The 110,446-nt window shown below is 66.6% G+C and carries 115 protein-coding genes and 3 tRNA genes (2 of these 118 only partly in view); 41 read left to right on the top strand and 77 right to left on the bottom strand.

Annotated elements, in window-relative coordinates; all coding sequences use genetic code 11:
• The 27 genes from nuoN to OF829_RS11250 form a co-directional block, all read right to left on the bottom strand.
• A protein-coding gene (nuoN, locus tag OF829_RS11380) for an NADH-quinone oxidoreductase subunit NuoN (protein ID WP_264940140.1) crosses the window boundary here: on the bottom strand, window positions 1–617 show its beginning. It extends 829 nt beyond the left edge of the window; 617 of the gene's 1,446 nt are visible here — the first part of the coding sequence; its start codon is at window positions 615–617; the stop codon falls past the left edge of the window.
• Window positions 617–2,155 (bottom strand): NADH-quinone oxidoreductase subunit M, encoded by a 1,539-nt coding sequence (locus OF829_RS11375; RefSeq protein WP_264940139.1) that lies wholly within the window; start codon window positions 2,153–2,155, stop codon window positions 617–619. The genes nuoN and OF829_RS11375 overlap by 1 nt, the downstream gene beginning before the upstream one ends.
• Before the next feature lie 4 nt (window positions 2,156–2,159).
• Window positions 2,160–4,199, bottom strand: a complete 2,040-nt coding sequence (nuoL, locus tag OF829_RS11370; RefSeq protein ID WP_264940137.1) for an NADH-quinone oxidoreductase subunit L — start codon at window positions 4,197–4,199, stop codon at window positions 2,160–2,162.
• Window positions 4,199–4,504, bottom strand: coding sequence for an NADH-quinone oxidoreductase subunit NuoK (gene nuoK, locus OF829_RS11365; protein ID WP_264940136.1), 306 nt, complete (start codon window positions 4,502–4,504; stop codon window positions 4,199–4,201). The genes nuoL and nuoK overlap by 1 nt, the downstream gene beginning before the upstream one ends.
• Window positions 4,501–5,112 carry an NADH-quinone oxidoreductase subunit J gene (locus tag OF829_RS11360; protein WP_264940134.1) on the bottom strand — a complete coding sequence of 204 codons (612 nt, stop codon included), beginning with the start codon at window positions 5,110–5,112 and terminating at the stop codon, window positions 4,501–4,503. The genes nuoK and OF829_RS11360 overlap by 4 nt, the downstream gene beginning before the upstream one ends.
• A 135-nt stretch (window positions 5,113–5,247) precedes the next feature.
• Window positions 5,248–5,733, bottom strand: a complete 486-nt coding sequence (nuoI, locus tag OF829_RS11355; RefSeq protein ID WP_264940133.1) for an NADH-quinone oxidoreductase subunit NuoI — start codon at window positions 5,731–5,733, stop codon at window positions 5,248–5,250.
• Entirely contained in the window at window positions 5,730–6,251 is a 522-nt protein-coding gene (locus OF829_RS11350) for a hypothetical protein (RefSeq protein ID WP_264940131.1), read from the bottom strand. Before OF829_RS11350 ends, nuoI begins: the two co-directional genes overlap by 4 nt.
• Window positions 6,248–6,667: a hypothetical protein gene (locus OF829_RS11345; RefSeq protein WP_264940130.1), complete on the bottom strand. Its 420-nt coding sequence runs from the start codon at window positions 6,665–6,667 to the stop codon at window positions 6,248–6,250. The genes OF829_RS11350 and OF829_RS11345 overlap by 4 nt, the downstream gene beginning before the upstream one ends.
• Complete coding sequence (locus tag OF829_RS11340) at window positions 6,664–7,404, bottom strand: hypothetical protein (protein WP_264940129.1); 741 nt, start codon at window positions 7,402–7,404, stop codon at window positions 6,664–6,666. The genes OF829_RS11345 and OF829_RS11340 overlap by 4 nt, the downstream gene beginning before the upstream one ends.
• Window positions 7,401–8,453: an NADH-quinone oxidoreductase subunit NuoH gene (gene nuoH, locus OF829_RS11335; protein ID WP_264940128.1), complete on the bottom strand. Its 1,053-nt coding sequence runs from the start codon at window positions 8,451–8,453 to the stop codon at window positions 7,401–7,403. Before nuoH ends, OF829_RS11340 begins: the two co-directional genes overlap by 4 nt.
• Window positions 8,450–8,722, bottom strand: coding sequence for a hypothetical protein (locus OF829_RS11330; RefSeq protein ID WP_264940127.1), 273 nt, complete (start codon window positions 8,720–8,722; stop codon window positions 8,450–8,452). The genes nuoH and OF829_RS11330 overlap by 4 nt, the downstream gene beginning before the upstream one ends.
• Window positions 8,719–10,725, bottom strand: a complete 2,007-nt coding sequence (gene nuoG, locus OF829_RS11325) for an NADH-quinone oxidoreductase subunit NuoG (protein ID WP_264940126.1) — start codon at window positions 10,723–10,725, stop codon at window positions 8,719–8,721. Before nuoG ends, OF829_RS11330 begins: the two co-directional genes overlap by 4 nt.
• Window positions 10,725–11,213 carry a hypothetical protein gene (locus OF829_RS11320; protein ID WP_264940125.1) on the bottom strand — a complete coding sequence of 163 codons (489 nt, stop codon included), beginning with the start codon at window positions 11,211–11,213 and terminating at the stop codon, window positions 10,725–10,727. The genes nuoG and OF829_RS11320 overlap by 1 nt, the downstream gene beginning before the upstream one ends.
• Window positions 11,214–11,416: 203 nt before the next feature.
• Complete coding sequence (locus OF829_RS11315; RefSeq protein WP_264940124.1) at window positions 11,417–12,001, bottom strand: hypothetical protein; 585 nt, start codon at window positions 11,999–12,001, stop codon at window positions 11,417–11,419.
• Entirely contained in the window at window positions 11,998–12,633 is a 636-nt protein-coding gene (locus OF829_RS11310; protein ID WP_264940123.1) for a hypothetical protein, read from the bottom strand. The genes OF829_RS11315 and OF829_RS11310 overlap by 4 nt, the downstream gene beginning before the upstream one ends.
• Window positions 12,630–13,934, bottom strand: a complete 1,305-nt coding sequence (gene nuoF, locus OF829_RS11305; RefSeq protein WP_264940122.1) for an NADH-quinone oxidoreductase subunit NuoF — start codon at window positions 13,932–13,934, stop codon at window positions 12,630–12,632. Before nuoF ends, OF829_RS11310 begins: the two co-directional genes overlap by 4 nt.
• Window positions 13,931–14,101 (bottom strand): hypothetical protein, encoded by a 171-nt coding sequence (locus tag OF829_RS11300; protein WP_264940121.1) that lies wholly within the window; start codon window positions 14,099–14,101, stop codon window positions 13,931–13,933. Before OF829_RS11300 ends, nuoF begins: the two co-directional genes overlap by 4 nt.
• The gene (locus OF829_RS11295) at window positions 14,102–14,266 is read right to left on the bottom strand and encodes a hypothetical protein (protein WP_264940120.1); all 165 of its coding nucleotides are present in this window, start codon (window positions 14,264–14,266) and stop codon (window positions 14,102–14,104) included.
• The gene (locus OF829_RS11290; protein ID WP_264940119.1) at window positions 14,263–14,934 is read right to left on the bottom strand and encodes a complex I 24 kDa subunit family protein; all 672 of its coding nucleotides are present in this window, start codon (window positions 14,932–14,934) and stop codon (window positions 14,263–14,265) included. The genes OF829_RS11295 and OF829_RS11290 overlap by 4 nt, the downstream gene beginning before the upstream one ends.
• Window positions 14,934–15,368 (bottom strand): hypothetical protein, encoded by a 435-nt coding sequence (locus OF829_RS11285; RefSeq protein ID WP_264940118.1) that lies wholly within the window; start codon window positions 15,366–15,368, stop codon window positions 14,934–14,936. Before OF829_RS11285 ends, OF829_RS11290 begins: the two co-directional genes overlap by 1 nt.
• Window positions 15,365–15,715 carry a nuclear transport factor 2 family protein gene (locus OF829_RS11280; RefSeq protein WP_264940117.1) on the bottom strand — a complete coding sequence of 117 codons (351 nt, stop codon included), beginning with the start codon at window positions 15,713–15,715 and terminating at the stop codon, window positions 15,365–15,367. Before OF829_RS11280 ends, OF829_RS11285 begins: the two co-directional genes overlap by 4 nt.
• Window positions 15,716–16,139: 424 nt before the next feature.
• Window positions 16,140–17,351: an NADH-quinone oxidoreductase subunit D gene (locus tag OF829_RS11275; RefSeq protein WP_264940115.1), complete on the bottom strand. Its 1,212-nt coding sequence runs from the start codon at window positions 17,349–17,351 to the stop codon at window positions 16,140–16,142.
• Window positions 17,348–18,052: an NADH-quinone oxidoreductase subunit C gene (locus tag OF829_RS11270; protein WP_406701422.1), complete on the bottom strand. Its 705-nt coding sequence runs from the start codon at window positions 18,050–18,052 to the stop codon at window positions 17,348–17,350. The genes OF829_RS11275 and OF829_RS11270 overlap by 4 nt, the downstream gene beginning before the upstream one ends.
• On the bottom strand, window positions 18,049–18,582 hold the full coding sequence (locus OF829_RS11265) for a hypothetical protein (RefSeq protein WP_264940114.1): 534 nt from the start codon (window positions 18,580–18,582) through the stop codon (window positions 18,049–18,051). Before OF829_RS11265 ends, OF829_RS11270 begins: the two co-directional genes overlap by 4 nt.
• Window positions 18,583–18,602: 20 nt before the next feature.
• A complete protein-coding gene (locus tag OF829_RS11260) occupies window positions 18,603–19,139 on the bottom strand; it encodes a NuoB/complex I 20 kDa subunit family protein (RefSeq protein WP_319951546.1) in 537 nt (178 codons plus the stop codon).
• Window positions 19,130–19,525, bottom strand: a complete 396-nt coding sequence (ndhC, locus tag OF829_RS11255) for an NADH-quinone oxidoreductase subunit A (RefSeq protein WP_264940112.1) — start codon at window positions 19,523–19,525, stop codon at window positions 19,130–19,132. Before ndhC ends, OF829_RS11260 begins: the two co-directional genes overlap by 10 nt.
• A 110-nt stretch (window positions 19,526–19,635) precedes the next feature.
• Complete coding sequence (locus OF829_RS11250) at window positions 19,636–20,109, bottom strand: hypothetical protein (protein WP_264940111.1); 474 nt, start codon at window positions 20,107–20,109, stop codon at window positions 19,636–19,638.
• 126 nt (window positions 20,110–20,235) lie between these two features.
• On the opposite strand from OF829_RS11250, the gene OF829_RS11245 reads away from it, so the two are divergent.
• The gene (locus OF829_RS11245) at window positions 20,236–20,709 is read left to right on the top strand and encodes a YbjN domain-containing protein (protein ID WP_264940110.1); all 474 of its coding nucleotides are present in this window, start codon (window positions 20,236–20,238) and stop codon (window positions 20,707–20,709) included.
• 21 nt (window positions 20,710–20,730) lie between these two features.
• Here OF829_RS11245 and OF829_RS11240 read toward each other — a convergent pair whose 3' ends face one another.
• Complete coding sequence (locus OF829_RS11240; RefSeq protein WP_264940109.1) at window positions 20,731–21,987, bottom strand: SMP-30/gluconolactonase/LRE family protein; 1,257 nt, start codon at window positions 21,985–21,987, stop codon at window positions 20,731–20,733.
• Window positions 21,988–22,115: 128 nt separating this feature from the next.
• Here OF829_RS11240 and OF829_RS11235 point away from each other — a divergent pair, with 128 nt between their 5' ends.
• A complete protein-coding gene (locus tag OF829_RS11235) occupies window positions 22,116–22,601 on the top strand; it encodes a YbjN domain-containing protein (protein ID WP_264940108.1) in 486 nt (161 codons plus the stop codon).
• Between the two features lie 88 nt (window positions 22,602–22,689).
• A complete protein-coding gene (locus tag OF829_RS11230) occupies window positions 22,690–24,267 on the top strand; it encodes a glycosyltransferase family 39 protein (protein ID WP_264940106.1) in 1,578 nt (525 codons plus the stop codon).
• Here the strand turns inward: OF829_RS11230 and OF829_RS11225 are convergent.
• The 6 genes from OF829_RS11225 to thiE all read right to left on the bottom strand — a co-directional run bounded on the left by OF829_RS11225 (window position 24,264) and on the right by thiE (window position 28,758).
• Window positions 24,264–24,719, bottom strand: coding sequence for a hypothetical protein (locus OF829_RS11225; RefSeq protein ID WP_264940105.1), 456 nt, complete (start codon window positions 24,717–24,719; stop codon window positions 24,264–24,266). The genes OF829_RS11230 and OF829_RS11225 overlap by 4 nt on opposite strands.
• Before the next feature lie 53 nt (window positions 24,720–24,772).
• Window positions 24,773–25,588, bottom strand: coding sequence for an inositol monophosphatase family protein (locus OF829_RS11220; protein ID WP_264940104.1), 816 nt, complete (start codon window positions 25,586–25,588; stop codon window positions 24,773–24,775).
• 7 nt (window positions 25,589–25,595) lie between these two features.
• Window positions 25,596–26,159, bottom strand: a complete 564-nt coding sequence (gene efp / locus OF829_RS11215) for an elongation factor P (RefSeq protein WP_264940103.1) — start codon at window positions 26,157–26,159, stop codon at window positions 25,596–25,598.
• Window positions 26,160–26,337: 178 nt separating this feature from the next.
• Complete coding sequence (locus OF829_RS11210; protein ID WP_264940102.1) at window positions 26,338–26,964, bottom strand: M23 family metallopeptidase; 627 nt, start codon at window positions 26,962–26,964, stop codon at window positions 26,338–26,340.
• 4 nt (window positions 26,965–26,968) lie between these two features.
• A complete protein-coding gene (locus OF829_RS11205; RefSeq protein WP_264940101.1) occupies window positions 26,969–27,877 on the bottom strand; it encodes a L,D-transpeptidase family protein in 909 nt (302 codons plus the stop codon).
• Window positions 27,878–28,074: 197 nt separating this feature from the next.
• Window positions 28,075–28,758, bottom strand: coding sequence for a thiamine phosphate synthase (gene thiE / locus OF829_RS11200; protein ID WP_264940100.1), 684 nt, complete (start codon window positions 28,756–28,758; stop codon window positions 28,075–28,077).
• A gap of 121 nt (window positions 28,759–28,879) precedes the next feature.
• On the opposite strand from thiE, the gene OF829_RS11195 reads away from it, so the two are divergent.
• From OF829_RS11195 to OF829_RS11185, 3 genes are read left to right on the top strand one after another with little or no spacing between them, the layout of a single operon-like run.
• Complete coding sequence (locus OF829_RS11195) at window positions 28,880–29,350, top strand: SRPBCC domain-containing protein (protein ID WP_264940098.1); 471 nt, start codon at window positions 28,880–28,882, stop codon at window positions 29,348–29,350.
• Entirely contained in the window at window positions 29,350–29,682 is a 333-nt protein-coding gene (locus tag OF829_RS11190; protein ID WP_264940096.1) for an ArsR/SmtB family transcription factor, read from the top strand. Before OF829_RS11195 ends, OF829_RS11190 begins: the two co-directional genes overlap by 1 nt.
• Before the next feature lie 44 nt (window positions 29,683–29,726).
• Entirely contained in the window at window positions 29,727–30,110 is a 384-nt protein-coding gene (locus OF829_RS11185) for a hypothetical protein (protein WP_264940095.1), read from the top strand.
• Here OF829_RS11185 and OF829_RS11180 read toward each other — a convergent pair.
• The 11 genes from OF829_RS11180 to tkt all read right to left on the bottom strand — a co-directional run bounded on the left by OF829_RS11180 (window position 30,107) and on the right by tkt (window position 39,144).
• The gene (locus tag OF829_RS11180; protein WP_264940094.1) at window positions 30,107–30,769 is read right to left on the bottom strand and encodes an O-methyltransferase; all 663 of its coding nucleotides are present in this window, start codon (window positions 30,767–30,769) and stop codon (window positions 30,107–30,109) included. The two genes, OF829_RS11185 and OF829_RS11180, sit on opposite strands and share 4 nt — an antisense overlap.
• Window positions 30,766–31,158, bottom strand: a complete 393-nt coding sequence (locus OF829_RS11175; protein ID WP_264940093.1) for a putative quinol monooxygenase — start codon at window positions 31,156–31,158, stop codon at window positions 30,766–30,768. The genes OF829_RS11180 and OF829_RS11175 overlap by 4 nt, the downstream gene beginning before the upstream one ends.
• On the bottom strand, window positions 31,155–31,589 hold the full coding sequence (locus tag OF829_RS11170; protein ID WP_264940092.1) for a hypothetical protein: 435 nt from the start codon (window positions 31,587–31,589) through the stop codon (window positions 31,155–31,157). Before OF829_RS11170 ends, OF829_RS11175 begins: the two co-directional genes overlap by 4 nt.
• Window positions 31,586–32,500, bottom strand: coding sequence for a class I fructose-bisphosphate aldolase (locus OF829_RS11165; RefSeq protein WP_264940091.1), 915 nt, complete (start codon window positions 32,498–32,500; stop codon window positions 31,586–31,588). Before OF829_RS11165 ends, OF829_RS11170 begins: the two co-directional genes overlap by 4 nt.
• Window positions 32,501–32,621: 121 nt before the next feature.
• Entirely contained in the window at window positions 32,622–33,758 is a 1,137-nt protein-coding gene (locus OF829_RS11160) for a slipin family protein (protein WP_264940090.1), read from the bottom strand.
• Window positions 33,759–34,273: 515 nt separating this feature from the next.
• Window positions 34,274–34,347 (bottom strand) — tRNA-Thr (locus tag OF829_RS11155).
• A gap of 1 nt (window position 34,348) precedes the next feature.
• Window positions 34,349–34,421 (bottom strand) — tRNA-OTHER (locus OF829_RS11150).
• 127 nt (window positions 34,422–34,548) lie between these two features.
• A complete protein-coding gene (locus tag OF829_RS11145; RefSeq protein ID WP_264940089.1) occupies window positions 34,549–35,739 on the bottom strand; it encodes a phosphoglycerate kinase in 1,191 nt (396 codons plus the stop codon).
• Complete coding sequence (locus OF829_RS11140; protein ID WP_264940088.1) at window positions 35,736–36,176, bottom strand: MOSC domain-containing protein; 441 nt, start codon at window positions 36,174–36,176, stop codon at window positions 35,736–35,738. Before OF829_RS11140 ends, OF829_RS11145 begins: the two co-directional genes overlap by 4 nt.
• Complete coding sequence (gap, locus tag OF829_RS11135) at window positions 36,176–37,183, bottom strand: type I glyceraldehyde-3-phosphate dehydrogenase (RefSeq protein ID WP_264940087.1); 1,008 nt, start codon at window positions 37,181–37,183, stop codon at window positions 36,176–36,178. The genes OF829_RS11140 and gap overlap by 1 nt, the downstream gene beginning before the upstream one ends.
• A gap of 5 nt (window positions 37,184–37,188) precedes the next feature.
• Window positions 37,189–39,144, bottom strand: a complete 1,956-nt coding sequence (gene tkt / locus OF829_RS11130) for a transketolase (RefSeq protein WP_264940086.1) — start codon at window positions 39,142–39,144, stop codon at window positions 37,189–37,191.
• Window positions 39,145–39,269: 125 nt separating this feature from the next.
• Here tkt and OF829_RS11125 point away from each other — a divergent pair, with 125 nt between their 5' ends.
• The 4 genes from OF829_RS11125 (at window position 39,270) to OF829_RS11110 (ending at window position 40,795) form a co-directional block, all read left to right on the top strand.
• Window positions 39,270–39,449, top strand: coding sequence for a hypothetical protein (locus OF829_RS11125; protein ID WP_264940084.1), 180 nt, complete (start codon window positions 39,270–39,272; stop codon window positions 39,447–39,449).
• Entirely contained in the window at window positions 39,449–39,751 is a 303-nt protein-coding gene (locus OF829_RS11120; protein WP_264940083.1) for a cell division protein ZapA, read from the top strand. Before OF829_RS11125 ends, OF829_RS11120 begins: the two co-directional genes overlap by 1 nt.
• A 286-nt stretch (window positions 39,752–40,037) precedes the next feature.
• Entirely contained in the window at window positions 40,038–40,589 is a 552-nt protein-coding gene (locus OF829_RS11115; protein ID WP_264940082.1) for a 5-formyltetrahydrofolate cyclo-ligase, read from the top strand.
• On the top strand, window positions 40,586–40,795 hold the full coding sequence (locus OF829_RS11110; RefSeq protein WP_264940081.1) for a DUF2842 domain-containing protein: 210 nt from the start codon (window positions 40,586–40,588) through the stop codon (window positions 40,793–40,795). The genes OF829_RS11115 and OF829_RS11110 overlap by 4 nt, the downstream gene beginning before the upstream one ends.
• Window positions 40,796–40,808: 13 nt before the next feature.
• Here OF829_RS11110 and OF829_RS11105 read toward each other — a convergent pair whose 3' ends face one another.
• The 3 genes from OF829_RS11105 to OF829_RS11095 all read right to left on the bottom strand — a co-directional run bounded on the left by OF829_RS11105 (window position 40,809) and on the right by OF829_RS11095 (window position 42,540).
• On the bottom strand, window positions 40,809–41,171 hold the full coding sequence (locus OF829_RS11105) for a PRC-barrel domain-containing protein (protein ID WP_264940080.1): 363 nt from the start codon (window positions 41,169–41,171) through the stop codon (window positions 40,809–40,811).
• A gap of 110 nt (window positions 41,172–41,281) precedes the next feature.
• A tRNA-Asp gene (locus OF829_RS11100) sits at window positions 41,282–41,358 on the bottom strand.
• A gap of 45 nt (window positions 41,359–41,403) precedes the next feature.
• The gene (locus OF829_RS11095) at window positions 41,404–42,540 is read right to left on the bottom strand and encodes an AI-2E family transporter (RefSeq protein ID WP_264940192.1); all 1,137 of its coding nucleotides are present in this window, start codon (window positions 42,538–42,540) and stop codon (window positions 41,404–41,406) included.
• Between the two features lie 305 nt (window positions 42,541–42,845).
• Between OF829_RS11095 and OF829_RS11090 the strand changes: the two genes are divergently transcribed.
• The 4 genes from OF829_RS11090 to OF829_RS11075 all read left to right on the top strand — a co-directional run bounded on the left by OF829_RS11090 (window position 42,846) and on the right by OF829_RS11075 (window position 47,562).
• The gene (locus tag OF829_RS11090; protein ID WP_264940079.1) at window positions 42,846–44,282 is read left to right on the top strand and encodes a PI-PLC domain-containing protein; all 1,437 of its coding nucleotides are present in this window, start codon (window positions 42,846–42,848) and stop codon (window positions 44,280–44,282) included.
• 32 nt (window positions 44,283–44,314) lie between these two features.
• Window positions 44,315–45,790, top strand: a complete 1,476-nt coding sequence (locus OF829_RS11085) for a glycerol kinase (protein ID WP_264940078.1) — start codon at window positions 44,315–44,317, stop codon at window positions 45,788–45,790.
• Complete coding sequence (locus OF829_RS11080; protein WP_264940076.1) at window positions 45,787–46,770, top strand: glycoside hydrolase family 26 protein; 984 nt, start codon at window positions 45,787–45,789, stop codon at window positions 46,768–46,770. The genes OF829_RS11085 and OF829_RS11080 overlap by 4 nt, the downstream gene beginning before the upstream one ends.
• A 69-nt stretch (window positions 46,771–46,839) precedes the next feature.
• Window positions 46,840–47,562 carry an SIMPL domain-containing protein gene (locus tag OF829_RS11075; RefSeq protein WP_264940075.1) on the top strand — a complete coding sequence of 241 codons (723 nt, stop codon included), beginning with the start codon at window positions 46,840–46,842 and terminating at the stop codon, window positions 47,560–47,562.
• A 4-nt stretch (window positions 47,563–47,566) separates the two neighbouring features.
• Here the strand turns inward: OF829_RS11075 and OF829_RS11070 are convergent, their stop codons facing one another.
• Genes OF829_RS11070 through OF829_RS11060 form a run of 3 tightly spaced genes read right to left on the bottom strand, consistent with a single transcriptional unit; the run spans window position 47,567 to window position 49,906 of the window.
• Entirely contained in the window at window positions 47,567–47,884 is a 318-nt protein-coding gene (locus tag OF829_RS11070; protein WP_264940074.1) for a type II toxin-antitoxin system RelE/ParE family toxin, read from the bottom strand.
• Window positions 47,881–48,120 (bottom strand): type II toxin-antitoxin system ParD family antitoxin, encoded by a 240-nt coding sequence (locus OF829_RS11065; protein WP_264940073.1) that lies wholly within the window; start codon window positions 48,118–48,120, stop codon window positions 47,881–47,883. The genes OF829_RS11070 and OF829_RS11065 overlap by 4 nt, the downstream gene beginning before the upstream one ends.
• 40 nt (window positions 48,121–48,160) lie before the next feature.
• Window positions 48,161–49,906 (bottom strand): class I adenylate-forming enzyme family protein, encoded by a 1,746-nt coding sequence (locus OF829_RS11060; RefSeq protein ID WP_264940072.1) that lies wholly within the window; start codon window positions 49,904–49,906, stop codon window positions 48,161–48,163.
• A 140-nt stretch (window positions 49,907–50,046) separates the two neighbouring features.
• Here OF829_RS11060 and OF829_RS11055 point away from each other — a divergent pair, with 140 nt between their 5' ends.
• The 6 genes from OF829_RS11055 (at window position 50,047) to OF829_RS11030 (ending at window position 57,453) form a co-directional block, all read left to right on the top strand.
• Window positions 50,047–51,270: a serine hydrolase domain-containing protein gene (locus OF829_RS11055; RefSeq protein WP_264940070.1), complete on the top strand. Its 1,224-nt coding sequence runs from the start codon at window positions 50,047–50,049 to the stop codon at window positions 51,268–51,270.
• Between the two features lie 17 nt (window positions 51,271–51,287).
• On the top strand, window positions 51,288–53,315 hold the full coding sequence (locus OF829_RS11050; RefSeq protein ID WP_264940069.1) for a 3-hydroxyacyl-CoA dehydrogenase NAD-binding domain-containing protein: 2,028 nt from the start codon (window positions 51,288–51,290) through the stop codon (window positions 53,313–53,315).
• Window positions 53,316–53,412: 97 nt separating this feature from the next.
• Entirely contained in the window at window positions 53,413–54,570 is a 1,158-nt protein-coding gene (locus tag OF829_RS11045) for an acyl-CoA dehydrogenase family protein (protein WP_264940068.1), read from the top strand.
• Window positions 54,571–54,573: 3 nt separating this feature from the next.
• Window positions 54,574–55,680: an acyl-CoA dehydrogenase family protein gene (locus OF829_RS11040; RefSeq protein ID WP_264940067.1), complete on the top strand. Its 1,107-nt coding sequence runs from the start codon at window positions 54,574–54,576 to the stop codon at window positions 55,678–55,680.
• A gap of 94 nt (window positions 55,681–55,774) precedes the next feature.
• Window positions 55,775–56,668 (top strand): acyl-CoA thioesterase, encoded by an 894-nt coding sequence (locus tag OF829_RS11035; protein ID WP_264940066.1) that lies wholly within the window; start codon window positions 55,775–55,777, stop codon window positions 56,666–56,668.
• Window positions 56,665–57,453: a dienelactone hydrolase family protein gene (locus OF829_RS11030; protein ID WP_264940065.1), complete on the top strand. Its 789-nt coding sequence runs from the start codon at window positions 56,665–56,667 to the stop codon at window positions 57,451–57,453. Before OF829_RS11035 ends, OF829_RS11030 begins: the two co-directional genes overlap by 4 nt.
• Before the next feature lie 147 nt (window positions 57,454–57,600).
• Here OF829_RS11030 and OF829_RS11025 read toward each other — a convergent pair whose 3' ends face one another.
• The 6 genes from OF829_RS11025 to OF829_RS11000 all read right to left on the bottom strand — a co-directional run bounded on the left by OF829_RS11025 (window position 57,601) and on the right by OF829_RS11000 (window position 63,716).
• On the bottom strand, window positions 57,601–58,317 hold the full coding sequence (locus OF829_RS11025; RefSeq protein WP_264940064.1) for a TonB-dependent receptor: 717 nt from the start codon (window positions 58,315–58,317) through the stop codon (window positions 57,601–57,603).
• A gap of 218 nt (window positions 58,318–58,535) precedes the next feature.
• Window positions 58,536–59,333, bottom strand: a complete 798-nt coding sequence (locus OF829_RS11020; RefSeq protein WP_264940063.1) for an SDR family NAD(P)-dependent oxidoreductase — start codon at window positions 59,331–59,333, stop codon at window positions 58,536–58,538.
• The gene (locus OF829_RS11015; RefSeq protein WP_264940062.1) at window positions 59,333–60,097 is read right to left on the bottom strand and encodes an SDR family oxidoreductase; all 765 of its coding nucleotides are present in this window, start codon (window positions 60,095–60,097) and stop codon (window positions 59,333–59,335) included. The genes OF829_RS11020 and OF829_RS11015 overlap by 1 nt, the downstream gene beginning before the upstream one ends.
• Window positions 60,098–60,194: 97 nt before the next feature.
• Window positions 60,195–61,208, bottom strand: coding sequence for a phosphotransferase family protein (locus OF829_RS11010; protein ID WP_264940061.1), 1,014 nt, complete (start codon window positions 61,206–61,208; stop codon window positions 60,195–60,197).
• A complete protein-coding gene (locus OF829_RS11005; protein ID WP_264940060.1) occupies window positions 61,205–62,290 on the bottom strand; it encodes a Zn-dependent alcohol dehydrogenase in 1,086 nt (361 codons plus the stop codon). The genes OF829_RS11010 and OF829_RS11005 overlap by 4 nt, the downstream gene beginning before the upstream one ends.
• A 142-nt stretch (window positions 62,291–62,432) precedes the next feature.
• Complete coding sequence (locus tag OF829_RS11000; RefSeq protein ID WP_264940059.1) at window positions 62,433–63,716, bottom strand: acyl-CoA dehydrogenase family protein; 1,284 nt, start codon at window positions 63,714–63,716, stop codon at window positions 62,433–62,435.
• Between the two features lie 151 nt (window positions 63,717–63,867).
• Here OF829_RS11000 and OF829_RS10995 point away from each other — a divergent pair, with 151 nt between their 5' ends.
• A complete protein-coding gene (locus OF829_RS10995) occupies window positions 63,868–65,118 on the top strand; it encodes a TetR/AcrR family transcriptional regulator (protein WP_264940058.1) in 1,251 nt (416 codons plus the stop codon).
• Between the two features lie 9 nt (window positions 65,119–65,127).
• On the opposite strand, the gene OF829_RS10990 is transcribed toward OF829_RS10995, so the two are convergent.
• The 3 genes from OF829_RS10990 to OF829_RS10980 all read right to left on the bottom strand — a co-directional run bounded on the left by OF829_RS10990 (window position 65,128) and on the right by OF829_RS10980 (window position 66,513).
• Window positions 65,128–65,601, bottom strand: coding sequence for a hypothetical protein (locus OF829_RS10990; protein ID WP_264940057.1), 474 nt, complete (start codon window positions 65,599–65,601; stop codon window positions 65,128–65,130).
• 13 nt (window positions 65,602–65,614) lie between these two features.
• On the bottom strand, window positions 65,615–66,001 hold the full coding sequence (locus OF829_RS10985; RefSeq protein ID WP_264940056.1) for a hypothetical protein: 387 nt from the start codon (window positions 65,999–66,001) through the stop codon (window positions 65,615–65,617).
• An 89-nt stretch (window positions 66,002–66,090) separates the two neighbouring features.
• Window positions 66,091–66,513, bottom strand: coding sequence for a hypothetical protein (locus tag OF829_RS10980; RefSeq protein ID WP_264940055.1), 423 nt, complete (start codon window positions 66,511–66,513; stop codon window positions 66,091–66,093).
• A 120-nt stretch (window positions 66,514–66,633) separates the two neighbouring features.
• On the opposite strand from OF829_RS10980, the gene OF829_RS10975 reads away from it, so the two are divergent.
• Window positions 66,634–68,484, top strand: coding sequence for an alpha/beta fold hydrolase (locus OF829_RS10975; protein ID WP_264940054.1), 1,851 nt, complete (start codon window positions 66,634–66,636; stop codon window positions 68,482–68,484).
• 84 nt (window positions 68,485–68,568) lie between these two features.
• On the opposite strand, the gene OF829_RS10970 is transcribed toward OF829_RS10975, so the two are convergent.
• From OF829_RS10970 to OF829_RS10960, 3 genes are all read right to left on the bottom strand, one after another.
• Complete coding sequence (locus tag OF829_RS10970; protein WP_264940191.1) at window positions 68,569–71,310, bottom strand: TonB-dependent receptor; 2,742 nt, start codon at window positions 71,308–71,310, stop codon at window positions 68,569–68,571.
• 260 nt (window positions 71,311–71,570) lie between these two features.
• Complete coding sequence (locus OF829_RS10965) at window positions 71,571–72,638, bottom strand: acyl-CoA dehydrogenase family protein (RefSeq protein ID WP_264940053.1); 1,068 nt, start codon at window positions 72,636–72,638, stop codon at window positions 71,571–71,573.
• Between the two features lie 98 nt (window positions 72,639–72,736).
• Window positions 72,737–73,957, bottom strand: coding sequence for an acyl-CoA dehydrogenase family protein (locus OF829_RS10960; protein WP_264940052.1), 1,221 nt, complete (start codon window positions 73,955–73,957; stop codon window positions 72,737–72,739).
• 305 nt (window positions 73,958–74,262) lie between these two features.
• On the opposite strand from OF829_RS10960, the gene OF829_RS10955 reads away from it, so the two are divergent.
• Window positions 74,263–75,474 carry an MFS transporter gene (locus OF829_RS10955; protein ID WP_264940051.1) on the top strand — a complete coding sequence of 404 codons (1,212 nt, stop codon included), beginning with the start codon at window positions 74,263–74,265 and terminating at the stop codon, window positions 75,472–75,474.
• On the opposite strand, the gene OF829_RS10950 is transcribed toward OF829_RS10955, so the two are convergent.
• On the bottom strand, window positions 75,471–76,262 hold the full coding sequence (locus OF829_RS10950; RefSeq protein WP_264940050.1) for an SDR family NAD(P)-dependent oxidoreductase: 792 nt from the start codon (window positions 76,260–76,262) through the stop codon (window positions 75,471–75,473). The genes OF829_RS10955 and OF829_RS10950 overlap by 4 nt on opposite strands.
• A gap of 86 nt (window positions 76,263–76,348) precedes the next feature.
• Between OF829_RS10950 and OF829_RS10945 the strand changes: the two genes are divergently transcribed.
• From OF829_RS10945 to OF829_RS10925, 5 genes are all read left to right on the top strand, one after another.
• Window positions 76,349–77,848 carry a class I adenylate-forming enzyme family protein gene (locus OF829_RS10945; protein ID WP_264940049.1) on the top strand — a complete coding sequence of 500 codons (1,500 nt, stop codon included), beginning with the start codon at window positions 76,349–76,351 and terminating at the stop codon, window positions 77,846–77,848.
• Complete coding sequence (locus OF829_RS10940) at window positions 77,845–78,618, top strand: thioesterase family protein (RefSeq protein WP_264940048.1); 774 nt, start codon at window positions 77,845–77,847, stop codon at window positions 78,616–78,618. Before OF829_RS10945 ends, OF829_RS10940 begins: the two co-directional genes overlap by 4 nt.
• Before the next feature lie 115 nt (window positions 78,619–78,733).
• Entirely contained in the window at window positions 78,734–79,303 is a 570-nt protein-coding gene (locus OF829_RS10935) for an EF-hand domain-containing protein (protein ID WP_264940047.1), read from the top strand.
• A 97-nt stretch (window positions 79,304–79,400) separates the two neighbouring features.
• Window positions 79,401–80,120, top strand: a complete 720-nt coding sequence (locus tag OF829_RS10930) for a response regulator (protein ID WP_264940046.1) — start codon at window positions 79,401–79,403, stop codon at window positions 80,118–80,120.
• Entirely contained in the window at window positions 80,117–81,505 is a 1,389-nt protein-coding gene (locus OF829_RS10925) for a sensor histidine kinase (RefSeq protein WP_264940044.1), read from the top strand. The genes OF829_RS10930 and OF829_RS10925 overlap by 4 nt, the downstream gene beginning before the upstream one ends.
• Before the next feature lie 140 nt (window positions 81,506–81,645).
• On the opposite strand, the gene ndk is transcribed toward OF829_RS10925, so the two are convergent.
• Both ndk and OF829_RS10915 read right to left on the bottom strand, forming a co-directional pair.
• A complete protein-coding gene (gene ndk / locus OF829_RS10920) occupies window positions 81,646–82,068 on the bottom strand; it encodes a nucleoside-diphosphate kinase (RefSeq protein WP_264940043.1) in 423 nt (140 codons plus the stop codon).
• A gap of 220 nt (window positions 82,069–82,288) precedes the next feature.
• On the bottom strand, window positions 82,289–82,729 hold the full coding sequence (locus OF829_RS10915; RefSeq protein WP_264940042.1) for a DNA polymerase III subunit chi: 441 nt from the start codon (window positions 82,727–82,729) through the stop codon (window positions 82,289–82,291).
• 163 nt (window positions 82,730–82,892) lie between these two features.
• On the opposite strand from OF829_RS10915, the gene OF829_RS10910 reads away from it, so the two are divergent.
• The 5 genes from OF829_RS10910 to OF829_RS10890 all read left to right on the top strand — a co-directional run bounded on the left by OF829_RS10910 (window position 82,893) and on the right by OF829_RS10890 (window position 89,251).
• On the top strand, window positions 82,893–85,193 hold the full coding sequence (locus OF829_RS10910; protein ID WP_264940190.1) for an LPS-assembly protein LptD: 2,301 nt from the start codon (window positions 82,893–82,895) through the stop codon (window positions 85,191–85,193).
• A 141-nt stretch (window positions 85,194–85,334) separates the two neighbouring features.
• Window positions 85,335–86,645 carry a peptidylprolyl isomerase gene (locus OF829_RS10905; RefSeq protein WP_264940041.1) on the top strand — a complete coding sequence of 437 codons (1,311 nt, stop codon included), beginning with the start codon at window positions 85,335–85,337 and terminating at the stop codon, window positions 86,643–86,645.
• 20 nt (window positions 86,646–86,665) lie between these two features.
• Window positions 86,666–87,676 (top strand): 4-hydroxythreonine-4-phosphate dehydrogenase PdxA, encoded by a 1,011-nt coding sequence (gene pdxA, locus OF829_RS10900; protein WP_264940040.1) that lies wholly within the window; start codon window positions 86,666–86,668, stop codon window positions 87,674–87,676.
• A gap of 10 nt (window positions 87,677–87,686) precedes the next feature.
• Window positions 87,687–88,505 (top strand): 16S rRNA (adenine(1518)-N(6)/adenine(1519)-N(6))-dimethyltransferase RsmA, encoded by an 819-nt coding sequence (gene rsmA / locus OF829_RS10895; protein WP_264940039.1) that lies wholly within the window; start codon window positions 87,687–87,689, stop codon window positions 88,503–88,505.
• 323 nt (window positions 88,506–88,828) lie between these two features.
• The gene (locus tag OF829_RS10890; RefSeq protein WP_264940038.1) at window positions 88,829–89,251 is read left to right on the top strand and encodes a DUF6628 family protein; all 423 of its coding nucleotides are present in this window, start codon (window positions 88,829–88,831) and stop codon (window positions 89,249–89,251) included.
• Window positions 89,252–89,383: 132 nt separating this feature from the next.
• On the opposite strand, the gene OF829_RS10885 is transcribed toward OF829_RS10890, so the two are convergent.
• The 3 genes from OF829_RS10885 to OF829_RS10875 are packed head-to-tail and all read right to left on the bottom strand — an operon-like array spanning window position 89,384 to window position 91,920.
• On the bottom strand, window positions 89,384–89,839 hold the full coding sequence (locus OF829_RS10885) for a DUF2939 domain-containing protein (RefSeq protein WP_264940037.1): 456 nt from the start codon (window positions 89,837–89,839) through the stop codon (window positions 89,384–89,386).
• Window positions 89,836–90,591 (bottom strand): tetratricopeptide repeat protein, encoded by a 756-nt coding sequence (locus OF829_RS10880; protein WP_264940036.1) that lies wholly within the window; start codon window positions 90,589–90,591, stop codon window positions 89,836–89,838. Before OF829_RS10880 ends, OF829_RS10885 begins: the two co-directional genes overlap by 4 nt.
• 3 nt (window positions 90,592–90,594) lie before the next feature.
• Window positions 90,595–91,920 carry an MFS transporter gene (locus OF829_RS10875; RefSeq protein ID WP_264940189.1) on the bottom strand — a complete coding sequence of 442 codons (1,326 nt, stop codon included), beginning with the start codon at window positions 91,918–91,920 and terminating at the stop codon, window positions 90,595–90,597.
• Between the two features lie 141 nt (window positions 91,921–92,061).
• Here OF829_RS10875 and OF829_RS10870 point away from each other — a divergent pair, with 141 nt between their 5' ends.
• Together OF829_RS10870 and OF829_RS10865 are read left to right on the top strand one after the other, a co-directional pair.
• Entirely contained in the window at window positions 92,062–93,192 is a 1,131-nt protein-coding gene (locus OF829_RS10870) for an aromatic ring-hydroxylating oxygenase subunit alpha (protein ID WP_264940035.1), read from the top strand.
• On the top strand, window positions 93,189–93,632 hold the full coding sequence (locus OF829_RS10865) for a hypothetical protein (protein ID WP_264940034.1): 444 nt from the start codon (window positions 93,189–93,191) through the stop codon (window positions 93,630–93,632). The genes OF829_RS10870 and OF829_RS10865 overlap by 4 nt, the downstream gene beginning before the upstream one ends.
• 7 nt (window positions 93,633–93,639) lie before the next feature.
• Here OF829_RS10865 and OF829_RS10860 read toward each other — a convergent pair whose 3' ends face one another.
• Window positions 93,640–94,350: a DUF1223 domain-containing protein gene (locus tag OF829_RS10860; RefSeq protein WP_264940033.1), complete on the bottom strand. Its 711-nt coding sequence runs from the start codon at window positions 94,348–94,350 to the stop codon at window positions 93,640–93,642.
• Window positions 94,351–94,390: 40 nt separating this feature from the next.
• Entirely contained in the window at window positions 94,391–94,828 is a 438-nt protein-coding gene (locus tag OF829_RS10855) for a response regulator (RefSeq protein ID WP_264940188.1), read from the bottom strand.
• A 142-nt stretch (window positions 94,829–94,970) separates the two neighbouring features.
• Here OF829_RS10855 and OF829_RS10850 point away from each other — a divergent pair, with 142 nt between their 5' ends.
• On the top strand, window positions 94,971–96,119 hold the full coding sequence (locus OF829_RS10850; RefSeq protein WP_264940031.1) for a pseudouridine synthase: 1,149 nt from the start codon (window positions 94,971–94,973) through the stop codon (window positions 96,117–96,119).
• A 172-nt stretch (window positions 96,120–96,291) separates the two neighbouring features.
• Window positions 96,292–96,837, top strand: a complete 546-nt coding sequence (rsmD, locus tag OF829_RS10845) for a 16S rRNA (guanine(966)-N(2))-methyltransferase RsmD (RefSeq protein WP_264940030.1) — start codon at window positions 96,292–96,294, stop codon at window positions 96,835–96,837.
• Here rsmD and OF829_RS10840 read toward each other — a convergent pair.
• Together OF829_RS10840 and OF829_RS10835 are read right to left on the bottom strand one after the other, a co-directional pair.
• Window positions 96,806–98,083 (bottom strand): MFS transporter, encoded by a 1,278-nt coding sequence (locus tag OF829_RS10840; RefSeq protein ID WP_264940029.1) that lies wholly within the window; start codon window positions 98,081–98,083, stop codon window positions 96,806–96,808. The genes rsmD and OF829_RS10840 overlap by 32 nt on opposite strands.
• 366 nt (window positions 98,084–98,449) lie before the next feature.
• A complete protein-coding gene (locus OF829_RS10835) occupies window positions 98,450–100,084 on the bottom strand; it encodes an inorganic phosphate transporter (RefSeq protein WP_264940028.1) in 1,635 nt (544 codons plus the stop codon).
• A 135-nt stretch (window positions 100,085–100,219) separates the two neighbouring features.
• On the opposite strand from OF829_RS10835, the gene OF829_RS10830 reads away from it, so the two are divergent.
• The 3 genes from OF829_RS10830 to OF829_RS10820 all read left to right on the top strand — a co-directional run bounded on the left by OF829_RS10830 (window position 100,220) and on the right by OF829_RS10820 (window position 104,992).
• The gene (locus tag OF829_RS10830) at window positions 100,220–102,526 is read left to right on the top strand and encodes an ATP-dependent helicase (protein ID WP_264940027.1); all 2,307 of its coding nucleotides are present in this window, start codon (window positions 100,220–100,222) and stop codon (window positions 102,524–102,526) included.
• Window positions 102,527–102,604: 78 nt separating this feature from the next.
• Window positions 102,605–104,254 carry a TIR domain-containing protein gene (locus tag OF829_RS10825; RefSeq protein WP_264940026.1) on the top strand — a complete coding sequence of 550 codons (1,650 nt, stop codon included), beginning with the start codon at window positions 102,605–102,607 and terminating at the stop codon, window positions 104,252–104,254.
• 255 nt (window positions 104,255–104,509) lie between these two features.
• On the top strand, window positions 104,510–104,992 hold the full coding sequence (locus OF829_RS10820; RefSeq protein WP_264940025.1) for a hypothetical protein: 483 nt from the start codon (window positions 104,510–104,512) through the stop codon (window positions 104,990–104,992).
• A gap of 31 nt (window positions 104,993–105,023) precedes the next feature.
• Here OF829_RS10820 and OF829_RS10815 read toward each other — a convergent pair whose 3' ends face one another.
• The 4 genes from OF829_RS10815 to OF829_RS10800 form a co-directional block, all read right to left on the bottom strand.
• Complete coding sequence (locus OF829_RS10815; protein WP_264940024.1) at window positions 105,024–106,166, bottom strand: PQQ-dependent sugar dehydrogenase; 1,143 nt, start codon at window positions 106,164–106,166, stop codon at window positions 105,024–105,026.
• A 74-nt stretch (window positions 106,167–106,240) separates the two neighbouring features.
• Window positions 106,241–106,612, bottom strand: a complete 372-nt coding sequence (locus tag OF829_RS10810) for a GFA family protein (protein ID WP_264940023.1) — start codon at window positions 106,610–106,612, stop codon at window positions 106,241–106,243.
• Between the two features lie 63 nt (window positions 106,613–106,675).
• The gene (locus OF829_RS10805) at window positions 106,676–108,907 is read right to left on the bottom strand and encodes a putative bifunctional diguanylate cyclase/phosphodiesterase (protein ID WP_264940022.1); all 2,232 of its coding nucleotides are present in this window, start codon (window positions 108,905–108,907) and stop codon (window positions 106,676–106,678) included.
• 45 nt (window positions 108,908–108,952) lie between these two features.
• On the bottom strand, window positions 108,953–109,900 hold the full coding sequence (locus OF829_RS10800; protein ID WP_264940021.1) for a pepsin/retropepsin-like aspartic protease family protein: 948 nt from the start codon (window positions 109,898–109,900) through the stop codon (window positions 108,953–108,955).
• A 207-nt stretch (window positions 109,901–110,107) separates the two neighbouring features.
• Here OF829_RS10800 and OF829_RS10795 point away from each other — a divergent pair, with 207 nt between their 5' ends.
• Window positions 110,108–110,446, top strand: partial view of a glycine zipper 2TM domain-containing protein gene (locus OF829_RS10795; RefSeq protein ID WP_264940020.1) — the 5' portion only. It continues 210 nt past the right edge of the window; only the first 339 of its 549 coding nucleotides appear in the window; it begins with the start codon at window positions 110,108–110,110; the stop codon falls past the right edge of the window.

The raw sequence follows: 110,446 nt of genomic DNA, 5'->3' as shown, positions 1-110,446 counted from the left end.
AACAGCAGCCCGGTCGACTTCGGGCCCGCATAGGCCTGGGCGATATCGGTGAAGAGCGTGGTGCCGCTGAAGCCGTATACGAGCGAAATGCCGTAGAGCAGGATGCCCGAGGCGAGCGCGCCGAGGACGAAATATTTGAGGCCCGCCTCGGCCGAGCGCGCGTCGCGGCGCATGAAGCTGGCGAGGACATAGGCCGAGAGGCTCTGGAGCTCGAGCCCGACATAGAGCGACATGAGGTCCCCCGCCGAGACCATCATTCCCATGCCGGCGGCGCTGAGCAGGATCAGCACCGGATATTCGGGGCGGAGATCGTCGCCGCTGGTGGTCGCGAAGAATTTGGGGGCGATCAGGATCGAAACCGCGGCGGCGGCGAAGATCACCGCCTTGGCGAAGGCCGCGAACATGTCCGCGCGGTAGAGCCCGCCGAACGCGCTGCCGCCCGCGGAAGCCGGGCCCATCAGCGAGATGCCCGCGCCGATCAGCACTGCGACCGCGGCGAGGCTGACCGCGCGGGTCGAGCCCTGCCCGCCCCAGGCTGCGACGAGCATCAGCAGGATCGCGCCGAGGCCGAGCACGACCTCGGGCAGCGTCATCAGCAATTGTGCCGAATAGCCCATCAGTGTGCCTCCCCATGCGCTTCATGGGCGGGCTTGGCCGCGGGGTGGCCGGCAGTGGGGAGCGAATCCCCCTTGGGGCTCGCGCGCTCGATCCGGGCGACGAGGCGTTCGGTGTCGGCGCGCATCGGCTTGAGGAAGCTTTCGGGATAGACACCCATCCACAGCACCACCGCCGCGATCGGCGCGAGGGTGAGGATTTCGCGCAAGCTCAGGTCCGGCATCGCCTTGACGTCGTCCTTGGTGAGATCACCGAACACGACGCGGCGATAGAGGTAGAGCATGTATGCGGCGCCGAGGATGATGCCGGTGGTGCACAGCAAGGTCATCGTGGTCGAGACCTTGTACATCCCCGCAAGGCCCAGGAACTCGCCGACGAAGTTGCTCGTGCCGGGCAGCCCGACCGAGGCCATGGTGAAGAGCATGAACAGGGCGGCGTAGCGCGGCATGTTGATCGCGAGGCCACCGTATCGGTCGATCTCGCGGGTGTGGAGCCGGTCATAGATCACGCCGACGCACAGGAAGAGCGCGCCCGAGACGAGGCCGTGGCCGAGCATGACCATCATGCCGCCCTCGATCCCCTGCTGGTTGAACGCGAACAGCCCGCCCGTCACGATCGCCATATGGGCGACCGAGGAATAGGCGATCAGCTTCTTCATGTCCGACTGCACCAGCGCGACCAGCGAGGTGTAAATCACCGCGACGGCGCTGAGCCCGAAGATGAGCCAGACGAGCTGCGCCGAGGCCTCCGGGAACATCGGCAGCGAGAAGCGCAGGAAGCCGTAGCCGCCGAGCTTCAGCAGCACGCCCGCCAGGATCACCGAACCCGCGGTGGGCGCCTGCACGTGCGCGTCGGGAAGCCAGGTGTGGACCGGCCACATCGGCATCTTGACCGCGAAGCTCGCGAAGAAGGCGAGCCAAAGCCAGGTCTGCACATGCGGATCGAAGTCGTACGCCATCAGCTTCGGGATGTCCGAGGTGCCCGCGACCCCGATCATGTAGAGCATCGCGATCAGCATCACGACCGAGCCGAGCAGCGTGTAGAGGAAGAATTTGTACGACGCGTAGATGCGGTTCGCGCCGCCCCAGATGCCGATGATCAGGTACATCGGGATCAAGCCGGCCTCGAAGAAGACGTAGAAGAGCAGCAGGTCCTGCGCCGCGAAGGTGCCGATCATCAGCACCTCGGTGACGAGGAAGGCGGCCATATACTCGGGCACGCGCTTCTCGATCGCTTCCCAGCTGGCGAGGATGCAGATCGGCATCAGGAAGACGCTGAGCATGATCAGCATCAGCGCGAAACCGTCGATCCCGAGGGCGTATGCAAAGCGCCCGAACACCGGCTGGAACTCGACAAACTGCCACTGCGCGGCGTGCGGGCCGAGATCGAAGCTCGCCCACAGCCAGCAGCCGAGCGCGAAATCGACCAAAGTCGCGATCAGCGCGATCCAGCGCGCGGTCGCGGCGTTCGTGTAGAGGCACAGGATCGCCGCAACGGCCGGAACCGCGAGCATGATCGACAGGATGGGAAAATGCTCCATTGCCTCAGCCCACCATGAACCAGGTGATCGCGGCGGTGAGGCCGATCAGCATGACGAAGGCATAGGCGTAGAGATATCCCGATTGCAGGCGGACCGCCCCGGCGCTGCCGAGCGCGACCAGCCTGGCGAAGCCGTTGGGCCCGAAACGGTCGATCGTCCCCTCGTCGCCCGCCTTCCACAGCAGGCGGCCGATCGCGAAGGCGGGCTTCACGAACAGGAAATGGTAGATCTCGTCGAAATACCATTTGTTGAGCAGGAAGAGGTAGAGCGGGCGGAAGGCGCTGGCGAACGCAGCAGGGAAGGCCGGGAAGCGGATATAGGCCAGCCATCCGATCGCGAGCCCGCCGAGCATCGCGAAGGTCGCGCTCAGCTTCACCCACAGCGGCACCTCATGCATTGCGTGCATCAGATGCTCGTTGAACGCGACCGAGCCGCGCCAGAAATGCTCGCCTGCCTCGGGCTCGATGAAGAAGCCGTGGAAGACGAAGCCCGAAGCGACCGCGCCGACGGTCAGCAGCACCAGCGGCACCAGCATCGTCCAGGGGCTCTCGTGCGGATGATAGCCGCCGGTGCCGGTCGCGGGCGCGTGATGGTCATGGCCGTGATGATCGTCAGCCCCATGCGCATGGTCGTGGAGCGCGTGCTGGATATGCTCGGAGGCGGCCCAGCGCGGCTTGCCGTAGAAGGTCAGGAAGATCAGCCGCCAGCTGTAGAAGCTGGTGATCAGCGCGACGATCACCCCGATCCAGAACGCGCTCGGGAAGCCCGCCGCCCAGGCCGATTCGATGATCGCGTCCTTCGAATGGAAGCCGGCGAAGCCGATCGCGAGCGGGTTGCCGAGCACCGCGGGGATGCCGACGCCGGTTATCGCGAGCGTACCCGCCATCATCGTCCAGAAGGTGACCGGGATCTCCTTACGGAGCCCGCCATAATAGCGCATGTCCTGCTCGTGATGCATCGCGTGGATCACGCTGCCGGCGCCGAGGAACAGCAGCGCCTTGAAGAAGGCGTGGGTGAAGAGGTGGAACATCGCCGCGCCGTACGCGCCGACGCCCGCGGCGAAGAACATGTAGCCGAGCTGCGAGCAAGTCGAATAGGCGATCACGCGCTTGATGTCGGTCTGGGTGGTGCCCACGGTCGCGGCGAACAGGCAGGTCGCGGCGCCGACGAAGGTCACCACACCCATCGCGACATGGCTGGTCTCGAACATCGGCGACAGGCGGCACACCATGAACACGCCCGCGGTCACCATCGTCGCGGCGTGGATCAGCGCCGAGACGGGCGTCGGGCCCTCCATCGCGTCGGGCAACCAGGTGTGGAGCCCCAGCTGGGCCGACTTGCCCATCGCGCCGAGGAACAGCAGCAGGCACAGGATCGTCATCGTATCCCAGCGCTGGCCCAGGAAGCCGATGGTCGAGCCGCCCATGCTGGGCGCTTCGTGGAGGATCGTCGGGATATCGACGGTGCCGAAGACGAGGAAGGTGCCGAAGATGCCGAGCATGAAGCCGAGATCGCCGACGCGGTTGACCACGAAGGCCTTGATCGCGGCGGCGTTGGCCGAGGGTTTCTTGAACCAGAAGCCGATCAGCAGGTACGAGGCGAGGCCGACGCCTTCCCAGCCGAAGAACATCTGGACCAGGTTGTTCGCGGTCACCAGCATCAGCATCGCGAAGGTGAACAGGCTCAGATAGGCGAAGAAGCGCGGCTGGTCCGGATCCTCCTCCATATAGCCCCAGCTATAGAGGTGGACGAGCGACGAGACGCTGGTGATCACCACCAGCATGACCGCGGTCAGCGCGTCGACGCGCAGTGCCCATTCGACCTGCAGGTTGCCGGAAGCGATCCAGGTGAAGACCGGCGCGATGCTCGGCTCGGTGCCCTCACCCAGATAGTGGAGGAAGATCATCCACGAGAGCGCTGCCGATGCGAACAGCGCGCCCGTGGTCACCAGCTTGGGCAGGGTGCTGCCTGCGCCTTTGTTCGCAAGCCCCGCGACGGCAGCCGCCAGCAGCGGCAGGAAGACGAGATAATGGATCGCCGACATCAGCCCTTCATCCGATTGACGTCGTCGACCGAGATCGTGCCGCGGCCGCGGAAATAGATGACGAGGATGGCGAGCCCGATCGCGGCCTCGCCCGCCGCGACGGTGAGCACGAACATCGCGAAGATCTGCCCCACCAGGTCATGCAGCGCCGCCGAGAAGGCGACGAGATTGAGGTTCACCGCGAGCAGGATCAGCTCGATCGCCATCAGGATGACGATCAGGTTCTTGCGGTTGATGAAGATGCCCGCGACGCCCAGCACGAAGAGGATCGCCGAGACGACGAGATAGTGGGTGACGGAGATCATAACTCGACCCCCTGCCCGACCTTCGGCTGCATGTTGCGCGTCGCGTCCTTCTGGCGGCGGTTGATCTGGCGGTTGATGTTCTGCTTGTGGACGTCGCTGCGGTTGCGGTGGGTCAGCACGATCGCGCCGATCATCGCCACCAGCAGCACCAGCCCCGCGCCTTCGAACACGAACAGATATTTGGTGTAGAGCAGGTTGCCGATCGCCTCGATGTTCGGGACCTTGTCGTCGACCGGCGCGATGCGGCGGCCAAGCTCGATCCCGCCCGCCTGCCACGCGCCGACCGCGAACACGATCTCCGCGGCGAGCGCCAGCGCCAGCGCTATCCCGACCGCGGCATAGCGGACAACGCCCGCGCGCAGCTCGGTGAAATCGATGTCGAGCATCATCACCACGAACAGGAACAGCACCGCGACCGCGCCGACATAGACGATGACCAGCAGCATCGCGATGAACTCGGCCCCGGCGAGCACCATCAGTCCCGCGGCGTTGAAGAATGCGAGGATCAGCCAGAGCACCGAGTGCACCGGATTGCGCGACAGGATCGTCATCGTGGCGGAGGCGATCACCACCGCTGCGAAGAGATAGAAGGCGATAAGCTGGATCAACGCACGCCCTCCGTCATCCCGGCGAAAGCCGGGACCCAGAGCCTCAAACGCTGTCCTTCGTGACCCTGGGCCCCGGCTTTCGCCGGGGTGACGGTCGAGGCGTGAATCATCGCGTGTCCCACTGTTGCGGCGCGCTTAACGGTACGGTGCATCGGCGGCAAGGTTCGCGGCGATCGCGCGTTCCCAGCGATCGCCGTTGGCGAGCAGTTTCGACTTGTCGTAGATCAATTCCTCGCGCGTTTCGGTGGCGAATTCGAAATTCGGGCCCTCGACGATCGCATCCACCGGGCACGCCTCCTGGCAGAGGCCGCAATAGATGCACTTGGTCATGTCGATGTCGTAGCGCGTGGTCCGGCGGCTGCCGTCCTCGCGCGGCTCGGCCTCGATCGTGATCGCCAGCGCCGGGCACACCGCCTCGCACAGCTTGCACGCGATGCAACGCTCCTCGCCATTGGGATAGCGGCGCAGCGCATGCTCGCCGCGGAAACGGGGCGAGATCGGGTTCTTCTCGTACGGATAGTTGATCGTCGCCTTGGGCTTGAAGAAATAGCTCAGCGTCAGCGCGTGCGCCTTGACGAACTCCCACAGGGTGAAGGAGCGGATGGTTTGGGCGATACTCATTGATTGATACCCTTGAATGCGGCCCATGCCGACCTTCCGGTGCGCAGCGTGCACGCGCCGTCGTAGCGCTTGGCGACGGGGCCATCGGCGGACCAGCCGATCTGCTTCGCCCGACGACCCAGCGAGACCGACGCGGTGTGGTTCCGCCAATCGATCTTCGTGTCGAAGAACCCGCCCCCGTCGAGCGGTTCCCAGGTTTCGCCGTGCGGCCCCGGCCCCGTGCTTGGCGGAAAATCGATGCGGATGCTCGGCGGATAGCCGCCATTCCTCGCCACGCCCACGGCGAAAAGCAAAACCGGTGACATGCGCGGAAAATCGAGGACCCGATCCGGATCGACCACGTCGAGCCGCCGATCGCCCTTTCCGGCGCCGGACGCGGCGCCACGGGGATAGAAGAGCGCGACACGATGGCTCCGCGCCTCGCCGCCCTCGGGCAGGCGCTGCTCGACCTGGCAATCGAACAGGATGTCGGGCGGCGGAATCGCCGCACCAAGCGCGAGGGCGAGCGCGAGGATCATGCCGCCGCGCCCTCCACCACGTCGCAGCTGATCGGCCCGCTGGCGCCATAGGCGATGGTTTCGCTCATCATGCCCTGGTTGACATAGTAACGGCCTTCATACTGGCCGGCTTCGTTGCGGCTCAGCCGGACCTGCGCGCCATGGCCGGTCTTCGTCACTTTCGAGCGCAATAGGATGGTGCTGACGCTGCCCTGTTTCCCGCGCTTGACCGACCAGCCGCGCCGATTGGGGCTGATCCTGCCATGATCGTCGCCCAGTAGATTCTCCGCATCCTCGAAGCTGACGCCGCGGCCGCCATCGAGCATGATCACCACGCGCGCAGTACGCGTGGTGCCGTCCTCAAAGCCGAGCGTGCAAGCGAGCTTCATCGGCTCCTCCGGCACTGCAAGGGCGAGGATGAGGGCGGCGGCGATCATGATGCTGGCGCGGGCATATCGGGCAAACGAGAGCAGGAAAGCTCCTCCTTGCCGTCGTTCAGCACCAGCTCTGCGCTGTCATATCCGAAATCCACGCGCCGCATCGTGAATTCAATCCCGCCATTCGAACCGGATACCAGCTTGAGAACGATGACCTTCCCTTGTCGAAAAGCAGAGATTTCCTCGATTTCCGCCCTGATATCACCGACTTCAAGAAGGTTAATATCGTCCGTCTTTTCGATCGTCACGATGCGGAATCCGCCACCTGCAGAATCAGGAGCAAAGCAGCCATACGTACCGCGATCGATACTTACTTTTTCGAGTGAAACCAGTTCGAGCGGAACATCCCTCGGCTCGAAAGTCGCCGAGCAGGTTCCGCTGAGCGCCTGACTGAACGCATTCGGATTGTCTGCAGTTGCCGTCTCGATGGCATAATCCGCGCTCGCTGCCGCTCCATCATAGTTACGGATTACCAGCCGCAACCGCGCATTCGTGCCGGGATTCTTCCAAGTATAGACGATGCCCGATGACAACGTCCCTTCGAGCTTTTCATAGGCATAACGACGCGGCTGAACCAGCGCTGGCAGATTCGCCCTCAGGTTGGCATCGTCAATCCGGTAAGCCAACGTGAAACCGTTTCCGGGCACATAGACTCGAAATGAAGTCGCGGCCCGGCAATCGAACGTCACGTCCGGGGGCATAGTTGAGCTGGCGAACAAAAGAAGCGCGGCGATCATCCCGTCAGCCCCACCCGCTCGACCATCAGCCAGCCCGAAATCAGGAACACGAAGATCAGCGAGAGCGGCAGGAAGATCTTCCAGCCCAGCCGCATCAGCTGGTCGTAGCGGTAGCGCGGGACGGTCGCCTTCACCCAGCTGAACAGGAAGAAGAAGAAGCCGATCTTGGCGAACAGCCAGAGGATGCCGGGGACCCAGTAGAGCGGCGCCCAGTCGACCGGCGGGAGATAGCCGCCCCAGAAGAGCGTCGCGTTGAGCGTGCACATCAGCAGGACGTTGGCATATTCGCCGAGCCAGAAGAGCGCGAAGCTCATCGACGAATATTCGGTCTGATAGCCCGCGACGAGCTCGGACTCGGCCTCGGTCAGGTCGAAGGGCGGGCGCGCGGTCTCGGCGAGCGAGGAGATGAAGAACACCACCGCCATCGGGAAGAGCAAGGGATTGAGGCCATAGGCGTTCACGACGTGGAAGATATGCCCCTTCTGCCCCTCGACGATGTCCGTGAGGTTGAAGCTGCCCGCGTAGAGCACCACCGAGATCAGCACGAAGCCGATCGCGACCTCATAAGACACCATCTGAGCAGCGGCGCGCAGCGCGCTGTAAAAGGGATATTTCGAGTTGGACGACCAGCCCGCGATGATCACCCCATAGACGCCGAGCGACGAGGCCGCGAGGACGTAGAGCACGCCGACATTGATGTTCGCGAGCACCACCCCCGCCTGGAACGGCACCACCGCCCACACGATCAGCGCGACCGTGAAGGTGATGATAGGCGCCATCAGGAACAGGCCCTTGTTGGCGCTCGACGGGATGATCGTTTCCTGGAGGAAGACCTTGAGCCCGTCGGCGAAGCTCTGGAGCAGGCCCCAGGGCCCGACCACGTTGGGCCCGCGCCGGAGCGCCATCGCCGCCCAGATTTTGCGGTCGGCATAGATGACCATCGCGACCGCGAGCATCAGCGGGAGTGCGATGAGGAGGATGCCGATGATGGTCGAGAGGAACCATGACCATTCGAAGGGCAAGCCGAAGGATTGGAAGAATGCGGTCACTTGGCCGCTCCCTGATTGGCAATCCACCGATCGATCCGCCACAGCAAGGCGGCGCCGAACAGCAGTATCGTTGCGCTGACAAGCGGCTGCACGAAGATGATCATGAACGCCCGCAGCCGGAACTCGGGGGGCACGGCATCGCCGAAATTGCGGTTCAGCTCGTCACCCATGGTCAGCGAGACCGTCACCGTCGCCACATAATACACCACGGCGAGCACCGTCATGATTTGCGGCATCCGGCGCATCACGATATCGAAGCCCCCGCTCACTCCGCCGCCTCCGCGAAAGTCTCGCCGTGGATCAGTTCGGCCGAGCAGCGCTGCATCGTCGGGCTGGCGCGGCAGATCGCGTTGGTGAGGTAGAAATCCTTGAGCGGATAGGCGATCTCGCCGCCTGCCTTGGCGCTGAGCTTGGGCGGCGCCCAGTCGTAGCGGACCAGCCCCTCCTGCCCCAGCGCGGGCACGTCAGCCGCCATCGCCGCACGCAGCTCGTCGAGATGGTCGAACGGCAGCGTGTGGCCGAGCTTGTCCGACAGCGCGCGCAGGATCGTCCAGTCCTCGCGCGCATCGCCGGGGGCGAACACCGCGCGTTCGCTGCGCTGGACGCGGCCCTCGAGGTTCACATAGGTGCCGGGCTTCTCGGCATAGCTCGCGCCCGGCAGCACCACGTCGGCATGGTGCGCGCCGGCATCGCCATGATGGCCGATATAGACCTTGAAGCTGCCCTCGAAGCGCGGGAAATCGACCTCGTCGGCGCCAAGGAAGAAGGTGAGCTTGGGCTGCGCGGCGAGGATGTCAGCCATGCCGCCGCGCTGGGCGAAGCCGAGCATCAGCGCGCCCATCCGCGCCGCCGCCAGGTGGATCACGCCGAAGCCGTTCCAGCCTTCACGGACGAGGTTCATCGGCTTGGCGAGCGCGAGCGCGGCGCCATGGCCCTTGGTGAGCGCGCCCGGCCCCAGGATCACCAGCGGCTGCTTCGCCCCGTCGAACGCCTGCACGACCTGTTCGGGCAGCTTGGCGAGCAGGCCGAGATCGTTGCCGAGCCATTCGACCTTGTAGGTGAGATCGACTTCGGGCCCGATCGCGAAGACCTTGGCGCCCTTCTTGATCGCCTTGCGCACGCGCGTGTTGATCAGCGACGCTTCCCAGCGCAGGTTCGAGCCGATCAGCAGGATCGCATCGGCATCCTCGACGCCGGCGATGGTGGGATTGAACGCCACCGCACCCAGATTGGTCACGTCATAGGCAAGGCCCGTCTGGCGGCTCTCGATCAGCCCCGATCCGAGCGAACGGACCAGCGCCTTGGCCGCGAACATCGTCTCGCAATCGACCAGATCGCCCGCGATCGCCGCGACGCTCGATCCGGCGTCCTTCGCGGCCTTGGCGATGGCGGCGAAGGCATCGTCCCAGCTCGCCTCGTAGAGCCGCCCGTCCTTGCGCACGAACGGCCGGTCGAGGCGCCGGCGGACCAGTCCGTCGACATGGTGGCGCGTCTTGTCGTGCGCCCATTCCTCGTTGACGTCCTCATTGATCCGCGGAAGCGCGCGCAGCACCTGGCGGCCGCGGCTGTCGAGCCGGATATTGGTGCCGACCGCGTCGGAGACGTCGATCGCCAGCGTCTTCTTGAGCTCCCAGGGCCGCGCCTCAAAGGCATAGGGCTTCGAGGTTAGCGCGCCGACCGGGCAGAGATCGACGACATTGCCGGAGAGTTCGCTGGTCACCGCCTTTTCGAGGTACGAGGTGATCTGCATGTCCTCGCCGCGATAGATGGCGCCGATCTCCTCGACCCCGGCGACCTCCTCGGCGAAGCGCACGCAGCGGGTGCACTGGATGCAACGGGTCATCACGGTCTTGACGACCGGGCCCATATATTTCTCGGTCACCGCGCGCTTGTTCTCGGTGTAGCGGCTGTGGCCGCGACCGTACGCGATCGACTGGTCCTGCAGGTCGCATTCGCCGCCCTGATCGCAGATCGGACAATCGAGCGGGTGGTTGATGAGCAGGAACTCCATCACGCCCTCGCGCGCGGCCTTCACCATCGCGCTGTCGGTGCGGATCTCCTGATTGTCGGCGGCGGGCAGCGCGCAGCTTGCCTGCGGCTTGGGCGGCCCGGGCTTCACCTCGACCAGGCACATGCGGCAATTGCCGGCGATCGACAGCCGCTCGTGATAGCAGAAACGCGGAATCTCCTTGCCCGCGGCCTCGCACGCCTGGAGCACGGTGGCGCCGGCGGGGACCTCGATTTCGATTCCGTCAACGGTAAGCTTGGGCATCAGTTATTCCCTGCGGGCGGCGTCGCGCTGCCCTCCGTGGCGTCTCGGTACAGGATTTCGGCGAACAGGCCCGACAGGACGGTCTTGCTGAACTTCACTTCCTGCCCCTCATATACGCACGGCCCCAGAAGCGGGCCCAGCACCGTATAGAGCCGGGCCTCCTCGGCGCTACCGATCCTGACGGTGACGATGGCGTGCGCGGTCGCCGGATCGGCCCGCACGACGCATTCGCCGAATTCGCGCAATGCGATCGCCTTGGCCGCGTCGGCATCGAGCGGCTGAGGCGCGCCCGCGCTGAAATTGGCCGGCCCCTGCGGCAATGCCGGCATCTGCCGCCCGAACCGCTCGCGATAGAGCGCGGTATAGAGTCCGCCGCGGAACAGGAGCGTGTTGAACCGCAGCTCGCCAGCAGCAAGGCAATCGTCGTTCGCCAGTTTGCCCAGCGCGCCAGCGTTTGCCTCGCTGGGAAACAGCGACAGCGCCGCCATCACACGCTTGCGATCGACATTGATGACACAGCTCGCAAATTCGACGATCGTAACGCGTGCTCGGTCTGCCGGAGATAGGCCGGCGTCGGGAATCACGGCCGGAGGTCCTGCGGGCGCGATCCGCGTACCCGTTTCCTGTGCCGCGGCGGGAAGCGCCAGCGTCAACCCGATGACTCCCAAGAGGAAAGGCCAAAGCCGGCGCATTACTGAGCGCCTCCGGCACGAACCGCCAGCAGCCCCTCGGCGACGAGCCCGCGCATCCGCTCGCGGTCGAAACCGACCTGGAAGCCGGCGGGGGTGCAGGCGCCGATCACCGGGATGAAGCGTTTGATCGCTTCCTTTTCCTGCGGAGAGCGCAATTCGGAACGGATCAGCATGTCGGCGCTCACCGGATCGCGCGTCGCGGCACAGCGGGTAATGTCCCAATTGGCGAGCGCGGTGTTGCCGCTGCCCTTGAAGGGCGCGGCCGGACCGGCGGCCGGGGCGGCGGGTGCCGCAGTGTAGGTGGCGAGATAGACGCGCTCGGCGATCGCGCCGCGCAGCGCCTTGTCGTTGGGCACGGTGCCGCACCCCGCGGTGCCGGCCAGCCTGGCAGCGATCGCCGCTTCGCCCGCGCTGTCGGGTGCCGTCGCCAGCAGCGCGCGCGCATCGGCACCGTTGGCGGTCAGCGCGCAGCCCGCAAAATCGAGCGTCGCGCGATAGGAGGAGGTCGAAACGCTCTGCGCCGCGGCGGGCTGGGCCAGCGCGAGCAACGGCAGGGCGGCGAGGATCGCGGTCGGCATCTTCATGGCTTCACCCTCGCTTGCGTCAACCGGTAGAGCGGCTCGGCGAGCGTCGCGCGCGCCTTGGAACGGGTCAGGGTCAGCTCGGCGCCCTGCGGCACGCAGTTCTGGAAAGCCGGGGCCAGCGCCTGGAGCGCCGCAGTCTCCCCGGCGGTCTCGACCCGGCTCAGCATGAAGGCGCGGGCGCCCGCGGGGTCCTGCCGCGCGACGCAGTCGCCAAAGGCGACGCTGACGAGATAGGGCCGCGCGTTTTCCTCGTTCAGCCCTTCGGCAACGGGATAGACCAAGGGCTGGAGCCCCGCGAGATCGGCGGGCTGCGGCGCATCACCGAAATCGGCGCGATAGAGCGCGTCGAAGATGAAGCTGCGGAACTGAAGCCGCGGCGCCTTGAGCACCTGGTCCCAGCCCGGCTGATTGCTGCACGCGCCGTCGAGCAGGCGGCTCATCATCGCATGGGTGGCGGTGTCGCCATAGGGCCGCAGCAACTGGCGGCGCCACGCCCCGCCCGCCTGCCCCACCGAACATTCGGCAAACGCCGCGGCCGATTTGCGCACCTGGCTGTCCGGCACCGTCTGCGCCTGTGCCGGGATGGCGGCCAGGCCGAGCGCGGCCGCGCCGCAAAGCAGAGCTCCCCTCATTCCGCTGCCTCCTGCATCGGGGCATCGCCATTGCCCCGCTCGTTGATCCGGCGCTCGAGCTCGGGGCGGAAATGGCGGATCAGGCCCTGGATCGGCCATGCCGCCGCGTCGCCGAGCGCGCAGATGGTGTGCCCTTCCACCTGCTTGGTGACGTTGTAGAGCGTATCGATCTCGCTGATATCCGCGTCGCCGGTGCGCAGCCGCTCCATCACGCGCCACATCCAGCCGGTGCCCTCGCGGCACGGGGTGCACTGGCCGCAGCTCTCATGCTTGTAGAAATAGGAGATGCGGCTGATCGCGGCGACCACGTCGGTCGACTTGTCCATGACGATCACCGCGGCGGTGCCGAGCCCCGATCCGACCGCCTTGAGCCCGTCGAAATCCATCGCGCAGTCCATGATCTGCGCCGCGGGGACGAGCGGCACCGAGGAGCCGCCCGGGATCACCGCGAGCAGATTGTCCCAGCCGCCGCGGATGCCGCCGCAATGCTTCTCGATCAGCTCGCGGAACGGGATGCTCATCGCTTCCTCGACCACGCACGGCTTTTCGACATGGCCGCTGATCTGGAAGAGCTTGGTGCCGCGATTGCCCTCGTTGCCGAAGCTCGCGAACCATTCGGGCGAACGGCGCAGGATCGTGGGGACGACCGCGATCGATTCGACATTGTTGACCGTGGTCGGGCAGCCATAAAGGCCCGCTCCCGCCGGGAAGGGCGGCTTGAGGCGCGGCTGGCCCTTCTTGCCCTCGAGGCTTTCGAGCATCGCGGTCTCTTCGCCGCAGATATAGGCGCCCGCGCCGCGATGGACGAACACGTCGAAATCATAGCCCGACTTGCAGGCATTCTTGCCGATCAGGCCGGCGGCGTACGCCTCCGCGACCGCCGCGAACAGCGTCTCCGCCTCGCGGATATATTCGCCGCGAATGTAAATGTACGCCGCCCGCGCGCGCATCGCGAAGCCGGCGATCAGCGCGCCCTCGATCAGCTTGTGCGGATCGTGGCGGATGATCTCGCGGTCCTTGCAGCTGCCCGGCTCGGATTCGTCGGCGTTGATGACGAGGAAGTTGGGCCGCTCGGGCTTGGGCTCCTTGGGCATGAAGCTCCACTTCATGCCGGTCGGGAACCCCGCCCCACCGCGCCCGCGCAGCCCCGATGCCTTGATCAGATCGATGATCGGATCCTGGCCGAGTTGCATCAGCGCCTTGGTCTTGTCCCAATCGCCACGGCCCATCGCGGCCTTCAGCCCCCAGGGCTGATAGCCGTAAACGTTGGTGAAGATCCGGTCCTTGTCGGCAAGGCTCACGTCTGGTTCCCCCCTCGCCGGTTCAGATTGAAGATGCCGAAGCCGCCGAACACGAATCCCAGCACGAACCAGACCACCCAGGAATCACCCTGGACGAACTTGAAGAGCGCCAGCGCCAGGAAGATGACACCGAGGATCGGGACCCCGGTCTTTGCTGCCTTGGGCATCTATCGGTTCCGCTTGAAGAACATGAGGTAGATCAGCACCGCCGCACCAATGAAGAAGAGCGGCCCGAGCAGCGCGAAAGTGAGCCGCAGGAACCAGCCCAGCACGACGAGCCCGCCGATGATGGCGAGGATCGTGATGATCAGGTTCTTGTTGTCGCCGTTCATGCCCATTCTCCCCGATAATCGTGGTTCTCGGACACCATTGCCGTGAGGCTGGTCGGGCCGCCGAGCGGCTCGACGGTGTGGCGGCCGGGCTCCTGGGTGCCCGTCTTGGGAGTCTCGCCCTTCGCCAGCGCGTCGAGGATCGCCGCGGTGCGGTCGTAATCGAGATCCTCGTAATTATCGTCGTTGATCTGCACCATCGGCGCCGACGAGCAATTGCCCATGCACTCGACCTCGGTGAGAGTGAACAGCCCGTCCTCGGTGGTGTGGCCCTTCTTCATGCCACGCGCCTTGCACGCCTTGAAGACATCGTCCGACCCGCGCAGCCAGCACGGCGTCGTGCCGCAGACCTGCACATGGTAGCGGCCCACCGGATGCAGGTTGAACATGGTGTAGAAGCTCGCGACCTCGAGCAGGCGGATATAGGGCAGCTCGAGCTGGCGCGCGACGAACTCGATCACCGGGATCGGCAGCCAGCCCTGCGTATTGGTCTCCGCCCCCACCTGGCGCTGGGCGAGGTCGAGGAAGGGGATGGTGCACGACTGCTGGCGCCCCGCGGGATAGCGCGCGAGGATCTCGTTGGCCTTGGCGGCATTCTCAGGCGTCCAGGCGAAGCCGCCCCAGCGAGCGCGAAGCTCCGGCGTGTCTTCGAGAGGGGGTTTTTCAGCCATCAATTCTGTCCATTGGGCGTTGGCATGGGCGCGATCTGGATCACCAAGGGCTCTCCCCAGCTGATCTTGCTGATCCGGTCGCCTTCAAACCAGAAGGATGCGCTACGCTCCTGCGTCGCGTGCGGGCCGCAGCCCCAAGTGACGCCTATCGGCATGCGGGAGCGGCTAGACACGGGAATCGCTCTGATTTCCTTGATCTGGCACGCATTTGCATAGGTAACGAACTGGGCGAGCGGCCGGGGCTGCTGCGTCTTGGAATCGATCAGCATCGGCGCATCGCTGAGCAACGCGTTTGCGTCCTTGCCGCTCCGCAGCATGTCGAGATAGCGGGCAACCAGCGCAACATCGGCGGTCTGATCCCCTGCAACCGCATATCCAGGCAGCGCAAGCGCGCAGGCAGCGAGGCCAAGCAGGATCGACGTGCGGCGCATCACCGGATGAACTCCACGCGCTCGACCAGATCCCCATCGAACGAATAGACAGTCATCACCTCGAAGGGCTCGGCGGTGCTGGAGCGATAGACGCGTTCGTGCAGGACGACCCGGTCGCCCAGCTGGAATTTCTGGAGCACATCGGCGCGGTTCTCGGGGAATTCGGCGAACACCGCCTTCATGCCGCTGCGCACGCCTTCGCGGCCCGCGCGAACCACGTCGCCGCGATACATCGCCTCGCTGCCGCCCTCAGCGAACATGTCGGCATAAGCGTCCGCGTCGAGGGCGTTATAGTGACCCATCAGCCGGTCGACGAGGTCGAGGCGGGAGGAGAGAAGCGTACCAGTCATCAGTCCGACTTCCCTGCAGAGCGCGACGGGGCCGGCGGAAATATCATTTGCCCATTGCCGATACGCACTTCGACCCGCTCAACACTGGTGCGAGTGCCCCTTAAGATGACCAAAATGGTCTCCCCGGGGTCGCTTTTTGAGCAATGGCCACTCCACTGAAGCTCGTACGGCTCCCATCCGGTGGCAGTACGGCCCGTCCAGTCACAACCGAAAATCAGAGGGCGCAATTCTTCGATTGGGCGGGCTTTGCTCTGACCAGTAGTATCAACGAACAAAAAAGTCCGAGGAACCGATACGTCCAGCGCGTCGGTTCTACCCACCAAATAATCGATGTAAGTATTCAACGCCGGGGATGGCCCGCTCTGCGCGTTCGCCGTTCCGGCGAAGCTGAGCGACGCCGCAACAAGAAGGGCCGAAGCCGCCCTCACCGGTCGCACTCCCCGAACACGATATCGAGCGCGCCGAGGATCGCCGTCGTGTCTGCGAGCATATGGCCCTTGGACATGTATCCCATCGCCTGGAGGTGGCTGAACGCGGTCGGGCGGATCTTGCAGCGGTACGGCTTGTTGGTGCCGTCGGCGACCAGATAGACGCCGAACTCGCCCTTGGGGCTCTCGGTCGCGACATAGACCTCGCCCGCGGGGACGTGGAAGCCCTCGGTAAAGAGCTTGAAGTGGTGGATCAGCGCTTCCATCGACTGCTTCATCTCGCCGCGCTTGGGCGGGCCGATCTTGCGGTCGAGCGTCATGATCGGGCCCTCGGGCATCTGCGCAAGGCACTGCTTCATGATGCGCGCCGACTGATAGACTTCCTCGACGCGGACCATGAACCGGTCATAGCAATCGCCGCGCGTGCCGACGGGCACGTCGAACTCCATCCGGTCATAGACCTCATAGGGCTGCGACTTGCGCAGGTCCCAGGGGATGCCCGCGCCGCGGATCATCGGGCCCGAAAAGCCCCAGCGGATCGCGTCGTCGCGGCTGACGATGGCGATATCGACGTTGCGCTGCTTGAAGATGCGGTTCTCGGCGACGAGGCTGATCGCGTCGCCGAACAATTTGGGCAGCCGCGTGTCGAGCCAGTCGGCGATATCGGTCAGCAGCTTGAGCGGCGCATCCTGGTGCACCCCGCCGACGCGGAAATAGTTGGAGTGCATCCGCGCACCCGAAACGCGCTCGAAGAAGTTGAGGCAATCCTCGCGCAGCTCGAACATCCACAGGTTCGGCGTCATCGCGCCGACGTCCATGACGTGGCTGCCCAGGTTGAGCATGTGGTTCGAGATGCGCGTCAGCTCGGCGAAGAAGACGCGGAGATATTGCGCGCGGATCGGCACTTCGAGGTTGAGCAATTTCTCGACCGCGAGGACGAAGCTGTGCTCCATGCACAGCGGCGAACAGTAATCGAGCCGGTCGAAATAGGGCAAAGCCTGCTGATAGGTCTTGTACTCGATCAGCTTCTCGGTGCCGCGATGGAGCAGGCCGATATGCGGATCGAGCCGCTCGACGATCTCGCCGTCCAGCTCCATCACCAGGCGCAGCACGCCATGCGCGGCCGGATGCTGGGGGCCGAAATTGATCGTATAGTTCTGGATCTCGGTGTCGCTAGCGATGGCGGGATCGCGCTCGATGATGCTCATTTCTTCGCCCCCTTCGCGGCGCGCTTGGGCTTGGCGGCTTCGGGCGGCGGCGGCGCGGGAGCAGGCGCGGGTGGCGCTGCGGGCGCCTTCTCGTCACCCGGCAGGATATATTCCGCCCCTTCCCACGGGCTCATGAAGTCGAAGTTGCGGAAGTCCTGCGCCAGCTCGACCGGCGAATAGACGACGCGCTTGGCCTCTTCGGAATAGCGCAGCTCGACATAGCCGGTGAGCGGGAAGTCCTTGCGCTGCGGATGCCCCTGGAAGCCGTAATCGGTGAGGATGCGGCGCAGGTCGGTATTACCCTCGAACAGCACGCCGTACATGTCGTACACCTCGCGCTCGAGCCAGCCCGCGACCGGCCAGATAGAGGTGACCGAGGGGACCGGTTTCACCTCGTCGGTGGTCACGCGGACCTTGATGCGGTGATTGCGGGTGAGGCTGAGCAGGCAATAGACGACATCGAAGCGCTCGGCGCGGTCGAGATAGTCGACCCCGGCGATCTCCATGCACTGCTGATATTCGAGGCCTTTGGTGTCGCGGAGCGCGATCATCGCCTCGACGAGCCGCGGTCGGTCGATGGTGAGGTTGACCTCGCCCACCTTGTCCTCGGACGCGAGCAGCATGTCGCCGAGCGCAGCTTTGGCGGCATCGATCACGCCGTCGTTCGAGACGTATTTCGGAGCGGAATGGAGCAAGGTCATTTGGCGATCACCCGGATCGAGCCATAGAAGCGGTCGATCATCTTGCCTTGATCCACTGGACTGATATCGCTGCCTTGTTCGACACCTGCCACCAACACGATGATCGTTCTCGCATCGACTTCGATGACGCCGGTCTGCGCCATCGGGCCCTCAGAATCGTCGCGATTGATCAGCGCACGATGGCCATCGATGGTGAGAGTGCGCGGCTTGCCCTTCGCGCCTCCGTCGGCGGTAACGCCATCGGCGATCCTATCGAAGATTGAAGTCACGCCCGCAGGCAACGCACCGACAGCGGCCTGTCCCGCGAAGAAGAGGATCTTCCCCTTCTTGCAGATCAGGCGCGCGTCTGGCTCGACCTTCATCGGCATGGCATCGCCGGGCGGGTTCTTCAGCGCGTTGATTTCGGACGCGGTGCACGGCGTCTCGACAGAGAAGGCCCCGTTGGGCGGCGCAGAGCGCGTCCATACGTCCGTAGTCGCGGCGAACGCAGCGCTAGCGCCGACCATCAGCGCCAGTGCGGCACTCAGCATTCTGATGGAAAGTGTGTTCCTCACCGCTCGATCGTCCCCGAACGGCGGATCTTCCGCTGGAGCTGCATGATCCCATAGAGCAAGGCCTCGGCGGTCGGCGGGCAGCCGGGGACGTAGATGTCCACGGGCACGATCCGGTCGCAGCCGCGCACGACGCTGTAGCTATAGTGATAATAGCCGCCGCCATTGGCGCACGAGCCCATCGAGATCACGTATTTGGGCTCCGACATCTGGTCGTAGACGCGGCGCAGCGCCGGGGCCATCTTGTTGCACAGCGTCCCCGCGACGATCATCACGTCGCTCTGCCGCGGAGAGGCGCGCGGCGCGGCGCCGAAGCGCTCCATGTCGTAGCGCGGCATGTTCACATGGATCATTTCGACCGCGCAGCAGGCGAGCCCGAAGGTCATCCACCACAAGGAGCCGGTGCGCGCCCATTGGAACAGATCCTCGGTCGAGGTAACGAGGAAGCCCTTGTCGCCCAGCTCGGCATTGATGTCGTTGAGGAAGCTGACGTCGGGCAAGGTGCCCGGCGCCGGCGGGCTAAGCTCTACTCCCACTCCAGCGCTCCCTTTTTCCACGCATAGACAAGGCCGAGCGCCAGCTCGACGATAAAGATCATCATCGAGATCCAGGCCGCCCAGGCGACGCCCTTGTCATGGATCCCGAGTTTGAAGACCGACACCGCCCAGGGATAGAGGAACGCGGCCTCCAGATCGAAGACGATGAAGAGGATCGCGACCAGATAGAAGCGCACGTCGAACTGGCTGCGGCTGTCCTCGAAGGCCGGGAAGCCGCACTCATATTCGGTGAGTTTCTCAGGATATGGCTTGTGCGCCCCGGTGAAGCGGGCGGCGATCATCGGCAAGACCACGAAAGCGGTCGACAGCGCCACCGCGACGCCCAGAAACAACAGGATCGGCAGATATTGTGACAGGTCGACCAAGGGCTCTTCTCGCGGATGCGGAATCTGCCCCGGGCTTTAGGACCGAGCGCACCATGACGCAACGCCCCGGAGAGTGAGAATGACTCGCAATTAGCCCGGGCGCAGCGGGCCTAGCGGGTCTTCGCGATGCACCGCCGGAGCGCGGCGCGCGCCTCGGTGAAACCGCTCACCGAAACGTCGATGATCGTCTCGCCGTCGCGGCTGACCTTGACGCGGAAATTGTCCGAAAAGCCGTCGATCGTGTCGTCGCTCGGGAAGGAAACCCAATAGGCGGGCACATCGCTATAGCCGATCATCGGACGCGTGCCGCTGAAGGAGCCGGTACCCGTGGTTTCGAGCGTGGCGCCCGGCCCATCGGGAACCTCGATCTCACGCTGCGAGATCATGAAGCCGCCGTGATTCTCCCCGCCCGATGCCGGCGCGGTGACCATCACCATGCCGCCCGGCTGGAAGGTGCCGACGATGCAATCGCCACCCTTGCCCTGGACGGACCAGCTGCCGACCTTCTCGTCGACCTGGGTCTGCGCCTGCGCCGCCACCGGAATGCCCGCCAGCGCGAGCGCGATCATCGCCGTCCATTTCATGAGCTCTGTCCCTCCACGGCGGCAGGATAGCGGCGCAGCCCGGCCCTGCAAGCTCAATGGTTTGGCCGTTGCACGCGGCCCGGCATCGGTTATTCTCCGGCGCGCATTCCACGGGGAGGGATCATCATGCCCATGCTACGTCTTCTATGCGCCCTCACGCTCGCCTTTGCCGGCGTCGCCGCCCAGCCTGCGTTTGCGCAGAACATCACCGCCGCCAGTCCCGAGGCGATCGCCTCCGCGATCCGCGCCAAGGGTTTCACCGCCGAGGTCGCCAAGGACGACGAAGGCGATCCGATGATCAAGGCGAGCGGCAAGGGCTATACCTTCCTCGTCCTCTTCTATGGCTGCACGGCGCACCGCGATTGCACAACCCTGGGGCTATGGTCCTATTGGAAGGACAGCGGCGCGACGATCGAGAAGGTCAACACCTGGAACCGCGACAGCCGCTTCGGCCGCGCCTATATCGACAAGGATGGCGACGCGGTGGTCGAGATGGACATCGATCTCGACGATGGCGGCATGTCGCCGGTGCTGTTCGAGGATCATATCGAATTCTGGATGGCGATCATGTCCAACTTTTCCAAGGCCATCTTCGATTGAGCGCCGGGCCTTTCCGGCGGCTCAGATGATGATGTCGTCGAACGGGGCGACCTGAAGGATCGGCGTGGGGCGCAGCGGCGCGCCGTCCTTGAGGACGCCGCCCGGGCCATAGCGCTCCCATTGCCCGTCCCCGACCACGAACATCTCGCCCGTCGCGGCGCGGTTGACCCCCAATGTCGGATCGCCCGCCTCCGGCGCGACCGTCGCGCGCACATTGGTTTCGAGGATCCGGTCGCCGTCGCGGTCGAGAAGGAAGCGCACGATCCTGCGCGGGCGGGTGCCGTTCTGGATCGCGACCAGATTGTTGTGGGTGATTACCAGCCCATCGATCCCCTCGAGCATCAACGGCTCGCCGATCCGGATCGGCACTTTCGCTCCCGTACGCGGATCGACGACCCACAGGCCGGAGAGATAGTCGGCGATGTAGAGCCGCTTGCCGTTGGCGGAGACCGCCAGTCCCTGGGGATTGGGGAACGTGCCGGCGGGCAGGAAATCCTCCAGCACCGTGCAGCCGGGCCGGCAACGATGGATCGCACCGGAAAGGACATTGCTGACATAGACGGTGCCGTCGGCGGCGATCACGAGGTCGCCCGCCGCGCCGGCCGCCCCCGCCGCCAGCGGGACGCGGCGCACGACCCTGAGCGTCTCCAGATCGACCGCGATCAGCCCGGTCATCCGCTCGCCCGCAACCGCCGTCTCTTCGACCGAACCGGTTGCGATCCACAGCAGCCGGCGCTCCGCGTCGACTGCCATCCCGAACAAGCCGCCGCGCGGCGAACCGACCGGTACCTCATGCCAGCTCCCGTCCCGATCACGATAGGCGAGGCGTCCCTCGATCACCGTCCCGACGAACAGCCGCTGCGTCTTCTCGTCCCAGGCGATTCCCTCCACGAGCCGATACTCCGCGGGCACCTGGGCGAACGGCTCCGGCTCGTCATTCGGCATGGCGTTGGCCGCGAACCGCCGCTTCAATCCGGCAAGCGGCGGCTCTCGCCCCGCCAACCAGCTCACCCGCGCGCGGCTGAATGCCCCCGGATCGAGGCTGGGCGCGATCCGTGCAAGCGTGGCGTCCGAAAGCGTCCCGCCCATCCAGGCCAGTTCGATCGCGCGCCGGGTGAGCGCGGCCTTGTCGCCGCTCTCCAGCGCCGCCGCCATCGCCTTGCGGACCTCGCTGCCCGATCTCGCATAGGGTTTCTCGAAGGTCTGCGGAGCCACCGCGAACATGCAGCCCGACAGCAGCAGCGCCATCCCCGCCCCCGCCAGCCTCGCCATCCGCATCCGTCCGCTCCCCCATTTGCTCCGTATCTGAGCATGCGGTGGCGAAAGCGCTTCGTCCAGCGGTTGTGCCGCCGTGCCACAGGCCCTAAGCCCCTAGGGGGCATTGATGGTCAGAGAGAGAGGAAGCTATGATCCGTTTTCGTCAGGCGCTTGTGGCGCTGTTCCTGTTTGCCGGCTTCGCCGCGGCGGCTCCGGCCAGCGCGCAGCAGCTCGTTTCCGCAACCAATCCCGAGCAGATCGCTTCGGTGATGCGCGACAAGGGTTTCACCGTCGAGCTGACCAAGGACGGCGAAGGCGATCCAATGATCAAGAGCGACCTCGACGGCACGCTTTGGGTGGTGGTCTTCTACAATTGCACCGACAACCGCGGGTGCAAGACGCTCCAATTCTACATGGGCTTCACCGAGCCGGTGATCAGCAACGACCGGATGAACGGCTGGAACCAAAAGCACCGCTTCGCCTTCGCCTATAATGACGATGAGGGCGATCCGGTGCTCGAGATGGACCTCGACACCGATCATGGCGGCATGCCACGCGTGCTGTTCGAGGATAATCTCGATACGTGGAAGAGCCTGGCGGGCCAGTTCATCCAGTTCGTGTCCTCGGACGAATAATCCCGGGCTTCGGCCAGGGTAAATCCACCATTTGCTAAGCGATGACGGTTAAAAGAGCGCGCCTATGCCTGGGCGCGCTCTTTTTCCTGTGCCGGTCACCGCAGCCGCCGGCTTCGGCCTCGCCGCGCTGCTGATCGCGCTCGCGACCGGCGGACTCTCCCACAGCCTGATCAATCCCGATGAGGGCGGGCACTATGTCAACGCGCTGTTCCTGGGCGACTGGATCCGCGCGGGCTTTCCCGCCCCAATGGCGTTCGCCCAGGATTATTACGCGCATTTTCCACGCCTCTCGATCGGGCATTGGCCGCCGGGCTGGTATCTGATCGAGGCGCCGTGGTTCGCCGTGTTCCGCCCCTCGCCGTTCGGGGCGCTTCTCCTTTCCGCTTTCGTCGCCGGATTGCCCTCAGGGGCGATCGTCTGGGCGTTCAACCGGATGGGCCGCTTGCGGCTCGGGCTGGGATTGGCAGGACTCTACATCCTGCTTCCGCTCGTGATCGATGGCGGGCGCTATCTGCTGCTCGATCAGCCGGTGGCCCTGGTCGTCGCGCTCGCGGCGATCGCCTGGGCGCGCGCTTCGGACCAGCCGGGCTGGGCGCGGATGCTGATCTTCGCGGCCTTCGCCGCCGCCTGTCCGCTGGTAAAGGGCAATGGCGCGCTGATCGCGCTGGTGCCCGCGCTCGATATCGCGCTGACCCAGCGCTGGCGGCTGCTCAGGCTCCGCGCGCTCTGGGTGGCGGCGCTCGCCACCTTCGCGGTTGTCGCGCCCTGGTATTGGCTGTCGTTCAAGATCTCGGCGGGCGGGTTCAACTATGCGCCGGGGCTGAACTATGCGGGGCTGGCGATCTCCGCGAACGCACAGGCGATCTACGCCAATCTCGGTATCGGCGGACTCGGGCTCGCAGGCGTAGGCGCGGCTTCGGCCTTCGGCGCGCTACGGCCCGGGGAAAGCCGGATCGCGCGCCTCGCCATCGCCGTGGTGGTAGCCACCCTGCTCTTCCAGTCGATCGTCCCGGCCGCGCTCGAGCCGCGCTACGTCACTCCGCTCCTTCCCTGGCTGGTGATCCTCGCCGGGCTCGGCATCGTCACCCTGTGGCGCGCGGGCCGGGCCCAGCGGATCGCCGGCGGCGCGATGGGGGCGCTGGCCCTGGTCCCCGCGCTGCTCGGCCTGGGGGCGCTCGAGCCCAAGCCCGATATCGGCGCGCCGGCGCTCGCCCGGGCGATGGCGCGCGAGGGCGGGCTGTGGCTCGTCGATGGCCGGGCGGGCGGCGAAGGCGCGCTGATTGCCGAGGCGGCCTTTGCCGATAACGGCGCTAAGCGGCTCTGGATCAGCCGCGCCTCGCAGTGGCTGTCGACCAGCGACTTCATGGGCCGCGACTATGTGCTGACCGCGCCCAATCCCGCGGCCGCGCGCGGCGTGCTCGACCGCATGGGCGCGGCCGGCATCGCCTCGGTCGCCGAGAAGGACGAGCCCGCCTATCCGCACAGCGTGGTGCTCGATCGCGCGGTGAATGCGGGCGGCTATACCGTCAGCCTCGCACGGTTCGGCATCGGCACCGGATCGGTGCTGATCGCCCGGCGCGACCTGCCGGTCACGCCCAATCTCTTGCTGATCCGCCAGAATAGCGGCTCCGCCAATGTCGCGAAGATGAGTTCTACGCTGCGTTAGCGCGCCGCCGTGCAGCGCTGCACATTCGCCAGTGCCGCGCGGTATCCGGTGATCTCGGTATCGACCAGTTGCTGCCCGCCCCGGGTCAGCGACACGCGCCAGCGGTCCGGCAGCGTATCGAAGTCCTCGAGCTCCTCGACGCGCATGAAGAAGACGTTGAGCCGGCTATCCTCGTCCATCTTCGCCCGATGCTCGCCCGCCAGCTTGCCCGGCGCGTCGATGGTGATGAACGCATCTCCCGATGCCGGAACCAGCGCGGGCGGCACGAGCACCATGATCCCGCCCGCATTGTCGCCATTGGGCGCCTGGATGCCGATCGCGATCTTGCCGCGAAAGGTCATCGCAAAACATTCCTTGTCGGGATTGGCGGCGGAAAACTGCCAATCCTGCGCCATCGCCGCGCCCGGCATCGCCAGCAGCAAGGCGGCTGCGATCGCCATCCATCGTTTCATCGTGACTCTCCTGCCCCGCGCGAAGGATAGGGAAAGCCGCGCACGGCGCAAGCTCAGCGCAGCGCGCCCGCCACCAGCTTGTGCAGCTTCGAATGGAGCGCGTCATTGGCGGCAAGGAACTCGCTGCGTTCCATCGGACGGTCTCCGCCCCTGAAATCGGTGACGAAGCCGCCCGCTTCCTTGATCAGGATCATTCCCGCCGCGACATCCCACGGCTTGAGGTTCGATTCCCAGAAGCCGTCGAACCGTCCCGCCGCGACCCAGGCGAGATCGAGGCACGCTGCGCCGAGCCGGCGGATGCCCGCCACTTCGGGCGCGACCGCGCCGAAGATGCGGCTCCACTGCGCGAAATCGCCATGGCCGAGGAACGGGATGCCCGTCGCAATCAGCGCCTCGTCGAGGTCGCGCCGCGCCGAGACGCGCAGGCGCTGGTCCTGCAGCCATGCGCCGCGGCCCTTTTCCGCCCAGAAGCTCTCGTCGGTCAGCGGCTGATAGACCAGCCCGCTGATGATCTCGGGCTTGCCCTGGCTGCCGAACGGATCCTCGACCGCGATCGACATGGCGAAATGCGGGATGCCGTGGAGGAAGTTGCTGGTGCCGTCGAGCGGATCGATGATCCAGCGGGGTTTCGAGGGGTCGCCTTCGATGATCCCGCGCTCCTCGACGAGGAAGCCCCAATCGGGCCGCGCCTTTTGCAGCTCCTCGATCAGCGTGTCCTCGGCGCGCTTGTCGGCCATCGACACGAAGTCGGCGGGGCCCTTGCGGCTCACCTGGAGGTGCTGGACCTCGTTGAAGTCGCGGCGCAGGCGCGGTGCGGCCTTGCGCGCGGCGCGCTCCATGACGGTGAGAAGGCCGGAATGCGAAACCATTTCCGGGTCAGTCCGCCCGCTTCACATAGGCTTGTTCGTACACATCGACCACGATGCGCGTGCCCGCCTGGATATGCGGGGGCACCATCACGCGCACGCCATTTTCGAGCAGGGCCGGCTTGTAGCTCGACGAGGCCGTCTGGCCCTTCACCACGGCATCGGCCTCGACGATCGTCGCTTCGATCGTGTCGGGCAGCTGCACGCTGATCGCTTCCTCGTCGTAAAGCTCCATCACCACGTCCATCCCGTCCTGCAGGAAGGCCGCGGCGTCGCCGAGCAGGTCGCGCGGCAGCGTCACCTGATCATAGGTCTCCTTGTCCATGAAGACGAGGCTGTCGCCTTCCGGGTAGAGGAACTGGAAATCCTTGGTGTCGAGGCGGACGCGCTCGACCGTCTCGGCGCTGCGGAAGCGGACATTGTTCTTCCGCCCGTCGCGCAAATTCTTCATTTCGACCTGCATATAGGCGCCGCCCTTGCCGGGCTGGGTGTGCTGGATCTTCACCGCACGCCAGATGCCGCCTTCATATTCGATGATGTTGCCGGGACGGATGTCCACGCCGCTGATCTTCATGACCGAGACCTATAGAGCTTGAGAAAGAGCGAGTGCGGCCCTTAGCGGTGCCTCGCCATCCCCGCAAGCACCCCCCCAACCGTGTCATCCCGGCGAAAGCCGGTACCCAGAGCCACAGGCGGCACCGCTCTTGACCCTGGGTCCCGGCTTTCGCCGGGATGACGGATTAAGACTGGCCTCAGGTGCCGTGAAGCAGCGGATAGGCATTGACCGGCTCGCCCTCCCACCAGCGGTCGCTGGGCTTCATCCGGGAGAGGCCGAAATGGAGGTGGAAATTGCCGGTGCCGGCGTTGCCGGTGTCGCCGACAAAGCCCAGCGGGTCGCCGGCCTTGACGCTCATCCCCTCGACCAGGCCGGGCGCATAGCCCTGGAGATGGGCGTAATAATAGCTCCACCGCCGGTCGGGCGAGCGGACATAGAGCGTGATCCCGCCCCCGCCGTTCGAATAGAAGAGCTTCTCGACCGTGCCCGGCGCCGCGGCCACGACGGGCGTGCCGCCGGGGGCCATGATATCGGTCCCGTGATGGGGCCTGAGGCCATTGTCGCGCGCCTGCCCCCAGGTGTCGGTGATTTTCGAGCGCGGCACGCCGAGGACGGGAACGGTGAGCAGCGGATGCTCGCCCGGAGCCACCGGCGCGCCTTCCTGCTGCTGTCCATGCGGATGCGAGATCGTCGTGAGCGCGCGCTCCGCGGTCGGCGGCAGGCCCTCGGGCGGCGCCTCCTGCGCGGGCACGACCCGCACCAGCGAGGCGAAGAAGCCGATCATCGCCAGCATCGCCACCCCGGCCACGGTGCGCAGCCTCATCGCCTCATTCCTGGAAGACCGCGGGCGTGCCGGGCTTGACCATCAGCGCCAGCCGCGCCGCATCCCAATTGGCGAGGCGGATGCAGCCATGGCTCTCGGCGCGGCCGATCGTCTGCGGCTCCGGAGTGCCATGGATGCCGTAATGCGGCTTGTTGAGATCGAGCCACACCACCCCGACCGGGCCATTGGGTCCGGGCGGAAGCTGCACCTTGGCCTTGCGGTCGCTGACGTCCCAGAACAGCTCCGGATTGTAGTGGAAGCGGGGATTGTAATCCGCGCCCTGGATTTTCCAACGCCCGATCGGCAGCGGATCGTGGCGCGATCCCATGGTGGCGCTGAACTGCGCGACGAGGCGGTCCTCGGCATCATAGACCTTGAGCACCTTTTCCGATCGATCGACGACGATCTTAGCGCCGATCGGCTGCACCGCATCGACGTTGAGATCGTTCAGCGTCTTGCGCCAATCGGGGTCGAACTCGGCCGGATAGGCGCGCGAGGTAGGCAGCGCATTGGGAAAGACCAGCACCGTGCCGGGCTGCAGCAGCGCCTTGGGATCGTTGAGCGCGCGCAGCACCGCAGGCGTGGTGTGGAACATCTCGGCGAGCTTCTCGAGCGGCCCGCGATAGCCGAGCGACACGAGCTTGCCCTGCTCCGCCGGATCCTTGGGCATCGGATGGACGAAGGGCCCGCTCAGCGCATCGGGCGTCAGATACAGGTTCCGCGTGGCACGCAGCCCGCGATAGGGCTTGAGCGCCTCAAGCGTTTCGGCATCGTCCTTGCCCGTGACCTTGAGCCCGCGCGAGGTCTGGAAGCCCCGCAGCGCCGCGGTCAGCGATTGCCCGCGCCGCCCGTCGAGCACGCCCGGCGAAAAGCCCAGATGATCGAGGATCACCTGGATCTGGAGAACCTCCATATCGACCACTGGCAGCGGCTTCCGCGTATTGGTTCCATCGACGCCCGCCGCAACGGGCCCGGACGACAGAAGAATGAGACAAGCCAGTGATCCGAGGAATTTCCGCACGCTTTCAATCTCCTGTGGTGGAACCCACATCAGGAGAACGAGGGAGGTCGGGCTTGGGTCCGTCTCCCGTCATGCCGGGGCGTTTGGGGCTATTGAGCGAGCACGCCCGCGAATGCCTTCACTGCCGCTTCCTCATCCCCGCCCCACACGGCGTTGCTCACCGCGAGGAAATCGGCGCCCGCCACCACCAGCGGCGCGGCATTCGCCGGCGTGATCCCCCCGATCGCGACGCAGGGCAGCTCGAACATGGTCGACCACCAGGCGAGGATCACCGGCTCGGGACGGTGGCGCACTTCCTTGGTGCCGGTCGGATAGAAGGCGCCGAACGCGACGTAATCGGCCCCCGCCTCCCCCGCTTCCATCGCGAGGTGGCGGCTGTCGTGGCAGGTCACGCCGATCTGCGCCGAAGGTCCGAGCAACGCCCGCGCCTCGCGCGGATCGCCATCGCCTTGTCCCAGATGCACCCCGTCCGCGCCCAGCCTCTTGGCCAGCGCCGCGCTGTCGTTGACGATGAAGGCGACGTCATGATCGGCGCAGATGCGCTGGAGCGGTTCGGCGAGCCGGGCAGCCTCGTGCTGATCAATACCCTTCACGCGGAACTGGAACGCCGCCGCCGGCCCGACCCCCAGCGCGCGCCTGAGCCGGTCGGGGAAGCTCCCGCCCACTTCCAGCGGCGAGATCAGATAGAGCTGACACGGCGGCCGCCGGTCGTCGCGGCGGAACTGATCGGCGAAATCGGGGGCGAGCGGGGGCAGGCCGTCATCTTCGGTCATCCCTGCCCCATCCGCCGCACGCGCGCCCGGGTCAAGCGTCCGCGCGCAATAGTGAAGTGATCACTTGACTATCTCGCGCAACTCGATACTCAAGCAATCACTTCACTATTGGAGTCGCACGATGACCGAACCCGCCGTCCACAGCAGCTTCACGCTCGAACGCACCTATCCCCGTCCCGCCGACGCGGTGTTCGCCGCGCTGGCCGATCCCGACAAGAAGCGCCGCTGGTTCGCGGGCGGCGCGCATCAGGACGTGCTCGACTATGAGTCCGATTTCCGCATCGGCGGGGCCGAGCGGCTCAAATACCGCTTCGTCGGCGACAGCCCGATCAAGGGCATGGTGCTCGCCAGCGAAGGCCGGTTCGAGACTATCGTGCCGGGCCGCCGCGTGGTGACCACGAGCAGCATGTGGATGATGGATGCCTGCATCTCCTCTTCGCTGGTGACGATGGAGATCGTGCCGCAGGGCGAGGAAACCCGGCTGGTCTGCACCTTCCAGGGGGCGTTCTTCGAGGGGTCGGACGGGCCGCAGATCCGCGAGATGGGCTGGAACGCGCTGCTCGACAGCCTCGGCCGGACGCTCGCAGAGTGATGGCCGCCGCGCCTGCGATCTCCCCGCCGATTGATCGCGTCTTTCATGCGCTCGGCGATCCCAGCCGGCGCGCCATTGTCGAGCGGCTCGCGCGGGGTCCCCTCTCCGTTTCGCGCCTCGCCGAGCCGCTCGGCATCACCGTGACCGCGGTCGGCCAGCATCTGCGGCTGCTCGAAAGCTGTGGCCTGGTCGCGAGCGAGAAGCACGGCCGCACCCGCGTCTGCCGTATCGAGGCGGCGGGGCTGATCACGATCGCCCAGTGGATCGCGCATTGCCGCGAGCTTTGGGAAACGCGCCTCGATCGGCTGGGGGACGTGCTCGGCGAGGAATGAGGTTCGTTCATTCGCGACTCATCGCCATCGGATAGGCTGGCCGCATGAAGATACGCATCCTCCTCTGTCTGCCCTTCCTGCTCGCTGCCTGTGTAACGACGGGTACCGCCGCCCAGACTCGCCCCGAAGGCGTCGCCCGGATCGGCCAGACGGTGCGCGTCGGCGGGCCCACCGTCCGCCCGATCGCGGTGATCGAGGACAGCCGGTGCCCCAGCGACGTCACCTGCGTCTGGTCCGGCCGGCTCGTGGTCCGCGTCGAGGTCGGTACCGGGCGCGGCAAGCGGCGGATGGACCTGACGCTCGGCACCCCGGTGCATGTCGCGGACGGGGCGCTCACGCTTCGCGAGGCCTTGCCCGGCAAGCTCCAGGGCCGGAAGCTCAGCCCACGGTCCTATCGCTTCATGTTCACGTTCAGCGGCGGGCTCTAGCGCACCAGCGCCAGCACGAACCCGTCCCATTTCTTGGCGCCCACGGTCTGGATCGCGGTGGCATCGAGCCGGGGCTCATCCGCCAGCATCTCGAACAGCCGCTGGGTGCCGATCACCGCGGCATCGGTGCTGGCGGGATCGAGGATGCCGCCCTCGCGCACGACATTGTCGACGATGATCGCGGTGCCTGGCCGCGCCAGTTCGAGCGCGGCGCGGACATAGGCGACGTTGCCGGGCTTGTCGGCGTCGATGAAGACGAGGTCGAACGGCTCGGCGCCCTCGGCCCTGAGCGCCGCGAGGCTGTCGATCGCCGGCCCGACGCGCACCTCGCAGCGATCCGCCACGCCCGCATTCGCCAGGTTCGCCCGCGCCACCTCAGCATGGTGCGGCACCAGCTCGAGCGTCACCAGCCGCCCATCCCTGGGCAGCGCCCGCGCCAGCCAAATCGTCGAATAGCCGCCCAGCGTCCCCACTTCGAGGATACGCCGCGCCCCCATCATCCGCGCGAGGAGATGGAGCATCTTCCCCTGCGTCGCCGACACATCGATCGGCGGCAGCCCGCCCGCCTTGTTCGCCGCCAGCGCCGCTTCGAGCGCGGGATCGTCGCCGAGCAGATTGCCGGCGATATAGTCGTCGACCGCTTTCCAGTCCCCACTCATGCGCCGTTCTGGCTCTGCTGGAGCACCGGGCGGGTCTCGACCGCCATCTCGAACGCCTTGATCAGCGGCCGCCCCTTGGCGTTCGCCGCCTTGACCCCGGGCAGTTCGAGCGACTGGTCGTGCGCGCTTTTGCTCTCCCAGATCTCGGTGATCCACAGCACATCGGCCTCCTTCAGGTCCTCGGCGATGAGGTAGAGGATGCAGCCGGGCATCGCGCCCGCGTCGCTGTTGAGCACCGCGGCCAGCGCCGCGCGCTTGCCGGGATGACAGCGGACCTTGCCGATGAAACCATAGCTGTCGATCTCGTCTTCCACGCCCATGCTCCTCGCTGCACCCGCGCCCAGCACCGCCAGCGCCACCCCGCCTAGCAACGCACGGCGGCCGATCATTCCTCTTCGCCGCGATCGAGCGCGGTGGCCGCGCTGTTGACCTCGGCCAGGCACGCCTCTCGCGGCTTCGCTAGCGACGGATCGCGCACGCCCTCGATCGCCTTGCGTGAGGCTTCGATCTGTTCCTTGGCCCAATGCGGCGGCGCCATCGGGTCGAGCAGCGGCAGGCAGATATGGCGCGGCGCCAGCGCTTCGGAGGTTCCGACCAGCGGGAGGACGCGATCCGGCGCGACCTGCATCGCGCGGCCGAGCGCGTCCTGCAGCGTCTCGGCATCGCGCGTGCCGCTCTGCTTCAGCCGCGACACGGCGGAGACGATCCCCTCGGGGTTTCCGGTGGCCGCCTCGTCCGCGATTGCGTTGAGCGGCATGTCGCGCGCCGGCGAACAGCCCCCACCGGCGATCAGCGCCAAGGCGAGCGCGGCCGCCCTCATTCCTCGCCTTTGTAAATCCGCACCAGCCGGTCGAGCATCGCCAGCGCATCCTCGCGCGAGCGCTGGAAAGTGTTGCGCCCGATGATCGAGCCGTTGCCGCCGCCGTCACGAATGTCGCGCGCGTCCTGGAACACCGCATCCTCGCCCTTCGCCGCGCCGCCCGAAAAGACGACGATCCGGCGCCCGTTGAAGCACGACTTGACGACATGCGCCACCCGGTCCGACTGGTTCGACCAGTCGGTGCCTTCGTACGCCTTTTGCGCGTCCTTCTGCTCGATATGGTCGCTGGGCAGCTTCACCTTGATGATATGCGCGCCGAGCAACGCCGCCATGTGCGCGGCATAGGCGCCGACATCGAGCGCAAGCTCACCCGATTTGGGCAGCGCGCCGCCGCGCGGATAGGACCAGAGCACCGTAGCGATGCCGACCGACTTGGCCTGGGCGCTGAGCTCCTTGATCTCCTCCATCATGTCGAAACAGTCGTCGCTGCCCGGATAGATGGTGAAGCCGATCGCCGAGCAGCCGAGCCGCAGCGCGTCGTCGACCCCGCCGGTAATCGCCTGGTTGGCCCCCGTGGCCCAGCTATTGGACGAATTGCACTTGAGGATCGTCGGGATCTGCCCGGCAAAGGTCCCCGCCCCCGCCTCGATCATCCCGAGCGGCGCGGCATAGGCGGAAAGGCCCGCATCGATCGCGATCTGGAAATGATAATGCGGGTCATAGGCCGGCGGATTGACCGCGAAGCTGCGCGCCGGGCCATGCTCGAAGCCCTGGTCCACGGGCAGGATGATCAACTTGCCGGTGCCGCCCAGCCGCCCCTGCATCAGGATGCGCGCAAGGTTCGCCTTCACGCCCGGATTGTCGGACTCGTAATTGGCGAGAATGGCTTTGACGGCGGGCGTGATAGACATGGGGCTTCCCTGATTCGCTGCGTTGGGGTGGCCCTAGCCAGCCATGCTGCGGTGCGGAAGCCTGACAACGCGCGACAAGGGAGGAGCGGCTTGCGCCACCCCTCCCCATCGGTGCGGGACCTCAGTCCCGCGGCTTGAGGGTCACGAGCTGGTCGAGGATCCCGGTGAGACCCCGATCGCCCGTCTGGACGTCGATGCGGCCGATCTTCTCGGTCACGCGCTCGAGCGCTTCGAGCTCCTTCAGGCGAAGCAGCGTGGGGTTATCCTCCATCAGCTTCGCCGTGTTGAGCAGGCTCCGCGTCGCCGCGGTCTCCTCGCGCCGGCGGATCAGGTTCGCCTGCGCGACCTTCTCCGCCTCGACCACCCGGTTGATCAGCTCGCGCATATCGCCCGGCAGGATCACGTCCTTGACGCCGAGTTCGGTCACCCGAATCCCGATATCGCCAAGCTGCTCGCGCACATGCCGGACGATCTGCGCATCGACCGACTCGCGGTCGTTGAGCAGTTCGTCGAGCGTCCGCCCGCCCACGGCCTCGCGGACCGCGAACTGGACGAGCTTGTACACGTGACCCTGATAGTCCGGGGTCGAGAGCGCCGCGACACGCACGTCCGTGACCTGCACGAAGGTGGTGAGCGTGACGCGCAGCGACACACGGTCCTTGGTCAGGATCTCCTGCGCGGTGATCTCGACCGGGATCGGACGCGTATCGAGCATCTTGGCGGTGACCTTGCGGCCGACCTGCCAATAGCCGTAACGCCCCGGGCCCAGCGTCTCGACGAGCTCGCCGTCGAAGAACACCAGCCCCGCCTCGGCCTCGCCGACCGAGACGATCGCGATCGGACCGGCGCCGAGCGAACCGATCGTCGCCGCCTTTTCGAACGCCACCAGCTCGCGCTTGTCGAGCCGCGGGCGATCGAGGACGTCGAACGTATCGACCCGTACCTCGTCGAGCACCTTCCACACATGGATCGCCTGCCCCGGCCGCACGATCCATGCCGGACGCGCACCGAGCCACACGACCGCGACCTCGCCCTCGTTCGGGCGCACGGTCACGAAATTCGCCTCCGCGAGTTCCGGATGGCGCTTCTCCATGATCTCGGCCCAGGGCGAGGTGAACAGGCCGACGGCGTCGACCAGTTCCACGCTCTTGCGTCCGAGCCAGTTCGAGATCCGGTGACGACCCGGACCCAGAACATCGATGATGCGGCCATCCTGAATGAGGAGACCGCGCTGGTTTTCGGCAATAACGAACGTCATGGCCGGTCCTCCTCTTCTCACGCGCAACGGCCCCATGCCGGTGCGGGAGGGCGCGGTTAGGCCGGGAAAGTAACGATTGCAACCTTTATTTTGCTGCAGTGCAGTATATAGAGAAATGTGCAAATCTTGATGTCCGGAGGGCGTCAAAACACTTCCGTCATCCCGGCGAAAGCCGGGACCCAGAGCCACGAGCGGCATGGCCCGTTACCCTGGGTCCCGGCTTTCGCCGGGATGACGATGGAGTGGAATAGGTCGGCCGGGGGGCGTTCCCCGATGCGCGTGCGGGCTGGCGATTGAGGCAGTCGCCGGGGCCTTCTGGCGCCCGCGCGGACGAGCGGGCGGACCCGCTCCCGGTACGAACGCCGCGCGACCCGCGCGCGCCTGCAGGTATCCTCGCCGGCACAGAGCCGGGCACCGGTTGCCTCGGGCTTCGCGCAAAGCGCCTCGCCTTCGGCGTGAACGCCCCGCCGGCCTCCCCGATTTGGAGTGCCTTCCACGGGCACTGGCTTGACAGGCCAGTGTGGGATTCGAACCCACGAAGACGCTTGCGCGCCGGCAGATTACCAGTCTGCTGCTCAACCATTGAGCGTTGGCGAAATGGACGGAATTGAACCGCCGACACCCCGGTCACCCGGGTGCTCTATCCAACTGAGCTACATTCCCTAGGGCGTCTATTTCCTGGAACACGGGACGGCAGAGCCGGCCGCGCCCGCGGGGTCTCACGAGCCCCTACGAAAGGAGGTTCAACGCGACGGCGCCACTAGGCGGAGGCGAAACGAAAGTCCAGCGATTATTGCTGCAGCGCAGCAACGCCGGGCAGCGCCTTGCCTTCCATCCATTCGAGGAACGCACCACCCGCGGTCGAGACGAAGCTGAAATCGTCCGCGACCCCGGCCTGGTTGAGCGCGGCGACGGTGTCCCCGCCCCCGGCGACCGAGACCAGCGAGCCTTCCTTGGTGAGCGCGGCCGCTGTCTTGGCGAGCGCGACGGTGGCGGTGTCGAACGGCGGCGTCTCGAACGCGCCCATAGGGCCGTTCCAGACCAATGTCCGGCAGGTCTTGAGCACGTCCGCCAATGCCTCGGTCGCGGCGGGGCCGACATCGAGGATCATCTCGTCGGGCGCGACCTCATGGACATTGACCGTGCGGACCGGCGGATTGGCGCGGAATTCCTTCGCGACCACGACATCGTACGGCAGGTGGACGGTGCAATTGGCCTTGTCCGCCGCGTCGAGGATCTCCTCGGCGATACCGGTCAGCTCATGCTCGCACAGGCTCTTGCCCACATCGACGCCGCGTGCCGCCAGAAAGGTATTGGCCATGCCGCCGCCGATGATCAGGTGATCGACCTTCTCGACCAGGTGCCGCAGCACGTCGAGCTTGGACGAGACCTTGGCCCCGCCGACCACCGCCGCGACCGGATGCTCGGGATTGCCGAGCGCCTTGTCGAGCGCGTCGAGTTCGGCCTCCATCTGGCGGCCGGCGAACGCCGGAAGCCGATGTGCCAGTCCCTCGGTCGAGGCATGCGCGCGGTGCGCCGCGGAGAAGGCGTCGTTGACGTAGAGATCGCCGAGTGAAGCGAGCCGGTCGACCGTCTCGGGCGCGTTCTTCTCCTCGCCGGGATCGAAGCGGGTGTTTTCGAGCAGGCCGATATCGCCGGGCCGCATCATCGCGACCGCATTCCCGGCGCCCTCATCGTCGAGGAACGCGACCTGCCGCCCCAGCACCTGGCTGAAGGGCCGCGTCACCAGCGACAGGCTCATCGCCGGATTGCGCATCCCCTTGGGCCGCCCGAAATGTGCCAGCACGATCACGATCGCCCCGCGGTCCGCCAGCTCGGCGACGGTCTGCACCGCCGCGCGCAGCCGCGTGTCGTCGGTCACCGCGCCATCGGCCATCGGCACGTTCAGATCCTCGCGGACCAGCACGCGCTTGCCGGCGATGTCGCCCATATCGTCGAGGGTCTTGAAGGCTCGCGTCATTGCTCAATCCTGATTGGGTCGCCCACGGCGATCACGCCGCCTGAAATCACCTTGCCGCCCGCCCCGCCGCGCCAATCGGGTTCAAGCGCCTGCCGCAGCCCCGGCGCCAGCTCGTCCATCCGCTCGCACGGATCGATCTCGGTCTTGAGCTCGATCACCACTTCCGCGCCGATCCGCACGCGCACATCGCCGCCATGCGGCAGGTCGAAATCCTCGACCAGCAGGTTCGCGCGCCGCGCCCACCATGGCAGGTCGACGCCGACCTCCGCGGTGGCCGCGGCCCAGTCGCCCGCCTCGATCAACGAGACCTGGCGCTTGTTCTTGTCCCCGTTGCGGTCGCCCTCGACGCCGCCCTCGGGGCTCAGCCGGACGCTGGTGAGCGTCTCGATAGGCCCTCGCCGTTCCGCGTGGCGCGCGATGCCGGCGAGGCGGCCCATTACCCCAGCTTCGCCATCGCCGAAGCGGTGTCGACCATGCGGTTCGAGAAGCCCCATTCATTGTCGTACCAGCTGACGACGCGGACCAGCTTGCCGTCGAGCACCGCGGTCTCGAGGCTGTCGATGGTCGACGATGCGGGCGTGTGGACAATGTCGATCGAGACCAGGGGCTCGTCCGAATAATAGAGCACGCCCTTGAGCGGCCCGCTCTCCGACGCGGCCTTCAGGATCGCGTTGATCTCCTCCTTGGTCGTGTCGCGCTTGGGGGTGAAGGTCAGGTCGATCAGCGAGCCATCGGGCACGGGGACGCGGATCGCCGAACCGTCCAGCCGGCCCTTCAGTTCGGGCAGCACCTCGCCCACCGCGCGCGCGGCGCCGGTGGTGGTCGGGATCATGCTCATCGCGGCGGCGCGGGCGCGGCGCAGATCGTCATGGATCTGGTCGAGGATCTTCTGGTCGTTGGTATAGGCATGGACCGTGGTCATCAGCCCGCGCTCGATGCCGACCGTGTCGTTGAGCACCTTGGCGACGGGCGCCAGGCAATTGGTGGTGCACGACGCGTTCGAGACGATCGTGTGCCCCGCCTCGAGCTTGTCGTGGTTGACCCCATAGACGACGGTCAGGTCGACATTCTTGCCCGGGGCCGAGATCAGCACCTTTTTCGCCCCCGCCGCGATATGCTTCTCGCAGCTCGCGCGGTCGGTGAAGAAGCCGGTGCATTCGAGCACCAGTTCCACCCCGTTTGCGGCATGCGGCAGGTTGGCGGGATCGCGCTCCTTGGTCACCTTGATGCGCTTGCCGTCGACGACCAGATCGTCGCCATCGGCCGAGACGGTGCCCGGATATTTCCCATGGACCGAGTCGCGGCTGAACAGCCATGCGTTCGACTTGGCGTCCGCCAGATCGTTGATCGTGACCAGCTCGAGCCCGCTATCCGGCCGCTCGAGGATCGCGCGCGCCACCAGCCGGCCGATGCGTCCGAAACCGTTGATCGCAACCTTGGTCATGTCTCTCAGTCCTTCAGTCGTTCAAGGATCTGCGGCGCGATTGCCGCAGCGGTAAGTCCGAAATGCTCAAACAGCTTGGGCGCCGGCCCGGAGGCGCCGAAGCGGTTGAGCCCGAAATTGAGGCCGTCGATTCCGGTGTAGCGCTCCCAACCCGTGGTTACGCCCGCCTCGATCGAGACGCGGAGCGCGCCTTCGGGGAGCAGGTCGCGGCGATAGGCGGCGTCCTGCGCATCGAAGCGCGACCAGCACGGCATGGACACGACATCGGCACCCACGCCTTCGGCTTCAAGGGCATCGCGCACCGCGACCGCGATCTCGACCTCGGAGCCCGAGGCGATCAGCACCACCTTGCGCGCCGCGCCCGCCGCGGCAAGGCGATAGCCGCCCCTGGCCGCGCCCCCGCTGCTGAGTTGCGGCAGGTTCTGGCGGCTGAGCGCGAGCAACGAGGGGCCATCGGCGCGCTTGAGCGATTCGCCCCAGGCCTCGGCGGTCTCGACCGCATCGCACGGGCGCCAGACTTCAAGGTTCGGGATCAGCCGCAGCGACATCACATGCTCGACCGGCTGGTGGGTCGGCCCATCCTCGCCCAAACCGATCGAATCGTGCGTCATCACATAGACGACGCGCGCGTGCTGGAGCGCCGAGAGCCGGATCGCGGGGCGCGCATAGTCCGAAAAGACGAGGAAGGTGCCGCCATAGGGAATCACGCCGCCGTGCAGCGCCAGTCCATTCATCGCCGCCGCCATGCCGAACTCGCGGATGCCGTAGCGAACGTAGCGTGCGCCATAATCAGTGCCGACCAAATCGGTCAGGCCCTTGGTCAGCGTGTTGTTCGAGGGCGTGAGATCGGCCGAACCGCCGACCGTTTCGGGCACAGCGGCATTGATCACGTCGAGCGCCAGTTGGCTTGCGACGCGGGTCGCGATCTTCTTCGGCTCGGCGATCAGCGCGGCGATATGGGCGTCGAGACTGAAGCCCGCGGGCAGATCGCCCGCCATCCGGCGCGAGAATTCGGCGCCATTCGAATCGGCTGCGAGCCGCTGCTGCCACGCGGCATGAGGTTCGGCGCGATTTCTGCCCGCCGCCAGCCAAGCCTCGCGGATATCGCCCGGCACCTCGAACGGGGGATAGTCCCAGCCCAGTTTGACCCGCGCCGCCGCGACTTCGTCCGCGCCCAGCGCCGCGCCATGCACCTTCGAGCTGCCCTGGAAGTTGGGCGCGCCCTTGCCAATGATCGTCCGGCAGCGGACCAGCGAAGGCCGTCCGTCGGCGATCGCCGCGTCGAACGCCCTGGCGATGCTCGCGGGATCATGCCCATCGCATTCGGTGACGTGCCAGCCGGTCGCGGCATAGCGCGCCGGAATATCCTCGCTCGACGAGAGCGAGACCGGCCCGTCGATGGTGATCTTGTTGTCGTCCCACAGCACGATCAGCCGCCCGAGCTTCAGATGCCCGGCGATCCCGATCGCCTCGTGATTGATCCCCTCCATCAGGCATCCGTCGCCCGCGACCACCCAGGTGCGGTGATCGACCAGCGCGTCGCCGAACGAGGCGTTCAGATGCCGCTCGGCGATCGCCATCCCCACCGCCATCGCGAGCCCCTGCCCCAGCGGCCCGGTGGTGCATTCGACGCCCGGAAGCTCGAAATTCTCCGGATGTCCGGCGCACGGGCTGCCGACCTGGCGGAAGGTCTTGATGTCGTCGAGCGTCGGCCGCGCATAGCCGGTCAGGTGCAGCAGGCTGTAGAGCAGCATCGAGCCATGGCCGGCCGAAAGCACGAACCGGTCGCGGTCGGGCCATTTGGGGTCGGCGGGATCGTATTTCAGATAATCCTGGAACAGCACCGTCGCGACATCGGCCATCCCCATCGGCATGCCGGGATGCCCCGAATTGGCGGCCTCCACGGCGTCCATCGCAAGCGCGCGGATGGCATTGGCGCAATCGGTGAAGGATGCGGTCACTGGTGGCGTCCCCGGATGGTGGCGCGGACCCCTTAGGGACCGGCGGCGCCACGCGTCAACCGAAGCGCGACTTTACCCGCCGAAAGCCGCTTGCCGCATGGGCCCGCCATGCTTAATCGCTAGCCATGGCCGACCCAAAAGACCGCATCGAGGCCGCGCTTGCCCGTATCGAGGCAGCCGCCGCCGCGCGCGCCTATGCCACCGAGCGACTCACCCATCGCCACGAAGCCCTGCGCGAGAAGATCCAGGACGCGGTCGCCTCGCTCGACACGCTGATCGCGCGCGAAACCGTGGACGCAGGCTGATGGCCGAAGTCACGCTCAATGTCGCCGGCCGCGACTACACGGTGGCTTGCCGCGACGGCGAAGAGCCACATCTCAAACGACTCGAATCGCTCCTCGTCCGCCACGCCGCCACCGCTCAGCGTGCCTCGGGCGGGATCAGCCACGATCGGACGCTCGTCTATCTCACCCTCATCCTCGCCGACCTGCTCGACGAGGCCGAGCGCAACCCCTCGGCAGGCGTTTCGCCGGTGCTGCTCGACAATATCGCCGATCGCCTCGAAGCGGTTGCCGCGGTCCTCGAGGAAGACGGGGCGAGCGCCTGACCCACCTGCCGTGCCCCCGGCACTTCGGCCCGGGGTAACGGATTGTTGTTCGGCCTCGAATTGCGCCCCACCGGCCTTGAGGAAAGCGCCGCGACCGCCTACATAGGGGTCGGCGGGCACTGCCCGGTACGAGCCTTAGCGATTATCCCTGAGGCGATTCATCATCCATGGGGGCTGTCCCTGTGCAGATCCTGGTCTGTCGCACATGGTCCCCACCTGACGTTACCGGCGTCAGAGGATATTCTGGCAAACGGCCACGGCGGTCCCGCCACCCGCTCCGTCACGCATGATTCCCGATAAACTCACCCTCAGGGCGCGCATCCGCGCCGAGCGCGACCGTTTCACCAGCGTGGGCGGCAGCGCGATCCTGGCGCCGCCCGAGTTCGTGGAACGGCTCGTGCCCGGCAGCGTGGTCGCCTCTTATGTGCCCGTAGGCAGCGAGGCCGACCCGGCGCTGCTGGCCGCAGCAGCCGTCGAGCGCGGCTGCCGCCTCGCCCTCCCCCATGTCAGCGACCGCGCGAGCCCGATCCGCTTCCTGCTCTGGGAGCCTGGCGATCCGCTGGTGGCCGGCCCGTTCGGGCTCAGCCAGCCCGGCGGCCAGCAGGAGGCCGCGCCCGATACCATCCTCACCCCGCTGATCGGCTTCGACGCCCGCCTCAACCGCCTGGGACAAGGCGCCGCACATTATGACCGCGCCTTTGCTCGCTATCCCGATGCGTGGCGCGTAGGGGTCGCCTGGTCGGTCCAGCAAGTCCCCGCCGTCCCCACCGACATCTGGGACGTGCCGCTCCAGGCGGTGATCACCGAAGAGGGAATGCTATGCCATCAGGAAGCGTGAAGCCCAGCTGGCGCAAGCCCGTCGGCGCGCTCACCATCGTCGCGACGGCATGTCTCTGGGTCTTCCTGATCGCCAGCTTCTCGAAACAGATCGGCGCGCTGCCCGTGCTCGTGCAGCTGCCGATCTATCTCGTCGCGGGCGTGGCCTGGATCGCGCCGCTCAAGCCGTTGCTCCAATGGATGGAGACCGGGCGTTGGAAGCCTTAGTTCTTTGGCCTGATCACAGATAGGTAAAGCCGTAATAGCCGTAGATCCGCTCGCCATAGCTGCGGTCATAGGTCGGCGTCTCCGCCTCCGGATCGTAGCTCGGAGCCTCGGCAAGCTGGTCGCGGCTGAGGTTCACGATATAGCCGCCGCGATTGGTGTCATAGGTCAGCGCGTTCCACGGCAGCGGATAGTGCCGCGTCGCCAGCCCGAACAGCCCGCCAAACCCCATCACCGCATATTCGACCTGGCCCGACGCCTTGTCGACCATGAAGCGTTCGATCGAGCCGAGCCGCTCGTCTTCCTTGTTGTACACCGCGGTGCCCTCGACCCGATCCGACGCGATCAGCCGCTCGGGTGCCTTGGTATCGCTTTCCATGATGCAAATCCTCTCGCTCGCCCGCGGGGACGCGGACGGGAGAAAAACGCGCCGAGAAGCGCCATGTTCAACGGCTTACCGTGAAATTCGGACGATCCGGGGATCATCGATGGCGCGAGTGACGGGGCTCGAACCCGCGACCTCCGGCGTGACAGGCCGGCGCTCTAACCAACTGAGCTACACCCGCTTGAACCAGCGAGGAGGCGGCCACTAGCCGCGCCTCATACCCCTGTCAACCGGATTGGTCCCGGCTGCCGAAACGCCGGAACCGCCCGCCCTCGCGCTCGCCCACCAGCGTGCCGTGTTCGAACAGGAAACCGGCGATATCGGGCTTGCCCGCGGCGTTCACCACCGTCTGGATGATGATCAGCAGCGGCACCGCGAGCAGCGCGCCGGTGGTCCCCCACACCCACCCCCAGAAGCTCAGCGAGATCAGGATCATGATCGGGCTGATCGTCAGGCGGTGACCGACGATCAGCGGGGTGACCAGATTGGCCTCGAGCAGATGCGCACCGATCATGATCACCGCCGGGGCGAGCGCCCAGCCCAGCTCGTCGAAGCTCATCAGCCCGCCAAGCGCGAGCAGGATCGCCGCCATCACCGGTCCGAAATAGGGGATGTAGTTGAGCAGCGCGACGAGGCCGCCCCACATCAATGGCGTCGGCATCCCCATCAGCCACAGCGCGCCGGCGACGATCAGGCCGAGGGTCAGGTTGATCAGCGTGATCGTGCCCAGATAGGCCGAGGTATCGTCGACCACGTCCTGGATCACCCGCGCGGTCGCCATCGCCCCGCCGAAGCTCGAGCGGCTGGTGATCGCGCGGCGGCGCAGCCGCGTCCAGCCGGACAGGAAGAAATAGATGACGAGGATCGCGAAGAACATCTCGATCAGCGCCGACGGCGCCGAGGTGGTGAACAGGTCGATCAGCGAGGTCGGCGGCGGCGCGGCCTGCTGCGCGGGCTGCTGGATCGGGCCCGAAGCGAAGTTGCGCAGCGTCTTGTTCACCCATTGCTCGAGGCTCGAATAGAAATCGATCAACGGCGCGAGGTTGTGCTGGATATCATCGACCTTGTCGGGCAGCTCGCGCACCCAGGCCCAGGCCGGCACCACGATCGAGGCGAGCGCGACATTGGCGGCCGTCAGGAAGATCAGCACGCAGGTGAAGGCGGCGAGCCCGGCGGGCACGCGGTGCCGCTCGAGCCATTCGAGCAGCGGCACCAGCGCGATGGCGATGACGATCGCGGCGGTCAGCGGCAGGAAGAACTCGCTCCCGGCCCTCAGTGCGAACGGCAGTGCGAGCAGCAGCCCGATCCCCGCCATCAGGGTGAGCGACGCCATCAGCCGGTCGCGGCGCTGGCCGTCGCCCATATTCTCGGTAATCTCGGGCGCGGCCGGCTCGGCGGGCGGCGCAGTGCCCGTCGCGGCCGCCGCCGCAGCGGCCAGCCCTTCGGCCCGGAGTTCGCCTGTCGGTTCTGCTTTGTCTGCCACGTTACCACTCCCGCCTGGCCACTCTAGGGCGAGGGGAACGTTCTAGCAACGGCTTGACTGGCCCACGGTCCTCAAGCGAACAAAACTTCCCTATCCGATAGTAAACTTCGTTCCTGCATTCCCTATTCTTCAACATCGATACAATATCGTCCACGAAACGATTTCCGACGTTGAAAGGATGCTCCGTGGTCGCCAAGGGCGTGGATTTCTGGTTATATTCGGATCAATGGGGCCGTCGCATCGACGTGCACGCGCCCGCGATCAAGTACACGAACAAACAGAACTTCCGGCCGGACAATCCGGGCAACCTGCAGATTTCGTCGAAGAATATTCCCGGTTTCACCAACTATACCGGCAGACTCGAATTCATCGTCCACCGCAACAACGGCAGGGAGTTCGTCGAGATATTCCGGAAGCACGAGGACATCAGCTCCTATACCGGCAATCTTCAGGGCGGCCCGATGAGCAACATGTTCAACACGCCGCCGATGCTCGGTCCCTATCTCGACGTCAGCTGGGGCCTATTCGATGCCGGCTCGACCCAGCACGGGCTCCGCAACCAGCACCGGCTCTATGTCTACGTCACCCAGCCCCATCGGCGCTGGATGGAGCGGCTCACCGGTCACAACCGGCAGACCGCGACCGCTCCCTTCTCCCGCTGGGTGCTGCCCGGGTCGCACGATGCGGGCATGTTCGACATGCGCGCGGTCAGGAAGATCCTGAGCAGCGCCGCGCTCTCGAAAGCCCTGATCGGCACGATTCAGGTCGTTCCGATCCTCGGCCCGATCATCCTCGCCCTCGGCGGCAACAAGATGATCGCACGCGCGCTCGCCAATCTCGCAATGACCCAGAAGGACGATATCCGCACCCAGCTCGATATCGGCATCCGCTATTTCGATTTCCGCCCCGGCATCATGCATCCCGCGCTCCGGGCCTTCACCCCGAACGTGCGCTACCACCAGCACGGGATGATCCCCGGCTGCCCCTATATCGAGTTTCTCGAGGAGGTGCTGAAGTGGCTGGCGCACAACGACCGCGAGATCGTGGTGGTCAGCGCCAACACCCAGGGCTTTTCGGCCGAGGCGATGGAGCCGAGCGCCGCCGACCTGAGGAACGACCTGCAGGCGGCGCGCGAGAAGACCGGCGTTCGGGACATCAAGGACGGCACCCGGGCGGATCTCGACCGCAGCTATGACGAGCTGATCAGGAGCAAGACGCGGCTGATCTTCCTCAACCAGATCGAAGGCGAGACGCGCAAATATGATAGCTACAACGGCGGATACGCCTCGGTGCACCCCGACAACATCATCTACGCCTTCGAGCGCATCCAGCGGGAGATGCCCGCGGGAATGGACTATGTCGTGATGCAGATGCAGCTGACCGCAACCGGTGCGACGGGTGTCCTCGGCCCGGCGATCTTCACGAGGAGCGACGCGAGCTCGCCCCTGCTCGGGACCAAGCCGGACGCGGACAATATCACCAATCCCTGGCTGCGCCGTAACCTCACCCGGCTGCCGCGGAATCACCTGATCGTGCTGCTCAACGATTTCGTCGACAATTGCATGGTCGATACCGCGATCGACATGACCGACAGGCGCAACGGTGGCCCCGTAATCCGGTAGCAACGCGCCGTTCTCGCGGCTAGCGTAGGCACATGGGAGAGACACTGCTCGTCATCGACGAAGGGACTACGTCCACGCGCGCGATGCTGTTCGCGGCGGACGGGACGGTGCTTGGATCGCAATCGGCGGAACTGACGCAAAGCTACCCCGCTCCCGGGCTGGTCGAGCATGACGCGGCCGAGATCTGGGGGAAGTCGCTCGCCTGCGCCCGCGCGATGGTCGAGAAGGCGGGCGGACCGGACCGGATCGCGGCGATCGGCATCACCAACCAGCGCGAGACGATCGTCTTCTGGGACAAGCTGACCGGCGAACCGCTCGCCCCCGCGATCGTCTGGCAGGACCGGCGCAGCGCCGAGATCTGCCGCAAGCTCAAGGAGGCGGATGAGGAGCCCGGCGTGCAGGCGCGCACCGGCCTGCTGCTCGATCCCTATTTCAGCGGCACCAAGATCGCCTGGGCGATGGCCAATTGGCCGCAATTGAAGGAGGCCGGCGACCGGCTGGCGCTCGGCACGATCGAGAGCTGGCTGGTGTGGAAGCTCACCGCCAATGAAAATAGGGGCGGCCTCCACGTCACCGATGCAACCAACGCCTCGCGCACGCTGCTCATGGGGCTGGGCAGCGGCGCCTGGAGCGACGGTCTTGTCGACATGTTCGACGCCCCCCGCGACGCGCTGCCCGAAATCGTCGATTGCGCCGGGCAATTCGGCACAACGTCGCTCTTCGGCGGCGAAATCCCGATCTGCGGGCTCGCGGGCGACCAGCAATCGGCGACCATCGGCCAGTCCTGCCTCGCCAAGGGCGAGACCAAGGCCACCTACGGCACCGGCGCCTTCGTCCTCACCAACGCCGGGACCAGCCCGCCAACCTCGAAGAACCGCCTGCTCGCCACCGTGTTGTGGCAGCTGAACGGCCGCCGCACCTACGCGCTCGAAGGATCGGTGTTCGTCGCGGGCAGCCTCGTCCAGTGGCTCCGCGATTCGGTCAAGCTGATCGAGCGTGCCGACGAGACCGAGGGCCTCGCCCGCTCCGTCGAAGACAATGGCGGCGTCTATCTCGTCCCCGCGCTCGCCGGGCTCGGCGCCCCCTGGTGGCATCCCGAGGCGCGCGCCGCGATTACCGGCCTCAGCTTCAACTCGGGCCGCGCGCATATCATCCGTGCCGCGCTCGAGGCGCAGGCGCACCAGAGCCACGACCTCAAGACCGCCTTCGCCGCCGACGGCGCCGATTGGGGCCGCCTCCGCATCGACGGCGGCATGATCGCCAACGACTGGATCGCGCAGGACCTGGCCGACATGCTCGCCCTCCCCGTCGACCGCCCCGATTTCACCGAGACCACCGCACTCGGCGCGGCGATGCTCGCGGGGGTGGGCCGCGGTCTGTTCCAGGATCTGGAGGCCGCCAGCGCGATGCGCGGCAAGGTGAAGACCTTCGAACCGCAAATGCCCGCCCCTACCCGCGAGGCCCGCCTTGCCGGCTGGTCGCACGCAATCCTGAAAGTCGTCGAATGAAGCTTACCCGTCGCGAAACATTGGTCGCCGCCGCCGCGCTCGGCCTCACCGCCGCCGCGCCTGCGCCGCCCCGGCTCAGCAACCCGAACGCCGCCGCCGCCGCGCGCAGCCTCTATGAGCGTCTCTGGCGCGTCTATGGCCGCTACACGCTCAGCGGCCAGCAGGAGAGCTTCTGGCGGCCCGAGGGGCCCACGGTCGAGCTCGACTATATCCACAAGCTCTCGGGCCAGCTCCCCGCGGTGCTGGGCCTCGACTATATCGAGCCCCACGATCACCTCGCCACCAACGAACGCGCCGCGCGCTGGTATGAGAGTGGCGGGGTGCCGACGATCTGCTGGCATTGGGGCGTGCCCACCATCGGCACTGGCTACGAGAATTCGAAGAAGGACTGGGACGTCGCCGCCGCGCTCAAACCCGGCACCCCCGAAAATACCGCGATGATGCGCGACATGGAGCATATCGCCGATCTGCTCGCCGCCCTGCGCGACCGCGGCGTGCCGATACTGTGGCGCCCCTATCACGAGTTCAGCGGCGACTGGTTCTGGTGGGGCAAGCATGGCCCCGAGGCGTTCAAGGCGCTGTGGAAGCTGATGTACGATCACTTCACCCGGGTGCGCGGGCTGAACAACCTGATCTGGGTGCTCGGCTGGGCGGGCCAGAATGTCGATCCCGCCTATGATCCGGGCCGCGCTTATTACGATATCGCCGGCGCCGACATCTATGTCGAGGATCACGGCAATCTCGCCCCGATGTTCGCGCAGGTGAAGGCGATCGTCGGCGACAGCGTGCCGATCTGCCTCCATGAAAACGGTCCGATCCCCGATCCCGCGACGCTCGGCCCCAAGGCCGACTGGCTCTATTTCCTCACCTGGCACACGCGCTGGATCATGGACGGCAAGCTCAATACCGAGGACGAGATCAAGCGCTTCTTCAATGCCGAACGCTATCTCAGCAAGGACGAATGGGCGGCGATGCGCTGAGCGTCGGTTCATCCGCTGTTCATCTACAAGGCCAAAATATGGCGGCGTAGAATTTGAACGGAGAGCGAGATGGGCAAGGCGGCAATCGGATTGGTGTCACTGGCAAGCCTGGCTCTTGCGGGATGCGGCGTCCCCGGCCAGCAGGGCGGCCCCAACGGGCTGGAGCGCGGCGAGACCCTGCTCCAGGTCAGCGCCACCGGCCAGGCCGAAACCAAGCCCGACGAGGCGAATATCTCGGTCGGCGTCTCGTCGATCGGCGCCACCTCAGAAGCCGCGACCGAGACCAACAACCAGAAGATCAATGCGGTGGTGGGGGCACTCAAGGCATTGGGCGTCGCCGAGGCGGACATGCAGACCCAGCAGCTCAGCGTCTCGCGGATCGGCTATGGCGCCAACCGCAACAAGTTCGAGGCGAGCAACACGATCACGATCCGCATCCGCGACGTGAGCAAGGCCGGCGCCGCGATCCAGGCCGCCACGCGCGCGGGCGCCAACCTCCTCTCGGGCCCGGACCTGCGCGTCTCCGATCCCGAAGCCGCGAACAAGGGCGCCTATGCCGCCGCCTACAAGACCGCGCGCGCCCGCGCCGACACCTATGCCGAGGCCGCGGGGCTCAAGGTGGTGCGCGTGCTGGTGATCCGCGACGGCGGCGCGGGCGCGCCTCCGCAGCCGATGGTGGCCTATGAGTCCGCCGACATGGTCGCTCAGCGGGCTGCCCCACCCCCGGTCTTCGCGGGCAGCGACCGCTCGCAGGTCAGCGTCAGCGTCGATTTCGCGCTGGCGCCGAAATAGCGCCTTAGCTTCGAAGATTGGCGGGGATGTCGCGCATTGCGTGGAGGACGCGCAGGATCTCGATCCGGTCGTCAAACGCGAGATAGAAGATCGAATAAGGGAAGCGCTTGACGAGACTGTGGCGCAATCCCTCGATGCCGAGTTCACCTGCGTAGCGTGGCGATCCCACGCCCGGGTCTCGGGCGATGGTCCGATATTGGTGTTCCAGGGCGGTGGCGAAGCGGGCGGCAACTGCGACACCAGCTTCTTCGCGATAGAACAGCACGGCAGACCGTATGTCCCGCTTGGCTGCGGGATATACGTTCAGTCGCCTGTTGCTCACTCCAGAATGTCGCCCCGAGCGAGCGCGCGCAATTCGTCGAAATAGCTTTGATCGACCGTTTCAGCCGGGCCGGACGCCGCGCCCTCGAGGATCAGCGCCCGCAACTGCTCGCGGTCCCGGTCACGTCGAATCAGCTCGCGGACATACTCACTGCTAGTGCCATAGCCGCGCCCGGTCACTTGCTGATCCACGAAGGACTTGAGCGTTTCCGGCAGCGAGATGTTCATGGTGCTCATGAACCAAAGATAGGGCCAATGGCAAAAATTGGCAAGAACCTCAAGCCGCCTCCTCCACGAACAGCCCCTTCAGATCCTTCTTCAGGATCTTCCCGTTGGCGTTCCTCGGCAGCGTCTCCGCGACGAACCGCACCGCCACCGGCACCTTGAACCCCGCGAGCCGCGCGCGGACCCAGTCCTGCAGTTCGGCCTCGCTCGCGTCCGTCCCTGGCGCCAGATGCACCACCGCCGCGGGCTCCTCGCCCAACGTCTTGTGCGGAATGCCGATCAGCGCGCAGTCGGTCACCGCGGGGTGGGCGTAGAGCACGTCCTCGACCTCGATCGAGTAGATATTCTCGCCGCCGCGGATGATGATGTCCTTGGCGCGGTCGACGATATAGAGGAACCCGTCCTCGTCCACCCGCGCGAGGTCGCCGGTGCGGACCCAGCCGTCGACGAAGGTTTCGGCGCTCGCCTCGGGCTTGTTCCAATATTCCTTCACCACCATCGGCCCCTTGGCCCAGAGCTCGCCCACCTCGCCGATGCCCAGCTCGCGGTCGCCCTCGACGGACTTGATCTTGAGTTCGGCGACCGCGACGGGCGGGCCGGCGCTGGTGGGGCGGGTGAGATAGTCCTCGCCGCTATGCTGGGTGACGGTCGCGGTGGTCTCGGTCATGCCCCAGCCGTTTCCGGGGAGCGCGCCGAACTCCTCATAGATGCGCCTGACCAGCTCGGGCGCCGAGGGCGCCCCTCCGTACGCAATCGTATCGAGGCTGGTGAGGTCGTACTTCGCGCGGTCGGGATGCTCGAGCAGCTGCCACGCGATCGTCGGTACGCCGCCGGTCTGGTTGACCTTCTCGCGCTGGATGATCTCCATCGCCAGGACGGGATCCCATTTGCGCATGAACACCATGGTGCTGCCCGCAGCGATCAGCGTCATCATCGCCGCGCTCGATGCGGTCACATGGAACAAGGGGATGACGAGCAGCACCACCTTGGGATCGGGCACCGCCGGGGGCGTCTCCCCCCGCCGCAGCATCGCGCGGCCCACCGTGAAGCCGCTCGACATGATATTGGTCACGAAATTGCGGTGCGTGCCGAGCGCGCCCTTGGGATTGCCGGTGGTGCCGCTGGTGTAGAAGATCGTCGCCTCGTCGTCCGGCGCCACATCGGCGTCGGGCAATCCGATGTCCGACAGCCCGGCCCAGTCCATCGGCCGCCCGATCAGCACCTCGAGCCGGCTCACCGGCGCTTCTATCTCGCCCTTGGCGCGCGCCACGATCACCCGCTCCAACGCGGGCATCCGGGCATAGCCGTCCTTCAGCCGCTCGTGCCGCTCGCCATCGACGAACAGCAATTTCGCGCCCGAATCGTTCATCGCATATTCGATCTCGCCCGCGGTCCACCATGCATTGAGCGGCACCATGATCGCACCGATGCTCACCGCCGCGAAGAAGATCACCGGCCATTCGGGCAGGTTACGCATCGCCAGCGCGACGCGGTCGCCCTTCCCCACCCCCATCTCGCGCATCTTCGCCGCCAGATGGCTCACCGCGCGGAAATTGGCCTCATAGCTGACGCGCTCATCCTCATAGATGGTGAAGGTCCGGTCGCCATAGGCGCGTGCCAGCTGGGTCAGGATGCGCAGCGTCGGCGGCGCATTCTTCCAGACCTTGGTCTCCACCCCGCGGATCACCGCCGTCTCGGTTTCGAAGCGCGCGCCGGGCGCGGTCAGCAGCGCTTCGCATTCGGCGAGCGACCGCGCGGGCCATGCGGGGTCGAGCGGCACGATCGGTTCGGCTGACAAGCGGCATCACTCCATTTCATATGTCGGGTTTGCCCCGAGCTCATGATTCCTGTTCGAACTAGTGTTGATTCAAGGCGCGCTCAAGGCAATAGGGGATCGCACGAGCGAATGCAGATTCGAACGCGGGGTATGGAGTAGCGATGAAAACCGCCAAGCCGGAAGCACTGGGTTTCGAAAGCGGCCGGCTGGAGCGCCTCGATGCGTTCATGAAGGCGCGGTATCTCGACACGGGGCTGTTGCCGCACGCCCAGATCCTCGTCGCCCGCAACGGCGAAATCGTGCATTTCAGCCACCAGGGCCCGGCCCGCGAGGGCGGCTCGCCGGTGGACGAGACTACCCTGTTCCGCATCGCATCGATGACCAAGCCGGTCACCTCGATCGCCTTCATGATGCTGCTCGAACAAGGGCTGGTCGCGCTCGACACCCCGGTCCATCACGTCCTGCCCGAGCTGAAGGGCATCGGCGTCTATGACGGCGGCGGCGCGGGTGTCCCGTTCAAGACCAAGCCGACCGCCGAGCCGATGCGGATGGTCGACCTGCTCCGCCACACCTCGGGCCTGACCTACAGCTTCCAGAACCGCTCCAACATCGATTTCGCCCATCGCGAGGGAAAGATCGAGAATTGGTGGGGCAATCTCGATCTCGACGGCTTCGTCGCCGCGCTCGGCAAGCTCCCGCTCGAATTCTCGCCCGGCACCGCCTGGAACTATTCGGTCTCGACCGACGTGCTCGGCCTCGTCGTCCAGCGCATCGCCGGCATCCCCCTCGACCGTTTCTTCGAGGAGCGCATCTTCATGCCGCTGGGGATGCACGACACCTTCTTCGCCGTCCCCGCCGGCAAGCTAGACCGCCTCGCCGATTGCTGGACGATCGCACCGGACGGCAAACGCGTGATGTACGATCGCGGTGCCGAAAGCCTGTGGGCGACTCCGCCTACCCAGGTCTCGGGCGGCGGCGGGCTCGTCTCCTCGGCGCTCGACTATCACCGCTTCAATACGATGCTGCTGAACGGCGGTGCGCTCGACGGCGCGCGGATCGTCAGCCGCAAGACGATCGAGCTGATGACGATGAACCACCTGCCCGGCGGTTCGGACCTGGCTTCGATGTCGACCTCGCTGTTCAGCGAGACCACCAATGCCGGGGTTGGCTTCGGCCTCGGCTTCGCGGTCACGATGGACCCGGCCCGCGCGCTGCTGCCCGGCTCGGCGGGCGAATATTATTGGGGCGGCATGTTCTCGACCGCCTTCTTCGTCGATCCGGTCGAGCGGATCACCATGGTCTTCATGACCCAGGTCTCGCCCTCGACCATCTTCACCATCCGCCGCGAACTCAAGACGCTGATCTATTCGGCGCTGAACGACTGACCCTCAGGAGTAGAGATATGACCTCGCCCATCACCACCGCCCGCCACGGCGACGTCCTCGTCATCACCTCGGACAATCCGCCGGTGAACGCGCTCGGCGCCGCGGTGCGCCAGGGGCTGCAGGCCGGGATCCAGGAAGCCGCGGGCGATGACTCGATCAAGGCCGTGATCATCACCTGCGCAGGCAAGACCTTCTTCGCGGGCGCCGACATCACCGAATTCGGCAAGCCGATGGCCGAGCCCGGCCTACCCACGCTCGTCGATCAGATCGAGGCGCTCGACAAGCCGGTGATCGCCGCGGTCCATGGCACCGCGCTCGGCGGCGGCTGCGAGGTCGCGCTCGCGTCGCACTACCGCATCGCGGTGCCGAGCGCGAAGTTCGGCCTGCCCGAGGTCAAGCTCGGCATCCTGCCCGGCGCGGGCGGCACCCAACGCCTGCCGCGCGTCGCCGGGGTCGAGTTCGCGCTCGAGCTCGCCGCCAAGGGCGATCCCGTCTCGGCCAAGGCCGCGCAGGCCGCCGGGCTGGTCGACCGGCTCGCGGGCGAGGACAGCCTGCTCGCCGACGCGCTCGCCTTCGCCAATGAGGTGGCAGATGCCCGCCCCCTGCCCCGCGCGAGCGAGAAGCCGGTCAGTGCCGATCCGGCGGTGTTCGAGGCCTTTCGCGCCACCAACGCCAAGCGCTTCCGCGGCTTCGAGGCGCCCGCGACGATCATCGACCTGATCGAGCGCACCTCGACCCTGCCCTATGCCGAAGGCGTCGTGCAGGAACGCAACGACTTCATGAAGCTGATCATGGGCGTCCAGTCCGCCGCCCAGCGCCACATCTTCTTCGCCGAGCGCAAGGCGAGCAAGATCGACGGCATCGCCGACGACATCGCCCTCAGGCCCATCAACAAGGTCGGCGTGATCGGCGCCGGCACGATGGGCGGCGGGATCAGTATGAACTTCCTGTCGGCGGGCATCCCCGTCACCATCGTCGATATGCAGCAGGAGGCGCTCGATCGCGGCACCGGCGTGATGCGCAAGAATTACGAGGGCAGCGCCGCCAAGGGCCGGATCAAGCCCGAACAGGTCGATCAGGCGATGGGGCTGCTCACGCCCACCCTCAACCTCGCCGATCTCGCCGACTGCGACCTGATCATCGAGGCCGTCTATGAGAGCATGGACGTCAAGAAGGACATTTTCGGCAAGCTCGACGCCATCGCCAAGCCCGGCGCGATCCTCGCCTCGAACACCTCGTATCTCGACATCAACGAGATCGCCGCGAGCACGCAGCGACCGGGCGACGTGCTCGGCATGCACTTCTTCTCGCCCGCCAATGTCATGAAGCTGCTGGAGGTCGTGCGCGGCGACAAGACCGCCGACGATGTCCTCGCCACCGTCATGGCGCTCTCCAAGAAGATCAGGAAAGTCGCCGTCGTGGCGGGCGTCTGCTACGGCTTCATCGGCAACCGCATGCTCATCCCGCGCCAGATGGAGGCGATGAAGATGCTGCACGAGGGCGCCACTCCGCAGCAGATCGACCAGGTCCATGTCGAGTTTGGCATGCCGATGGGTCCCTTCCAGATGAGCGATCTCGCCGGCGTCGATATCGGCTGGCACCGCGACCCGACGCGCATCGAGAATATCCGCGACGCGCTCGCCGCCGAGGGCCGCTGGGGGCAGAAGAAGGGCGCGGGCTTCTACGACTATGACGAGAAGCGGAACCCCTCGCCCAGCCCCCGCGTGGCCGAGATCATCGCCGATTTCCGCGCCAAGACGGGCACGCCCCAGCACGAAATCACCGAGGACGAGATCATCGTCCGCACGCTCTACACCATGGTCAACGAAGGCGCGCTGATCCTCGCTGAGGGCAAGGCGCAGCGGGCTTCCGACATCGATGTGGTGTGGATCTACGGCTATGGCTGGCCCGTCTATCGCGGCGGCCCGATGTTCTGGGCGGACACGGTGGGGCTGAAGAAGATCGTCGAGGGGCTGGAGAAATACGGCTTCGAGGTGGCGCCGCTGCTCCGCGAGAAGGCGGAGAAGGGCGAGCGGTTCAACTAACGGTTCGTCATCCCGGCGAAAGCCGGGACCCAGAGCCACGAAGCAAATCGCCTGTAACCCTGGGTCCCGGCTTTCGCCGGGATGACGGAGGGATGATATGGAAGACCTCGACCAATTCCGCCTCGAAACCCGCGCCTGGCTGGAGGAAAATTGCCCGGCCTCGATGCGCGAACCGGTGCGCTCCGACAAGGACGCCACCTGGGGCGGCCGCAACCCCGTTTTCGCCCACCCCGACCAGAAAGTCTGGATGGACCGCATGGGCGCACGCGGCTGGACGGTGCCCGATTGGCCCGCGGCCTATGGCGGCGGCGGGCTGAGCGCGGCCGAGACCAAGATCCTGCGCGAGGAAATGGCGCGGCTGAAATGCCGCAACCCGCTCAACAGCTTCGGCATCTCGATGCTCGGGCCGGCGCTGCTGAAGTACGGCACCGAGGAACAGAAGCTCGAGCATCTCCCCAAGATCGCCCGCGGCGAGATCCGCTGGTGCCAGGGATATAGCGAGCCCGGCGCCGGCTCGGACCTTGCCGGGCTGCAGACCAGCGCCGAGGATGCCGGGGATCATTTCATCATCAACGGCCAGAAGGTCTGGACCTCGTACGCCGACCAGGCCGACTGGATCTTCTGCCTCGTCCGCACCGACAAGACCGTCAAGCAGGCCGGGATCAGCTTCCTCCTGTTCGACATGGCGAGCGAGGGGGTCAGCACCAGGCCGATCCTGCTGATCAGCGGCTATTCGCCCTTCTGCGAGACCTTTTTCGACAATGTGAAGGTCCCCAAGGCGAACCTGCTCGGCGAGCTCAACAAGGGCTGGGACGTCGCCAAGTTCCTGCTCGGGCACGAGCGCGAGATGATCTCGGGCTTCGGCCTTGCGGGCACCGGGGGCGATCCGCTGATCGAGGCGGCGCGCTTGGGGCTGGATCCGATCCTCCGCGCCCAGATCGCGCTGTTCGAGGTCCGGTCAAAGGCGTTCGGCGCAATGTCGGAAAAGTTCATCGATGAGCTCAAGTCCGGCAAGGCGCATCCCGCCCAGCCTTCGATGATGAAATATTACGGCACCGAGCTGAACAAGGCCCGGTACGAGCTGATGATGGCCGCGGGCGGATCGGACGCGCTCGAATGGGAGAGCGGCGCCTCGAACCACGGCCACGCCGCTCGCGCCTGGCTGCGCACCAAGGGCAATTCGATCGAGGGCGGGACGAGCGAGGTCCAGCTCAACATCGTGGCCAAGCGCATTCTCGATCTTCCCGGAGCCTGATTCATGCCCCTGTACCTCACCGACGATCAGGCCCTGCTCCGCGACACCGCGAAAGAGTTCGTCGCCGACGCCGCGCCCGTCTCGCACATGCGCGCACGCCGCGACGCTAACGACGCCACCGGATTCTCCCGAGACCTGTGGAAGTCCTTCGCCAAAATGGGCTTCACCGGCGTCATCATCCCGGAAGCGGACGGCGGCCTCGGCCTCGGCCATGTCGAGGCGGGCACCATCCTCGAGGAAATCGGCCGCAACCTCTCGCCCTCGCCCTTCCTCGCCACCGCGGTCGCGGCGGTCGAGGCGCTCAAGGGCAGCGCGAGCCGCGAGCGCTGGTTCCCCGGCATCCTTTCGGGCGACACCGTCGCCGCGCTCGCGATCGACGAGCGGTCCAAGCATGACGGCAAGGTCACGATGAAGGCCGAGCGCAGCGGCAACGGCTTCCGCCTCACCGGCGCCAAGCAGTTCGTCACCCACGGTCATGTCGCCGACCTGCTGATCGTCGCCGCGAACACCGGCCACGGCACCACGCTGTTCGCGGTCCCGAACGACGCCAGGGGCCTCACCGCCACCCCCGAACGCCTCGCCGATGCCAGCATCGCCGCGCGCCTCGCCTTCGACGGCGTCGAGGTCGATGCCGACGCGGTGATCGGAGAGGTCGACCAGGGCGACGCCCCCCTCGCCCGCCTGCTCTCCGCGGGCCGCACCGGCGCCTCGGCCGAGATGCTCGGCGTAGGCGGCGGCGCGATGGACATGACCGTCTCCTACCTCAAGGAGCGCAAGCAGTTCGGCGTGCCGATCGGCAGCTTCCAGGCGCTCCAGCACCGCGCGGCGCATCTCTACAGCGAGATGGAGGTCGCCCGCGCCGCCGTGCTCAAGGCCCAGCAATTGCTCGATTCGAGCCAGGACGCCACCGAAGCCGTCGCCGTCGCCAAGGCGATGACCGGGCTCGCGACAGCGCTCGCGGTGCAGGAAGGTGTGCAGATGCATGGCGGTATCGGCATGACCGATGAATATGATATAGGTTTCTATATGAAACGCGCCCGAGTCCTGGCCGAGATGTTCGGCGACACCAACTTTCACGCGAACGCGCTGGCGGAGGCGGCCGGATACTAACCCACCACCGTTCGCCCTGAGCTTGTCGAAGGGCAGTCCTTCTTCGGAAGAAAGAGCGGTGCTTCGACAAGCTCAGCACGAACGGATTTGAGGAATGGCTGACTCTCCCCCGGAACGCGCCGCCACGCCCGAGGCGCAGGTCGAGCAGTTGATCGAGCTGCTGACCGTCGAGGAGATCGACACCGATCTCTATCGCGGTGCGCGCCAGCCCGGCGGGGTCGGCCGCGTGTTCGGCGGACAGGTGATCGCGCAGGCGCTCCAGGCCGCGCAGCGTTCGGTTGAGGACGATAAGGCCGCCCACTCGCTCCACGCCTATTTCATGCGCCCCGGCGACGAGGATCATCCGATCATCTACCGCGTCGTCCGCGATTTCGAAGGGCGCAGCTTCGCCAATCGCCGCATCATCGCGATGCAGAAGGGCAAGCCGATCCTCAACATGACGGCGAGCTTCCAGACCCCCGCGGAGGGCCTGCACCATCAGGACGCGATGCCCGACGTCCCCGATCCGGACCAGCTCCGCAGCGAACGCGAGCTGCGCGCGGAGATCCAGGATCAGGTCCCCGAAAAGCTCCGCCGCTTCTTCCTGCGCGCCCGGCCGATCGAGATCCGCCCGGTCAATCCGCGCAACTGGTTCAAGCCCGAGAAGCAGCCCGCCCTCCAGCACAGCTGGTTCCGCGTCGCCGCCCCGCTCCCCGACGATCCGTCGCTCCACCGCGCGATGCTCGCCTATGCCACCGACATGACCCTGCTCGGCACCTGCATGATGCCGCACGGCGTCAGCTGGATGCAGGGCAATGTGCAGACCGCCAGCCTCGATCACGCGGTGTGGCTGCACGAGCCGTTCCGCTTCGACGAATGGCTGCTCTACACCACCGACAGTCCCTGGTCCGGCCACACACGCGGCTTCAACCGCGGCCAGATCTTCAGCCGCGACGGGCGGCTCGTCGCCAGCGTCACCCAGGAAGGGCTGATCCGGCTCAAGGAATGATTGCGATCGCCGACTTCACGCGCCGCGACATGCGTTTCGCGGGCCGCACCAGGCCGGTGCTGTGCCTCGGTGAAGCCGGTCCCGCGGTGATCGTGATCCACGAAGTCTATGGCTTCACCGCGCCCCTCACCCGCTTCTGCGGCTGGATCGCCCAGGCCGGCATGCGCGTCTACGCCCCGATCCTGCGCGGCAGGCCGGACGACAGCAATCCGCAAAGGACCGGCCTGGCCGACATCCTCGAGCTCTGCGTCAGCCGCGAATTCACCCTGTTCCGCACCGGCCGTTCGAGCCCGGTGGTCGACTGGCTCCGTCCGCTGGCGAAACAGGCCCATGAGGAGTGCGGCGGTCCCGGTGTCGGGGTGATCGGCATGTGCCTCACCGGCGGCTTCGCGCTGTCGATGGCGGTCGATCCGGTGGTGCTCGCCCCCGTCCTCGCCCAGCCGAGCCTGCCGGTGCTCAACCATGATGCGCTCGACATCTCTCCCGCCGATCTCGACCGGGTCAAGGCGCGCGCCCGCGACGACGGCCTGACGCTGCGCGGCTATCGCTTCGAGAAGGACAGCCTCTGCCGCGCCGCCCGTTTCGAGACGCTCGAGCGCGAGTTCGGCACCGCCTTCACCGGCACCACCCTGCCCGACAGCGCCGGCAACCCCGGCGGCATGCACGCCGAGGGCAAGCCCGCGCACAGCGTCTTCACCCGCGACCTGATCGACGCCGCGGGCGAACCCACCCGCGCGGCCGCGGATGAGGTGATCGCCTTCTTCAAATCGAAGCTGGCCGCCTGAATCGGAAATAGCTGGCTGAATCGCCCCTTTTCCGTTCGGGCTGAGCCTGTCGAAGCCCGCCTCTCCACGAGCGCATCGCTCGCGGATAGCCGCCCTTCGACAGGCTCAGGGCGAACGGTGGGCGGTGCACAACCCAAGCCAAACTGCCTAATCCTTCGGCACCACGGTGAAGCTCGCCGGCAGGTACAGATACACTTCGGTCAGGCTCGCCCGGCTCCACTGCACCCGGCCCTGCAGCCCTTCGACCGTCACGCCATAGCCCGGCCCGAACTTGGCCGCGGCGGCATTGGCGCTGGCGGCGATCAGCCCGATGATCGGCTCGCGATACTGTTCGGGGTTGACCACCGAGAGCGACAGATCCTCGCTCGCCTTGATCTCCGCGCGCCCGACCGAGGGGACCGCCGCGATGAACTTGGCGAAGCGATCGAGCGCGGCCTTGGCGTCGGTACCGGGCGTCAGCGGCACCTTGATCAGGAAACTGGTGCTCTCGGTATCCTCGCGGTCGTCGTCCTTCGCCAGCGGCAGGTTGCGGTAATTGGCGAGCGTCAGCTGCTCGACCACGACATCGCCCGTCGCGAGCTGGACGCCATATTTGCCCGCCAGGTCGATCGCGCCCTTGATCAGCGCATAGATTTCCTCGCGCCGCTTGTCCGGATCGCGCGTGTCGCCGGTGACCGTGACGGTCTGGACCGCGAAATCCGCGGTGCGGCGCAGCGCCATGCTCGGCGCGGGGGCCGAGCTGTCATAATAGCCATTGCCGCGGATACGGCTGCCCGTGACCACGATTTCCTGATCCTGCGCGAAAGCGGGTGCGGCGGTGGTGAAAATGCCCAGCACGAGCAGGACCTTGAACAGCAAACGCATGGCATGTCTCCTCTCGCCCCCGAGGAGGAAGAGGCTGAGGCCATGGCCGTAACGAGTCAATCCGGTCGCACCCCACCCGTTCGTGCTGAGTAGAGACCGAGTAGCCGAAGGCGTAGCGAGGGCTCGTATCGAAGTACCGTGGCACGCAACCACCTGTCCTTCGATACGCGCCTTCGACAAGCTCAATCGCTACTCAGGACGAACGGAGGGGTAACGTTTCAAAACGCGGTCTTCCCGAACATCTGCCGCGTCACCGGATGGCTGGTCGAAAGCCCGCCATCGACCACCCAGGCCTGGCCGTTGACATAGCTGGCCTCGTCGCTGGCAAGGAAGGCCGCGACGCGGGCGATCTCCTCGGGGACGCCCGCGCGGCGCAGCGGGTTGAGCTGGCCGAGCTTGTCCTCGACGCCCTTTTCGCGGGCATAGGTGAAGGCGCGTTCGGTCATCCCCGTCTCGATCAGCCCCGGACACACCGCATTGACGCGGACGTTCGAGGTCGAGAGCTGCTGCGCGGCGGTCTGGACGAGGTTGATCACGCCCGCTTTGCTCGCCGAATAGGCCGATCCCCCCGCCCCCGAACGCAGCCCGGCGACGCTGGCGGTGCAGACGATCGCCCCCTTGCCGCGCTCGACGATCCGCGGCGCGCCATGCTTGATCGCGAGGAAGGGGCCGATCAAATTGACCCGCAGCACTTCGGCCCACAACTCGACCGACTGCTCGAGCACGCTCTCGAGCCCGCCCGAGATGCCGGCATTGGCGTAGAAGACATCCAGCCCGCCGAACTCCCCGCAGGCCAGCTCTACGGTCTCCGCGACATCGGGCTCCGAACCGGCGTCCATCTCGACCGCGATGGCGGTGCCGCCTGCCTCCCGGATCGCATCGACCGTCGCATGGACGCTGGGCGACATATCGGCGGCGATGACGCTCCCGCCCTCCGCCGCGAAGAGCGTCGCCGAAGCCCGCCCGATCCCCGAACCCGCACCGGTGACAATGATCGACTTGCCTGTGAACCGCATCAGATCGTCACTCCCCCATCGATTACCATCGACTGTCCGGTCATGAATGCCCCCGCCTTGCTGGCGAGAAACACCACCGCGCCCGCGATGTCCTCGGGCTCCCCGATCCGCCGGAGCGGCGTGGTCGAATTGGTCGCCGCGATCCGCTCGGGATCCTCCCACAGCGCCCGCGCGAAATCGGTCTTCACCAGCCCCGGCGCGATGCAGTTCACCCGCACGCCCTTGGGCCCCAGCTCGATCGCGAGGTTGCGCGCGAGCTGCATGTCGGCGGCCTTGGAGATGCAATAGGCGCCGAGCACCTCGGACCCCTTCAGCCCACCGATCGACGAGACGATGATCACCGATCCGTCGCCCCGCGCGATCATGCCGGGCACCGCCATCTGGATCAGCCAGTGGTTCGAGACGATATTGTTGTCGAGGATCTTGCGGAACTGATCGTCGGCTATCCCCGCCATCGGCCCGTAATAGGGGTTCGACGCCGCGTTGCAGACCAGCACGTCGATCCGCCCGAACGCGGCGAGCGTGGCATCGACCAGGTTCTGGAGCGCCGCCTTGTCCGAGATGCTCGCGGCGACCGCGATCGCGGTGCCCTCGCCGAAGCGCGTGTTGATCCCGGCGGCCACTTCCACGCACGCATCCTGCTTGCGGCTGGAGATCACGACCTTCGCGCCATGCTCGGCCAGCGCCTCCGCGGCAGCCTTGCCGATCCCGCGCGTCGAGCCGGTGACGATGGCCACCTTGCCGGTGAGATCGAAGAGATTCATTTCATCCCCCGTTCGTTTCGAGCGCAGTCGAGAAACCGACCCAAGCGCTCCGCCAACGTTTCTCGACTTCGCTCGAAACGAACGGAGGGAGGTTGGTTCATGCCCCCGCCCTTTCCGCAAACTCCCATGCCGCCGCGACCAGCCCCGGCATCCGCTCCGCAGTCGCCGCAGCCTGTGTGCTGGAGGCGTTGCCGTCGATGATCCGCTTCTTGATCCCCTGGACGATCCCCGCCAGCCGGAAGAGATTATAGGCGAAATACCAGTCGAGATCGGGCACCCCGTCGCGCCTCGTCGCCGCGCAATAGCGCTCGACCACCGCTTCGAGCGGCGGGATGCCGCTGTCGCCGGTGAGGCCCTTCACCCCCGAGCGGCCCTCGGGTTGGGTTACCCAGCTCATGAGGTAATAGGAGAAGTCGGCGAGGGGGTCGCCGAGGGTGGAGAGTTCCCAGTCGAGGACGGCGAGGACTTTCGGACCGGAATTGGCGAAGATCATGTTGTCGATGCGGAAATCGCCATGGACGATGCTGGTGCGGGTCTGTTCGGGGACCGTGAGCGGGAGCCATTCGATCAGCCGCTCCATTTCGGGCATGTCCTCGGTCTGGCTGGCCCGATACTGCTTCGACCAGCGGCCGACCTGCCGCTCGAAATAATTGCCGGGCTTGCCGTAATCGCCGAGGCCCACGGCCTCGTAATCGACCGCATGGAGCGCCGCGAGCGTGTCGGTGATGGCGTTGTAATGCGCGGTGCGCTCGGCGGGGGTCATGCCGGGGAGCGAGCCGTCCCACAGCGTCCGGCCTTCGACCATCTCCATGATGTAGAAGGCCGAACCGATCACACCGTCATCCTCGCAAAGCCCATAGGGCCGCGCGACCGGGAAGCCCGTGGGATGCAGCGCCGCGATCAGCCGGTGCTCGCGCTCGACCGCGTGCGCCGAGGGCAGGATCGGCCCGAAAGGCTTGCGGCGCAGCACATAGGAACCGCTCGCCGCATCGATGCGATAGGTCGGATTGCTCTGCCCGCCCGCAAACTTCTCGACGCCGAACGGCGCCGCAAAGCCCGCGACGTTCGCCGCAAGCCATTCGCCGAGGCGCGCTTCGTCGAGATCGCTCATGCGAAAATGATCACGCTGCGCACGCTATCGCCCTTGCGGAGCTTTTCGAGCGCCTCGTTGACCTGGCCGAGCGCGATCCGCTCGGCTACCATCGTGTCGAGATCGAGCAGCCCGTCGAGATACATCTGCACGAGCCGCGGCATATCGATCGGAAAGCGGGTCGAGCCCAGCAGCGAGCCCTGGATCTTCTTGCCCGTCAGGAAGGTCGGCCCCGGAATGCTGACGCTGTTGCCCGGCGCGATCATGCCCAGGATCGTCGCGGTGCCCCCCCGGCGCAGGATGTTCCAGGCCAGCTCGGCGGTGTTCGAGCGGCCCACCGCCTCGATCGCATAGTGTACGCCCCCGCCGGTCAGCTTGAGCACATCCTTGACGATGGTCTCGCTCATCGCATCCATCGCATGGGTCGCGCCCAGCTTCAGCGCCAGCTCGCGCTTCTCGGGCACCGGATCGATCGCGAGGATCGTCCCCGCCCCCGCGATCTTCGCGGCGTTGATCGCCGCCAGCCCGATCCCGCCGGCACCGATCACCGCGACGCTCTCGCCGGGCCGCACCCGGCTGTCGTTGAACACCGCCCCTGCGCCGGTGATCACCGCGCAGCCGAGCAGCGCCGCGCGGTCGAGCGGCATCTCCTTGTTGATCGCGACGCAGGCATTTTCGTGCACCAGCATCATCTCGGCATAGGCCGAGAGATTGAGGAAGGGCGCGAGCGGGGTGCCGTCGGCGAGGCTCAGCCGGGGCTCGGCATCCTTGGGGCGCCGCGTCGAGGAATCGATGCACAAGGACGGCCGCCCGGTGACGCACATCTCGCACGATCCGCAGAAGACGGTGAAGAAGGTGATGACATGATCGCCGACCTTGAGATGCGCGACGTCCGATCCCACCGCCTCGATGATCCCCGCCGCCTCATGCCCCGGCACGGTCGGCACCGGATGCGGGAAGGCGCCGTCGACATAGTGGAGGTCCGACCGGCAAACGCCGCACGCCACGGTGCGGATCAGCACCTCGCGCGGGCCGGGCTTGGAGACGGTCACCTCCTCGATCTGGAGGGGGGTCTTGGCTTCGAAAAGGACTGCGGCTTTCATGAGTTCAATCCTCCCCCGGAGGGGGAGGTGGCAGCGAAGCTGACGGAGGGGTCGTCTCCCCAAGCGACATCGCCTGTGGAGATTACCCCTCCACCGCCTTCGGCGGTCCCCCTCCCCCTCCGGGGGAGGATTGCCAGAGCCCTCACCGGCTCACCCCGATCTCGCCCGAGCTCACCCGATCCGCCTTATACTCCGCCCATTTCCCGAACTCGTTCCGCGCGATCGCCCGGTTATGGACCTCGTCCGGCCCGTCCGCGAGCCGCAGCGTGCGGATTCCCGCCCAGTTGTGCGCGAGGTCGGTATCGCCCGAGACGCCGGCGCCGCCATGTGCCTGGATCGCGTCGTCGATGATCTGCAGCGCCATCTGGGGCGCCTGCACCTTGATCATCGCGATCTCGAGCTGCGCCGCCTTGTTGCCGGCCTTGTCCATCATGTCGGCGGCCTTGAGGCACAGCAACCGGGTCATCTCGATATCGATGCGCGCGCGGGCGATACGCTGCTCCCAGATCGAGTGATCGGAGATGCGCTTGCCGAACGCGACCCGGCTGACGAGCCGCTTCGCCATCGCCTCGATCGCCTCTTCGGCGGTGCCGATCGTGCGCATGCAATGATGGATGCGGCCCGGCCCGAGCCGCCCCTGCGCGATCTCGAATCCGCGCCCCTCGCCCAGCAGGATATTGCTGGCCGGAACCCGGACATTTTCGAGCACCACCTCGCCATGGCCGTGCGGCGCATGATCATACCCATAAACCGAAAGCATCCGCTCGATCTTCACGCCGGGTGCATCGAGCGGGACCAGGATCTGGCTCTGCTGCGAATGGCGCGAGGCATCGGGATTGGTCTTGCCCATCACGATCGCGATCTTGCAGCGCGGATCGCCGGTGCCCGAACTCCACCATTTCCGCCCGTTGATCACATAGTCGTCGCCATCCCGGACCATCGAAGTCTGGATATTGGTCGCATCGGACGAGGCGACCGCCGGCTCGGTCATCAAGAAGGCCGAGCGGATCTCACCCTCCATCAGCGGGCGGAGCCATTCGTCCTTCTGCGCGCGGGTGCCGTAGCGGTGGAGCACCTCCATATTCCCGGTGTCGGGCGCCGAGCAGTTGAACACCTCGCTCGCCCAGCCCACGCGGCCCATTTCCTCGGCGCAGAGCGCATATTCGAGGTTGGTGAGCTGGGTCCCCTGAAACTCGAAACTGTCGTCGACATGCGCTTGCCCCGAGTGCGGCGGCATGAAGAAATTCCACAGACCCGCGGCCTTGGCCTCGGCCTTCACTTCCTCGAGCACCCGGTTCACCTTCCACCGGTCGCCGCTGTACGCCTCTTCGCGATAGTCGCCGTCGCGGGGGCGTATCCTGGTGTCGATAAAGGCCTTCACACGGTCGCGGAAATAGGTTTCGCGTTCGGTCAGCGTGAAGTCCACGGGCTCTCTCCTGATACGGGTCGGAATCGGGCTTAGAGCGTACCGGATATTCGGTAAAGGGGCCGCGCCTTTGAAAAAGCGCGTTCCATACCGAACACCGGCATTCTAAAAAATCGCTTTGGGTTGCGCGCGAATTGGCTAAGCTGGCCGAATGAACGCGCCCGAGAAGATCGATCCGGAAACCGACAAGGGGGGTGGAACCAAGCGGTTCCAGGCCAAGCGCGATTCGATCCTCGCCGCCGCCGCCGACGCCATCAACGAACAGAGCGCAAAGGGCATGACCTTCGCCGATGTCGCCCGCCGCGTCGGACTCAACACCACCAGCGTCACCTATTATTTCAAGCGCAAGGAAGACCTGGCCGCAGCGGCCTTCGAGCAGACGCTCGAGCGGCTCCAGGAAATGCTCGCCGAGGCGATGCTCGAGCATGGCCCGGAGGCGCGGGTCCGCCGCTTCCTCGCGATCAACATGGAGCGCCATGCCCGCATCCATCGCGGCGACGAACGCGACTTCGCGGTGCTTTCGGACCTTCGCGCAATGGAGGGACCAGTCAAGAAGCGCCTGCTCGACGGGTGGCGCGACGTCTTCCGCACCACGCGCGCGATATGGGGCGGCGACGGCAGCCGCGCCGAGACCGACCTGCACGGCGCGCGCGCGCATGTGCTGCTCGAGAATATCTTCTGGCTGCCCGCCTGGCTCACCCGCTACGAGATCGACGAATATCCGCGCGTCGAGGCGCGGCTGATGGAGGTGTTCGCGCACGGCATTGTCGGGCCGGGACAGCATTGGGCGCCCGAGCTGCTCGACCTCGAACATGACGAGCCCGAGCCGGGGCGCGAGGCCTTCCTGCTCGCCGCCACACGGCTGATCAATGAACTCGGCTATCGCGGCGCATCGGTCCAGAAGATCGCGAGCGAACTCAACGTCACCAAGGGCAGCTTCTACCACCATCTCGACGCCAAGGACGAGCTGGTGATCGCCTGCTACAAGCGCAGCTTCGACATCATCGCCGAAGCGCAGCGGCTGGCGGAAGATCATGGCGGCAGTCATTGGGATCGCCTTGCCGCCACCATGGCGACATTGCTCGACGTCCAATTCTCCGAACGTGGCCCGCTGCTCCGCACCACTGCGCTATCGGGCCTGCCTCCGCGCGTCCGCACCACGATGATCGACCGCTCGAACCGCATCGCGCGCCGCTTCGCCGGGATGCTCTCGGACGGGATCGCGGAGGGCTCGATCCGCGCGATCGATCCGCTGGTGGCCTCGCAGGCGCTGATGGCGCTCCAGAACGCCGCGTTCGACATGCGCAAATGGGCGAGCACGATGGAGCGGGAGAAGGCGATCGCCTTCTATGCCTCGACCTTGGTATTCGGGCTGTTCGACGATCGGGTGCTGACGGGCTGAGGCCTGGAGCTACGCCGCGTCGGCGCCCGATCGCCGCCTATGAACGGTGATTCTGAGCCCCGATGTCGCCACGGACGGCGTGACGCGTTCGTCGTTCAGGAAGGTGATGCCGACCCCGATCACGGCGTTGGGCGTGGCGATGCCGTTGCGCCCCGTGGCGGTCGCACCCGGCAGCGCGCATTTCTGGATGATGTCGTCCAGGGCGTCCGCGTCACGCTCCAGCCTCGCGTCGCTATCGGCGCTCTCGGGCTTGCGCGCTTCGCAGACGAAATCGGGATGCTCTTCATGTACCGCCTCGTCGAGAGTCCCCGGCTCGATCTCACACGTAAAGGGCGTTGCCGGATCGACGGGATTGGGCAGCGTCAGCGGAACCCCCACGAACCCATCCGGCCCCGCGTCCACGATCCGCTTCAGCCCGGCGCAGAACGCGTCGGCACTCCCCGGCGGTCCGGCCAGTAACGCCGCGATCATGATCCCCCGCATGTCTTCTTCCCCTTCAGCGCCGCGGCATATGGTATTCCCCGCCGCCGCGAAGCGCCACTGTCAGCGGCCCGCGCGGCTTGCGGGGGAAGAGCCCCTTCACCCGCGCGAACAGCCGCCGCGCGTCCACCGAACTCCGCGTCACCGCGCACAAGGTCTTCTCACCCTCGCGGCCCCAGGCGCGCACTTCGACGCGAGAGACGCCGCGGTCGTTCCTGAGCAGCCGGAGCACCCGGTCATAGGTGCCGCCATCGATGCCCATCGCATAGCTGCCGAAGGTCACCGTCAGCGGGCAATCCGCGCGGATCTGGTCCACCTGCACGGGTTCACCGGGTCCGGGCCGCTGCGGGGCGGCGTTGCCGAGGATCGCGATCGCGGCGGTAGCGAGAAGGAGCTGTTTCATGGTCCGAACCTCGTCCCCTGCGCCTGAACCAAAGCAGAACGGGCCCGCGGTTTCCCGCGAGCCCGTCCAGGAGAAACTCGTCCGATCGGTTACTGGCTGAACGCCATGAGACGATAGCGGCACTGCGAGACCTTGCACTTCACCATGCTGACGGTCGCCTGGAAGGTGCCCGACTTGTCGGTCACGATCAGCGGGAAGTCGTCGTCCTTGAGGTCCTCGCCGATCACGTTGCCGCTCGAGTCGGTCACGCGCAGGTTGAGGTCGCCGCAATCGCCGTCGCACATGCCGACGACGCTATAGACCGACCCGCCCTTCAGCGTGACGCTGACGGTCTTCTGTCCGCCTTCCGCGAGCCCGCCATTGCTGACCCATCCGGTCGGCGACAACCCCTTTTCCTTGAAGAGTTCGCTCGCCTTGTCGGCGAGCTGATCGAGAATGTCCTGCGCGGGCGCTGCGGCGGTCAGGAACAAGGCGGCCGGCGCGAACGCTGCGGCAATGAGCAATTTACGCATCAAGTGATCCCTCTGGTCATTGGGTCAGTCCCAATGTCACCTGACTATATCACGCCGAACGCGCGCACGCCCCCCATTTGGGGGTACCGGCACCAAAAAATTCGCCTTACCCCCTTGGCGATGCGCGCCGCCCGTTTTCTCGATCGTTTCCGCAAGGTCGAACGCGAAACCTCGCCCCTCTTCCTGTTCGCGGAGGATAGCGAGGGCTTCGAGGCCGCGATTGCGGATAATCCCGAGGAACTGGCCAAAGCCTTCGATACCGCCGCCGCGCGGGTCGAGGGCTATATCGCCGAGGTCATGCCCGGCTCGTTCGCCTCGGCGGCGTGCGACGCATCGGGGATGATCCTGATCGCCGATGACAGTTTCCGCGCCTGGCTCGGCCCGATCGAGGCGAGCGGGGCGATGGTCCGGCCGGTCGCCGAGGGCACGCCGCGCCTGTCGATGATCGCGCAGGACCGCAGCGGCCGCCCGGTCGCGATCGCCGCGGGCGACAGCCGCGCCGCCGCCACCTGGCCGCTCAGCGCCGAGGTCCGCGCGGCGCTCGGCAATGGCCAGGCCCGCTACGCGCTGGTCGCGTTCCGCCCGGACAGCGCCGGCTGGCTCCGCGCCGCGCGCGCGCACGGCTTCACCCGGTCCGAGGCGCGACTGGTGTCGGCGCTGATCCAGCAGGGCGATTTGCGCGCCGCCGCCGGGCGGGCCGAGATCGCCTATGAGACCGCGCGCAAGCTCGTCGCGAGCGCGATGGCCAAGTGCGGCGCCGCGCGCCAGACCGATCTGGTGCGCGAGGCGATGCGGCTCGCCGCGGGCGATCTGCGCACCCCGGTCAATGTCGACCGCCTGTTCGCCGACCTGTTCGACCTGACGCTGCGCCAGGCGCGGGTGGCGCGCGGCATCGCCTCGGGCGGCACGCGCGCGCAGGTGGCGAACGCGATGCGCATCTCCGAACATGCGGTGAAGTCCGAACTCAAGATCGTGTTCGTCGCGTGCGGGGTGGAAACCGCGGTCGATCTCACCCGCATCGTCGCCGAGGTCGATGCGCTCGCCGGGCTCGCCAGCGCGTGCGACGTGGCGCTCAATCACGGCCAGGCGAGCGAGGAGCCGCTCCGCATCGTCGCGCGCAGCTGGGCGGCCGGACAGATCGCGGTGGCGGACCATGGCCCGGCCAAGGGCTTCCCGGTGGTGATCTTCCAGGTCAACACGATGAGCCGCTCGATCTCGCTGCGCTTCATCGCCCAGCTTCAGGCGCAGGGGCTGCGTCCGATCATCTTCGATCGTTCGGGCTATGGCCTGACCGACCATGTCGAGGGCGACCCCTACCGTACCGTCACCCATGATCTCGCCGATGTGCTCGACGCGCTCGGCTGCCCCGCCGCGATCCTCCTGTCGCGCGGCTTCGCCTCGGGCGCGGTTACCGCGGCGGCGGCCCTGCCCGAGCGCATCCTCGGCGGCGTGCTGCTCGGCCCCGATCCGCCCGTCGAGCTCGATCCCATGCGGTCGGGCATGATGGGTGCGGGCCGCGCGATCTTCTACGACCGGCCGTGGCTCGCCGAGGCACTGGTCCGCGTCATGGCGCGGCGCACCAGCTCGGACTCGATCGCCCGGCTGATGCGCGAAAGCGTGGCGGACAGCCCGATCGACCTGGCGGCGCTCGACGATCCGCAGGAGATGGCGATCATCGCCCGGTCGGGCCGCCAGGCCGCGCTCGGCATGCGCGGTTTCCTGAGCGAAGTGCTGGCGCAGAGCAGCGGCGCCCGCGCGGTCTCGCTGCCCGACGGCAGCGCCTGGACGATCGCCTATGGCCTCGACGATCCGCTCTACCGCTTCGAAGGCGCGGCGGCCGAGCACTGGAAGGCCGTGTTGCCGGGAGTGGCGACCGCCCCGATCGAAAAGGGCGGGCGCTTCCTCCATTTGACGCATGGCGAGACGATTGCCCGCCTCTGCGCGGAAGTGCTCGGGCGGGCGATTTCTTAGCCCTCTCCCGCCTTCACGGGAGAAGGGTAAACGAAAACGGGCCCGGGGTTTCCCCCAGGCCCGTCTTTCGTACCGTCCTTCGGATCAGAAGCGGAACCGCCCCGTGATGCCATAGGTGCGCGGCTCGGCGAGGAAGGCCGAGAAGAGCTGGCGGCCGCCCGGATATTGCGGGTCGGCGAACGCCGTGGTCGTGCTGGTCGCGCCTTCCTGGAAGGGCGAGTTGAAGCCGACCTGGGTATAGTCCTGGTTGAAGATATTCTGGCCCCAGAACTCGATCGACCATTTCTGATCGGGTCCGCGCAGGCCGATGCGCGCGTTGAACACGCCATAGCTGTCCTGCTCCTTCTGCGGGAACAGGTCCGAGCCGGTGTTGTAATCGTCGGTCACGCGGGCATCGATGTAGAACAGCCCGCTCAGCCCGGTATTGCCCAGCGACGGCGTCCAGGCGAAGGACGCGGTGCCGACCAGCTCCGGCGCGTTCGACAGATTGTCGCCCGGCAGCTTGCGCAGCGCCTGATCGAGCGGCGCGCCCGAGGCGCTGCCGACCAGCTGGCTGTTATATTTGGTCTGCGCATAGGTGATGCCCACGCCGATGCGGAGATCGCGCGCCGGGACGATCGACGCTTCGATTTCCACGCCCTGCGAGCGCACGCCATAGGAGACGTCGGCGGCATCGCACCTGCCGGTAGTCGATGCCGCGGCGTTGTAGTTGGGCGCCCCGACGAACTTGCTCTGGTCGCGGTCACCGCCGTTGAGGTTGGTGTCGCAGCCATTGATGTTCTGGACGAGGAAGACCGTGCCGTTGAACGTGTTCAGCTGGAAATCGCTGAAATTCTGGCGGAAGATCGCGACGTTCAGCGCCAGCGGCCCGCTCGAATATTTCGCGCCGATTTCGAAGGCATCGACCGTTTCGGGCGCGAACTGGAGGTTATTGACCAGCGCCTGCGCGCCCGCCTGCCCGCCGAACGGCAGGATCGGCGATTTGAGCGCCGAACGGTCGAGGTTGAAGCCGCCCGCCTTGTAGCCGCGCGAATAGCTCGCATAGACCATGAAATTGTCGGTCGGGCGGAACGAGAGCACCGCGGTGCCGGTGAACTTGTCCTCGCGGCGCTCGCTGGTGATGTGGACGCCGTTGAGCTCCGAGGTCGAATTGCCCTGGCACGAAAGCCCGATCAGCGCGCCCGAAACGGCGGCCAGCGAGGCGTTCGAGAGGAAGGGCACCAGCGCGGTCTGGTTGGCGACGCAGCCGGTATTGTTGTTGCCGAAGGTCGCGTCGAAGCTCTTGTCTTCGTTGGTGTAACGCAGGCCCAGCGCCAGATCGAGCTGCGGACCCATGTGAATGATGTTGTGCGTGAAGAAGGCGTAGTTGCGGCTGTTCTGGTTGTAGACGTCGAGCGTCGAGCCCTTGTTGTTGATCGCATCGAGCGTGTCGAACGCCGCATAGATGACCGGCGAGGCCGCACCGAACGCAGCGGGGCGCGCCGCGAGGCAGCCCGGCGAGGTCGGCGAGTAGAGCCCCGCCAGCGCGCCGCCCGAAACGATGCGGCAGGTGGCGAAGCGGCCATATTGGTTGCCGAACTTGAGGTTGTCGGTGACCCTCAGATCCTCGTTGGCGTAATAGGCGCCGACGAGCCAGTCGAGCGTGCCGCCGAACGCCTCGCCCTGCAGGCGGAGTTCCTGGCTGAAGGTCTTGAACTGGCGCGAGCTGCCATCGTCATCGGCGCGGTACAGGATATCGACGAAGCTATAGTCGGTGTCCGAACCCTGCGACGAGAAATAGTTGCGATAGGCGGTGATCGAGGTCAGCTTGGCGCCGCCCAGATCCCAGTCGATCTGCCCCGATACGCCCCAATCCTCGGTCTTGCCGCCATAGCTGCGGCCGGGGGTGACATAGATGTTGCGGCTATAGGGATCGCTGAACGCCGCCATCGGCTGGCCCAGGCCGGTCAGCACGTTGATGATGCTGTTGCCCGCCGCATTACCCAGCGGCGTCTGCGGCGTGTTCAGGTCGCCGATGAACTCGTTGTGGGTCCGGTCGATATAGACGGCGGCGCAGCAATTCTCGTCGCGCTTGGTGTAATCGCCGATCAGGCGGACCGAGAGCGCGCTGGTCGGCTCGAACAGGATCGAGCCGCGCACGAAGAAGCGGTCGCGGTCGTTGACCGACCCGCCATTGGTCTTGTCGTTGTAGAAGCCGTCGCGCTTCACATAGACGCCGTCGATGCGCGCCGCGGCCTTGTCGCCCAGCGGCAGGTTCAGGAACCCGCCGAAGCGCATATAGTCGTAATTGCCATAGGTGGCCTCGGCACCGCCATGGAAGCCGTCGAACGACGGCGCCTTGCTGACGATGTTGATGATGCCCGCCGAAGCGTTGCGCCCGAACAAGGTCCCCTGCGGCCCGCGCAGCACCTCGATCCGCTCGATATCGCCCATCTCGTTGAGGCCGATGCCCGAACGCGAGCGATAGACGCCGTCGACGAACACCGCGACCGAGCTTTCGAGGCCGGGGTTGTCGCCGACCGTGCCGACGCCGCGGATACGCGCCGAACCATTGGCTTCCGAACCCGTCGACGAGACGAGCAGCGAGGGGGCGACCTGGTTGAGCTGGCGGATATCGGTCGCGCCGGTGAGCTCCATCGTCTGGCTGCTGACCGCGGTGACCGACAGCGGGACCTTGCTCAGCTCCTGCGAACGGCCTTGTGCGGTGACGACAATCTCTTCATTGCCATAGCTGTCGTCCTGCTCGTTCTGCGCCATTGCGGGTGCCGCGAACATCATCGTCAACGCGGGCACGGCGCAGGCCGTCAAAAGGCGAAACCGCTTCATCATCTCTTCTCCCACCATTGGCCGGAGCACTTAGCGGCTCCATACCCTATCCTCGAATAAGCGCCTTTCCCCAGCGCCCGTCAAGCGTAACAAACGTTGCAAAGCAGGACGGTTCAGCAGTGTTGCGCAAAAGTCATAGACGTGCGGACGGCGATGGCCCCGCCATACCGATATTCGAATCCGTATATATACCTAAGCCTCGCGCCAACGGATGCAGGCGCGCGCGCCAAGCTCCCCGCCCTTGGGGCCGGCGGAACGCCTCAATACCCCGCCAACCGCGCGAAACGCTCGCGGTGCCACGCGGCATTGCCCCATTGCGTCTCGAGCACCCGCGCGCGCTTCAGATAGAAGCCCGCATCATGCTCGTCGGTCATGCCGATGCCGCCATGGAGCTGGACCATTTCGCTGCTGACGAGCCGCAGCGTATCCCCCGCGACCGCCTTGGCGAGGCTGACCGATGCCGGCACGTCGGGCCGGCCGCCGTCGATCGCCTCGAGCGCACCCTCGACCGCCGAGCGCATCAGCTCCAATTCGGTGAACATCTTCGCCATCCGGTGCTGGAGCGCCTGGAAGCTGGCGAGCGGCTGACCGAACTGGACGCGGGTCTTGAGATAGTCGTTGGTCTGCGCGAACGCCGCCTCGGCCATGCCGAGCATCTCGGCGCAGGCCGCCGCGGTGGCGCGATCGGTCACCTTGCCGAGCAGATCGGCATCGCCGAGCTTTTCCGCGGGCGCGCCCTCGAAAATCACCTGCGCATGGCTGCGCGAATCCGCCATGTGCCGGGTCGAGCGCGTCACGCCCTCGTCGCCCGAGACCAGGTACAGCCCGTCCGCGGCGGCGACGATGAACAGCTGGGCGCTGTCACCCTCGGCCACGAACTCCTTGGTGCCGCTGATCTTCCCGCCCGAGGTGACGGTGCCCATCTTCGCGGGATCGAAGCGCGGGCCCTCGTCGATCGCCAGCGTCGCGATCACCTCACCCGTCGCGATCTTCGGCAGCCATTCGGCCTTCTGGGCGTCCGAACCGCCGAGCACGATCGCGCTGGTCGCGGCGGCGGTCGCGGCGAGCGGCGTCGCGGTCAGCGTGCGGCCGAGCTGCTCGATCACCGCGCCCAGCGTGACGAAGCCCATCTCGACCCCGCCATGGGCTTCGGGCACCAGGATCCCCGCCCAACCCATCTCGGCCTGCGCCTGCCACGCCGCGGCATCGAAAAGCGCGGCGGGCGCCGCATCGCGCATCTTGCGAAAGGCGGTGACGGGCGATTCATTATCCGCCCATTCGCGCGCCATATCGCGCAGCATCGTCTGTTCTTCGGTCAGGACTGCCATGTCATTTCTCTCGTCATCCCGGCGAAAGCCGGGACCCAGAGTCCCGCGCGTCGCCCTCTGTTGCTCTGGGCCCCGGCTTTCGCCGGGGTGACGGCAAACTATTGGTGATCCAGCATCCCGAGGATGCGCTTGGCGATCACATTGTTCTGGATCTCGGTCGATCCGCCATAGATCGACACCGCCTTGCCGAAGAGCCAGTGGCGCGTGTCCTTGAGCGCGTCCTCGTCGAACCCCTCGCCTTCCCAGCCGAGCCCCGCCATGCCGCGGATCTCGATCAGCAGCTCGGAGCGCTCCTGCATGATCCGCGCGCCGACATTCTTCATGATCGAGGTGGCCGCGCTCGGCCCCTGGTTCGACTTGGCCTCGTTCTGCACCCGGCGCAGCGTCAGCGCGAAGGCGCGCAAATCCATCTCATGCTTGACGATCCGCGTGCGAAGTTCGGCGTCAGCGATCCGGCCCTCGCTGTCCTCGCCGACATATTTCTTCGCGAGCACCGAAAGCGGGGTCCCCGCGAACAGCCGCGCCGCGCTCGATCCGCCGCCGCCCAGGCTGTTGCGCTCGTGCTGGAGCAGCCTTTTGCCGATCGTCCAGCCCTGCCCCTCCGCGCCGACGCGGTTGGCCTTGGGCACCTTCACATCGGTGAAGAAGGTCTCGCAAAAGGGCGACGAGCCCGAGATCAGCTGGATCGGCTTGGTCTCGACCCCCGGCGAATCCATGTCGATCAGCAGGAAGGTGATCCCTTCATGCTTCTTCGACTTGTCCGTGCGGACCAGCGCGAAGCATTTGTCCGCCCATTGCCCGCCCGAGGTCCAGGTCTTCTGGCCGTTGACGACATAGTGATCGCCATGATCCTCGGCGAACATCTGCAGGCTCGCGAGGTCCGATCCCGCGCCCGGCTCCGAATAGCCCTGGCACCAGCGGATTTCACCGCGGACGATCGGCGGAATATGCTCGCGCTTCTGCTCTTCGCTGCCATATTCGAGCAAGGTCGGGCCGAACATCATCACGCCCATCGATCCGCCCATCGGGTTCCACGCCCCGACCCGCGCCATTTCCTCCTGGAGGACGCGCGCCTCGGCCTTGCCCAGCCCGCCGCCGCCATATTCGGCGGGCCAAGTCGGGACGCTCCAGCCCTTGTCGCCGATCGCCTTTTTCCATGCCGCCTGCTCGGGCGTATCATTGTTCGGCCCCTCGACCGCGGACATCGAATTGTCCTTGCCCTTGAGCTCGGGCTTGAAATGCTCCGCAAGCCATTCGCGAGCTTGCGCGCGGAAGGCGTCCAGCGCATTCACCGGCGCGTCGATTTCTGCGGTGGCCATCCATTCTCTCCCGGGAAGCCGTGATCTTTTCGTGTTTCGAAAATGCGGTATGGCGACCTACGCGTCAAGCGGGGGGTGAGAATATCGCTGTCCTACGGGCCGGGTTTGTGTCATGTTCTTCAAATGTTCCAGATTTGCCTTTCTGCGTCGCTGCCTGGCCTTCGCCGGACGATGCGGCGCATCCAACCGCGGACGGGCGGGAACGCCGGGCTAAAAGCCCAGGGTTCGCGCGCGCACGCACAGGGACTGTGACTCTTGTGACTCTTGGGTAATCCGATGCCCGCAAACCATTTGGGGGAAGCCGAATGAAGTTCCATCACCGCGCCGTCCCGATCGTGCTCGCCGCGGTGATGATCGATTCGATCGGCTTCGGCATCGTCATGCCGGTGCTGCCCAAGCTGATCGTCACGCTGGCCGGCGTCACGCTCGCGGATGCCGCGCGGATCGGCGGCTATATGCTAGTCGCCTATGCGGTGGCGCAGTTCTTCGCGGGGCCGATCCTCGGCAATCTCGGGGATAGCCTCGGCCGCCGCAGGGTGCTGCTCTTCTCGATGCTTGCCTTCGCCATCGATTATGCGCTGATGTCGGTCGCGCCGACGATCGGCTGGCTGTTCCTCGGGCGGATCGTCGCGGGGGTTGCCGGGGCGTCCTACGGCCCCGCCAACGCCGTCCTCGCCGACGTGACTCCCCCCGAAAAGCGCGGCACGACCTTCGGGCTGATGGGCGCCGCGTTCGGCACGGGCTTCATCCTGGGCCCGGCGATCGGGGGGCTGCTCGCGGAATTCGGGCCCCGCACCCCGTTCATGGTCGCCGCCGGACTCGCCGCCGCCAATGCGGTGTGGATCTTCTTCGCGCTGCCCGAGACGATGACGGTGGATCGCCGCCGTCCCTTCGATTGGCGCCGCGCGCATGTCTTCGGCGCGTTCAAGCCTTTGCTCCATGCCGGCAATGCCAAATGGCTGATCGCCGCCGCCTTCCTCTGGCAGTTCGCGCATATGGTCTATCCGGCGACCTGGGCCTTTTTCGGCGAGATCGCATTGGGCTGGACCGAACGCCAGATCGGCTGGTCGCTGACGGCATCCGGCGTGGCGATGGTTGTCGTCCAGACGCTGGTCACGGGCCGCGCGATCAAGCGCTTCGGCGAAGCGAGGGCGGCGGTGTTCGGGATGCTGATCGGCGGGCTGGCCTTTACCGGCTATATCTTCGCGCGCTCGGACATCGCGATCTATGCGATCATCGCGTTCAGCGGCTTCCAGGGGCTGGCCTATCCCTCGATGAACGCCCTGCTCTCGCGGATGACCGACGCGTCGAACCAGGGTGCATTGCAGGGCGGGATGGCGAGCCTCGTCAGCGTCGCGCAGATCCTCGCTCCGCTCGTGCTCAGCCAGTCGTTGGCGCTGGGATCGGAGCGCGGCTTCACGGGGGGCAATTTCGTCGTCGCGGCGGCGCTGGCGTTCACGGCATTGCTGATCGTGCTGACCAAGGTGGTGCCGAAGGTGGCAAAGCCTGCCGCCTAACCCTCCCGTCCCGGCCGCCTCGCCAGTCCGACATCCAGATGCGCGCCCGCATCGATCAGCATCACCTCCCCGGTCACCGCCCGGCTCGCGGGATCGAGCAGCATCACCACCGGCCCGGCGATATCCTCGCCCTTGGCGGCCATCGCCATCGGCACCGCGCCCGCGATCCGCGCGTCGAGCATCGCCAGCCCCTCGGTCCCGAGGCGCTTCTCGAACCAGCCCGTCCCGACATAGCCGGGCGCCACCGCGTTCACCCGGATCGCCGGGGCGAGCACCCGCGCGAGGCTCTTGGTCATGGTGATCATCGCGCCCTTGGAGGCCGCATAGGCCACCGACGAGCCATGTCCGAACACCCCCGCCACCGACGCGACATTCACCACTGCCCCGAACGGGCTCTCCCGAAGCGCCGGCGCGCAGGCGCGGATCATCTGGAAGGGCGCGATCGTGTTGAGCCGGTAGATGTCGATGAAATCCTCGGCATCGAGCGCGTCGAGATCCTCGTGATTGGCGAATTTGGTCCGCCCCGCATTATTGACGAGGAAATCGATCCGCCCGAACGCCGCCAGCGCCGCCCGTGCGAGCGCCCGGCACGCCGCGTCCTCGGCGATATCGGCCTGCACCGCGATCCCGCCGACCTCCGCGGCCAGCGCCTCCGCCTCCTCGCGGCTATGCGCGTAATTGACCACGCAGCGCACGCCCCGGCCCGCCAGCCGCCGCACCACCGCCGCGCCGATTCCGGTCCCGCCCCCGGTCACGATCGCCACCGCGCCCGCCATTTCCTGATCCATGTTCCACTCCGGGAGATTTTTCGAAGGTTGCGTATGGCATTCCCGATTTGCCTCGCCTAGCGAAAGCGCGTGAGGGCAAGGGAATCATGACCGCCGAGGCGATGCTGGCCAGCGATTTCGCGACGCTGCCCGAGTTGATCCGCGCGCACGCCGCCGAGCGCGGGCAGAAGGCGGCGCTTGTCTTCGGCGACCAGTGGCTCAGCTACGCCCAGCTCGACAAGGGCATGGACCGCGTCGCCGCCGCCCTCCAGCGCGACGGCATAGCCCGCGGCACCGCGGTCGCGATCCTCGCCGCGACCTCGCTCGAATATGCGGTGGTCTTCCTGGGTGCGATCCGTGCGGGCTGCGTCGCTGCCCCGATCCAGCCCTCCGCCACGCCGGAGCAGATCGCCGCGATGGTCAGCGATTGCGGCGCGCCCATCCTCTTCCACGACAAGGCCGCGCCCGCGGTCGAAACCGCCGCCCGAAAGATCGCCCTTGACGGCCCCGGCCTCTCCGAATGGCTCGCCCCCGAGGACGCCAGGCCGGCGCTCGTCATCCTCGGCCCGAACGACCCGTTCAACATCATCTACTCCTCGGGCACCACCGGCACCCCCAAGGGCATCGTCCAGCCCCATGCGATGCGCTGGCAGCACATCGTCCGTGCCCCCGCGACCTTCTCGGAAGCGGTGACGATGATCTCGACCCCGCTCTATTCGAACACGACCCTGGTCAGTTTCCTTCCCACCCTCGCGCATGGCGGCACCGCGGTGCTGATGGCGAAGTTCGACGCCGCGTCATACATCCGCCTCGCCGCCAAGCACCGCGCGACCCACACCATGCTGGTCCCGGTCCAGTATCAGCGGATCATGGCGCTTCCCGATTTCGACGAATTCGACCTGTCGAGCTTCGTCTTCAAATCCTGCACCAGCGCGCCCTTCTCCGCCGCGCTCAAGGCCGATATCGTCAAGCGCTGGCCCGGCGCGCTGGTCGAATATTATGGGCTGACCGAAGGTGGCGGCACCTGCGTGCTGGTGTGCCAGATGCACCCCGACAAGCTCCACACCGTCGGCAAGCCGGTCGAGGGCCACGACATCCGCCTGATCAACGAGGAGGGCAAGGAAGTGCCGCCCGGCGAGATGGGCGAGGTGGTCGGCCGCTCCAAGGCGATGATGACCGGCTATCACGGCCGCGCCGACACGACCTCGGCGACCGAGTGGTTCGATGCCGAGGGCAACCGCTTCCTGCGCCACGGCGATATCGGCCGCTTCGACGAGGACGGCTTCCTGATCCTGATGGACCGCAAAAAGGACCTGATCATCTCGGGCGGGTTCAACATCTATCCCTCGGACCTCGAGGCGATCCTGATCCAGCAGCCGGGGATGAAGGACTGCGCGGTGGTCGGCGTGCCCTCCGAGCAATGGGGCGAGACGCCGGTGGGCTTCTACACCGGCGACGGCGACGCCGCCGCGATCCTCGAAAGCTTCAACGCCCAGGTCGGCAAGACCCAGCGCCTCTCCGCGCTGGAGCAGGTCGGCGAGCTGCCCCGCAACGCGATCGGCAAGGTGCTCAAACGCGAGCTGCGCGACCGGTATCTCGCCAAATGACCCCGATCACCGACATCCTCGCCGCCGCTGCACCCATCGAGGGCGGCTTCCGCGCCGCGATCCCGCCGGACTGGGCGCAGGGCCGCACCACCTATGGCGGCCTCTCCGCCGCGCTCGCGCTTCACGCCGCGATGCTGCTCGAGCCCGATCTGCCCCCGCTCCGCTCGGCCCAGATCGCCTTTATCGGCCCGCTCGCCGGCGAGGTGAGCGTCACCGCCACCAGGCTCCGCCGCGGCCGCAACGCCGCCTTCATCCAGGCGGACCTCAGCTCCGACGCAGGCCTGGGCTTTCGCGCCACCTTCGTCTTCATGGCGCCGCTCGCCTCGGCGGTGGCACACGACGACGCTCCGCGCGCGCCCATCGCCCCGCCCGTGCCCGACGCGAAGATCTTCACGGGCCCCGACGACTTCTTCCTCGGCAATTTCAACTTCCACGATCACAAGGACGGCACCGGCCCCGTCGAGTGGCTCCGCTGGGCGCGCCTGCGCGCGCGTGTCGGGCTGCACCCGATGGTCGAGCTGATGGCGATCGGCGATGCCCTGCCTCCCGCCGCGCTCAAGCTGGTCGATAGCCTCAAGGCGCCGGTCAGTTCGCTCAACTGGCAGATCAACTTCGTCACGCCCGAACCCGCGACCCAAGACGGCTGGTGGCTGCTCCACGCCAAGGCCGACCGCGCCCGCGACGGCTATTCGAGCCAGCGGATGACGGTGTGGAACGCCGCGGGCGAGCTGATCGCCGAAGCCATGCAGGGCGTCGCGATCTTCGCGTAACAGCGCGACAAATTGCGACACTTTCCCAAACGCATGACACAGTGATGCGACAGCGCTCCGGCAAAAGGACGACGTGGCGGCTCGACCCCCTGGCCGCCCCGGGAGAATCACGACCATGAAGACCAAGCTCATCGCCGCCGCGCTCGCCGCGACGGCATTGGCGGGCGGGGCCGCGCTGGCCCAGACCGCCGCGCAGCAGCAGGACGCCCCGCCCCCGCCGCCCCATGGCGGCATGCTCATGCATGCCGATGCCAACAAGGACGGCATCGTCACCCGCCAGGAACTGCTCGCCGCCGTCGATCAGCATTTTGCCAAGGTGGATGCCAATCATGACGGCAAGATCGACCAGGCCGAGCGCCAGGCGATGCACGACCGGATGGGCGGCCGCGGCCGTCACATGCGCGGTCCCGAAGGTGGTCCCGAGGGCGGCCCCGGCCATGGCCCGCGCGTCGATGCGAACAATGACGGTGTGGTGACGCTCGAAGAAGCCCGGGCCCCCGCGCTCAAATTCTTCGCCTATGTCGACCGCAACAATGACGGGCAGATCGACAAGGCCGAGCGCGAGGCGTTCCACGAAGCCGCCATGGCGATGCACGGCCCCGGCGGCCCCGGCGGCGGCCCTTTCGGCCGTCACGGTCGCCACGGTCCCCCGCCGGCTGACGCACCCCCGCCCCCGGGTCAGTAAAGCCAGCCGGTCCCGGCCGGGCGGATCCCGCCTCCTCGTCCGCCCGGCCGCATGGACATTCTGGCACCCAAGGCTTTCCATGGTAATCGAGCACCCGATGTCGGAACTGCCCCACCTTCTGCTCGTCGACGACGAGCGATCGATCCGCGAGCCGCTCGCGCAGTACCTCACCAAACAGGGGTTCCGCGTGACCCAGGCGGGCGATGCCGAGGGCGCGCGCGCCCGCATGGCGGCCTATGCGATCGATCTGGTGATCCTCGACATCATGATGCCGGGCGAGGACGGCCTCAGCCTGTGCCGCCATATCCGCGAGACCGGCGACATCCCCGTCATCCTGCTCACCGCGCGCAGCGAGGAGACCGACCGGATCGTCGGGCTCGAAATGGGCGCCGACGATTATGTCGTGAAGCCGTTCAGCCCGCGTGAGCTGGCTGCCCGCGTGAAGGTGATCCTCCGCCGCGCCGCCGCGGGCGGGGCGCGCCAGCACGCGCCGGACAGCGGCAGCTTCGCCTTTGCCGGCTGGGTGCTCAAGACCGGCGAGCGGGCCCTGGTCGACCGCGACGGCGTCTCGGTCCCGCTCTCGACCGGCGAGTATAATCTGCTCCACGCGCTCGTCACCCGCCCCCGCGCGGTGCTGACCCGCGACCAGCTGCTCGACCTCACCCAGGGCCGCGAGGCCGCCGCGTTCGACCGCGCGATCGACAATCAGGTCAGCCGGCTGCGCAAGAAGATCGAGACCGATCCCAAGAATCCGGACATCATCAAGACGGTCTGGGGCGGCGGCTATACCCTCGCGGCCGAGGTCACTCGCCTTTGAACCTCCGCCGCTTCCTCCCCAAGAGCCTCACCGGCCAGATCGGCCTGCTCGTCGCCCTGGCGCTGTTCGTCGCGCAGGCGATCAATTTCGGGCTGATGCTCAACGAGCGCCGCGGCGCGCGGTTCGGACAGGTGATCGTCCCCTCGGTCACGCGGCTGATCGACGCGAACGAGCGGCTGGCCAACCCTTTGCCGGTCGATCCGGTCGATGACGATCGCCCGCGGCGGCAGCGGCGCGACTTCGATCAGCGCACGCGCGTCCAGTTGAGCAACACCCAGCCGATCCCCGGCGGCCAGCCGCGCCGGCCCGATATCGAGGATGCGATCGAGCGCGGGCTGGTCGATGGCGGGCTCGATCCCCTCCAGGTGCTGGCGGTGGTTCGCCCGATCGACGATCGCCGCCCCTTTCTGCGCAAGATGTCGCCGCAGCGCGCGGACCGGCTTCGCCGCCTCGGCGCCGAGCTCCATGTCGCGGTCCAGCTCCGGGACGGCCGCTGGCTGTCGCTCCAGACCGGCTGGCCGCGCAGCGAGATGGTGGTGATCTGGCAACTCCTCATCCAGACGGGGATTCTCTACATCGTCGTGCTGATCCCGGTGCTGCTCGCCACGCGCCGCATCGCCAAGCCGCTGCGCAATCTCGCCGCCGCCGCGCGCAGCTTCGTGCCCGGCGAGAATGCCGAACCGGTCGAGGAGCACGGGCCGAGCGATGTCCGCTCGGTGATCGCCGCCTATAACGGGCTGTCGAAGCGCGTCACCGCGATGCTCGACGAGAAGGACCGGATGCTCGGCGCGATCGGGCATGATCTGCGCACCCCGCTGGCGGCGCTGCGCGTCCGGATCGAATCGGTCGAGGACGATGAGGACCGGGGCCGCATGGCCGACACGATCGACGAGATGAACCGCACGCTCGACGACATCCTCTCGCTCGCCCGGCTGGGCCGCCCGAGCGAGCCGCCGACCGATGTCGATCTCTCGGCGCTGATCGATGCGGTCGTCGAGGATTTCCGCGATCTCGACATGCCCGTCCAGTTCGAGGAGGCACCGCGGCTGACGATGCGGATCCGCACCGGCCTGATGCGCCGCGCGGTGCGCAACCTGATCGAGAATGCGGTGAAATACGGCCAGAGCGCCGAAGTCACGCTCGTACCCGAGAGCGAGAATGCCCTGATCGCCGTCGCCGATCGCGGCCCCGGCATTCCGCCGGATCAGATCGAGGCGGTGTTCGACCCGTTCACGCGCCTCGAAACCTCGCGCAACCGCGGGACCGGCGGGATCGGGCTCGGACTGGCACTGGCGCGCGCCATCGTCCGCGACGCGGGCGGGGATATCGTGCTGGCTAACCGCGAAGGCGGCGGCCTGATCGCGACGATCAGGCTGCCGAGGTAATTCCCTCTCCCCTTGTGGGAGAGGGAGGGAGCCGCGAAGCGGCGGAAGGGTGAGGGGGAGTGAGACTCAGTCCCCCTCATCCTTCCCACGCCTTCGGCGCGGGCCCCTTCCTTCTCCCACAAGGGGAGAAGGAGATTGGCTTACCCCACAATCTCTTCGGGCTTGAAGAAGAAGGCGATCTCGATCGCCGCATTCTCGTCCGAGTCCGAACCATGGACCGAATTCGCCTCGATCGATTCCGCCAGCTCCTTGCGGATCGTGCCGGCATCGGCGTTGGCCGGGTTGGTCGCGCCCATGATGTCGCGGTTGCGCTGGACGGCATTCTCGCCCTCGAGCACCTGCACCACCACCGGGCCGGAGATCATGAAACTGACCAGATCATTGAAGAAGGGCCGCTCGCGGTGCACGCCGTAGAAGCCCTCGGCCTGCTCCCTGGTCATCTGGATGCGCTTCGAGGCGACGACGCGCAGGCCCGCTTCCTCCAGCATCTTGGTGACCGCACCGGTCAGGTTGCGGCGGGTGGCATCGGGCTTGATGATCGAAAAGGTCCGGGTCGCGGCCATGGCCGTGCGGCTCCTGTGTTGTAAGTTGCGGAAAGTCGGCGGCTCCCTAGTCGCCGCAGCGCAGCATTGCAATGTTGGATTTCGTTTGCTTTGGTCACCGGGCCTGCCTTACGGGCCGCTCTTTGACATCGCGAAGCTGCGGAAACTCGACGATCTTCGTCACCTTTCCCGGCCTGGGGAAAAGGCCCTGGCAGTGTCAAGCTAGTGTCAACTTCCGCGCTCAGGCTGCCTTTTCCCAGCGCCCGTTATCGTCCTGCTTCCAATAGTTGCGGACGACATCCGGCTTGTCCGCCAGCCCGCGCCAGGCCGCGCGCGCCTCGGCGATATGATCCTCGCCGAAAAAATGGAACGCACGGTCGAACGCCAGCGCGGCGTCGCGCCACAAGCCGTCGACCAGAGCGATGTTGCGCGCGCCGTTGCCGGGTTCCGCCTCGCCCGCGATCAGCACCGGCTGCGCGGCATCGTCGCCCGCCCCGGCCCGGGCATGCGGCAGGAAACTCTCGGGCGAGAAGCTCCACAGCAACTGGTCGAGCCTGGCCCGGGCGCCGTCCTCCTCCGCGACGATCAGCAGCCGCCCGCCGCCCTCGAGCACCTTCTGCGCGATCGTCGGCAGCACGCGTTCGAGCGGCGCGCGGGTGAGGTGGTAGAAATCGACCTGCATCGCTCCCGGATAACGCCAACTGCAGGGCCATGGAACACCCGGCGTTGCGGAGCGCTGTATCCGGTGCGATAGGCGGGCAGTCGGCGCGCCGCGCGCAGGGTTTTAGAGGTGGGACGTTAGAGTGACGCGCAAGGCCCTGCTGCTTTCGGGCGCGGTACCGTTGATGCTTTGCGTCTCCGCGCCGGCATTTGCGCAGGAGGTCACCGCGCCTCCGCCGCCCGCCGGCGACAGCGCGGCGGCGCCGCAGGACACGGTCAAGGCCGTACCGCCCGCGGCCGACGATTCGCCGACCACCGCCGATCTCCAGACCCCGGCCGTCGATCTTCCGCCGCCCGGCCCTGCCGTCTCGCAGGACCCCGACCAGATCCAGTTCACCGCCGACCAGCTCGACTATGACTATAACGCCGATGTCGTCACCGCGAGCGGCGACGTCCGCCTCTATCGCCGCAGCGACCGGCTTCGCGCCGACCGCGTCATCTGGAACCGCAAGACCGGCCGGGTCGTGGCCGAGGGCAATATCGTCATCACCAATCCCGAAGGCGACACGGCCTATGGGGACCGTATCGAGCTGACCGATTCGCTCAAGGACGGCGTCGTCGAGAATATGCTCGTCGTGCTCGATGCCGGCGGCCGCATCGCGGCGAAGCGCGGGGTGCGCGAGGACGGGGTGATCACCGTCTACGACGCCGCCTATACCGCTTGCTCGGTCACCGGTTCGGACGGCTGTCCCAAGGAGCCGAGCTGGAAGATCACCGCCGACAAGGTGGTCTACAACCCGGAACTCGGCCGGCTGCGCTACACCGGCGCGCGCATCTCTGTGTTCGGCTTCGCGACGATTCCGCTGCCGGTCTTCTCGCACCCCGTCGGCGGCAATAGCGACGACGGCTTCCTGACGCCCGACCTGCGCTACAACCGCACCAACGGCCTCCAGTTCGCCCTGCCCTATTTCTTCAGCCTCGGTCCCAATCGCGACCTGACGGTCACCCCGCGCGTCTATACCGGGGTGCTGCCGATGGTCTCGGCCGAGTATCGCGAGATCAATTCCCTCGGCGCGTTCCGCGTCGCGGCCTATGGCACCTATAGCCGCCGCGCCGACGACCTGACGGTCCCGGTGACGCCCGCCACCTCGAAGAACGACTTTCGCGGCTATTTCGACGCCGCGGGCCGCTATCAGCTCGATCCCAATTGGAGCGTCAGCGGATCGCTCCGGCTCACCAGCGACCGCACCTTCCTGCGCCGCTACGATATTTCGCGCGACGACCGGCTGCGCAACAATATCCGGGTCGAGCGGGTCGATGAGAACAGCTACCTCGCGATCAACGGGTGGGCGGTGCAGACGCTGCGGATCGGCGACCGGCAGGGGCTGCAACCGTTCGTCCTGCCCGAGGTCGATTATCGCCGCCGCTTCAACGACGGCTTCATCGGCGGCCGCGTCGAGCTTCAGTTCAACACGCTCGCGATCGGGCGGACCGAGGGGCAGGATTCGCAGCGCGCGTTCGCCTCGGCGCGCTGGGATCTGCGCAGGCTCACCGCCTGGGGGCAGGAAATCACCCTTACCGGCTATGCCCGTGCCGATGTCTACAATGCGCACGACACGCTGCTGACCAGCGTCCCCAGCTATCGCGGCGACGAGGGCTTCCGGTTCCGCGGGGTCGCCGCGGTCGCGCTCGACATGAAATGGCCGCTGGTCGGCCCCTTCATGGGCGGCACTCAGCGGATCACTCCCCGCATCCAGATCGTCGCGGCGCCGCCGATCGAGAATCTTGCCGTCCCCAACGAGGATGCGCGCGCGGTCGATCTCGAGGATTCGAACCTGTTCGCGCTCAATCGCTTCCCCGGCTACGACCGGTTCGAGGATTCGACGCGCATCACCTGGGGCGTCGATTATTCGCTGCTGCTGCCGGGCTTCAGTCTCGACGCGAATATCGGCCAGAGCTACCGGCTCTCGTCGCGTCCGACGATCTTCCCCGACGGTACCGGGCTCAACGGCCGCGTCTCGGATATCGTCGGCCGCACGGTGATCCGCTTCCGCGATTTCGTGGCCTTCACGCACCGCTATCGCATCGACAAGGACAATCTGGCGTTCCGCCGCAACGAAGTCGACGTCACGGTCGGGTCGCGCGGCACCTATGTCCAGCTCGGCTATCTCCGCCTCAACCGCGATATCGGCCCGAGCCTCGAGGACCTTCAGGACCGCGAGGAAGCGCGCATCGGCGCGCGCGTCCAGGTCTCGCGCTTCTGGTCGGTCTCGGGATCGGTGCTGATCGACCTGACCGACCGCAACGAGGACATCCTCTCACAGTCCGACGGCTTCGAGCCGGTGCGTCACCGGCTGGGCATCACCTATGAGGATGATTGCCTGAGGCTCGGCCTCACCTGGAAGCGCGATTACGAAGAGACCGGCGACGCGCGGCGCGGCAACAGCTATATCCTGTCGGTGTCGTTCAAGAATCTCGGTTTCTAGGGAAAATCGCGGAGGCGAAGGCCTCCGATAAGCCTTGGTTCAGGCACAATTGCGCAGTATGCCGCCCAATCTCCGCATAGGATGAGGGTAAAGGTTCACGTGAACATTGGTGTTGCGACGGCGGTCCGGACGGCCCGCGCGATGGTACTGGCGCTCGGCCTGACCATGGTTTCGGTTCCCGCGATGGCGCAGGTGGTTCCCGATGAGACGGTTCCCGGCGCAGGCCTCGATCTGCCCGCCAACCTGCAGATCTTCGGCAAGGCCGACCCCAACATCCGCAAGGCGACAGCGGTCGTCAACGATACGGTCATCACCGGCACCGATGTCGATCAGCGCGTCGCGCTGATCGTCGCGCTCAACGATTTCAAGCTCCAGCCCGAGGATATGCAGCGGCTGCGCCTCACCGTGCTGCGCCAGCTGATCGACGAGACGCTGCAGATCCAGGCCGCCGCCGCCGACAAGATCAAGGTCACGCGCGAGGAGATCGACAAGAGCTTCGATCGCGTCGCGGCGAGCTTCAAGCGCAGCCCGGACGAAATGCGCGCCTGGCTGCGCCAGATCGGATCGTCGGAGCGCTCGATCAAGCGCCAGATCGAGGGCGAACTCGCCTGGGGCCGGCTGCTGCGCGCCCGCGTCGACATCAATGTCAGCCAGGCCGAGATCCAGGCGATCCTCGACCGCCTGACCGCCGATCAGGGCACCGACGAGTATCACTTCTTCGAAATCTTCATGTACGCGACGCCCGATCGCGCCAATGATGTCTTTGCCGCCCAGCAACGCATCATCGAGCAGCTCAAGCAGGGTACGCCATTCGAATATCTGGCGCGCGTCAATTCCGAAGCCACCACCAAGGCGACCGGCGGCGATCTCGGCTGGATCCGCCTGCCCCTGCTCCCCGAGCAGCTTCAGGCCGCGGGCAAGCAGATGAGCGCGGGCCAGATCGCGGGCCCGATCGAGGTCCCCGGCGGCTTCTCGATCATCTATCTGGCCGAAAAGCGCCAGGTGCTCCGCGCCGATCCGAAGGACGCCAAGCTGAGCCTCAAGCAGCTGACGATCACCTTCCCTCCCGGCACGAACGAAACCCAGGCGACCCAGCGCGCCGCCGATTTCGCCAAGGCGACCAGCACGATGCAGGGCTGCGGCGATGCCGAGCGCGTGGCCGGCACGATCGGCGCCGAGGTCGTCACCAACGACAATCTCGTGGTCAAGCAGCTGCCGGCACCGCTCCAGGACATCATGCTCGGCCTCCAGGTCGGCCAGGCGACCCAGCCGTTCGGATCGATCGATCAGGGCGTGCGCGTCCTCGTGCTCTGCGGCCGCGACGATCCGCCCGCGGTGGGCCTGCCGTCGGCGGCGCAGATCGAGGATCAGGAGATCGAGAAGCGCACCAATCTGCGCGCCGAGCGCATGCTGCGCGATCTTCGCCGCGATGCGATCATCGAATATCGCTGAGTGAGGGAGATGCGCGAGCGATGAACCTGCCGCTCGCCATCGCGATGGGGGACCCTGCCGGGGTCGGCCCCGAGATCACCGCCAAGGCGTGGAAGGCGCGCGAGCTGCATTCGCTCGCGCCCTTCTTCGCGGTGGGCGACGAGCGCGCGATCGCCGCGGTGTGGGATGGGCCGGTTCAGCGCATCTCGGGCCCCGAAGAGGCGGCGGCGGTGTTTCCGAGCGCGCTGCCGGTAATCTCGGTCGCCGATACCGGCGAGATCGTCCCCGGCAAGCCCGATATCGACGGCGCGCGCTGCGCGCTGCAATCGCTCGAACTCGCGGTCGGGATGGCACGTTCGTCGGACGCGGTCGGCGGGCTGGTCACCGGGCCGGTCTCCAAGGCGCAGCTCTACGATATCGGCTTCACCCATCCCGGCCAGACCGAGTTCGTCGCCGAACGCTGTGGCGTTTCGAGCGAGAATGCAGTGATGATGCTCGCCGGTCCGACGCTGCGCGTGGTGCCGATCACCGTCCATGTCGCGCTCAAGGATGTGCCGGGCCTGCTCTCGATCGAGCTGATCCTCGCCAAGGCGCGGGTGACCGCGCGCGGGCTGTACCGCAATTTCGGGATCGAGCGGCCACGGCTCGCCTTTGCCGGGCTCAACCCGCATGCCGGCGAGGGCGGCGCGATCGGGCGCGAGGAGATCGAACTGCTCAAGCCCGCGATCGAGCAGCTCCGCGAGGAGGGGATCGACGCGGTGGGCCCCTTCGCCGCCGACACGATGTTCCACCCGCGTGCCCGCGCCGGCTATGACGTGGCGATGTGCTGCTATCACGACCAGGCGCTGGTGCCGCTCAAGACCTTGCACTTCGACGACGGCGTGAACACCACATTGGGGCTGCCGATCGTGCGCACCTCGCCCGATCACGGCACCGCGTTCGGGATCGCGGGCAAGGACGAGGCGAACCCCGGCGCGATGATCGCCGCGATCCGCATGGCCGCCTCCGCCGCGCAACACCGCGCCGAACTCGTCACCGCCGGGACGCCTTAAGTCTTTGGCGATGACCGACCTACCCCCGCTTCGCGATGTCATCCAGAGATATGGGCTGAGCGCCAGCAAGGCGCTGGGCCAGAACTTCCTGTTCGACGGCCAATTGCTTGCGCGGATCGCGCGGGTGCCGGGGGATCTGGAGGGGGCCGAGGTATTCGAGGTGGGGCCCGGGCCCGGCGGGCTGACGCGGGCGCTGCTGGAAGCGGGCGCCAGCGTGGCTGCGGTCGAGCGGGACCGGCGGTGCATTCCGGCGCTGGCTGAGCTGGGCGAGGCGTTTCCGGGCAAGCTGCGCGTCATCGAGGGCGACGCGCTGGCGGTCGATGCCCCTGCCCTGTTCGCCGGCAAGCCGCATGTCGTGGCCAACCTGCCCTATAATGTCGGCACCGCACTGCTGGTCGGGTGGCTCTCGGCGGCGTGGGAGCCGTGGTGGGCGAGCCTGACGCTGATGTTCCAGAAGGAGGTGGCCGAGCGGATCGTCGCCGCCGTCGATACCGACGCCTATGGGCGGCTGGCGGTGCTGGCGCAGTGGCGATCGACCGCGAAGATCGCGATGACGGTCCACCGTTCCGCCTTCACCCCGCCGCCCAAGGTGATGTCAGCGGTGGTGCATATCGTGCCCGCCGCGGAGCCGGAGGGGGTCAAGTTCAAGACGCTGGAAGCCCTCACCGCGGCGGCATTCGGCCAGCGCCGCAAGATGCTGCGCCAGAGCCTGAAGGGCGTGCCCGGAGCGCTCGCGGCGATGGAGCGGCTCGGCATCGATTCGAGCCGCCGCGCCGAGACGGTCTCGGTCGCGGAGTTCGTGGCGCTGGCGCGGGCGTTGAGCGCCTAGGGTCCGGACTCGATAGCGCGCCAGGCTGGACCGTCCCAGCATGTGAAAGTTGACACTGGCTTCACACTATCGCGCTTGGTTTGCGCCGCGCGGTTTCCCGGGGAAAACGCCTCGTTCGTCAGGAGCGTCAAAGAGCGGCCAGAGCGACCGGCTGCGCGAGCCAAGCAGGCGAAATCCTACATTGCAAGGGCTTGGGAGCGGACTCGCCCAACCATGCCCTGCAAAGCCCAGGCGCCGACTGCCAGTCAACGCTCCATCTTTATTGCGATTGACTATCAATAGCAGATTGGCGAGACTGGCGGCGTAACGTGCCGGAGTCTCCCATGCCCCCAGTTTCCCCGCTCACCGAAAGCCTCCCCGCCCTGCAGCCCGACGATGCCGGCGCGCGGCTGTTGCTGTTCGGGGTGCGGCAGATGGGAATGCACGGGCTGAACGACGCCTGCGCGGCAAACGCCTTCGTGACGGCGTTCGGCAAGGGGTTCCAGCGGCCGCTGGTGCTGCTGCGCGCGCTGATGGCGGATATGGCGCGCGCCTCGGCGGGGCCGATCACGATCGCGCCATGGTGCTGTCCGCGCATGACCGGATCGGAGGCGACCCTGCTCGCGGTGCTCGGGCGGGTACGCGAGAATCCCGAGACGGCGGGACTGCTGCTCCGCGACCTGCTCGGCGTGCGCGACGCGGGAAGCGTCCTCGCCACCGCGCATGCCCTGTCGAACGCCTTCGCGGACCTGGGGCTTCCGCTCTGACGGGTATTCGACCAGGTTGGAACCCCGTCATCCCGGCGAAAGCCGGGACCCAGAGCCACGAACGGTATCGCCAGTGATTCCTGGGTCCCGGCTTTCGCCGGGATGACGATTCAAATTGGTCGAGTACGGCCCCTAACCGACCGCCACCAGCTTCCACCACAGCCATTCGCGGCGGAAGACGAGCGTCTTTCCCTTCCCGTCGCGCCGAACCATGCGGAACTGGCTGAAGCTGTCGCGCAGCACCCAGATGTCGCCGGGGCCGAGCGGCTTCCCTTCGCCGGTGATGCCCGAAATCAGGAAGCTCGCGCGCAGCCCCTCGGGCCGGATCGCCGCGCCCATCACCGCCTTCTCCAGCGTCCCGCCGATTCGCCGCGCCAGTCCGCCGCGTTCATGGATCCGGGCGTTGATCCGCGCGCGCATATCCTCGCGCACCGCGCGATAGTCGATATAGGCCGACAGCGTCTTCACATCATGCGCCTCGGCGGCGCCGGCCATGCGCCACAGCGTCCACCAAGGGGATTCGAAATACCAGCCGGCGCTGAGCACCAGCAAGGCCGCCGCGGCGATCCAGAGCGTGCGCCGCTTCACTTGGCAGCCCTCAACCGCGCGAGCGTCTCGGTTGCCCAGCGATACATGTCGGCGTCGGCCGCGCGCTGGAGCCGGTCGAGACGCTTCATCCGGCTCTCCACTTCCTCGAGCACCACGATCGCCTTGCGGTCCCATCCCTGGTCGAGCAGCAGCGCGGCATAGCGGCAGCGCGCCTCCTCGCCGGGCAGGCGGGTGACGACGTCCTCATAGAGTTCGAGCGCCTCGTCCTTGCGCCCGAGATGCTCGAGGATCTTGCCGCGCAGCAGCTGTTGCCGGTCGCGCTCGCTCTGGCCGAGCGGCGGATCGGCCGCATCGAGCAGCGCCAGCGCCTCCGCCCCCTGCCCGGTCTCGTAGAGCGCGGCGGCGAGCTTGCCTTGCGTGCGGACATCGGGATCGCCCGCGGTCATCCGGATCGCCTCGCGATAATAGGGGATTGCCTCGGCGTGTTCGCCCAGACCGACCAGCGCATCGGCCAGCTTCAGCCGGTTCTCGGCGGTGTCGGACAGGTCGAGCGCGTCGCGCGCCGCGCGCACCTGGCGCTTGGGGTCGAGCGCCTGGATCGCCCGCGCCCGCGCGGTGCGGACATGGCGATCGTGCCGCATGCCCGGCAGCACCTCGACGACGAAATAGGCGAGCGCCCCCGCCACCGGCATGAAGATGATCGCACTCAGCCACAGCGTGTTCCGCCCCGTCCTCACGAGATGGATCAGGCACGCCACGTCCAGGATGATAATGCCGATATAGAAGAGCATGGATCAGCTCGCGGCCTTGCTCTCGGTCTCGGCCTCCACCGTGCCGGCGGTGCCGATCGACTGGTCGATCAGCCCGGCGCGCATCATCCACCAGAAGAGGAAGACGCCCGGCAGCGCGACCAATGTGGTGAAGATGTAGAAATCGACGTAACCGAGCTTCTCGATCATCCAGCCGGCACCGTATTTGGGGTTGCCGGTGACGATGCGCCCGACGATGCTTGCGGCCGCCGAGATCAGCGCGAACTGTGCCGCCGTGTAGCGCAGGTCCGCGAGCATCGAGAAATAGGCGATCACGGTCACGCCGCCGATCCCGCTCGCGAAATTCTCGAAGCCCTGCGCGCCCGCCATCGCCAGATTATTGTGCCCCAGCACGGCAAGCCCGGCAAAGCTCGCATTCGACACCGCCATCAGCACGAGGCTGAGCAGCACAGATCGCTTCATGCCCAACCGCGAATAGAGGTAACCGCCGACGAAAATGCCGATGAGATAGGCCCAGAATCCGATGCCCACATCGTAGAACGCGATCTCGTCGTTCGAATAACCCAGATCGTTGTACAGCAGCCGCACGGTGAGCTGCCCGAGCGTATCGCCGATCTTGTGGATCAGGATGAAAACCAGCACGAGAAATGCGCCCTTGCGTCCGAAGAATTCGAGAAACGGGCCGATGATCGACGCCCAGATTTCGCCGATGCCGCGTTTGCCGGCGATTGGGCGGTGCCGATCGGGTTCGCCGAGGAACAGGCCGGTCAGCATCGCCGGCAGCGCGAACGCAGCACAGAGCGCATAGCCGGTCGTCCATCCCAACCGCGCCGAAACGAGCAGCGCGAGCCCGCCAGCCATCACGGATCCGATGCGCCAGCCATATTGGGTCATCCCCGAACCGACGGCGAGCTGGCGGGGTTGCAGGGTCTCGATACGATAGGCGTCGATCACGATATCGAAGGTTGCGCCCGCCAAGCCGACCAGCACGGCGGCGACGACGGTCGCTTCGATACTCGCCTTGGGATCGACCAGCGCAAGATTGAGCACCGCCGCCATCACCAGCACGCCCGCAAACAGCAGCCAGGAGACGCGCTGGCCGAGCCCGCCGATCAGCGGCAGCCGCACACCCTCAACCACCCACGCCCAGAGCGGTTTGAAGTTGTAGACGAGGAAGGCCAGCGTGAAGGCGGTGACCGTCTTCTTGTCGATCCCCGACTGCGCGAGCCGCGTGGTCAGCGTCGCGCCGATCATCGCATAGGGAAAGCCCGAGGAGACACCGAGCGCGAAGGCGGCGAGCGTCTCCTTTTCGACATAGGGCCCGATCGGCGCGAGCGCGCTGCGGAACATCGGCAGCCGGGAAAGCAATCCCAGCGCCACGATGGCGATCACAAATGCGCCGACCCACCACTCGCTCATTCCACTTGCCCCTCCGAAGCTTCAGGCCGAAACTAGCGCAAAAGACGGGGAAGGCCAGAGAGGATCACCGCGATGAACGCGCTAACGCCGACCGAAGGCCAGCTCGCTCTGGCGCGTTCGCTCGCTACGGGCGGATCGCGCGGCGCCAGCGGCATCACTTATGTCGATGCCGCCGCCTACACCGCGCCCGAACGCTATGCCGCCGAGCAGGCCCGCATCTTCACCCGCGCGCCCTTGGTGATCGCCCCCTCCGCGCTGCTGCCCGAAAACAACATGGCCGTGCCGCATGACGGGTTCGGCAAGCCGCTGCTGATCGCGCGCGACAAGGACGGGCAGGCCCATATCTTCCTCAACGTCTGCCGCCATCGCGGCACGCGGCTGGTCGAGGGCTGCGCGGCGGTGAAGTCGCCCCGGCTGATCTGCCCCTATCACGCCTGGAGCTATGCGCTCGACGGCCGGCTGACCGGCATGCCGCGCCCCGAGACCTTCCCCGGGCTCGACAAGGCCGAGCATGGCCTCAAGCGCCTGCCGACGCGCGAAGCGGGCGGGCTGATCTGGTTCTCGTTCGACGAGGAGGCGGATTTCTCCGCGGCGGAGACGCTCGCGAACGACTTCGAGGCCTTCGATCTCGCCGGCCAGCACCTCTTCCGCCGCCGCACCCACGATGTGCAGGCGAACTGGAAGCTGATCATGGATGCCTTTCTGGAGTCATACCATGTCCAGCGCCTCCACGCCGGCACGATCGGCCCCTTCTTCAAGGACGGCGTCACCACCGCCGACAGCATCGGCCCGCACCAGCGCTCCGCGGTGGGCCGCGATTCGGAGCATGACGCGCTGTCGTCGAGCGATTGGGCGGTGCTGCGCGGGGCGATCACCTACACCTATCAGATGTTTCCCGGCACGGTGCTGATCGTCAGCCCCGATTACATCAACCTGATGGTGCTGATGCCGCAGGGAGTCGACCGCGTGCTGGTCGAGGATTTCATGCTGATTCCCGAGGCGCCCGCGACCGAAAAGGCGCTCGCCCATTGGGAACGGAGCTGGAAGCTGCTCGACGAGGGCGTGTTCGCCGCCGAGGATTTCCGCGCCGCCGAGCTGGGCCAGCAGGGCCTCGAATCGGGCGCGATCGAGCGGCTGACTTTGGGCACGCTCGAAGCCGGCGTGCGGCACTTCCACGATGCCGTCGAGGCCGCGCTCGCGTGATCCCCCTGCCCCTCGCCCTGCTGGCCGCTCCTGTGCAGGAAACGGGCATCATGATGTTCGTCTATCAGGGGACCTACAAGCCGCCGCGCACCCTCGCCCAGGCCGAAGACCTGCTGCTCAACCATGCGATGGCCGAGGTCAGCCCGGGCGTCTTCGCTGTCAGCGTCTTCACGACCGATGGCGGCACCACCCGCGCCGAGTTCCGCGAGCCCGCAGCATCGCCTCCCGATGCCCCCGCGCTGCTCTTCCTGAGCTTCAGCGGTGTATGCGAACCTCGCAAGGATGTTCTGAGCACCGTTCCGAACCCGAAGCACGTCGGCAACGAATGGCGGGCACGTGCCGAATGGGGCAGCTATGCCTTCACCTTCGACGACACGCCGAAACACTGCCTCGCGACCTTCCGCATGGCCGTCTATCCGGTGATCAGGCCGCTTCCCTGAACCGGCCCTAGAGGTAGCGCGCCGCCAGGATCGGCCCGGCGGGCCCGTCGCGGAGCAGCAGGACATAGCGATCAGCCCCTGCCACCCGCATCGCCGCCGTTGGAACCGCGATCTCGGCGCTCCCGCCCTTCCACTCGCCGATCCGCGTCTCGCCGACCAGCACATTGGCGTAGCGGATCTTCCGCCCGCCATTCTCGCCGCTCCCGATCCTGACGGTGACGGTCTTGCGCACCGCCGCCACCCAGAGCTGGCCCCGCCCGCTGCCCGACAGCCGCACGGCCCCGCCCGAGATCGCCAGCCCCGGCTCGGCGGCATGGCTCTGCCGCACGATCTCGCCGCGGATCTTGCCCTCGCTGCTGCCGACGAAACCGGTCCGCCCCTGTACCACCGTCTGCGGCGTATAGACCCCCGCGCCGGGGATCTTCCGCGCGGCATAAGCGTGCTGGAGCTCGGTATTGGCCGGGCGCGCGAGCGTGTCCTTCCAGCCCAGCTCGTCCCAATAGGTCACCGGCCGGGTGATCGCGACCACATCGGGCCCTGCCGCGAGCTTCTCCATCAGCGCATCGGCGGGCGGGCAGGACGAGCAACCCTGGCTGGTGAACAGCTCGACCGCCACCGGATGCGCCGGCCCCGCCGGATCGGCGGGCGCGGACGCCGGTGCGCTGCCCGAACAAGCGGCAAGGGCGAAGAGCGAAAGGATCGTAGAACGTATCATCATGCCTCCAGGCCCGGAGATACGCGCGGGAACGGCCGCCGGTTTACGCCGCCTTCTTGAACAGGCTGAAGCTGCCCGGCAAGCGCTTCGGTTTCCTGCCATCCTCCACCGCCTCGATCGCGTCGATCGCCGCGAGCAGATCGCGCTGCGGATAGGGCTTCGACAAACACCCCGCCGCCAGCGCCCGCGCCTCGCCCGGGCAGTTGCCGGTGACGAACAGGATCGGGAAGCCCCTGGCATGCGCAGCCTTGGCCACGTCGATCCCGCTGCCGTCGGACAGGCTGACATCGGCCAGCACCAGGTCGATCTCCTGATCCTCCGCGTCGATCACGCGCAGCGCCGCCGCCACGCTATCCACCGTCGCCACGATCTCGAACCCCGCATCGCGCAGGAAATGTTCGGTATCGAAGGCGACGAGCGGCTCGTCCTCCACGATCAGCAACCGCTCGATCCGCCGCTTCCTTTTCCCTCCGAACAACATCGAACCGACTTCCAATCAACCTCACGCACGGGCCCCGCACCCGCCTGGCGATCCTAAACGGCGCACGGCCCTTCCGGTGCCGCAATAAACTTGGGAACCGGATAGTTTTTGGCGCCTGTGACATTATCGCTATAGCGCGCGGATGAGTTCCAGTGATCCAGATCAGCAGCGCATCGCCAAGCTGCTCGCCCGTGCCGGAATCGCGTCGCGGCGAGAGATTGAGCGGATGATCGCCGAGGGGCGCGTGGCGCTCAACGGCGTGGTGCTCGATACGCCGGCGACGATCCTCAAATCGCTCGACGGCGTGACGGTCGACGGCAATCCCGTCCAGGCCGCCGAGCCCGCGCGCCTGTTCCGCTATCACAAACCCCCCGGCCTGCTGACGGCGGAGCGCGACCCCAAGGGGCGGCTCACCATCTATGACCGACTCCCCAAGGGCCTGCCCCGGGTGATGCCGGTGGGGCGGCTCGACCTCAGCACCGAGGGGCTGCTGCTCCTCACCACCGATGGCGAGCTCAAGCGCCAGCTCGAACTCCCCGCCACCGGCGTCGAGCGCAGCTATCGCGCGCGCGCCTATGGCCAGGTCAGCCAGGCGCAGCTCGAGGACCTGATGCTCGGCGTCGAGATCGAGGGCGTGCGCTACGGATCGATCAACGCCAATCTGGAGCGGCGCACCGGCGCGAATCTGTGGATCGAGCTGACGCTGACCGAAGGCAAGAACCGCGAGGTCCGCCGCGTGCTCGAGCATCTGGGGCTCAAGGTCAGCCGGCTGATCCGTACCCGCTACGGCCCGTTCCGGCTCGGGGACCTGCCGGTGGGCGATGTCGACGAGGTCCGGCCGAACGATCTCGAAACCTTCCGCTCCGTGCTCGCCCGCCCCGGCGGCGGCAAGGCCGCATCGAACCTCCAGTTCGCGGTGCGCCAGCGCGTGCAGGCACCGCCGCGCGCGACCCCCGTCGCGGTGCCGGGAGCCCCCCGTCCCGACAATCGCCCCGGCCGCCGCGAACCCGAGCGCCGCGCCTTCGCCAAGCCCGCCGCCCCGCGCCCCGAGCGCGCCCCTCGCGAATCCCAATTCACCCCGCGCGGCACCCCTGCCCGGCGCGACGAGGCCCCGCGCGACGTCGCCAATCCCGCGCGCGCCGCCCGCGCGCGCTCGCACCGCGAGGCACAGGCCCCGCGCGAAGGCGATCTGGTCGACCGCCCCCGCCGCCCCGCCGGGCCCTCCCGCGGCCCCGCGGGCGGCCGCGGCAAGCCGAACAAGCCGGGGCGACCCCCGAGGACGCGGAAGTGAGGGCCTTCTCAATTCCTCCCCGGAACGGGGAGGGGGACCAGCGAAACTGGTGGAGGGGCCGCCGCGAAGACGGCGGTTCCGCGTGCGGCAAGCGACTCCCGCGCCTGCGGCGCGGCCCCTCCACCACCGCTTCGCGGCGGTCCCCCTCCCCGTTCCGGGGAGGAATTGGCGCATGAGAATCATCGCCGGCCAATGGCGCGGCCGCCCGCTGCTCGCCCCCAAGGGCGACGCCACCCGCCCCACCGCCGACCGCACCCGCGAGGCGCTCTTCTCGATGCTCGTCAGCCGGATCGGCAGCTTCGAGGGGCTGGCGGTGGCGGATCTGTTCGCGGGCAGCGGCGCGCTCGGCCTCGAGGCCCTGTCGCGCGGCGCCGCCTCGTGCCTGTTCGTCGAGCAGGACAAGGCCGCGCTCGACGCGCTCCGCGCCAACCTCACCCAGCTGAACACCCGCGCCGATGTCCGCGCCACCTCGGTCCTGGCGCTCGGCCCTGCGCCGAAACCGCTCGACCTGATCCTGATGGACCCGCCCTATGGCACCGGCGCCGGCGAGGTGGCGCTCGACAAGCTGGCGCGGCTCGGCTGGACCAATGCCGCGACCTGGATCAGCATCGAGACCGGAAAGGCCGAGGAAATCGCCGTCGCCGGCTTCGAGATCGAGGCCAGCCGCGTCCACGGCAAGGCGCGGATCACCCTTCTGCGGGCTTCACCTTCGGGATGATCGCGAGGCCGAGCATGCTCACCACGCCTGCGCCCGCCAGATAATAGCCGACCAGCGACAGCCCGCCCTGCTCGACCAGCTTCTGCGCGATGAAGGGCGTCAGCCCGCCGCCGATGATCCCGCCCAGATTGAAGGTCACCGACACGCCGGTATAGCGCACCCGCGCCGGAAACAGGCTCGGCAGCCACCCACCGAGCGGCCCATAGCAGAAGCCCATGGTGAACAGCCCGAAGGCGAGCCACACGAACACCGTGACGGGCGAGAATTTCACCAGCAGCAGCGGCAGCAGCAGTCCGACCGCGACGGTGACGAGGAAGCCGCGGAACAGCGTCCGCTGCGCATTGCCGAGATCGGCATGCACCCCCGCCAGGATGATCCCCCCGGCGAGAAACAGGATCGCGACCAGCTGGATCAGCAGGAACAGCTCGCGGCTGTAACCCAGCGTCTTGGTGCCGTATCCGATCGCGAACACCGTCGAGAGATAGAAGAGCGCGAAGCAGGCGATCACCCCTACCGTCCCGGCAAGCGTCGGCCGCCAATGATCGCGCAGCAGCTCGGCGACGGGCACCTTGGCGACCGGCCGGTGCCCCGCCGCGCTCTCGAACGCGGGCGTCTCGCCGATCTTGAGCCGCACCCACAGCCCCAGCGCGACCAGCACCGCGCTCAGCAGGAAAGGCACGCGCCAGCCCCATTCGAGGAAATCCTTGTCGCTCAGCCAGAGCCCCAGCAGCAGGAACAGTCCGTTCGAGGCGATGAACCCCACCGGCGCGCCCATCGGCGGGAAGCTGCCATAGCGATTCTCCCAGCCGCGCGGCGCATTCTCGACCGCGAGCAGCGAGGCCCCGCCCCACTCGCCGCCCAGCCCGAGCCCTTGCCCGAAGCGGAGCAGGCAAAGCAAAGCGGGCGCGACGATCCCGACCTGGCCATAGGTGGGCAGGAACGCGATCAGCACGGTCGAAAGCCCCATCAGCATCAGCGAGGCGACGAGGGTCGATTTGCGCCCCAGCCGGTCGCCGAAATGCCCAAACACCAACCCGCCCAGCGGCCGCGCGAAAAAGGCGACGCTGAAGGTGGCATAGGAGGAAAGCTGCTGCGCTGCCGGATCCACGCCGGGGAAGAAGAGCGGCCCGAAGACGAGCGCCGCCGCGGTCGCGAAGATGTAGAAATCGTAGAATTCGACCGCGGTGCCCACCAGGCTCGCGAACAGGATGCGGCGATGCGATGCTTCGGCGGCCCTGTCAGTCATTGGCTTCGGTCATCGGCTGTCCCCCAACCTTCTCGCTTCTCCCATCAAGGGAGACGGGTCGAAGTGCAAGCCTTGTTCATCTGCGCGACAGCAAAGCCTGCCTAGTCGTTCCGCCAGCGACCTCCGCGCCGACGCGAAAGGTTTCATCCTCAGCCTCGAATATTCGGCGCATCTGCTGAAGGTGTGAGAGGGCCCACACCCTCTGCCCGTTCGTGCCGAGTAGAGACTGAGTAGCCGCGCGAGCGGCGTATCGAAGGCTCGTATCGAAGCACCGCCGGACCCGCTAAACCTGTCCTTCGATACGCCATTTCGATACGCGGCTTCGCCGCTACTCAATGGCTACCCGGGACGAACGGGTCCGGGGTCTCACCCCAGCCCCGCCGCCCTCACCCCGGTCAGCAGCACCCAATAGAGCCCGCCGGCCAGCGCCATCGCCACCGGCAGCGTCAGCAGCCAGGCTGCCGCGAGCTGGATCAGCGTGCGCGCCTGCAGCCCCGCCCCGCTCGCCACCGATGCGCCCGCGACGCCCGAGGAGAGGATGTGCGTCGTCGAGACCGGCAGCCCGAACGTGTCCGCCGCGAAGATCGTCCCCGCCGCGACCATCTCGGCCGATGCGCCCATGCCATAGGTCATGTGCTGCTTGCCGATCCGCTCGCCCACCGTGATCACGATCCGCCGCCAGCCGATCATCGTCCCCAGCCCCAGCGCGATCGCGACGACGATCTTCACCCAGAGCGGGATGAAGCGCGTCCCCGCCTCGAGCTGCTTCTGATAGTCGGTCACCGCCTTGGCCTCGGGCTCGGCGAAGGCGCCGGGCTTCTTGGTCGCGATCTTGATGCTGTCGAGCACCAGATACATGTCGTTGCGGACATTCTGGGTCGCCGCCGCAGGCACCGCGCTCAGCGAGCCATAGCCCTCGACCCGCGCGGTCAGGTCGCGCGACAGGCTTTCCAGCGCCGGATAGATTTCGGGGCTCGCCGACTTCTTCTGCAGCGCCTGGGTCAGCACGCTGCGCGCCTGTTCCGGGGTCACGTCCGCTCCGCCCTTGGCGTCGAACGCGGCGGTCGCGGCGCTGGCGGTGGCGACATAGGCCGGGGTCGCGCTCGCGGGCAGGGTGCGGTTGAGCGCGTAGGCGGTCGGAGCGCAGCCGATCAGGATCAGCATGATCAGCCCCATCCCCTTCTGCCCGTCATTCGACCCATGGAAATAGGAGACGCCCGTGCAGGTCGCGATCAGCATCGCGCGGATGCCCAAAGGCGGCGGCGTATTGGGCATCGGCGACTGGTAGAGCCTGGGATTGCGGATCAGCAGCCGCATCACGAGCAGCAGCGCCATCGCCGCGAAGAAACCGATCAGCGGCGCCATCCACAGCCCGGTGAGGATCTTGGTCGCCTGCGCCCAGTCGACGCCCGAGGTGCCGCCCTTCGATCCCGCCGAGAAGAGCTGGTTCGCAAAGCCGACGCCCAGCACCGATCCGATCAGCGTGTGCGAGGAGCTGTTCGGCAGCCCGACATACCAGGTGGCGAGGTTCCACAAGACCGCCGCGAGCAGCAGCGCGAAGATCATCGCGAACCCCGCGCCCGATCCCACATTGAGGATCAGCTCGACCGGCAGCATGGTGATGATCGCATAGGCGACCGCCCCGCTGGAGAACATCACGCCGAGGAAGTTGAAGAAGCCCGACCAGACCACCGCGAGGTGCGCGGGCATCGAATTGGTGTAGATCACCGTCGCCACCGCATTGGCGGTATCGTGGAACCCGTTCACGAACTCGAAGCCGAGCGCGATCAGCAGCGCGACGCCCAGGAAGACGAACACCCCCATGGCGAGCTGCTCCCCCGCGACCTGGGTGTCGGTGAAGACGCTCCAGCCCGCAAAGCCCAGCGCACCGATCAGAATCAGCGCGAACAACAGCTTGGCGAGGGGGTGGGTCTGATAGTCGAATCGGGGGCCCGCCGGCGTTTCAGCTGACGGTGCCTGGTCCAGTGCGAGTGTGGCCATGGCCGCGCTCTGGCGCTGCGGTGTGACAGGCTGATGACGTATCCATGACAGTCCTGTGGATCGTTTCGAAAGCGTGCCCGGGCGTCCGCAACGCCATGCTTGCCCCCTCGGCCCGCGTTCCCTAACTGTTCGCCCATGTCGCTCCCCGCCGATTCCCAGGACCCGCCCTATCTCAAGGGCCTGAACGCTCCCCAGCGCGAGGCGGTGCTCACCACCGAAGGGCCCGTGCTCGTCCTCGCGGGCGCGGGCACCGGCAAGACCGCTGCGCTCACCGCGCGCCTCGCCCATCTGCTGTGGACGCGGAAGGCCTATCCGTCCGAAATCCTCAGCGTCACCTTCACCAACCGCGCCGCGCGCGAGATGCGCGAGCGGGTCCACCGCCTTGTCGGCGACGCGGTCGAGGGGATGCCCTGGCTCGGCACCTTCCACGCGATCGGCGCCAAGATGCTCCGCCGCCATGCCGAACTCGCGGGACTCCAGTCCAACTTCACCATCCTCGACACCGACGATCAGCTCCGCCTGCTCAAGCAGCTCATCCAGGCCGCCGATCTCGACGAGAAACGCTGGCCCGCGCGCCAGCTCGCCGGGCTGATCGATAGCTGGAAGAATCGCGGCCTCACCCCCGAGATGATCGACGCCGGCGACTCCGAGCAGTACGCGAACGGCAAGGGCCGCGGCCTCTACGCGGCCTATCAGGAGCGGCTACGCACCCTCAACGCCTGCGATTTCGGCGACCTGCTGCTCCACATGCTGACGATCCTGCGCGGCCATCGCGACGTGCTCGAACTCTACCAGCAGCGCTTCCGCTACATCATGGTCGACGAGTATCAGGACACCAACAGCGTCCAGTATCTCTGGCTCCGCCTGCTCGCGCAGGAGCGCAAGAATCTGTGCTGCGTGGGCGACGACGACCAGTCGATCTATTCCTGGCGCGGCGCGCAGGTGGAGAATATCCTCAAGTTCGAAAAGGATTTCCCCGGCGCCAAGGTCATCCGCCTCGAACAGAATTACCGCTCGACGCCGCACATCCTCGCCGCCGCATCGGGTGTGATCGCCAACAATGCCGGCCGCCTCGGCAAGACCTTGTGGACCGAGCATGCGGACGGCGAAAAGGTGAAGGTCCTCGGCATCTGGGACGGCCCCGAGGAAGCGCGCCGCGTCGGCGAGGAGATCGAGGGGCAGCAGCGCGGCGGCAAGAGCCTCGACGACATGGCGATCCTCGTCCGCGCCCAGCACCAGACCCGCGAATTCGAAGACCGCTTCATCGCGATCGGCATGCCCTATCGCATCGTCGGCGGCTTCCGCTTCTACGAACGCGCCGAGATCCGCGACGCGCTCGCCTATCTGCGCGTCGTCGCCCAGCCCGCCGACGACCTCGCCTTCGAACGCATCGTCAACACCCCCAAGCGCGGCCTGGGCGACAAGGCCCTAGCAAAAGTCCACCAACTCGCCCGCGCCCAGGGCCTGCCCCTGACCGTCGCCGCCGCGCGCATCCTCGATACCGACGAACTCACCCCCCAGGCGCGCCGCAGCCTCGGCAATTTGATCGGCGACATCGCGCGGTGGCGCGCGCAGGGTGACACCCTCCCCCACCCCGAGCTCGCCCGCATCATCCTCGACGAAAGCGGCTACACCGCGCTGTGGCAGGCCGACCGCACCGCCGAAGCCGCGGGCCGCCTCGAGAATCTCAGCGAACTCGTGAGGGCGATGGAGGAATATGAGTCCCTCACCGCCTTCCTCGAACATGTCAGCCTCGTGATGGACAATGAGGCCCAGGCCGACGAGCCCAAGGTGACGATCATGACGATCCACGCCGCCAAGGGCCTCGAATTCGACACGGTGTTCCTCGCCGGCTGGGAAGAAGGCCTGTTCCCCTCGCAACGCGCGCTCGACGAAGGCGGCCTCGCGTCATTGGAGGAGGAACGCCGCCTCGCCTATGTCGCGATCACCCGCGCGCGGCGCCAGGCCACCATCCTCCACGCCGCCAACCGCCGCATCTACGGGCAATGGACGAGCAGCATCCCGAGCCGCTTCATCGCCGAGCTGCCCGAGGCGCATATCGCGTCGGAATCGACCATGACCGGCGGCGCGAGCCTATGGCAAGCCAACTGGTCCGAACGCTCGGACCCCTTCGCGGACGTGGGCCGCGGCACGGGGCGCGGGCCGGGCTGGCAGCGAGCGGCGGGCGTGGATGCGAAGAACCCGGGCGGGGCCTTCACGCCCCGGACGTTTTCGAGGGAACCGGCTCGCGTCGTGGAAAGCGGAGCCCTAGCGGTAAGCTTCGGCGCCAAGCCGCGGGGGGATTTGGCGCTCGGCATGCGCGTGTTCCACCAGAAGTTCGGCTATGGCGCGATCGTGGAGATCGAGGGGAACAAGCTCGAGATCGACTTCGAGACTGCTGGCAGGAAGCGGGTTATGGATAGTTTTGTGACGGTGGGGTGAGGCTCATTGCAACGCGACGCTTCGGCTTCACCTTCTAACCTATTGACACCTGCCCATTGACGACCCGAGACTCCCGCGATGCCCCGGCCAAGGATCTTCATCGGATCATCAAACGAGCGCCGTGATGTCGCCCGCGCGGTTGAGGCTAATTTGCAGGAGGTCGCCGACACTTGCTTTTGGCCGCATATCTTTCGGCCAGGACACACGACCTATCAAAACCTCATCGACACATCTAATGCCGTTGATTTCGCGGTAATCATATTGGGTCCCGACGACGAAACAACTAGTAGGGGTACAACTCAACCATCCCCGAGAGACAACTTAGTCTTGGAACTCGGATTATTCGTAGGAGCTTTAGGACCGGACCGCGTTTTTGCCATCGTTGAACGCGGAACCTCCTTTAAGGTCATGTCTGACTATCATGGAGTTAATTGGTTAGATTTTGATCCAGCGCGCAATCATGAACTAAAGATGGCAGTTAGCTCTGCATCAACTGATATCATTCATGAGATATCTCGCCTGGGGCCCGTTGGTCGATCTAGCCCCAAAGACCTGTTAGTCTCCGCCGCAGATTTGGACGGCTTGGAGCGCACTTACACAAGTTTTGAAGACGCGGAGGGCGACCTTTATAACGACCTAGCGAACACAATAGGACCGCTCCAGATATTCTGTTACATTGGATCGAAAGATCTCGGTATTCGTGGTGCCTTGTTTGAGCTTATGAAAAGCTTGGTTGAAGCTGGAGGAGTTGATATTCGTGTGCTCCACGCTTCTGCGCGGTCACCCGTGTTCGACAGCCAACGCCTTCTCGCCCTTGGCAAGGACCCTGAACGCGTTCGAGAACTCCTCGATCATACGCGTGAATCGCTTCACCGTCTTGAGCAGCGAACCAACTCGACTTTACGTCGTCGATCCCACGATTTACCGTACATCTGGCGCTTATATTGCCTCCCCGATCGACTCTATTTTATGCCTTATACCGTTCGGAAAGATGCAACTAAACACTCTCCTGTTCTGGTATTTAGCAGGACCAGCGGATCCATGTATTACTCTTTTCGAGATTGGTTTGATCATGTATGGAGTTCTTCGTCACCGGTTCGTGTTACACTATCGGATTTAATCTCACCCGCCACACCAGCGGGCGCCGCTTTGTTCTTAAAATGGGATGGAATGCATGTTTTCGGCGTTCCGCGCCGGGATATCTCTGCCAGCCATAATCGGCTCCGATTCTTCGGAATTGGTGGCAAACGCGAGCATGAGGATGAAACACTTGAGGCCTGTGCGCTGCGTGAGGCGAGAGAAGAGTTGGCCGGCGCCATTGATGTTCTTAAGGATGCAGATACGACGACTTACGTACGACGTGACGGTACAACGCGAGAGATTTACATTGCTGAGCAAGGTGTAATACCACGTCTAGTACTTGAGCGGGCGAACTACGCGGGTGCCGAGTTACGATCATCTACCAGTGAGGACTACGTGCTCGTAGGGTTCGATGCCGAGTTAAACGCCGAACCCCGCCCGCATCGCGAACTGGCGGCTATTCTTCTGATGAACGACGCATGCCTCAATCACTTTTTGCACGAACCGACCCTTGAGCTTTCTAGGCTGGAGGCATTGGGAGGAAAGGCCATCTTCCAGAACGACATCTCGATTCCGGGCACTGCCAAGCTGGTACCGCACGGGACCGCTGCCTTCCTCATAAGAAGCCTGCCGAATCAAGCATCTTGACGATAGGGGTTCGCTCAACTGAGACTACGGTGACAGGTACAATACCTCCCAACCTCGGGTTACGGTGCGGGTTACGGGTTACGGTCGGGTTACGGGGTTACGGTGGGGGTTACGGTGACAGGGTTACGGTGACACGTGGGTTACGGTGCGTGGGTTACGGTGACAGGGTTACGGTGACACGTGCAATAACCCCGAAATAACCCCACGCTCATAAACCCCTTTAAATGTAGGATTTCATCTGCTCCACACTAGCAGATGACCCACCCCGTCACCCCACCGCGCACCCCAAAACCCCGCCCCCGCCGCCTCAAGGCCGCAGGCGTCGCCTTCATCCCCGTGCCCTCCACCCGCAAGCGCCACGACGGCTGGACTCCCCAACGCCAGAAAACCTTCCTCGCCGCCCTCTATGCCTGCGGCAGCGTCGCCACCGCCGCGAAGGCCGTCGGCATGAGCCCCCGCACCGCCTACCGCCTCCGCACCCGCCCCGGCGCGGAGAGTTTCGCCGCCGCGTGGGACAAGCTGCTCCGCGAAGCCCGCGCCCGGGCGTTCGACATGGTGGTGGAGGCCGCGCTCACCGACAGTTTCGTCCCGCGCACCTATCGCGGCCTGTTCACCGGCGCCGTCACCGCGAATAACCGCCACATGCTCCTCGCCGCGCTCCGCGCCGGCGGCCGCCGTCCCGGCGCCCCCGCTTCCCAACAGGATGCGCTTTTCCCCTCGGGCAAAGGTCACCAATGAATGCGATGTGCGGGACCTTATCGGCCCGCCCTCACCGCCCCAGCCGGAACAGCCGCCCGCCATCGCCGCTATCGTCCTCGATCAGCCAGATCGCCCCGTCGGGCGCCTCGGCCACGTCGCGGATGCGCGTGCCCATCGGCCATTCGTCCCCCTTGGCCGCGCCCCCGCCCGAGATCGTCATCCGCGCCACGCCCCGCCCGGAGAGCAGCCCCATGAACCCCGATCCGCGCCATTCACGGAACATCCGGCCCGAATAGAGGATGAACCCCGCCGGCGAGATGGACGGGTTCCAGAACAGCACCGGCGGCTGGAAGCCGTCGCCGGGCTTGTGGTCGGGGATGATGGTCCCGTCATAATTGTCGCCGTTGGAGACCTTGGGCCAGCCATAATCCTTGCCGCGCACGATCAGGTTGAGCTCGTCGCCGCCCCTGGGGCCCATCTCATGCTCCCACAGCCGCCCGTCGGCGGCGATGGCGAGTCCCAGCGGGTTGCGGTGCCCGGTCGAGTAGGTGCCGGCGCGGACCCGGGCGAGCGGAAGCAGGCCCCCGGCGCCCGGCGCGGGCAGATCGATCCGGACGATGCTGCCGTAGGCGACGATCGGGCGGTGATAGCCCTTGGGCCGCTGGCCCCGCGGCACGGGCGGCGCGCCCCAGCGCTGGCGCGCGCCCGAGATATAGGCGGTGCGCTGGTCCGCCGAGACCGCGATCGCCCCGCCGAGCGATCCGTCCATCCGGCCGGCCTTGCCGCGCCACAGGATCTGGACCTTGCCCAGCCGGTTCCCCGAGAGCACCGCCCGCGCCAGCGCCAGGCATCCGCCCGCCGATTGCGGCTCGGAATAGGCGATGTAGATCGTCTGGTCCGCGGCGATCCACAGGTCGCGCATCATCTCCGCCGCGGGCACGCCCGCGACCGGGGTGATCGCCCCATTGGCGGCGCGCAGCTTGAGGCTCCCGTCCTTGAGCCCGACCAGAATCCGCCCGTCGGCCAGGAACGCCATCGCCATCGGCCCCTCGAACTTGCCCGGCTGGACGGCGAAGACCGGCGCTGCCGCGGGGCTGGCATTTGCGGCGCTGGAGGTGGCCGCTTCGAGCGCCTTGAGCGGCTCCTGCGCCGCCTGCGGCGCTCCCGAGCAGGCGGCCGTGAGCGCACAGAGGATCAACCCGAACCGACGCACCGCACCCTCCCCGAACCGAGCGCCGATCATGCCTGGAAATTCGCCCGCCGCCAGTGTTTTCGCTTGGCGTCAGGTCACCACAGATTCTTGCCGTCGATCACCGTTACGGGCCAGTCCGCCGCCTCGAAATCGTCGAGCAGCCGCGCGTTGACGCAGATCCGCCGCGTCTTCCCGTCCCAGCTCCCGTCCTGCTGGAAATCGGGGCTGTCGGCATAGAGGTCGCACCCGCACGCCGAGCAGAAATGATTGGCGACCGTCTTCGAGTTCCAGCGATAGACCGCGTCGCTGTCCGCCTGCGTCACCTTGAACTGCCCGGGCGGGTAATAGGCATAGAGATGCCCGCGTTTCGAGCAGAAGGAGCAGGTGCAGCGCGTCAGCTTCTCGGGGAGGTCCCCGTCGATCTCGAACGCTGTGCGCCCGCAATGGCAATGTCCGGTGAGCGGCATGGCGGTCTCCTTGGGTTGACCGCCTGGACTACGCCCTGCCTCCGCTTTGGTTGCCGCTGGGGTTCAGGCCGCCGCCTTCGCGCCCTCGATCGCCGCCTTCCACTCGGTGATGGTGTGGAACGCCGGCAGCGTCAGCCCGCCCTCCTCGGTCTTGGCGACCAGCGTGGAATTGGGGTTGCTCGGATCGCTGGTCAGCCCGGCCGCGGCGAGGATCGCGGGGGAGACGCGGTGGCGCGTGCACAGCCCGCCATCGCCGTCATCGACCAGATGCTGTTCGAACTCGACGCCCTGCTGGCTGTTCAGCGCGCGGCGGACGGTGGCGACCACGAGCTGGCCGTCGCCCAGATCGACCACGAACTGGGTGCCCTGGGGCACGTCGACCAGCCCGTCGATCAGCGCGCCCGATGCCGAGAAATTGCGCAGCACCGCGGAATAATAATGATTGTCGTGGATCACTCCCACCCTGCGGAAGGTCGCGTGGCGGCTGTGGCGCTGCTTGGCGGGGCCGTTCGGCTTGATCACCCAGCGCCCGTCCTCGACATAGCCGGCCAAGTCCTCGTTCGAGACCGCGCGGCTGTAGAGGAAGCCCTGGATGTGGCTGACCTTGAGCGCCTTCATCGTCTCGAGCTGGTCGAAGCTCTCGATGCCCTCGGCGGTGGTCTCCATCCCCATCGCACCCGCGAGCGCGACGATCGCCGCGATGATCGCCTGGTTGCGCGCGCCCTCCTCGGTGGTGCCGCGGACGAAGCTCTGGTCGATCTTGATCTTGTCGAACGGCGCGGTCTTCAGATAGCCGAGCGACGAATAGCCGGTGCCGAAATCGTCGAGCGCCAGCCGGACACCGAGCCGCTTGAGCGCGGCGAAGCGGGCGTCGGTCTCGCTGGTATCGCCCAGGAAGACGCTCTCGGTGATCTCGAGCTCGAGCCGCTCGGCGGGCAGCCCCGAATTGGCGAGCGCGCTCATCACGGTCTTGGGCAGTTTCTCGCTGGCGAACTGGATCGGCGAGACGTTGACCGCGACGCGCAGCTCGCCGGGCCATTGGGCGGCGTCCATGCAGGCCTGGCGCAGCGTCCATTCGCCCAGCGCCGGGATCAGGTTGGCGTCCTCGGCGATCGGGATGAAGATGGCGGGGCTGATGCGGCCGCGTTTGGGATGGTTCCAGCGCAGCAGCGCCTCGAATCCGCTGACCTCGTTGGTCGCGGCGTTGACGACCGGCTGGTAATGCACCGCCATCTCGCCCTTGGTGAGCGCGTCGCGCAGGTCGTGCTCGAGCACGCGGCGGTCCTCGGCGGCCTTGAGCAATTCGGTCGCGAAGAAGCGGAAGCGCCCGCGGCCGCTGCCCTTGGCGGCATGGAGCGCGAGGTCGGCGTTGCGGAGCAGCTCCTCGCTGGTGATGCCGTCATAGGGATTGACCGCGATGCCGATCGAAGCGCCGATGATGCAGCGGGTGCCGTTGATCGAATAGGGGTGCGAGAGCGATTCGATGATCTGCGTCGCAAGGTCGCCCAGCGCGCCGCGATCGTGCGAATCCTGGAGGACGACCTGAAACTCGTCGCCGCCCAGCCGGCCGACCTTCTCGGCATCGCCGATGATCTTCGCTAGCCGCTCCGCGACCTGCTTGAGCAGCGCGTCGCCCACCGGATGGCCCATCGTGTCGTTGATCTGCTTGAAACGATCGAGGTTGATCAGCAGCACCGCGCACGGCCGCTTCTTGCCGCGGAACGCCTTGATCGTGTCGTCGAGCAGGTCGGTCACCTTGCGCCGGTTGGGCAGCCCGGTGAGCGTGTCATAGGCGGCGGCACGGCTATTCTGTGCAGCCGACAGCCGCTCTTCGGTCACATCGATGCCGTGGCCCAGATAGCCCGCAAAGCCGCCCTTGGCGTCGGTCTGGGGCTGTCCGGAGAGCGCGAAGCAACGCTCCTCGCCATCGACTTCGGCATGGGCCTGGGCATTTTCGAAGCGGGCGTGGCGGATCAGATGGAATGGCAGGGTCCGCCGCTTCTCGACCTCGGAATTGACCGACTGGAAGAGCGAGAGCAGGTCGCGGCCGATCAGCGCATCGGGCGCGCCGCCCAGCATCGTGCTGATCTGTTCGCTGATATAGGTGATCCGGCCCTCGGCATCGGTCGCCCAGAACCAGCCCAGCCCCATCTCCTCGTAATTGCGCAGCAGCCGCGAATGCTCGTCCTGCTCGGCGGTGTCGCGCTTGCCGCCCCCCCAGCGGGCAAACGGAGACGCTCTGCGGGCAGAGGTTGCCGCAGTCGCATTCGCGCCGGAAGTGGAGTCTTGACCCATGACTCTCGTTTGCCTGCCCGCCCCCGGATGGGGAACCGGACAGGGTTACGGCCGGGGCTGTTTAGGATTGGTGAAGACGCGGCGCTCCGGATCGATCAGCCACAATTTTCCCGCGCCCAGATCGAGCACGATGACGAACCGGCCGAGCACCTCCATGCCGAGGATGCCGTCGCCCGATCCGGGCCGTGCGGCATCGAGCACGGTGCTCACATCGGCCACGCTGTGCGAACCGATTCCCATCTCGGCGATCTCGACCATCTCGACGTCGTAGCTTTGGCCGGTGGCGCCGGTCGCCCGGCCGGTGCCCATGCGGCGCCCGATTGCCCCCAGCCGCGCCCAGGCGGCAGGCGTGAGCGTGAGCCCGCCATTCGATCCGAGATCGAGCCCGACCGTCGCGGGCTTGCCGCCGATCTGGATCTCGACCAGCGCACGCTTGCCGCGCAGCGCGATCGCCTGATCGGGTGCGACGCCGTCCATCCGGCCGGTAGGGGTAAGATGGAAGGTGCGCGCGAAGGGATCGATCCTGAGTGCCATGTGGAGCAGCGTGTCGCCGCCGACCACCAGTTCGATCTTGTAGCCGAGGATCTTCTGCGCGGCGGTCATGTCGAGCGCGAGCATCGGCATTTTCGCCTCGAACTGGCCCGCGATCGAGACCGGCACCTCGGCAACCCATTGCGAAACCAGCGATCCGCCGCCCGCGCCGAAAACCAGGCCCTTGGCGGTGTCGATCCTGTACCCTGCCGATTGCGCCGCGTTCAGATCGATCAGCGTGCGGTCCGCGCCGTTGTCGAGCAGCGCCCAGACCTCGCGCCCGCCGATCTTCGCGCGAAAAACGACACGGCCCTTGACCGTCTGGTAGGGCACCGGGGCGCGATCGGCATCGGGGAAGAAGCTGAAGCCGCTCGCGGTAAGGACGGGGCTGGGGCGGCGCTGCGCGGTCGCGGGCAGCGGCGCGGCCAGCAGGCCGATCAGGGCTATCAGGAGCCAACGCATCGTCCCACCCCTCGTGCACGGAAAGTGCGGATCAGGCTATCGCGCCTTCGCACGCGCAGCAAGCGCGTCCCGAACGGCCGAATTGAAATCGACTTTCATGGCAACATGTTACGACCGCAGACCTGGCCGGACGATTTCGTCCACGGAACGATCCCGTCCGCCATTCGCTTTGTGTCCACGCCTCGCACCGGGGCAAAAGGAACTTCCATGAAAACGACCCTCACCCTCGCGGCGCTTGCCGCGAGCTGCCTCGCCATTGCCGCTCCGGCGCTGGCGCAGCGCGGCCAGACCGATAGCCGCTATTCGCAGAGTTCGGCTGAGGACGCCCGCTTCGCCGCCGCGCAGCAGCGCTTCGGAAACGAATATGTCCTGTTCCAGGCCGCGACCGACCGCTACCGCGCCTCGCGCGCCCAGACGCGCGACATGCGCGATTTCCGCAACAATCCGCGCGACAATTATGACGACGATCGCGACGAGGGCAATTATGAGCCGTCGGGCTATTATCGCGACGGGCCGCGCTATCAGGAGCGGATGATGGGCCCCGAT

The organism is Sphingomonas caeni (genome assembly GCF_026013415.1).
Lineage (GTDB): Bacteria > Pseudomonadota > Alphaproteobacteria > Sphingomonadales > Sphingomonadaceae > Sphingomonas > Sphingomonas caeni.
This window is presented reverse-complemented; position numbering and strand designations above follow the sequence as displayed.

What these genes read in the sequence shown, in the direction of transcription:
- OF829_RS10860 (WP_264940033.1), bottom strand. Translation starts at nt 94,350, where the DNA reads ATGATGATACGTTCTACGATCCTTTCGCTCTTCGCCCTTGCCGCTTGT.
- OF829_RS11175 (WP_264940093.1), bottom strand. Translation starts at nt 31,158, where the DNA reads ATGATCGGCCGCCGTGCGTTGCTAGGCGGGGTGGCGCTGGCGGTGCTG.
- OF829_RS10980 (WP_264940055.1), bottom strand. Translation starts at nt 66,513, where the DNA reads ATGCGTAAATTGCTCATTGCCGCAGCGTTCGCGCCGGCCGCCTTGTTC.
- OF829_RS10915 (WP_264940042.1), bottom strand. Translation starts at nt 82,729, where the DNA reads ATGCAGGTCGATTTCTACCACCTCACCCGCGCGCCGCTCGAACGCGTG.
- OF829_RS10890 (WP_264940038.1), top strand. Translation starts at nt 88,829, where the DNA reads ATGCCCCCAGTTTCCCCGCTCACCGAAAGCCTCCCCGCCCTGCAGCCC.
- OF829_RS11225 (WP_264940105.1), bottom strand. Translation starts at nt 24,719, where the DNA reads ATGAAACGATGGATGGCGATCGCAGCCGCCTTGCTGCTGGCGATGCCG.
- OF829_RS11105 (WP_264940080.1), bottom strand. Translation starts at nt 41,171, where the DNA reads ATGGAAAGCGATACCAAGGCACCCGAGCGGCTGATCGCGTCGGATCGG.
- OF829_RS10950 (WP_264940050.1), bottom strand. Translation starts at nt 76,262, where the DNA reads ATGGATCAGGAAATGGCGGGCGCGGTGGCGATCGTGACCGGGGGCGGG.
- OF829_RS11030 (WP_264940065.1), top strand. Translation starts at nt 56,665, where the DNA reads ATGATTGCGATCGCCGACTTCACGCGCCGCGACATGCGTTTCGCGGGC.
- OF829_RS11020 (WP_264940063.1), bottom strand. Translation starts at nt 59,333, where the DNA reads ATGCGGTTCACAGGCAAGTCGATCATTGTCACCGGTGCGGGTTCGGGG.
- OF829_RS11075 (WP_264940075.1), top strand. Translation starts at nt 46,840, where the DNA reads ATGGGCAAGGCGGCAATCGGATTGGTGTCACTGGCAAGCCTGGCTCTT.
- OF829_RS11375 (WP_264940139.1), bottom strand. Translation starts at nt 2,155, where the DNA reads ATGGAGCATTTTCCCATCCTGTCGATCATGCTCGCGGTTCCGGCCGTT.
- OF829_RS11275 (WP_264940115.1), bottom strand. Translation starts at nt 17,351, where the DNA reads ATGAGCATCATCGAGCGCGATCCCGCCATCGCTAGCGACACCGAGATC.
- OF829_RS11295 (WP_264940120.1), bottom strand. Translation starts at nt 14,266, where the DNA reads ATGAACGGCGACAACAAGAACCTGATCATCACGATCCTCGCCATCATC.
- nuoI (WP_264940133.1), bottom strand. Translation starts at nt 5,733, where the DNA reads ATGAGTATCGCCCAAACCATCCGCTCCTTCACCCTGTGGGAGTTCGTC.
- OF829_RS10975 (WP_264940054.1), top strand. Translation starts at nt 66,634, where the DNA reads ATGCGCGCCGCCCGTTTTCTCGATCGTTTCCGCAAGGTCGAACGCGAA.
- OF829_RS11345 (WP_264940130.1), bottom strand. Translation starts at nt 6,667, where the DNA reads ATGATCGCCGCCGCCCTCATCCTCGCCCTTGCAGTGCCGGAGGAGCCG.
- OF829_RS11010 (WP_264940061.1), bottom strand. Translation starts at nt 61,208, where the DNA reads ATGAGCGATCTCGACGAAGCGCGCCTCGGCGAATGGCTTGCGGCGAAC.
- OF829_RS10960 (WP_264940052.1), bottom strand. Translation starts at nt 73,957, where the DNA reads ATGGCCACCGCAGAAATCGACGCGCCGGTGAATGCGCTGGACGCCTTC.
- OF829_RS10855 (WP_264940188.1), bottom strand. Translation starts at nt 94,828, where the DNA reads ATGTTGTTCGGAGGGAAAAGGAAGCGGCGGATCGAGCGGTTGCTGATC.
- OF829_RS11315 (WP_264940124.1), bottom strand. Translation starts at nt 12,001, where the DNA reads ATGAAGATGCCGACCGCGATCCTCGCCGCCCTGCCGTTGCTCGCGCTG.
- OF829_RS10965 (WP_264940053.1), bottom strand. Translation starts at nt 72,638, where the DNA reads ATGGCAGTCCTGACCGAAGAACAGACGATGCTGCGCGATATGGCGCGC.
- OF829_RS11210 (WP_264940102.1), bottom strand. Translation starts at nt 26,964, where the DNA reads ATGAGGCTGCGCACCGTGGCCGGGGTGGCGATGCTGGCGATGATCGGC.
- OF829_RS10995 (WP_264940058.1), top strand. Translation starts at nt 63,868, where the DNA reads ATGAACGCGCCCGAGAAGATCGATCCGGAAACCGACAAGGGGGGTGGA.
- OF829_RS11015 (WP_264940062.1), bottom strand. Translation starts at nt 60,097, where the DNA reads ATGAATCTCTTCGATCTCACCGGCAAGGTGGCCATCGTCACCGGCTCG.
- nuoG (WP_264940126.1), bottom strand. Translation starts at nt 10,725, where the DNA reads ATGCCCAAGCTTACCGTTGACGGAATCGAAATCGAGGTCCCCGCCGGC.
- OF829_RS10940 (WP_264940048.1), top strand. Translation starts at nt 77,845, where the DNA reads ATGACCCCGATCACCGACATCCTCGCCGCCGCTGCACCCATCGAGGGC.
- OF829_RS11095 (WP_264940192.1), bottom strand. Translation starts at nt 42,540, where the DNA reads ATGGGCGACGGCCAGCGCCGCGACCGGCTGATGGCGTCGCTCACCCTG.
- OF829_RS10955 (WP_264940051.1), top strand. Translation starts at nt 74,263, where the DNA reads ATGAAGTTCCATCACCGCGCCGTCCCGATCGTGCTCGCCGCGGTGATG.
- thiE (WP_264940100.1), bottom strand. Translation starts at nt 28,758, where the DNA reads ATGACCGAAGATGACGGCCTGCCCCCGCTCGCCCCCGATTTCGCCGAT.
- OF829_RS11300 (WP_264940121.1), bottom strand. Translation starts at nt 14,101, where the DNA reads ATGCCCAAGGCAGCAAAGACCGGGGTCCCGATCCTCGGTGTCATCTTC.
- rsmA (WP_264940039.1), top strand. Translation starts at nt 87,687, where the DNA reads ATGACCGACCTACCCCCGCTTCGCGATGTCATCCAGAGATATGGGCTG.
- OF829_RS11120 (WP_264940083.1), top strand. Translation starts at nt 39,449, where the DNA reads ATGGCCGAAGTCACGCTCAATGTCGCCGGCCGCGACTACACGGTGGCT.
- OF829_RS11050 (WP_264940069.1), top strand. Translation starts at nt 51,288, where the DNA reads ATGACCTCGCCCATCACCACCGCCCGCCACGGCGACGTCCTCGTCATC.
- OF829_RS11310 (WP_264940123.1), bottom strand. Translation starts at nt 12,633, where the DNA reads ATGAGGGGAGCTCTGCTTTGCGGCGCGGCCGCGCTCGGCCTGGCCGCC.
- OF829_RS10910 (WP_264940190.1), top strand. Translation starts at nt 82,893, where the DNA reads ATGCTTTGCGTCTCCGCGCCGGCATTTGCGCAGGAGGTCACCGCGCCT.
- OF829_RS11185 (WP_264940095.1), top strand. Translation starts at nt 29,727, where the DNA reads ATGAAGATACGCATCCTCCTCTGTCTGCCCTTCCTGCTCGCTGCCTGT.
- OF829_RS11340 (WP_264940129.1), bottom strand. Translation starts at nt 7,404, where the DNA reads ATGATCGCCGCGCTTCTTTTGTTCGCCAGCTCAACTATGCCCCCGGAC.
- OF829_RS10875 (WP_264940189.1), bottom strand. Translation starts at nt 91,920, where the DNA reads ATGTTCCGCAGCGCGCTCGCGCCGATCGGGCCCTATGTCGAAAAGGAG.
- ndk (WP_264940043.1), bottom strand. Translation starts at nt 82,068, where the DNA reads ATGGCCGCGACCCGGACCTTTTCGATCATCAAGCCCGATGCCACCCGC.
- OF829_RS10805 (WP_264940022.1), bottom strand. Translation starts at nt 108,907, where the DNA reads ATGGGTCAAGACTCCACTTCCGGCGCGAATGCGACTGCGGCAACCTCT.
- OF829_RS10985 (WP_264940056.1), bottom strand. Translation starts at nt 66,001, where the DNA reads ATGAAACAGCTCCTTCTCGCTACCGCCGCGATCGCGATCCTCGGCAAC.
- OF829_RS11085 (WP_264940078.1), top strand. Translation starts at nt 44,315, where the DNA reads ATGGGAGAGACACTGCTCGTCATCGACGAAGGGACTACGTCCACGCGC.
- OF829_RS11140 (WP_264940088.1), bottom strand. Translation starts at nt 36,176, where the DNA reads ATGGGCCGCCTCGCCGGCATCGCGCGCCACGCGGAACGGCGAGGGCCT.
- OF829_RS11055 (WP_264940070.1), top strand. Translation starts at nt 50,047, where the DNA reads ATGAAAACCGCCAAGCCGGAAGCACTGGGTTTCGAAAGCGGCCGGCTG.
- OF829_RS11245 (WP_264940110.1), top strand. Translation starts at nt 20,236, where the DNA reads ATGCCCATGCTACGTCTTCTATGCGCCCTCACGCTCGCCTTTGCCGGC.
- OF829_RS11220 (WP_264940104.1), bottom strand. Translation starts at nt 25,588, where the DNA reads ATGGTTTCGCATTCCGGCCTTCTCACCGTCATGGAGCGCGCCGCGCGC.
- OF829_RS10800 (WP_264940021.1), bottom strand. Translation starts at nt 109,900, where the DNA reads ATGCGTTGGCTCCTGATAGCCCTGATCGGCCTGCTGGCCGCGCCGCTG.
- OF829_RS11205 (WP_264940101.1), bottom strand. Translation starts at nt 27,877, where the DNA reads ATGGAGGTTCTCCAGATCCAGGTGATCCTCGATCATCTGGGCTTTTCG.
- OF829_RS11290 (WP_264940119.1), bottom strand. Translation starts at nt 14,934, where the DNA reads ATGGCTGAAAAACCCCCTCTCGAAGACACGCCGGAGCTTCGCGCTCGC.
- OF829_RS10830 (WP_264940027.1), top strand. Translation starts at nt 100,220, where the DNA reads ATGTCGCTCCCCGCCGATTCCCAGGACCCGCCCTATCTCAAGGGCCTG.
- OF829_RS10905 (WP_264940041.1), top strand. Translation starts at nt 85,335, where the DNA reads ATGGTACTGGCGCTCGGCCTGACCATGGTTTCGGTTCCCGCGATGGCG.
- gap (WP_264940087.1), bottom strand. Translation starts at nt 37,183, where the DNA reads ATGACCAAGGTTGCGATCAACGGTTTCGGACGCATCGGCCGGCTGGTG.
- OF829_RS11195 (WP_264940098.1), top strand. Translation starts at nt 28,880, where the DNA reads ATGACCGAACCCGCCGTCCACAGCAGCTTCACGCTCGAACGCACCTAT.
- OF829_RS11180 (WP_264940094.1), bottom strand. Translation starts at nt 30,769, where the DNA reads ATGAGTGGGGACTGGAAAGCGGTCGACGACTATATCGCCGGCAATCTG.
- OF829_RS11080 (WP_264940076.1), top strand. Translation starts at nt 45,787, where the DNA reads ATGAAGCTTACCCGTCGCGAAACATTGGTCGCCGCCGCCGCGCTCGGC.
- OF829_RS11170 (WP_264940092.1), bottom strand. Translation starts at nt 31,589, where the DNA reads ATGAGGGCGGCCGCGCTCGCCTTGGCGCTGATCGCCGGTGGGGGCTGT.
- OF829_RS11265 (WP_264940114.1), bottom strand. Translation starts at nt 18,582, where the DNA reads ATGCTGAGTGCCGCACTGGCGCTGATGGTCGGCGCTAGCGCTGCGTTC.
- OF829_RS11045 (WP_264940068.1), top strand. Translation starts at nt 53,413, where the DNA reads ATGGAAGACCTCGACCAATTCCGCCTCGAAACCCGCGCCTGGCTGGAG.
- OF829_RS11270 (WP_406701422.1), bottom strand. Translation starts at nt 18,052, where the DNA reads ATGACCTTGCTCCATTCCGCTCCGAAATACGTCTCGAACGACGGCGTG.
- OF829_RS10840 (WP_264940029.1), bottom strand. Translation starts at nt 98,083, where the DNA reads ATGACTGACAGGGCCGCCGAAGCATCGCATCGCCGCATCCTGTTCGCG.
- OF829_RS10850 (WP_264940031.1), top strand. Translation starts at nt 94,971, where the DNA reads ATGAGTTCCAGTGATCCAGATCAGCAGCGCATCGCCAAGCTGCTCGCC.
- OF829_RS10810 (WP_264940023.1), bottom strand. Translation starts at nt 106,612, where the DNA reads ATGCCGCTCACCGGACATTGCCATTGCGGGCGCACAGCGTTCGAGATC.
- OF829_RS11065 (WP_264940073.1), bottom strand. Translation starts at nt 48,120, where the DNA reads ATGAGCACCATGAACATCTCGCTGCCGGAAACGCTCAAGTCCTTCGTG.
- OF829_RS10820 (WP_264940025.1), top strand. Translation starts at nt 104,510, where the DNA reads ATGACCCACCCCGTCACCCCACCGCGCACCCCAAAACCCCGCCCCCGC.
- OF829_RS10825 (WP_264940026.1), top strand. Translation starts at nt 102,605, where the DNA reads ATGCCCCGGCCAAGGATCTTCATCGGATCATCAAACGAGCGCCGTGAT.
- OF829_RS11005 (WP_264940060.1), bottom strand. Translation starts at nt 62,290, where the DNA reads ATGAAAGCCGCAGTCCTTTTCGAAGCCAAGACCCCCCTCCAGATCGAG.
- OF829_RS10930 (WP_264940046.1), top strand. Translation starts at nt 79,401, where the DNA reads ATGTCGGAACTGCCCCACCTTCTGCTCGTCGACGACGAGCGATCGATC.
- OF829_RS11190 (WP_264940096.1), top strand. Translation starts at nt 29,350, where the DNA reads ATGGCCGCCGCGCCTGCGATCTCCCCGCCGATTGATCGCGTCTTTCAT.
- OF829_RS10870 (WP_264940035.1), top strand. Translation starts at nt 92,062, where the DNA reads ATGAACGCGCTAACGCCGACCGAAGGCCAGCTCGCTCTGGCGCGTTCG.
- OF829_RS10935 (WP_264940047.1), top strand. Translation starts at nt 78,734, where the DNA reads ATGAAGACCAAGCTCATCGCCGCCGCGCTCGCCGCGACGGCATTGGCG.
- OF829_RS10835 (WP_264940028.1), bottom strand. Translation starts at nt 100,084, where the DNA reads ATGGCCACACTCGCACTGGACCAGGCACCGTCAGCTGAAACGCCGGCG.
- OF829_RS11145 (WP_264940089.1), bottom strand. Translation starts at nt 35,739, where the DNA reads ATGACGCGAGCCTTCAAGACCCTCGACGATATGGGCGACATCGCCGGC.
- OF829_RS10990 (WP_264940057.1), bottom strand. Translation starts at nt 65,601, where the DNA reads ATGCGGGGGATCATGATCGCGGCGTTACTGGCCGGACCGCCGGGGAGT.
- OF829_RS11025 (WP_264940064.1), bottom strand. Translation starts at nt 58,317, where the DNA reads ATGCGTTTGCTGTTCAAGGTCCTGCTCGTGCTGGGCATTTTCACCACC.
- OF829_RS11250 (WP_264940111.1), bottom strand. Translation starts at nt 20,109, where the DNA reads ATGAAATGGACGGCGATGATCGCGCTCGCGCTGGCGGGCATTCCGGTG.
- OF829_RS11115 (WP_264940082.1), top strand. Translation starts at nt 40,038, where the DNA reads ATGATTCCCGATAAACTCACCCTCAGGGCGCGCATCCGCGCCGAGCGC.
- OF829_RS10945 (WP_264940049.1), top strand. Translation starts at nt 76,349, where the DNA reads ATGACCGCCGAGGCGATGCTGGCCAGCGATTTCGCGACGCTGCCCGAG.
- OF829_RS11165 (WP_264940091.1), bottom strand. Translation starts at nt 32,500, where the DNA reads ATGTCTATCACGCCCGCCGTCAAAGCCATTCTCGCCAATTACGAGTCC.
- nuoK (WP_264940136.1), bottom strand. Translation starts at nt 4,504, where the DNA reads ATGATCTCCGTCACCCACTATCTCGTCGTCTCGGCGATCCTCTTCGTG.
- OF829_RS11125 (WP_264940084.1), top strand. Translation starts at nt 39,270, where the DNA reads ATGGCCGACCCAAAAGACCGCATCGAGGCCGCGCTTGCCCGTATCGAG.
- OF829_RS11235 (WP_264940108.1), top strand. Translation starts at nt 22,116, where the DNA reads ATGATCCGTTTTCGTCAGGCGCTTGTGGCGCTGTTCCTGTTTGCCGGC.
- OF829_RS11160 (WP_264940090.1), bottom strand. Translation starts at nt 33,758, where the DNA reads ATGACGTTCGTTATTGCCGAAAACCAGCGCGGTCTCCTCATTCAGGAT.
- pdxA (WP_264940040.1), top strand. Translation starts at nt 86,666, where the DNA reads ATGAACCTGCCGCTCGCCATCGCGATGGGGGACCCTGCCGGGGTCGGC.
- OF829_RS10880 (WP_264940036.1), bottom strand. Translation starts at nt 90,591, where the DNA reads ATGCTCTTCTATATCGGCATTATCATCCTGGACGTGGCGTGCCTGATC.
- efp (WP_264940103.1), bottom strand. Translation starts at nt 26,159, where the DNA reads ATGAAGATCAGCGGCGTGGACATCCGTCCCGGCAACATCATCGAATAT.
- OF829_RS10970 (WP_264940191.1), bottom strand. Translation starts at nt 71,310, where the DNA reads ATGAAGCGGTTTCGCCTTTTGACGGCCTGCGCCGTGCCCGCGTTGACG.
- rsmD (WP_264940030.1), top strand. Translation starts at nt 96,292, where the DNA reads ATGAGAATCATCGCCGGCCAATGGCGCGGCCGCCCGCTGCTCGCCCCC.
- OF829_RS11035 (WP_264940066.1), top strand. Translation starts at nt 55,775, where the DNA reads ATGGCTGACTCTCCCCCGGAACGCGCCGCCACGCCCGAGGCGCAGGTC.
- OF829_RS11280 (WP_264940117.1), bottom strand. Translation starts at nt 15,715, where the DNA reads ATGACTGGTACGCTTCTCTCCTCCCGCCTCGACCTCGTCGACCGGCTG.
- OF829_RS11320 (WP_264940125.1), bottom strand. Translation starts at nt 11,213, where the DNA reads ATGGCGGCGCTGTCGCTGTTTCCCAGCGAGGCAAACGCTGGCGCGCTG.
- nuoL (WP_264940137.1), bottom strand. Translation starts at nt 4,199, where the DNA reads ATGTCGGCGATCCATTATCTCGTCTTCCTGCCGCTGCTGGCGGCTGCC.
- OF829_RS11350 (WP_264940131.1), bottom strand. Translation starts at nt 6,251, where the DNA reads ATGATCCTCGCGCTCGCCCTCGCGCTTGGTGCGGCGATTCCGCCGCCC.
- OF829_RS11040 (WP_264940067.1), top strand. Translation starts at nt 54,574, where the DNA reads ATGCCCCTGTACCTCACCGACGATCAGGCCCTGCTCCGCGACACCGCG.
- OF829_RS11240 (WP_264940109.1), bottom strand. Translation starts at nt 21,987, where the DNA reads ATGCGGATGGCGAGGCTGGCGGGGGCGGGGATGGCGCTGCTGCTGTCG.